The organism is Pseudomonas sp. S3_G06, from assembly GCF_054667565.1.
In genome coordinates, this window is record NZ_CP162738.1 from 5,551,598 (window position 1) to 5,666,940 (window position 115,343).

Annotated in this window: 98 protein-coding genes, 4 pseudogenes and 1 riboswitch (2 of these 103 running past the window's edge); of the genes and pseudogenes, 47 read left to right on the plus strand and 55 right to left on the minus strand. The window is 61.1% G+C overall.

Features of this window, described 5'->3' with window-relative positions; genetic code table 11:
- From rdgB to AB4N47_RS24825, 7 genes are all read right to left on the minus strand, one after another.
- Positions 1–432: the 5' portion of an RdgB/HAM1 family non-canonical purine NTP pyrophosphatase gene (gene rdgB / locus AB4N47_RS24795; RefSeq protein ID WP_024014661.1), read on the minus strand. 165 nt of this gene lie to the left of the window's left edge; only the first 432 of its 597 coding nucleotides appear in the window; it begins with the start codon at positions 430–432; its stop codon lies beyond the left edge, outside the window.
- On the minus strand, positions 429–863 hold the full coding sequence (locus AB4N47_RS24800; protein WP_341638107.1) for a DUF4426 domain-containing protein: 435 nt from the start codon (positions 861–863) through the stop codon (positions 429–431). Before AB4N47_RS24800 ends, rdgB begins: the two co-directional genes overlap by 4 nt.
- A gap of 26 nt (positions 864–889) precedes the next feature.
- Entirely contained in the window at positions 890–1,510 is a 621-nt protein-coding gene (metW, locus tag AB4N47_RS24805) for a methionine biosynthesis protein MetW (RefSeq protein ID WP_024014659.1), read from the minus strand.
- Positions 1,511–1,517: 7 nt separating this feature from the next.
- Complete coding sequence (gene metX, locus AB4N47_RS24810; protein WP_024014658.1) at positions 1,518–2,657, minus strand: homoserine O-succinyltransferase MetX; 1,140 nt, start codon at positions 2,655–2,657, stop codon at positions 1,518–1,520.
- A 205-nt stretch (positions 2,658–2,862) separates the two neighbouring features.
- Positions 2,863–3,453 carry a YggT family protein gene (locus AB4N47_RS24815; protein WP_016772729.1) on the minus strand — a complete coding sequence of 197 codons (591 nt, stop codon included), beginning with the start codon at positions 3,451–3,453 and terminating at the stop codon, positions 2,863–2,865.
- 11 nt (positions 3,454–3,464) lie between these two features.
- Entirely contained in the window at positions 3,465–4,283 is an 819-nt protein-coding gene (gene proC / locus AB4N47_RS24820) for a pyrroline-5-carboxylate reductase (RefSeq protein WP_041476815.1), read from the minus strand.
- A gap of 23 nt (positions 4,284–4,306) precedes the next feature.
- Positions 4,307–4,993, minus strand: a complete 687-nt coding sequence (locus tag AB4N47_RS24825; protein WP_071172225.1) for a YggS family pyridoxal phosphate-dependent enzyme — start codon at positions 4,991–4,993, stop codon at positions 4,307–4,309.
- Positions 4,994–5,049: 56 nt separating this feature from the next.
- On the opposite strand from AB4N47_RS24825, the gene AB4N47_RS24830 reads away from it, so the two are divergent.
- On the plus strand, positions 5,050–6,084 hold the full coding sequence (locus AB4N47_RS24830; protein ID WP_016772732.1) for a type IV pilus twitching motility protein PilT: 1,035 nt from the start codon (positions 5,050–5,052) through the stop codon (positions 6,082–6,084).
- 95 nt (positions 6,085–6,179) lie between these two features.
- Here AB4N47_RS24830 and AB4N47_RS24835 read toward each other — a convergent pair whose 3' ends face one another.
- Entirely contained in the window at positions 6,180–6,797 is a 618-nt protein-coding gene (locus AB4N47_RS24835; protein ID WP_341638106.1) for a C40 family peptidase, read from the minus strand.
- A gap of 248 nt (positions 6,798–7,045) precedes the next feature.
- On the opposite strand from AB4N47_RS24835, the gene AB4N47_RS24840 reads away from it, so the two are divergent.
- The gene (locus tag AB4N47_RS24840) at positions 7,046–7,480 is read left to right on the plus strand and encodes an NINE protein (RefSeq protein ID WP_016772734.1); all 435 of its coding nucleotides are present in this window, start codon (positions 7,046–7,048) and stop codon (positions 7,478–7,480) included.
- Between the two features lie 152 nt (positions 7,481–7,632).
- On the opposite strand, the gene AB4N47_RS24845 is transcribed toward AB4N47_RS24840, so the two are convergent.
- The 7 genes from AB4N47_RS24845 to gshB form a co-directional block, all read right to left on the minus strand.
- Positions 7,633–8,904 carry a dihydroorotase gene (locus AB4N47_RS24845; protein WP_071172226.1) on the minus strand — a complete coding sequence of 424 codons (1,272 nt, stop codon included), beginning with the start codon at positions 8,902–8,904 and terminating at the stop codon, positions 7,633–7,635.
- The gene (locus AB4N47_RS24850) at positions 8,901–9,905 is read right to left on the minus strand and encodes an aspartate carbamoyltransferase catalytic subunit (protein ID WP_016772736.1); all 1,005 of its coding nucleotides are present in this window, start codon (positions 9,903–9,905) and stop codon (positions 8,901–8,903) included. The genes AB4N47_RS24845 and AB4N47_RS24850 overlap by 4 nt, the downstream gene beginning before the upstream one ends.
- 27 nt (positions 9,906–9,932) lie before the next feature.
- Positions 9,933–10,439, minus strand: coding sequence for a bifunctional pyr operon transcriptional regulator/uracil phosphoribosyltransferase PyrR (gene pyrR, locus AB4N47_RS24855; protein WP_024014655.1), 507 nt, complete (start codon positions 10,437–10,439; stop codon positions 9,933–9,935).
- A gap of 81 nt (positions 10,440–10,520) precedes the next feature.
- On the minus strand, positions 10,521–10,958 hold the full coding sequence (ruvX, locus tag AB4N47_RS24860) for a Holliday junction resolvase RuvX (protein ID WP_016772738.1): 438 nt from the start codon (positions 10,956–10,958) through the stop codon (positions 10,521–10,523).
- Entirely contained in the window at positions 10,958–11,530 is a 573-nt protein-coding gene (locus AB4N47_RS24865; RefSeq protein ID WP_016772739.1) for a YqgE/AlgH family protein, read from the minus strand. The genes ruvX and AB4N47_RS24865 overlap by 1 nt, the downstream gene beginning before the upstream one ends.
- Before the next feature lie 168 nt (positions 11,531–11,698).
- Positions 11,699–12,598, minus strand: a complete 900-nt coding sequence (locus tag AB4N47_RS24870) for an energy transducer TonB (RefSeq protein WP_039757551.1) — start codon at positions 12,596–12,598, stop codon at positions 11,699–11,701.
- A gap of 141 nt (positions 12,599–12,739) precedes the next feature.
- Positions 12,740–13,711 carry a glutathione synthase gene (gene gshB, locus AB4N47_RS24875; RefSeq protein ID WP_042606571.1) on the minus strand — a complete coding sequence of 324 codons (972 nt, stop codon included), beginning with the start codon at positions 13,709–13,711 and terminating at the stop codon, positions 12,740–12,742.
- 225 nt (positions 13,712–13,936) lie between these two features.
- Between gshB and pilG the strand changes: the two genes are divergently transcribed.
- The 16 genes from pilG (at position 13,937) to madM (ending at position 32,840) form a co-directional block, all read left to right on the plus strand.
- The gene (gene pilG / locus AB4N47_RS24880; RefSeq protein WP_016772743.1) at positions 13,937–14,341 is read left to right on the plus strand and encodes a twitching motility response regulator PilG; all 405 of its coding nucleotides are present in this window, start codon (positions 13,937–13,939) and stop codon (positions 14,339–14,341) included.
- A gap of 60 nt (positions 14,342–14,401) precedes the next feature.
- Positions 14,402–14,767 (plus strand): twitching motility response regulator PilH, encoded by a 366-nt coding sequence (pilH, locus tag AB4N47_RS24885; protein WP_016772744.1) that lies wholly within the window; start codon positions 14,402–14,404, stop codon positions 14,765–14,767.
- Between the two features lie 10 nt (positions 14,768–14,777).
- Positions 14,778–15,317 carry a chemotaxis protein CheW gene (locus AB4N47_RS24890; protein WP_341638105.1) on the plus strand — a complete coding sequence of 180 codons (540 nt, stop codon included), beginning with the start codon at positions 14,778–14,780 and terminating at the stop codon, positions 15,315–15,317.
- Between the two features lie 272 nt (positions 15,318–15,589).
- A complete protein-coding gene (locus tag AB4N47_RS24895; RefSeq protein ID WP_041476807.1) occupies positions 15,590–17,638 on the plus strand; it encodes a methyl-accepting chemotaxis protein in 2,049 nt (682 codons plus the stop codon).
- An 11-nt stretch (positions 17,639–17,649) separates the two neighbouring features.
- On the plus strand, positions 17,650–23,559 hold the full coding sequence (locus AB4N47_RS24900; RefSeq protein ID WP_460154366.1) for a hybrid sensor histidine kinase/response regulator: 5,910 nt from the start codon (positions 17,650–17,652) through the stop codon (positions 23,557–23,559).
- The gene (locus AB4N47_RS24905; RefSeq protein ID WP_076564430.1) at positions 23,552–24,022 is read left to right on the plus strand and encodes a chemotaxis protein CheW; all 471 of its coding nucleotides are present in this window, start codon (positions 23,552–23,554) and stop codon (positions 24,020–24,022) included. Before AB4N47_RS24900 ends, AB4N47_RS24905 begins: the two co-directional genes overlap by 8 nt.
- Positions 24,023–24,532: 510 nt before the next feature.
- Positions 24,533–24,898 carry a DUF6124 family protein gene (locus tag AB4N47_RS24910; RefSeq protein WP_130927555.1) on the plus strand — a complete coding sequence of 122 codons (366 nt, stop codon included), beginning with the start codon at positions 24,533–24,535 and terminating at the stop codon, positions 24,896–24,898.
- A gap of 728 nt (positions 24,899–25,626) precedes the next feature.
- Positions 25,627–27,297, plus strand: coding sequence for a malonate decarboxylase subunit alpha (mdcA, locus tag AB4N47_RS24915; RefSeq protein WP_016772750.1), 1,671 nt, complete (start codon positions 25,627–25,629; stop codon positions 27,295–27,297).
- On the plus strand, positions 27,297–28,154 hold the full coding sequence (locus AB4N47_RS24920) for a triphosphoribosyl-dephospho-CoA synthase (RefSeq protein ID WP_341638103.1): 858 nt from the start codon (positions 27,297–27,299) through the stop codon (positions 28,152–28,154). The genes mdcA and AB4N47_RS24920 overlap by 1 nt, the downstream gene beginning before the upstream one ends.
- On the plus strand, positions 28,154–28,453 hold the full coding sequence (locus AB4N47_RS24925; protein ID WP_039757560.1) for a malonate decarboxylase subunit delta: 300 nt from the start codon (positions 28,154–28,156) through the stop codon (positions 28,451–28,453). Before AB4N47_RS24920 ends, AB4N47_RS24925 begins: the two co-directional genes overlap by 1 nt.
- Positions 28,446–29,297 (plus strand): biotin-independent malonate decarboxylase subunit beta, encoded by an 852-nt coding sequence (locus AB4N47_RS24930; RefSeq protein WP_341638102.1) that lies wholly within the window; start codon positions 28,446–28,448, stop codon positions 29,295–29,297. The genes AB4N47_RS24925 and AB4N47_RS24930 overlap by 8 nt, the downstream gene beginning before the upstream one ends.
- A complete protein-coding gene (mdcE, locus tag AB4N47_RS24935; RefSeq protein WP_071172234.1) occupies positions 29,294–30,079 on the plus strand; it encodes a biotin-independent malonate decarboxylase subunit gamma in 786 nt (261 codons plus the stop codon). Before AB4N47_RS24930 ends, mdcE begins: the two co-directional genes overlap by 4 nt.
- Positions 30,073–30,693, plus strand: a complete 621-nt coding sequence (locus AB4N47_RS24940) for a malonate decarboxylase holo-ACP synthase (protein WP_341638101.1) — start codon at positions 30,073–30,075, stop codon at positions 30,691–30,693. The genes mdcE and AB4N47_RS24940 overlap by 7 nt, the downstream gene beginning before the upstream one ends.
- Positions 30,690–31,610, plus strand: a complete 921-nt coding sequence (gene mdcH, locus AB4N47_RS24945) for a malonate decarboxylase subunit epsilon (RefSeq protein ID WP_341638100.1) — start codon at positions 30,690–30,692, stop codon at positions 31,608–31,610. Before AB4N47_RS24940 ends, mdcH begins: the two co-directional genes overlap by 4 nt.
- 67 nt (positions 31,611–31,677) lie before the next feature.
- Positions 31,678–32,070, plus strand: coding sequence for a malonate transporter subunit MadL (madL, locus tag AB4N47_RS24950; protein ID WP_016772756.1), 393 nt, complete (start codon positions 31,678–31,680; stop codon positions 32,068–32,070).
- A 5-nt stretch (positions 32,071–32,075) separates the two neighbouring features.
- A complete protein-coding gene (gene madM, locus AB4N47_RS24955) occupies positions 32,076–32,840 on the plus strand; it encodes a malonate transporter subunit MadM (protein WP_024014642.1) in 765 nt (254 codons plus the stop codon).
- An 84-nt stretch (positions 32,841–32,924) separates the two neighbouring features.
- On the opposite strand, the gene AB4N47_RS24960 is transcribed toward madM, so the two are convergent.
- Positions 32,925–33,839 (minus strand): LysR family transcriptional regulator, encoded by a 915-nt coding sequence (locus AB4N47_RS24960; protein WP_122506124.1) that lies wholly within the window; start codon positions 33,837–33,839, stop codon positions 32,925–32,927.
- 140 nt (positions 33,840–33,979) lie between these two features.
- Between AB4N47_RS24960 and trhA the strand changes: the two genes are divergently transcribed.
- Positions 33,980–34,597 carry a PAQR family membrane homeostasis protein TrhA gene (gene trhA, locus AB4N47_RS24965; protein WP_341638099.1) on the plus strand — a complete coding sequence of 206 codons (618 nt, stop codon included), beginning with the start codon at positions 33,980–33,982 and terminating at the stop codon, positions 34,595–34,597.
- 92 nt (positions 34,598–34,689) lie between these two features.
- On the opposite strand, the gene AB4N47_RS24970 is transcribed toward trhA, so the two are convergent.
- Together AB4N47_RS24970 and AB4N47_RS24975 are read right to left on the minus strand one after the other, a co-directional pair.
- Positions 34,690–35,409 (minus strand): 16S rRNA (uracil(1498)-N(3))-methyltransferase, encoded by a 720-nt coding sequence (locus AB4N47_RS24970; RefSeq protein WP_341638098.1) that lies wholly within the window; start codon positions 35,407–35,409, stop codon positions 34,690–34,692.
- 152 nt (positions 35,410–35,561) lie between these two features.
- Positions 35,562–36,968, minus strand: a complete 1,407-nt coding sequence (locus AB4N47_RS24975) for an adenosylmethionine--8-amino-7-oxononanoate transaminase (protein WP_341638097.1) — start codon at positions 36,966–36,968, stop codon at positions 35,562–35,564.
- A gap of 223 nt (positions 36,969–37,191) precedes the next feature.
- Between AB4N47_RS24975 and AB4N47_RS24980 the strand changes: the two genes are divergently transcribed.
- From AB4N47_RS24980 to AB4N47_RS24990, 3 genes are all read left to right on the plus strand, one after another.
- Positions 37,192–38,961 (plus strand): flavin monoamine oxidase family protein, encoded by a 1,770-nt coding sequence (locus tag AB4N47_RS24980; protein WP_207807506.1) that lies wholly within the window; start codon positions 37,192–37,194, stop codon positions 38,959–38,961.
- Between the two features lie 347 nt (positions 38,962–39,308).
- Entirely contained in the window at positions 39,309–39,860 is a 552-nt protein-coding gene (locus tag AB4N47_RS24985; protein ID WP_341638096.1) for a cytochrome b, read from the plus strand.
- A 31-nt stretch (positions 39,861–39,891) separates the two neighbouring features.
- On the plus strand, positions 39,892–40,470 hold the full coding sequence (locus AB4N47_RS24990; protein WP_024014635.1) for a YceI family protein: 579 nt from the start codon (positions 39,892–39,894) through the stop codon (positions 40,468–40,470).
- Between the two features lie 250 nt (positions 40,471–40,720).
- On the opposite strand, the gene AB4N47_RS24995 is transcribed toward AB4N47_RS24990, so the two are convergent.
- The 4 genes from AB4N47_RS24995 to ahcY all read right to left on the minus strand — a co-directional run bounded on the left by AB4N47_RS24995 (position 40,721) and on the right by ahcY (position 46,251).
- On the minus strand, positions 40,721–42,583 hold the full coding sequence (locus AB4N47_RS24995) for a DEAD/DEAH box helicase (RefSeq protein ID WP_016772767.1): 1,863 nt from the start codon (positions 42,581–42,583) through the stop codon (positions 40,721–40,723).
- A 221-nt stretch (positions 42,584–42,804) separates the two neighbouring features.
- The gene (locus AB4N47_RS25000) at positions 42,805–43,617 is read right to left on the minus strand and encodes a substrate-binding periplasmic protein (protein WP_341638095.1); all 813 of its coding nucleotides are present in this window, start codon (positions 43,615–43,617) and stop codon (positions 42,805–42,807) included.
- A gap of 191 nt (positions 43,618–43,808) precedes the next feature.
- The gene (gene metF / locus AB4N47_RS25005; protein WP_341638094.1) at positions 43,809–44,654 is read right to left on the minus strand and encodes a methylenetetrahydrofolate reductase [NAD(P)H]; all 846 of its coding nucleotides are present in this window, start codon (positions 44,652–44,654) and stop codon (positions 43,809–43,811) included.
- A 187-nt stretch (positions 44,655–44,841) separates the two neighbouring features.
- The gene (gene ahcY, locus AB4N47_RS25010; RefSeq protein ID WP_016772771.1) at positions 44,842–46,251 is read right to left on the minus strand and encodes an adenosylhomocysteinase; all 1,410 of its coding nucleotides are present in this window, start codon (positions 46,249–46,251) and stop codon (positions 44,842–44,844) included.
- Positions 46,252–46,274: 23 nt separating this feature from the next.
- Positions 46,275–46,373: riboswitch (S-adenosyl-L-homocysteine riboswitch) on the minus strand.
- A 190-nt stretch (positions 46,374–46,563) separates the two neighbouring features.
- On the opposite strand from ahcY, the gene AB4N47_RS25015 reads away from it, so the two are divergent.
- Together AB4N47_RS25015 and AB4N47_RS25020 are read left to right on the plus strand one after the other, a co-directional pair.
- On the plus strand, positions 46,564–46,968 hold the full coding sequence (locus tag AB4N47_RS25015; RefSeq protein WP_016772772.1) for an acyl-CoA thioesterase: 405 nt from the start codon (positions 46,564–46,566) through the stop codon (positions 46,966–46,968).
- A gap of 176 nt (positions 46,969–47,144) precedes the next feature.
- A complete protein-coding gene (locus AB4N47_RS25020) occupies positions 47,145–48,032 on the plus strand; it encodes a formate/nitrite transporter family protein (RefSeq protein WP_016772773.1) in 888 nt (295 codons plus the stop codon).
- On the opposite strand, the gene AB4N47_RS25025 is transcribed toward AB4N47_RS25020, so the two are convergent.
- Together AB4N47_RS25025 and AB4N47_RS25030 are read right to left on the minus strand one after the other, a co-directional pair.
- The gene (locus AB4N47_RS25025; protein ID WP_024014630.1) at positions 48,033–49,298 is read right to left on the minus strand and encodes a cation:proton antiporter; all 1,266 of its coding nucleotides are present in this window, start codon (positions 49,296–49,298) and stop codon (positions 48,033–48,035) included.
- Positions 49,299–49,548: 250 nt separating this feature from the next.
- Entirely contained in the window at positions 49,549–50,718 is a 1,170-nt protein-coding gene (locus AB4N47_RS25030) for an MFS transporter (protein WP_341638093.1), read from the minus strand.
- 330 nt (positions 50,719–51,048) lie between these two features.
- Here AB4N47_RS25030 and AB4N47_RS25035 point away from each other — a divergent pair, with 330 nt between their 5' ends.
- Positions 51,049–51,432 (plus strand): MAPEG family protein, encoded by a 384-nt coding sequence (locus AB4N47_RS25035; protein WP_039757593.1) that lies wholly within the window; start codon positions 51,049–51,051, stop codon positions 51,430–51,432.
- Between the two features lie 90 nt (positions 51,433–51,522).
- Here the strand turns inward: AB4N47_RS25035 and mltA are convergent, their stop codons facing one another.
- Positions 51,523–52,695, minus strand: coding sequence for a murein transglycosylase A (gene mltA, locus AB4N47_RS25040; RefSeq protein WP_341638092.1), 1,173 nt, complete (start codon positions 52,693–52,695; stop codon positions 51,523–51,525).
- Between the two features lie 128 nt (positions 52,696–52,823).
- Between mltA and AB4N47_RS25045 the strand changes: the two genes are divergently transcribed.
- Complete coding sequence (locus AB4N47_RS25045; protein WP_095181353.1) at positions 52,824–53,273, plus strand: c-type cytochrome; 450 nt, start codon at positions 52,824–52,826, stop codon at positions 53,271–53,273.
- Positions 53,274–53,455: 182 nt separating this feature from the next.
- Here AB4N47_RS25045 and AB4N47_RS25050 read toward each other — a convergent pair whose 3' ends face one another.
- From AB4N47_RS25050 to AB4N47_RS25065, 4 genes are all read right to left on the minus strand, one after another.
- On the minus strand, positions 53,456–53,851 hold the full coding sequence (locus AB4N47_RS25050) for a DUF1090 domain-containing protein (protein ID WP_341638091.1): 396 nt from the start codon (positions 53,849–53,851) through the stop codon (positions 53,456–53,458).
- Positions 53,852–53,948: 97 nt separating this feature from the next.
- Positions 53,949–55,613: an NAD-dependent DNA ligase LigB gene (gene ligB / locus AB4N47_RS25055; protein ID WP_341638090.1), complete on the minus strand. Its 1,665-nt coding sequence runs from the start codon at positions 55,611–55,613 to the stop codon at positions 53,949–53,951.
- Positions 55,614–55,848: 235 nt separating this feature from the next.
- The gene (metK, locus tag AB4N47_RS25060; RefSeq protein WP_024014624.1) at positions 55,849–57,039 is read right to left on the minus strand and encodes a methionine adenosyltransferase; all 1,191 of its coding nucleotides are present in this window, start codon (positions 57,037–57,039) and stop codon (positions 55,849–55,851) included.
- 18 nt (positions 57,040–57,057) lie between these two features.
- Positions 57,058–58,053, minus strand: a complete 996-nt coding sequence (locus AB4N47_RS25065) for an ArsR/SmtB family transcription factor (RefSeq protein ID WP_341638089.1) — start codon at positions 58,051–58,053, stop codon at positions 57,058–57,060.
- A 259-nt stretch (positions 58,054–58,312) separates the two neighbouring features.
- On the opposite strand from AB4N47_RS25065, the gene tkt reads away from it, so the two are divergent.
- The 6 genes from tkt to fba all read left to right on the plus strand — a co-directional run bounded on the left by tkt (position 58,313) and on the right by fba (position 64,653).
- Entirely contained in the window at positions 58,313–60,310 is a 1,998-nt protein-coding gene (gene tkt / locus AB4N47_RS25070) for a transketolase (RefSeq protein WP_341638088.1), read from the plus strand.
- Positions 60,311–60,461: 151 nt separating this feature from the next.
- The gene (gene epd / locus AB4N47_RS25075) at positions 60,462–61,514 is read left to right on the plus strand and encodes an erythrose-4-phosphate dehydrogenase (protein ID WP_341638087.1); all 1,053 of its coding nucleotides are present in this window, start codon (positions 60,462–60,464) and stop codon (positions 61,512–61,514) included.
- A 12-nt stretch (positions 61,515–61,526) separates the two neighbouring features.
- Positions 61,527–62,690 carry a phosphoglycerate kinase gene (locus AB4N47_RS25080; RefSeq protein WP_016772785.1) on the plus strand — a complete coding sequence of 388 codons (1,164 nt, stop codon included), beginning with the start codon at positions 61,527–61,529 and terminating at the stop codon, positions 62,688–62,690.
- Positions 62,691–62,724: 34 nt separating this feature from the next.
- Positions 62,725–62,946, plus strand: a complete 222-nt coding sequence (locus AB4N47_RS25085) for a hypothetical protein (protein WP_016772786.1) — start codon at positions 62,725–62,727, stop codon at positions 62,944–62,946.
- A 57-nt stretch (positions 62,947–63,003) separates the two neighbouring features.
- Positions 63,004–63,336 (plus strand): MliC family protein, encoded by a 333-nt coding sequence (locus AB4N47_RS25090; protein ID WP_341638086.1) that lies wholly within the window; start codon positions 63,004–63,006, stop codon positions 63,334–63,336.
- A 252-nt stretch (positions 63,337–63,588) separates the two neighbouring features.
- On the plus strand, positions 63,589–64,653 hold the full coding sequence (gene fba / locus AB4N47_RS25095) for a class II fructose-bisphosphate aldolase (RefSeq protein ID WP_008081027.1): 1,065 nt from the start codon (positions 63,589–63,591) through the stop codon (positions 64,651–64,653).
- A gap of 157 nt (positions 64,654–64,810) precedes the next feature.
- On the opposite strand, the gene AB4N47_RS25100 is transcribed toward fba, so the two are convergent.
- Positions 64,811–65,158 carry a hypothetical protein gene (locus AB4N47_RS25100; RefSeq protein ID WP_341638085.1) on the minus strand — a complete coding sequence of 116 codons (348 nt, stop codon included), beginning with the start codon at positions 65,156–65,158 and terminating at the stop codon, positions 64,811–64,813.
- Between the two features lie 183 nt (positions 65,159–65,341).
- Between AB4N47_RS25100 and AB4N47_RS25105 the strand changes: the two are divergent.
- Positions 65,342–65,584, plus strand: a pseudogene (locus tag AB4N47_RS25105) (fructose-1,6-bisphosphate aldolase); the annotation flags it as partial.
- Between the two features lie 86 nt (positions 65,585–65,670).
- Here the strand turns inward: AB4N47_RS25105 and AB4N47_RS25110 are convergent.
- Positions 65,671–65,806, minus strand: a pseudogene (locus AB4N47_RS25110) (transcriptional regulator); the annotation flags it as partial.
- A gap of 428 nt (positions 65,807–66,234) precedes the next feature.
- Between AB4N47_RS25110 and AB4N47_RS25115 the strand changes: the two are divergent.
- Complete coding sequence (locus AB4N47_RS25115) at positions 66,235–66,606, plus strand: DUF6124 family protein (protein WP_341638084.1); 372 nt, start codon at positions 66,235–66,237, stop codon at positions 66,604–66,606.
- A gap of 129 nt (positions 66,607–66,735) precedes the next feature.
- Here AB4N47_RS25115 and AB4N47_RS25120 read toward each other — a convergent pair whose 3' ends face one another.
- Positions 66,736–71,622 (minus strand): hypothetical protein, encoded by a 4,887-nt coding sequence (locus AB4N47_RS25120; RefSeq protein WP_460154367.1) that lies wholly within the window; start codon positions 71,620–71,622, stop codon positions 66,736–66,738.
- Positions 71,623–71,815: 193 nt separating this feature from the next.
- Positions 71,816–72,484: a polysaccharide lyase family 7 protein gene (locus AB4N47_RS25125; RefSeq protein WP_460154368.1), complete on the minus strand. Its 669-nt coding sequence runs from the start codon at positions 72,482–72,484 to the stop codon at positions 71,816–71,818.
- Between the two features lie 312 nt (positions 72,485–72,796).
- Here AB4N47_RS25125 and AB4N47_RS25130 point away from each other — a divergent pair, with 312 nt between their 5' ends.
- The 3 genes from AB4N47_RS25130 to AB4N47_RS25140 are packed head-to-tail and all read left to right on the plus strand — an operon-like array spanning position 72,797 to position 75,774.
- A complete protein-coding gene (locus AB4N47_RS25130) occupies positions 72,797–74,920 on the plus strand; it encodes a putative bifunctional diguanylate cyclase/phosphodiesterase (protein ID WP_341638082.1) in 2,124 nt (707 codons plus the stop codon).
- A gap of 44 nt (positions 74,921–74,964) precedes the next feature.
- On the plus strand, positions 74,965–75,459 hold the full coding sequence (locus AB4N47_RS25135) for a M48 family metallopeptidase (RefSeq protein ID WP_341638081.1): 495 nt from the start codon (positions 74,965–74,967) through the stop codon (positions 75,457–75,459).
- Positions 75,460–75,477: 18 nt separating this feature from the next.
- Positions 75,478–75,774, plus strand: coding sequence for a winged helix-turn-helix domain-containing protein (locus tag AB4N47_RS25140; protein ID WP_016772794.1), 297 nt, complete (start codon positions 75,478–75,480; stop codon positions 75,772–75,774).
- 96 nt (positions 75,775–75,870) lie between these two features.
- Here the strand turns inward: AB4N47_RS25140 and AB4N47_RS25145 are convergent, their stop codons facing one another.
- On the minus strand, positions 75,871–76,323 hold the full coding sequence (locus tag AB4N47_RS25145; protein WP_056786498.1) for a GNAT family N-acetyltransferase: 453 nt from the start codon (positions 76,321–76,323) through the stop codon (positions 75,871–75,873).
- A 255-nt stretch (positions 76,324–76,578) separates the two neighbouring features.
- On the opposite strand from AB4N47_RS25145, the gene AB4N47_RS25150 reads away from it, so the two are divergent.
- A complete protein-coding gene (locus AB4N47_RS25150) occupies positions 76,579–77,316 on the plus strand; it encodes a substrate-binding periplasmic protein (protein ID WP_341638080.1) in 738 nt (245 codons plus the stop codon).
- Between the two features lie 92 nt (positions 77,317–77,408).
- On the opposite strand, the gene yccS is transcribed toward AB4N47_RS25150, so the two are convergent.
- The 9 genes from yccS to betI form a co-directional block, all read right to left on the minus strand.
- Positions 77,409–79,583, minus strand: coding sequence for a YccS family putative transporter (yccS, locus tag AB4N47_RS25155; RefSeq protein WP_341638079.1), 2,175 nt, complete (start codon positions 79,581–79,583; stop codon positions 77,409–77,411).
- Positions 79,584–79,801: 218 nt separating this feature from the next.
- The gene (locus AB4N47_RS25160; protein ID WP_095181362.1) at positions 79,802–80,980 is read right to left on the minus strand and encodes a BaiN/RdsA family NAD(P)/FAD-dependent oxidoreductase; all 1,179 of its coding nucleotides are present in this window, start codon (positions 80,978–80,980) and stop codon (positions 79,802–79,804) included.
- Between the two features lie 153 nt (positions 80,981–81,133).
- On the minus strand, positions 81,134–82,471 hold the full coding sequence (gene dbpA / locus AB4N47_RS25165; RefSeq protein WP_263979255.1) for an ATP-dependent RNA helicase DbpA: 1,338 nt from the start codon (positions 82,469–82,471) through the stop codon (positions 81,134–81,136).
- Between the two features lie 358 nt (positions 82,472–82,829).
- Entirely contained in the window at positions 82,830–84,257 is a 1,428-nt protein-coding gene (gene mdtD / locus AB4N47_RS25170) for a multidrug transporter subunit MdtD (RefSeq protein ID WP_042606617.1), read from the minus strand.
- Positions 84,258–84,448: 191 nt separating this feature from the next.
- Complete coding sequence (locus tag AB4N47_RS25175) at positions 84,449–85,786, minus strand: TldD/PmbA family protein (protein ID WP_341638078.1); 1,338 nt, start codon at positions 85,784–85,786, stop codon at positions 84,449–84,451.
- A complete protein-coding gene (locus tag AB4N47_RS25180) occupies positions 85,786–87,228 on the minus strand; it encodes a TldD/PmbA family protein (RefSeq protein ID WP_130902436.1) in 1,443 nt (480 codons plus the stop codon). The genes AB4N47_RS25175 and AB4N47_RS25180 overlap by 1 nt, the downstream gene beginning before the upstream one ends.
- 263 nt (positions 87,229–87,491) lie before the next feature.
- Positions 87,492–89,195: a choline dehydrogenase gene (gene betA, locus AB4N47_RS25185; RefSeq protein ID WP_122612391.1), complete on the minus strand. Its 1,704-nt coding sequence runs from the start codon at positions 89,193–89,195 to the stop codon at positions 87,492–87,494.
- Between the two features lie 148 nt (positions 89,196–89,343).
- Positions 89,344–90,816 (minus strand): betaine-aldehyde dehydrogenase, encoded by a 1,473-nt coding sequence (betB, locus tag AB4N47_RS25190; RefSeq protein WP_122706818.1) that lies wholly within the window; start codon positions 90,814–90,816, stop codon positions 89,344–89,346.
- A gap of 88 nt (positions 90,817–90,904) precedes the next feature.
- A complete protein-coding gene (betI, locus tag AB4N47_RS25195; protein ID WP_008085771.1) occupies positions 90,905–91,498 on the minus strand; it encodes a transcriptional regulator BetI in 594 nt (197 codons plus the stop codon).
- A gap of 486 nt (positions 91,499–91,984) precedes the next feature.
- Between betI and AB4N47_RS25200 the strand changes: the two genes are divergently transcribed.
- Entirely contained in the window at positions 91,985–93,925 is a 1,941-nt protein-coding gene (locus AB4N47_RS25200; protein ID WP_223630511.1) for a BCCT family transporter, read from the plus strand.
- Between the two features lie 190 nt (positions 93,926–94,115).
- Here the strand turns inward: AB4N47_RS25200 and choV are convergent, their stop codons facing one another.
- The 3 genes from choV to AB4N47_RS25215 form a co-directional block, all read right to left on the minus strand.
- Entirely contained in the window at positions 94,116–95,294 is a 1,179-nt protein-coding gene (gene choV / locus AB4N47_RS25205) for a choline ABC transporter ATP-binding protein (RefSeq protein ID WP_016772804.1), read from the minus strand.
- Positions 95,291–96,136 carry a choline ABC transporter permease subunit gene (choW, locus tag AB4N47_RS25210; RefSeq protein WP_016772805.1) on the minus strand — a complete coding sequence of 282 codons (846 nt, stop codon included), beginning with the start codon at positions 96,134–96,136 and terminating at the stop codon, positions 95,291–95,293. The genes choV and choW overlap by 4 nt, the downstream gene beginning before the upstream one ends.
- Before the next feature lie 77 nt (positions 96,137–96,213).
- Complete coding sequence (locus AB4N47_RS25215) at positions 96,214–97,161, minus strand: choline ABC transporter substrate-binding protein (protein ID WP_016772806.1); 948 nt, start codon at positions 97,159–97,161, stop codon at positions 96,214–96,216.
- Between the two features lie 435 nt (positions 97,162–97,596).
- Here AB4N47_RS25215 and AB4N47_RS25220 point away from each other — a divergent pair, with 435 nt between their 5' ends.
- Together AB4N47_RS25220 and gbdR are read left to right on the plus strand one after the other, a co-directional pair.
- Positions 97,597–98,973 (plus strand): L-serine ammonia-lyase, encoded by a 1,377-nt coding sequence (locus AB4N47_RS25220; protein WP_341638077.1) that lies wholly within the window; start codon positions 97,597–97,599, stop codon positions 98,971–98,973.
- A gap of 594 nt (positions 98,974–99,567) precedes the next feature.
- On the plus strand, positions 99,568–100,671 hold the full coding sequence (gbdR, locus tag AB4N47_RS25225; protein ID WP_007949927.1) for a choline metabolism transcriptional regulator GbdR: 1,104 nt from the start codon (positions 99,568–99,570) through the stop codon (positions 100,669–100,671).
- 89 nt (positions 100,672–100,760) lie between these two features.
- Here the strand turns inward: gbdR and AB4N47_RS25230 are convergent, their stop codons facing one another.
- The 6 genes from AB4N47_RS25230 to AB4N47_RS25255 all read right to left on the minus strand — a co-directional run bounded on the left by AB4N47_RS25230 (position 100,761) and on the right by AB4N47_RS25255 (position 106,397).
- Positions 100,761–101,024 (minus strand): hypothetical protein, encoded by a 264-nt coding sequence (locus AB4N47_RS25230; RefSeq protein ID WP_016772808.1) that lies wholly within the window; start codon positions 101,022–101,024, stop codon positions 100,761–100,763.
- A 371-nt stretch (positions 101,025–101,395) separates the two neighbouring features.
- Entirely contained in the window at positions 101,396–102,559 is a 1,164-nt protein-coding gene (locus tag AB4N47_RS25235; protein WP_341638076.1) for a gamma-butyrobetaine dioxygenase, read from the minus strand.
- A gap of 23 nt (positions 102,560–102,582) precedes the next feature.
- A complete protein-coding gene (locus tag AB4N47_RS25240; RefSeq protein ID WP_016772810.1) occupies positions 102,583–103,059 on the minus strand; it encodes a thioesterase family protein in 477 nt (158 codons plus the stop codon).
- Between the two features lie 223 nt (positions 103,060–103,282).
- The gene (locus AB4N47_RS25245) at positions 103,283–104,248 is read right to left on the minus strand and encodes an L-carnitine dehydrogenase (protein WP_341638075.1); all 966 of its coding nucleotides are present in this window, start codon (positions 104,246–104,248) and stop codon (positions 103,283–103,285) included.
- 211 nt (positions 104,249–104,459) lie between these two features.
- Positions 104,460–105,347, minus strand: a complete 888-nt coding sequence (locus AB4N47_RS25250) for a beta-keto acid cleavage family enzyme (RefSeq protein WP_341638074.1) — start codon at positions 105,345–105,347, stop codon at positions 104,460–104,462.
- Between the two features lie 105 nt (positions 105,348–105,452).
- Positions 105,453–106,397 (minus strand): choline ABC transporter substrate-binding protein, encoded by a 945-nt coding sequence (locus AB4N47_RS25255; RefSeq protein WP_071173857.1) that lies wholly within the window; start codon positions 106,395–106,397, stop codon positions 105,453–105,455.
- 191 nt (positions 106,398–106,588) lie between these two features.
- Between AB4N47_RS25255 and AB4N47_RS25260 the strand changes: the two are divergent.
- Positions 106,589–107,616: pseudogene (locus AB4N47_RS25260) on the plus strand (GlxA family transcriptional regulator).
- 12 nt (positions 107,617–107,628) lie between these two features.
- Here AB4N47_RS25260 and AB4N47_RS25265 read toward each other — a convergent pair.
- From AB4N47_RS25265 to AB4N47_RS25275, 3 genes and pseudogenes are all read right to left on the minus strand, one after another.
- Complete coding sequence (locus AB4N47_RS25265; RefSeq protein ID WP_341638072.1) at positions 107,629–108,045, minus strand: DUF3010 family protein; 417 nt, start codon at positions 108,043–108,045, stop codon at positions 107,629–107,631.
- A 28-nt stretch (positions 108,046–108,073) separates the two neighbouring features.
- Positions 108,074–108,301: pseudogene (locus AB4N47_RS25270) on the minus strand (helix-turn-helix domain-containing protein); the annotation flags it as partial.
- 10 nt (positions 108,302–108,311) lie between these two features.
- Positions 108,312–108,713: a lysozyme inhibitor LprI family protein gene (locus AB4N47_RS25275; protein WP_341638071.1), complete on the minus strand. Its 402-nt coding sequence runs from the start codon at positions 108,711–108,713 to the stop codon at positions 108,312–108,314.
- 231 nt (positions 108,714–108,944) lie between these two features.
- On the opposite strand from AB4N47_RS25275, the gene AB4N47_RS25280 reads away from it, so the two are divergent.
- From AB4N47_RS25280 to etfA, 5 genes are all read left to right on the plus strand, one after another.
- Positions 108,945–109,922, plus strand: coding sequence for a dipeptidase (locus AB4N47_RS25280; RefSeq protein WP_007962626.1), 978 nt, complete (start codon positions 108,945–108,947; stop codon positions 109,920–109,922).
- 78 nt (positions 109,923–110,000) lie between these two features.
- The gene (locus tag AB4N47_RS25285) at positions 110,001–110,531 is read left to right on the plus strand and encodes a DUF5943 domain-containing protein (protein ID WP_341638070.1); all 531 of its coding nucleotides are present in this window, start codon (positions 110,001–110,003) and stop codon (positions 110,529–110,531) included.
- A 15-nt stretch (positions 110,532–110,546) separates the two neighbouring features.
- Positions 110,547–112,607, plus strand: coding sequence for a dimethylglycine demethylation protein DgcA (gene dgcA, locus AB4N47_RS25290; RefSeq protein WP_024014595.1), 2,061 nt, complete (start codon positions 110,547–110,549; stop codon positions 112,605–112,607).
- Between the two features lie 113 nt (positions 112,608–112,720).
- Positions 112,721–114,670, plus strand: a complete 1,950-nt coding sequence (gene dgcB, locus AB4N47_RS25295; protein ID WP_460154369.1) for a dimethylglycine demethylation protein DgcB — start codon at positions 112,721–112,723, stop codon at positions 114,668–114,670.
- Positions 114,670–115,343 carry the 5' portion of an electron transfer flavoprotein subunit alpha gene (gene etfA / locus AB4N47_RS25300; RefSeq protein WP_071173853.1) on the plus strand. It continues 547 nt past the right edge of the window, so the window shows 674 of its 1,221 coding nt (coding positions 1–674); it begins with the start codon at positions 114,670–114,672; its stop codon lies beyond the right edge, outside the window. Before dgcB ends, etfA begins: the two co-directional genes overlap by 1 nt.

A 115,343-nucleotide genomic window follows, 5' to 3' on the forward strand; every position in this document is an offset into this window, starting at 1 on the left:
GCGCCCGTGCCACAGGCCTTCGCAGAGGATCGGCAGCGGATCATCGGCGTGGCGCACCAGTGCCAATACGCAGACGAACTGCGCGCCGCGCTCGGCTTGTGGCACGTCCTTCAGCGCATCGAGCAGTTTGGCGTTGTTCGCCGCATCGCCCTGGCCGTCGGCATAACGCGCAGAATAGATGCCCGGCGCACCGCCAAGGAAATCCACTGCCAGCCCGGAGTCGTCGGCCAGTGCCGGCAGCCCGGAAATGCGCGCGGCATTGCGGGCCTTAAGGATCGCGTTCTCGACAAACGACAGGCCGGTTTCTTCCGGCTCGACCTTGCTCCACTCGCCAATCGAGCGCAGTTGCACCGAGTCGCCGAGCATGGCCTGGAGTTCTTTGAGTTTGCCGGCGTTATGGCTGGCCAGTACGAGCTGCTTGATGTTCATCATTCGCCGGGAAAGAGTTCTTGGTTGAAATTGATGGTGTTGATCTTGTCGCCGTTTTGCACCTTGATTTCAAAGGTGCGGGTTTCCTGCTGCGGCACCGGGTACTGGGCGATGTAGTAGATCGCGCCCTGCTCGGTGACCTGGCGGAATTTCAGCGCCACGCTGGTGCTGGTCAGGTCCTTGATCGTGCCGGTGACGCTGGCGATCACCGGTTTGCCGTCCTTGACCACCGAGACGTTGATCACGCCCTGATTCTTGCTGCGGATCAGCTCGGCAGCCTTGGCGATGTCCGGTTGCAGGAACGTCGAGTTGAACGTGTTGTAGTGCACCGTGATGTCGCCGAAGGTTTCCTTGCGTTCACCTTTGATGACGTCCGCCGCCATGGCGCTGGCGCTCAGGCAGGCGGTGAGTAACAGCAACGCTAGACGACTCATGTTCGTGCTCCTTCAAATGCCCAGGCTCAGACCGCGACTCGGTGGTCCGCCAACTGCGGACTGCTGACGCGGTAGATACCGATTTCACCTAACAGATTAGGCCATAGCTTACTGGCCCACCCATGCCGGTGCTGTTGATCCACGGCAAGCCGATCAATGACCTTCGCATCACGTTCGCGGCACAGTTCTTCGAAATCCTCGAAGGTGCAGAAGTGGATGTTCGGCGTGTTGTACCAGGTGTACGGCAGAAACTCGGACACCGGCATGCGGCCCTTGCTCGCCAGATACCAGCGGCAGCGCCAGTGGCCGAAATTGGGGAAGGTGATGATGCACTGACGGCCGACCCGGAGCATTTCGTCGAGGATCTTGTCCGGGTAGTGCACGGCTTGCAGGGCCTGGGTCATGACGACGATGTCGAAACTGTTGCTGGCAAAATTGCCCAGGCCTTTGTCCAGATCCTGCTCGATGACGTTAATGCCCTTGGCCACGCACTCGGCGATGTTGTCAGCGTCGTTTTCCAGGCCATAACCGGTGACGTTCTTGTTGTCGCGCAGCCAGGTCAGCAGCTCGCCGTCACCGCAACCGAGGTCGAGGACGCGGCTGCCGGCGGGGATCCATTCCTGGATGATTTCCAGATCAGCTCTCATGGCTTTCTCACAACGAAATGCGGTTCATGTAATTGCCGAACGCCTGCAAGTAACGCGGGATCGGAATCAGGAAGGCGTCGTGGCCCTGGGGCGCGTCAATTTCCAGATAACTGACGTCCTTGCGCGCGGCCATCAGCGCATCCACCAGCTCCCGCGAGCGCGCCGGGGAGAAGCGCCAGTCGGTGGTGAACGACATCACGCAGAATTTGGCTGTGGCGTTTTCGAATGTTTTCGCCAGGTCATCGTCGAAGTTAGCCGCTGGATCGAAGTAATCCAGCGCTTTGGTCATCAACAGATAGGTGTTGGCATCGAAGCGCCCGGAGAATTCTTCGCCCTGATAACGCAGATAGCTTTCGACCTGAAACTCGACACTGTGAAAGTCGTAGTTGAGCTTTTCACTCTTCAGGCCACGGCCGAATTTCTCACCCATGGAATCATCGGACAGATAGGTGATGTGCCCGACCATGCGCGCCAGCATCAGCCCGCGCTTGGGGATCACGCCGGCTTCCTGGAACGAGCCGCCGTGGAATTCCGGATCGGTGAGGATCGCCTGACGCGCGACTTCGTTGAAGGCGATGTTCTGCGCCGACAATTTAGGCGCCGAGGCGATCGCCAGGCAGTGACGTACGCGATCCGGGTAGGTGATGGTCCATTGCAGGGCCTGCATGCCGCCGAGGCTGCCGCCGATCACTGCCGCCCACTGGCCAATGCCGAGCAGGTCAGCCAGGCGCGCCTGGCTGTGCACCCAGTCTTCCACGGTGAGCACCGGGAAGTCGGCGCCGAACGGCTTGCCGGTCTCCGGGTTGATACTGCTCGGGCCGGTGGAGCCGTTGCAGCCACCGAGGTTGTTCAGGCTGACCACAAAGAACTTGTTGGTGTCGATCGGCTTGCCGGGGCCGATGCAGCTGTCCCACCAACCGGGCTTGCGGTCGTCGACGCTGTGATAACCAGCGGCGTGATGATGACCGGACAGCGCGTGGCAGATCAGCACGGCGTTGCTCGCCTGGGCGTTCAGCGTGCCGTAGGTTTCATAAATCAGGTCATAAGCGGCCAGCGAACGGCCACAGGCCAGCGTCAGCGGTTCGCTGAAATGCGCGGTTTGCGGCGTTACCAGACCAACAGAATCGGCGGGAAAGGCAGTTGGCATCGACCCTGCTCTCGTTGAAATGAGGCGTAAGTCTAAAGACCGGGGGGGTTAGCGGCAAGCAACGATCAGGTCCGGCGTTTTCGCTTCGGATCGAGGTGCAGCCATTCGCGAGCAGGCTCGCTCCCACAGTTGAAATGCATTCCAATGTGGGAGCGAGCCTGCTCGCGAAAAGGGCGACTCGGTCAGTCAGACCGACCGCACTGGCTTACATCAGCAAACGCAGAATCTCCGGCATCATCGTCATCGCCGCCAGATTGTTGATTACCAGCATGTCGATCAATTTCAGCGCAAGGAAGGCGAAGATCGGCGACAGGTCCAGGCCGCCGAGGTTCGGCAGGAAGCGGCGGAACGGTGCCAGCGCCGGCTCACAGATCTGGTTGACCAGTTCGGCGCCCGGATTGTGGCTGCCCGGTGCGACCCACGACAGGATCACGCTGATGATCAGGGCGAAGAAGAAGATCTTCAGGAACAGCGCGGTGACGCCGATCAGCGACCAGATCACCAGTTGCAGCGGGTTGCCAGTGGTGCCGTAGGTCAGCAGCAGGGTCAGCGCCATCAGCAGCAGTTGCACCAGAATCGCCAGCACCAGCGACGACATGTCGAGGCCGAACAGGCTCGGGATGATCCGGCGCAAAGGCTTGAGCAGCGGCTGAGTGGCCTTGACCACGAACTGGCACAGCGGGTTGTAGAAGTTCGCCCGCACCAGTTGCAGGACGAAGCGCAGCAGCACGATCAGCAGGTACAGGCTGCCGAGGGTTTGCAGCACGTAAACCGCTGCGGTGTTCAATCCGATCATGTAAGGCTCCTTTATTTGCCCAGTTGTTCGGCCATTTCGGCCGAGCGGTGCGCGGCGGCGCCGAGTGCGGTTTCAACCAGCGCTTCGAAGCCGCCAGCCTGGAATGATTTGATCGCAGCTTCCGTGGTGCCGTTTGGCGAGGTCACGCGGCGGCGCAGTTCGGCGGCGTCGACATCGCTGGACACCGCCATGTGCGCGGCGCCCAGAGCAGTCTGCACGGTCAGTTGCTCAGCGATCTCTTTTGGCAGGCCAAGTTTGACGCCGGCGGCGGTCATGGCCTCGATCAGCAGGAAGAAGTACGCCGGGCCGGAGCCGGACACTGCGGTGACTGCGTCCAGTTGCTGTTCTTCTTCCAGCCACAGGGCGATGCCGACGGCGGACAGCAGCTCTTCGGCTTGCTGGCGCTGCTCGGCGGTTACTTCGCTGGTCGCGTACAGACCGCTGACACCCTGACGCAGCAGCGCCGGAGTATTGGGCATGCAGCGCACGATCGGCTGCTCGCCGAGCCATGCAGTCATGCTCGCGCAGGTGATGCCGGCGGCGATCGACACCACCAGTTGGTTCGGTTTGAGGCTCGGGCGAATCGCCTCGCACACGGCTTTCATCGCCTGTGGCTTGACCGCCAGCACGATGACGTCGACGCCGTCGATGGCCTGGGCGTTGTCAGCGAAGGTTTCGATGCCGTGCTCGGCGCTGACCTTGGCGCGGGTGTCTTCGCCCGGATCGCTGGCGCGGATCTGCGCCGCTTCCAGACCTTTGGCGCGCAAGCCGCCAATCAGACTGGCCGCCATGTTGCCCGCACCGATAAACGCAATACGTGTGTTGCTCATGTGTGGTCCTTATCTGGAAACGTTCAAGACTGGGAATAATCTCTGGCGCCAAACAGCGCGGTACCGATCCGCACCCAGGTAGCGCCTTGGGCGATGGCTGACTCGAGGTCGTGGCTCATGCCCATGGACAGTGTGTCGAGCGGCAGAGCGAGGCTCGCCTGCAATGTCTGCACGGCGGCGAAGGCAGCGTCCTGTTCAGCGCGCTCTTCGGTCGGCTCGGGAATCGCCATCAGTCCGCGCAATTTCAGCCGGGGCAGGGCGCTGATGGCCTCGGCCAGCGCCGGCAGATCGGCCGGCGTGCAACCGGATTTGCTCGCCTCGCCGCTGACATTGACCTGGATGCAGATGTTCAGGGGCGGCAGTTCGGCCGGGCGCTGCTCGGACAGGCGTTGGGCAATTTTCAGACGATCCACGGAGTGCACCCAGTCGAAATGCTCGGCAATCGCGCGAGTCTTGTTCGATTGAATGGGGCCGATGAAGTGCCAGATCAAGGGCAGGTCGGCCAGCTCCAGCTGTTTGCCCAAGGCTTCCTGCAAGTAGTTCTCGCCGAAGTCGCGCAGGCCGGCGGCATAGGCTTCACGCAGGGCCTGGGCGGGTTTGGTCTTGCTCACGGCGAGCAAATGGATGCTGTTTTCGTCGCGGTGCGCAGCTTTGGCCGCTGCCTGGATGCGCGAACTAACCTGAAGGATGTTGTCTGCTATCGTGGACATCAAGAGGCGCCGGCGGTCTGTAGGTTCGCGGCATTCTACTGGAATTGAGGGACGCTATGGATATCACTGAACTGCTGGCCTTCAGCGCCAAACAGGGCGCTTCCGACCTGCACCTGTCGGCCGGCCTGCCGCCGATGATTCGCGTCGATGGCGACGTGCGACGGATCAATCTGCCGGCGCTGGACCACAAGCAAGTGCACGATCTGATCTACGACATCATGAACGACACCCAGCGCATCGAATTCGAGAAAAATCTGGAAACGGATTTTTCCTTCGATGTACCCGGCGTGGCGCGCTTTCGCGTCAACGCCTTTAACCAGAATCGCGGTGCCGGCGCTGTGTTCCGCACCATTCCGTCGAAAGTGCTGAGCATGGAAGACCTCGCCATGGGCGATGTTTTCCGCAAGATCACCGATGCGCCGCGCGGTTTGGTGCTGGTCACCGGGCCGACCGGATCCGGCAAATCGACCACGCTGGCGGCGATGATCGATTACCTCAACACCCATCGCCATCACCACATCCTTACCATTGAAGACCCCATCGAGTTCGTCCACGAATCGCGCAAATGCCTGATCAATCAGCGCGAAGTTCATCGAGATACCCGCAGCTTCGCCACCGCACTGCGCTCGGCCCTGCGTGAAGACCCGGACGTGATTCTGGTCGGCGAAATGCGTGATCTGGAAACCATTCGCCTGGCGCTGACCGCTGCCGAAACCGGGCATCTGGTATTCGGCACGCTGCACACGACCTCGGCGGCGAAGACCATCGATCGCGTGGTCGACGTGTTTCCCGGCGACGAGAAATCGATGGTGCGTTCGATGCTGTCGGAGTCTTTGCTGGCGGTAGTGTCGCAGACGTTGATCAAGAAGATCGGCGGCGGGCGGGTGGCGGCGCATGAAATCATGTTGGGGACGTCGGCGATCCGGAATCTGATCCGCGAGGACAAGGTGGCGCAGATGTATTCGGCGATTCAGACGGGCGGGTCGCTGGGGATGCAGACACTGGACATGTGCCTGAAGGATCTGGTCACCAAGGGCTTGATCAGCCGCGAGCATGCGCGGGAAAAAGCGCGTACGCCGGATAATTTTTAACCGCCAAAAGCAAAAGATCGCAGCCTTCGGCAGCTCCTACAGAGAAACGCTGATCCCAGTGTAGGAGCTGCCGAAGGCTGCGATCTTTTGATCTTTTAGCGTTGAACCACGCGCATCTGGCTCTGTTCTTTCGGCAACACGCGCTTGGCCACGACGTAATGCTTTTCCCAGTACGGCTTGTTCAGCGTGTCGATGCTCACCGCTTTGCCACGGCGCGGGGCGTGGATGAAGCGGTCGTTGCCCAGATAAATGGCAACATGGTTGACCCGACGGCTCTTGATGTTGAAGAAAATCAGATCGCCCGGCTTCAGATCCTTGCGCTCGACTTTCTCGCCGTGACCGCTGGCCATGGCGTTGGAGGTGCGTGGCAGGTCGAACGTAGCGTCGTTGAACGCATATTTCACCAGACCGCTGCAATCGAAGCCTTTACTTGGGCTGCTGCCGCCCCAACGATAAGGTGTACCGAGGACGTTTACCGCACGGCTCAGCACATTGCTGCTTTCCTTGCTCGCCATCGGTGGCACCAGCTTGCTGCGGCTCTTGCTGCTCAGCGTGGTGGTCTTGCTCTTGCTGCTTTTGCTCGAGGGAGCCGAAGCATGGGATTTCGGGGTGAAGCCGTTGACGTTGGGAAGACGTTGCTCACGATTGGTGGCGTGGGCGGCCAGTGGCATTAATAGGCAAATAGTCAGCCATGTCTTGAAAAATGGTCGCATTAGGCGTGGCTCATAAGTGATAGCGCGCAACTTTATAACAGCTTTTTTTGCCGTTCCGAGGCCGTTCATCGATTCATTCCGCCGGCTACGGAACCAAAAACGCTCAAAAAGTACGCAATTGTCCGACAGAAGTCAGGTTCTACAAGGGTTTCGCGCTAGCAACGGTAACATTTGCCATACGTCGGCCACCTGTAAAAAAGTCACAAAGAAATGAAGAATATTTATCTATCGAGTGCAATGAGGTCTTAATGAACAGCTATCAGCTCCCGCGAGTGAAAGAAAAAGACACTCACAGCAAAGTCATCGGCTACCTGCTGTGGATTTTCGGATTCACCGGCGCGCACCGCTTTTATTACGGCAAGCCGGTGACCGGGACGATCTGGTTTTTCACCTTCGGTTTGCTGGGGATTGGCTGGCTGATCGACCTGTTCCTGATCCCAGCGATGGATCGCGAAGCGGATTTGCGCTTTGCCGCCGGGCCGATCGAGTACAACGTCGCGTGGATTCTGCTGACTTTCCTCGGTGTGTTCGGCGTGCACCGGATGTATCAGGGCAAATGGATCAGCGGCCTGCTGTATCTGCTGACCGGCGGGTTGTTCTTTATTGGCGTGCTGTATGACTTCTGGACGCTGAACGATCAGGTGTCGGTGCGCAACGCGCAGAATCGCGGCGCCTTCCAGTAAATAGTGGCGAGGGGATTTATCCCCGTTGGGCCGCGAAGCGGTCCTGAATCCGAGAACGCGGTGGATTTGTTCCACCGCGTGCAATGGCTTCGCGACTGCTACGCAGCCGAACGGGGATAAATCCCCTCGCCACAATCTCCCTCAGCAGCAGGTCATGCCTGGTGGGTGATCCGCCCATCCACCAGCGTATAGCGCACCACGCCCGGCAGACTGTGGCCGATGAACGGGCAGTTCTCGCCCTTCGACAGCCAGTGTTCACCGGCCACCGTCGAAGACTTCGGATCGAACAGCACGATATCCGCCGCGCCGCCTACCGCCAGTTTGCCCGCCGGCAGGCGCAGGGCTTCGGCCGGGCCTGCGCTGAGACGTGCCAGCAGCGTCGGCAAGTCGAGCAAACCATCCTCGACCAGCGTCATCGCCAGCGGCAGCAGCAACTCAACACTGCTGATGCCAGGCTCGGTGGCGCCGAACGGTGCCAGTTTGGCGTCGCGCTCGTGGGGCTGGTGATGGCTGGAAATGGCCGAGACTACCCCGGATTTCACCGCTTCACGCAGACCATCACGGTCAGCACGGGTGCGCAGCGGCGGCTGAACGTGGTAGAGGCTGTTGAAGTCGATCAGCGCTTCGTCAGTCAGGATCAGCTGATACAGCGCGACATCGGCAGTGACTTTCAGACCTCGGGCCTGCGCCTGGGCAATCAGGGCAACACCGCGCGCACTGGTCAGCTGGCTGAAGTGCGCACGCACGCCGGTCTGCTCGACCAGCAGCAGATCGCGAGCGAGCGCCACGGTTTCGGCGGTTTCCGGGATGCCCGGCAGGCCAAGGAAACTGGCGACCGCGCCTTCGTGGGCCAGGCCGCCCTCGGCCAGATCGTGATCCTGCGAGTTGAAGATCACTGTCAGGTCGAAAGTCGCCGCGTATTCCAGCGCCCGGCACAGGGTGCGGCTGTTGCGGAAGCTCTCCAGACCGTTGCCGAACGCCACGCAACCGGCGTCGCGCAGGGCCACCAATTCGGCCAGTTGTTCGCCGTCGAGGCCTTTGCTCAGCGCGCCAATCGGGAACACCTTGGTGTTGCCCGCCTCGCGGGCGCGGTCGAGGATCAGTTCGGCCACGGCGGATGTGTCGAGCACCGGTTTGGTCTTCGGCGGGCAGCACAGGCTGGTCACGCCACCGGCAGCGGCGGCGCGGGTTTCGCTGACGATCGAGCCTTTGCGGCTGTAGCCCGGCTCGCGCAGGGCAACGTTGAGGTCGACCAGGCCAGGCGCGGCGACCAGACCTTGGGCATCGATGGTTTCCACTGCGCTGAAACCGGCCGGCGCGGCGCCGAGGGCGACGATCTTGCAGGCTTCAACGTGGATGTCGGTGATTTGATCCAGGCCGCTGCTGGGATCAATGACGCGTGCGCCGAGAATGCTGAGCTTCACTGGGCGTTCTCCTGCTCGAATTGACGTTGCGCAGTCTGCCCGCTCATGGCCATGGACAGCACTGCCATACGAATCGCGATGCCGTAGGTCACTTGATTGAGGATCACCGAGTGCGGGCCGTCGGCCACCGCCGACTCGATCTCCACGCCACGGTTGATCGGCCCCGGGTGCATGACGATGCAATCGGGTTTGGCCCCGGCCAGACGTGCGGTGGTCAGGCCGAACAGGCGGTAGAATTCGCCTTCGCTGGGCAGCAGGCCGCCTGTCATGCGCTCGCGCTGCAGGCGCAGCATGATCACCACGTCGACGTCTTTCAGGCCTTCAGCCATGTCGGTGTAGACCTTGACGCCGTATTGCTCGATGCCGATCGGCAGCAGGGTTTTCGGCGCGATCACGCGGATGTCCGGGCAGCCGAGGGTCTTCAGCGCGAGCATGTTCGAGCGCGCCACCCGCGAATGCAGGATGTCGCCGACGATCGCTACCGAAAGGTTTTCGAAACCGCCCTTGTGCCGACGGATGGTGAGCATGTCGAGCATGCCCTGGGTCGGGTGCGCATGCCGGCCGTCGCCGCCGTTGATGATCGCCACTTGCGGGCAGACATGCTCGGCGATGAAGTGCGCCGCGCCCGAGTCGCCGTGGCGGACGACGAACATGTCGGCGGCCATCGCTTCAAGGTTGCGCAGGGTATCGAGCAGCGTTTCGCCCTTGCTCGCCGACGATGTCGACACGTTCAGGGTGATCACGTCTGCCGACAACCGTTGGGCCGCCAGTTCAAACGTGGTGCGGGTGCGCGTGGAGTTCTCGAAGAACACGTTGCACACGGTCTTGCCGCGCAGCAACGGGACTTTCTTCACCGCCCGGGCGCCGACTTCAAGGAACGAGTCGGCAGTGTCGAGGATTTCCGTCAGCAACTCGCGGCGCAGGCCGTCGAGCGAGAGGAAGTGGCGCAGCTGGCCCTGATCATTGAGCTGCAGCGGGCGCTTGGTATCTAGAGGCGTCATCGCGAGGGGGACTCTCAATAGGGCGGATTAAAGGGTGACGTCTTGCAGTTCGAGCGTCAGCGGCTCGGGGCCGGACAACTTGACCCGCTGGTTGCCGGCCAGGGTCAGGGTGGCGCCGACCACGTTCGGGCGGATCGGCAGCTCGCCGGCGTCCAGGTCCAGCAGGCAGACCAGGGTAACGCTGGCCGGGCGGCCATAATCGAACAGTTCATTCATGGCGGCGCGGATGGTCCGACCGCTCATCAGCACGTCGTCGATCAGCACCAGATGCTGGCCTTCGATCTCGAAGGGCAGGGCGGACGGGCGCACTTGCGGGTGCAGGCCGTTCTGGCTGAAGTCGTCGCGGTAGAAGGACACATCCAGCGTGCCCAGTGGCGCATCGCTGGCCAGTTCCTTGAGCAGCGCCTGCGCGACCCAGATGCCGCCGGTGCGGATGCCGATGTAACGCGGTTCGCTGATGTCACGCTGGGCAAGGTGCGCCTTGAGGCGGGTCGCCATCTGGCTGATCAGATCGGCGGGATTGGGCAGGCTCATGGTTGCTCCTTCGTGATTCCGCGCTGCGTCCTGCCGGACGAAGCTCGGTTTATAACCAAAAGAAAAGCGCCGAAGCGCTTGTCAGGATTCAAACAATGCAGTGTTTTCATCGAGCCAGCCCTGCAGCAGCAGGGCAGCGGCGATGGCGTCCACCGGGTTGTCGCGGTAACTGCCTTTCTGCCCGCCACGCACCAGTCGCTCGCCCTTGGCTTCGAAGGTGGTCAGGCGTTCGTCGTGGGTATAGAAGGGCAGGTTGTAGCGTCCGTTCAGGCGGCGGGCGAATTTCTCCGCGCGTACGCACATCTCGCTGGGCGTGCCGTCCATGTTCAGCGGCAGGCCGACCACCACGGCGTCGGGTTTCCATTCTTTTATCAGCGCTTCGACCTGATCCCAGTTCGGCACGCCGTTCTGCGCTTTCAGGGTGCACAGCTCGCGGGCCTGGCCGGTGATGACCTGGCCGACCGCGACGCCGATCTGTTTGGTGCCGTAGTCGAAGCCGAGAATCAGGCGTAGGGCCATCAGGCGTGACCCGCCTGGCTGGTGAGCAGATTGAGATCGATGCCCAAGTGCCGCGCCGCCGCTTCCAGGCGCAATTCGCTGCGGGTGTTGAAGAGGATGTCGGCGTTGAACGGGCAGGTCAGCCAGGCGTTGTCGGCCAGTTCGGCTTCCAGTTGCCCGGCTTCCCAACCGGCGTAACCGAGGGTAATCAGGCTCTGCGCGGGGCCGACGCCGTCAGCGATGGCGAACAGCACGTCCTGCGAAGTCGACAGGGCCAGGTCGCCGTCCAGCTGCGCCGTGGCCTGGAAGGTCTGGCCCGCCGGGTGCAGGACGAAACCGCGATCGGTCTGCACCGGCCCGCCGATGAAGATCGGCACATCCTGGCAACGCGCCGGCGGCTCGATGTCCGGGCGCAGCTGTTCGAGGATGTCGGCCAGGTTCAAGTCTTGCGGCCTGTTGACCACCAGCCCCATCGCGCCATTGGCCGTGTGCTCGACGATGTAGGTCAAGGTGTGGGCAAAGTTCGGGTCGGCCATGTGTGGCATGGCGATCAGGAAGTGATGCTTGAGGTAGCTGGGGCTGACGTTTTTCATGAGCGCTAGTGTGGCGTTCGAGGGGCGAACTGACAAGCTGGAGATGCTGACAACACAATTCCAATGTGGGAGCGAGCCTGCTCGCGAATGCGGTGGATCAGTCACATTAATATTGAATGACACACCGCATTCGCGAGCAGGCTCGCTCCCACAGGGTTTGCAGGGTCTTTAATTGCTTGAGAGCTTGTCACCCCGGGCAAATTTCCAGGTGCGGATGATTTCCAGGCGGTCGATGTCCGACAGATCGCCGGTAAACGGTGCAAACGGCGCGGCCAGGCGGACGATGCGCTGCGCCGCCTGATCGAGCAGCGGCTGGCCGGAGGATTCCAGCACCAGCACTTCATACAGCGAACCGTCGCGGTTGATCGAGACCATCAGGCGCAAATTGCCGTAGATCTGCTTGCGTCGGGCTTCTTCGGGGTAGTTGAGGTTGCCGATGCGCTCAACCTTCTTGCGCCAGTCGTCCTTGTACCAAGCGCCCTTGTCGCGCATGGTCGAGGCCGCGCTCAAGCGGTGGATGCGCGGGCGCTTGGCGTACAGCTGTTGTTCCTTGGCCAGCTCCGCCTCGAGACTGGCGATGTCGCTGGACAACTGCGAGCTGTCGAACACCGGCGCGTCGACGGTCGGTTTGACTTCGGTTTTGCTTTCTTCTTTCTTGGTCGGCGCCTTTTTCGGTTTCGGCGCGACGGTGGTCACCGCTGCCTTCGGGGCGGCTTCCTGCACGACTGGCTTGGCGGCGGGCGGCGGGGTGACCTTTTTGACCTGATTGTCCTGGAACGGCGCGACTTCGGTGGTCTTGGGCAGGGCTTTCTTGTCCAGCGTGCCGCTGCCTTCCTGGTTTTCCTGAGCGAGAAAATCTGCCTTTTCCGGCTTCTTCTCGGCCTTGAAGGTGGCCAGGGTGATTTCCAGGGTTTTGCTGATCTGCTGCGGCTCGACCATGGTGAAGCCGACGCCGAGCAGGAGCGCCAGGTGAATCAGCGCCGCGAGAAACAGGGTAAAACCGAGGCGATCGGCCGGGCGCACGCCACGATGGGCGAGTTCAGCGGGCAGATCGGACGGCAGAGTCATCGTAGAAAAACCAACATCGCGTTTTTTTGGGCTCGGCATGATAACGCAATGTTGGTTTTTAGCTGCAAGCGACGAGCTTCAAGCGACAAGCTGCATAGGGGCAGCTTCAAGCTTCAAGCTTCAAGCTGACGCTGGCCGGCTTCAAGCTTGTGGCTTGCGGCTCGAAGCTTGCAGCTGCTTTTCGATAGCATCCATCAGCATCCCGCCGATGTCAGTGCCGAACGCATTGTCGATTTCGCGGATGCAGGTCGGGCTGGTGACGTTGATTTCGGTCAGGTGCTCGCCGATCACGTCGAGGCCGACGAACAGCAGGCCTTTCTCGCGCAGGGTCGGTCCGACCTGGGCGGCGATCCAGCGATCCTTTTCGGTCAGCGGACGTGCTTCGCCACGGCCACCGGCGGCGAGGTTGCCACGGGTTTCGCCCATGGCCGGGATCCGCGCCAGGCAATAATCCACCGGCTCGCCATCGATCATCAGGATGCGCTTGTCGCCATCGACGATCGCCGGCAGGTAGCCCTGAATCATGATCTGCTGCTTGCCGTGCAGGGTCAGGGTTTCGAGGATCACCGAGAGGTTCGGGTGGCCGGCGGTGTGGCGGAAGATCGACGAACCGCCCATGCCGTCCAGCGGCTTGAGGATCACGTCACCGTGATGGTCGGCGAACTGACGCAATACGTCCGGGCGGCGGCTGACGATGGTCGGCGGCGTGCACTGCGGAAACAGCGTAGCGAACAGCTTTTCATTGCAGTCGCGCAGGCTCTGCGGCTTGTTCACCACCAGCACGCCAGCGGCTTCGGCCTGTTCCAGCAGATAAGTGGAATAGACGAATTCCATGTCGAACGGCGGATCCTTGCGCATCAGGATCACGTCCAGGTCGCTCAGCAGCTTGTCCTGTTCGGCGTCCAGTTCGAACCACTTGTCCGGGTTGGCGAAGACTTTCAGCGGGCTCATCCGAGCCCGCGCCTGCCCTTCGGCCTGATACAGGTCTTTCTGTTCCATGTAGAACAGTTCCCAGCCACGCTTTTGCGCGGCCAGCAGCATGGCCAGCGAGCTATCCTTTTTATAGGAGATGCTGGCGATAGGGTCCATGACAATCCCGACGCGAACGCTCATTGGGTTTTCCTCGAAATTTGGCTACCGGATCGGTATTGAAAAAGTGCCGCCAGAGTGGCGCCGGGCGGGTTTCGGGTCAAGGAAAAACCCGTCGATAGATTGCATCTGGAGACTGTGCTAAAAAGGCTGGCAGATCGCGCCGCCCCATGGGTTTCAAGGGTTTCAGGCCATTATTCACAGCAAAACGGACAATTTGATTCGCAAAGGCGACGGTAGAACCCTCTTATGGAACAGCAGTCCAGCGCCTTGAAGGTCATGGTGATCGACGACTCGAAAACGATTCGCCGCACCGCCGAAACATTGTTGAAGAATGTCGGTTGCGAAGTGATCACCGCCATCGACGGTTTCGATGCGCTGGCCAAGATTGCCGACCACCATCCCGGGATCATCTTCGTCGACATCATGATGCCGCGTCTGGACGGTTATCAGACCTGCGCCCTGATCAAGAACAACAGCGCCTTCAAGGCGACGCCGGTGATCATGCTTTCATCCAGGGACGGTCTGTTCGACAAGGCCAAGGGGCGGATTGTCGGTTCTGATCAATTTCTGACCAAGCCGTTCAGCAAAGAAGAACTGCTCAACGCGATCCAGGCCCATGTTCCGGGCTTCGCCGCCGTTTTGCCGCAGTAAGACACGCACAGTGACGCTCGGCCAGCGGGCCGGCAGTCGACCAGAAAAATGGGGAAGACCATGGCACGTATCCTGATCGTCGATGATTCGCCGACTGAAATGTACAAACTCACCGGCATGCTCGAAAAGCACGGCCATGAAGTGCTCAAGGCCGAGAACGGCGCCGACGGCGTGGCCCTGGCCCGTCAGGAAAAACCCGACGCGGTGCTGATGGACATCGTCATGCCCGGCCTCAACGGTTTTCAGGCGACCCGCCAGTTGACCAAGGATGCCGACACGGCGCACATCCCGGTGATCATCATCACCACCAAGGATCAGGAGACCGACAAGGTCTGGGGCACCCGCCAGGGCGCCAAGGATTACCTGACCAAACCGGTCGACGAAGACACCCTGATCAAAACCCTGAACAACGTACTCAACGGCTGATCGCGCGATCATGAACGAATCGCTGACCGCGTTCGAACTGCTCTGGCAGATCGACCAGCGCTGCCGCCTGCTGGCAGCGGACCTGCCGTCGCAAGCGGCGCGCCCGGATCGCTGGAGCGGCATCGGCTTTCGCCTCGGCGAGCATTGGTATGTGGCGCCGATGGGCGAAGTCAGCGAAGTCCTGCATGAACCGCGCTTCACCCAGTTGCCCGGGGTCAAGCCGTGGGTCAAGGGGGTGGCAAATCTGCGCGGGCGGCTGCTGCCGATCATGGACCTGTGCGGCTTCTTCGGCCATGAGCTGTCGCCGCTGCGCAAACAGCGGCGGGTATTGGTGGTGGAACATGAAGACGTGTTCGCCGGGGTAATGGTCGACGAAGTCATCGGCTTGCAGCATTTCGACCAGGGCAGTTTCGAGCCGCTGTCGATCAGCAAGCGTCAGGGCTCCAAGGCCGAATTCGTCAAAGGCTATTTCCGCCGTGAACAGAACTGGCGGGTGTTCAGCCTGTTTGCACTGGCCAGGTCTCCGGTGTTCATGGGTGTGGCTCTATAGCAGGAACAACACAGAACCCATTGGGTGGAATGGGCCATGTGATCAGGAAAATTGTGGGTCAGACAGACCTGTGGCGAGGGGATTTATCCCCGATGGTTGGCTAAGCCGACCCAAGACCTGTATTTGAGATGTAGCCGATACGACTCAGGTTTTTGGGGCCGCTGCGCGACCCATCGGGGATAAATCCCCTCGCCACAAAATTTCTTCATCATGAGGTTGCTTCCCACAGGGATTGCAGCAGGCCTCAAAGGTGTGGGTTAAGGCGAGGACCGATGACAAAAGCAAAAACAGGCAAGTCGGCAGAAGCATCGCGCAGTCGCGCGCAGATCATCGTGCTGTTTATCGCACTGATCGTGTTCATCATGCTGCTGTTCGCCAACTTCGCGTACCTCAACACCCAGGCGAACTACGACAAGCAGTACATCGGCCATGCCGGCGAACTGCGGGTGCTCTCGCAACGCATCGCCAAGAACGCCACCGAAGCGGCGGCGGGCAAGGCGGCCGCCTTCAAACTGCTCAGTGATGCGCGCAACGATTTTGCCCAGCGCTGGGGTTACCTGAAAAAGGGTGACCCGAACACCGGCCTGCCACCGGCACCCGTCGCCGTGCGCCCGGAAATGCGCGCGGTGCAAATGGATTGGGAACGCCTGCTGAAAAACACCGATGCGATCCTCAGCAGCGAACAGACCGTGCTGTCGCTGCATCAGGTCGCCGCAACGCTGGCCGAAACCGTGCCGCAGTTGCAGATCGAATACGAAAAAGTCGTGGAAATCCTGCTCCAGCGCGGCGCCCCGGCGGCGCAGGTGGCGATGGCGCAACGGCAGTCGCTACTGGCTGAACGCATTCTTGGCGCGGTCAACACCGTGCTCGCCGGTGACGAAAACTCGCAGCAGGCCGCCGATGCCTTTGGTCGTGATGCCGCGCGTTTCGGTCTGGTGCTCAACGGCATGTTGCAGGGCAACCCGGCGCTGAAAATCAGCCAAGTCGAAGACCGCGACGCCCGTGCGCGTTTGAGCGAAATCTCCGAGCTGTTCCAGTTCGTTTCCGGCTCGGTGGACGAAATCCTCGAAACCTCGCCAGAGCTGTTCAAGGTGCGCGAATCGGCGAGCAACATCTTCACCCTGTCGCAAACCCTGCTCGACGAAGCTTCGCACCTTGCTACAGGTTTCGAGCATCTGGCCGGCGGGCGCAACACCGACACCATTGGCGGCTATGTGCTGGGCTTGCTGGCACTGGCCTCGATCATCCTCATCGGTCTGGTCATGGTCCGCGAAACCAATCGCCAGTTGCGCGAAACGGCCGAGAAGAACGAGCGCAACCAGAACGCGATCATGCGCCTGCTCGACGAAATCGAAGACCTCGCCGATGGCGACCTCACCGTGACCGCGTCGGTGACCGAAGACTTCACCGGCACCATCGCCGACTCGATCAACTATTCCGTCGACCAATTGCGTGATCTGGTGGCGACCATCAACCTCACCGCCGGCCAGGTTGCCGCTGCTGTGCAGGAAACCCAGGCCACCGCCATGCATCTGGCCCAGGCCTCGGAGCAACAGGCCCAGCAGATTTCCGAAGCTTCGACGGCGATCAGCGACATGGCCGAGTCCATCGATCAAGTCTCGGCCAACGCTGCCGAATCGTCGGCGGTGGCCGAGCGTTCCGTGGAAATCGCCAACAAAGGCAACGAGGTGGTGCACAACACCATCCACGGCATGGACAACATCCGCGAACAGATTCAGGACACCGCCAAGCGCATCAAGCGCCTCGGCGAGTCGTCCCAGGAAATCGGCGACATCGTCAGCCTGATCGACGACATCGCCGACCAGACCAACATCCTCGCCCTCAACGCGGCGATCCAGGCATCGATGGCGGGCGACGCCGGGCGCGGTTTTGCCGTGGTTGCCGACGAAGTGCAGCGGCTGGCCGAGCGTTCGTCCGCCGCGACCCGGCAGATCGAAACCCTGGTGCGGGCGATTCAGGCCGACACCAACGAAGCGGTGATTTCCATGGAGCAGACCACCACCGAAGTGGTGCGCGGCGCGCGACTGGCGCAGGATGCCGGTGTGGCCCTGGAAGAAATCGAAGGCGTGTCCAAGACCCTCGCGGCGCTGATCCAGAGCATTTCCAACGCGGCGCAACAGCAGACGTCTTCGGCCGGGCAGATCTCGCTGACGATGAACGTGATCCAGCAGATCACGTCGCAGACTTCGTCGGGGTCCACGGCCACCGCCGAGAGCATCGGCAACCTGGCGAAAATGGCCAGTCAGTTGCGCCGTTCGGTGTCCGGTTTCACCTTGCCGGCGGCGACAGATAAAGCGTGAGTGGAGTGGTTATGGGTGATCGGCACGACTACGTGGCCCTGGAATGGGTCAAGGGCGAAATTGCCGAAACGCTGAAGCTGGCGCATCAGGCGATCGAAGCCGTGCTCGACGATCCGCAGGCCTTCCCCGGTCTGGACGAGTGCCTGGCGTACATTCATCAGGTCCACGGCAGTCTGCAAATGGTCGAGTTCTACGGCGCAGCGTTACTGGCCGAAGAAATGGAGCACTTGGTCGAAGCCCTGCAACATGATCGTGTACCGCACCGCGACGAAGCCTTGCACCTGATGCTGCAAGCCTTGGGGCAACTGCCGCTTTACCTCGATCGCGTGCAGAGCGCCCGCCGCGACCTGCCGTTGGTGGTGTTGCCGCTGATCAACGATCTGCGCAGCGCTCGCGGTGAAAGCCTGCTGGCGGAAACCAGCCTGTTCAGCCCGCCACTGCCCGAGCTGGCGCCGCTCGGCGACGAGGCACTCGCCGCGCTGGAACCGCTCGATCTGCCGAACGTGCTGCGCAAACTGCGGCAGATGCTGCAAATGGCTCTGGTCGGTCTGCTGCGCGAACAGGACGACCAGACGCATCTTGGCTATCTGGCCAAAGTCTTCAGCCGTCTCGAAGCGCTGAGCGGCGACGCGCCGTTGAGCCCTTTGTGGCAAATCGCCTCGGCATTGGTCGAGGGCATGCGCGAGGGCGTCATCGCCAACAGTCCGGCGCTGCGCAGCCTGTTCAAGGACGCCGACCAAGAGCTCAAGCGCCTGCTCGAGCAGGGCATCGTCGGGCTCAACCAGCCGGCGCCGGCCGAGCTGCTGAAAAGCCTGTTGTTCTATATTGCCAAAGCCGAACATCCCACCGGGCAGATGCTGACCATGAAAGATCGCTACTCCCTGGACGACGCGTTGCCCGACAGCGCGATGGTCGATGAAGAACGCGCGCGCCTCGCCGGCCCCGACCGCGATGCCATGCGCTCGGTGCTGGCAGCGCTGTGCGAAGAGCTGGTGCGGGTCAAGGAGCGCCTCGATCTGTTCGTGCGCAGCGACCGCCAGCACGCCTCGGATCTGGACAGCCTGCTCGCGCCGCTGCGACAGATTGCCGACACCCTCGCGGTGCTGGGTTTCGGCCAGCCGCGCAAGGTCATCATCGACCAACTGGCGGTGGTGCTCAGCCTCGCTCAGGGCCAGCGCGAACCGAACGACGCGATTCTCATGGACGTCGCCGGGGCCTTGCTCTACGTCGAAGCGACGCTGGCCGGCATGGTCGGCACGGTGGAGACGCAAAGCGCCGAAGACGCGCGCCTGCCGACCACCGACCTGACGCAGATCCATCAGATCGTGATCAAGGAAGCGCGCATCTGCCTGCAACAGGCCAAGGACATGATCGTCGATTACATCGACGCCGATTGGGACCGCCAGCATCTGCAATCGCTGCCCGAGCTGCTGACGCAAGTACGCGGCGCGCTGGCGATGATTCCGCTGGCCCGCGCAGCGAGTCTGGTCGAGGCCTGCAACGGTTTCATTCGCGAGCATTTGATGCTCGATGCCCACGAACCGGGCTGGGAACAACTTGATCATCTGGCCGACGTGATCAGCGGCCTCGAGTATTACCTCGAACGCCTGAGCGACGACCCGCAGGCGCCCGCCGAGCATCTGCTCGATGTCGCGCAAAACAGCCTTGCCAGCCTCGGCTTCTTCGCCAACGAACAGCCCGGTGAACCGCAGGTGCCGGTGCTCGATGAGGTGCTCAGCCCCAGCGAAGCGCAGCTCATGCAGGATCTGCAAGCGCTCGACGACCCTGACGTCGTGCAGTCGCTGGCCGAAGTGCTGGCCAGCCCGCTGTCGGCGCTCAACCCGCCGGCGCGCAACAGCCCCGACAGCCTGATGCCGCCGCCAGCGGATGAAGAACCGGTCGACGATGAACTGCGCGAAGTGTTCCTGGAGGAGACCGACGAAGTCCTCGCGGTCCTCCACGAATACCTGCCGCGCTGGACCGCCAATCCCCAGGACCGCGCCGCCCTGACCGAGCTGCGTCGGGCTTTCCATACCTTGAAAGGCAGCGGGCGCATGGTCCGCGCGTTGGTCCTTGGCGAACTGGCCTGGGCCGTGGAAAACCTGCTCAACCGCGTGCTCGAACAAAGCGTCGAGCCCGGCGCAGTGCTGCGCCAATTGCTCGGCGACACCGTGTTGCTGCTGCCCGAGCTGATCAACGAATTTGCCACCCAGCGTCAGCGCCAGCGCAACGATGTCGACCAACTCGCCGCCCGCGCCCACGCGTTGGCCAAAGGCGATGAACCGCTGGCTGCCGAAGACACCGACGACGTCGCCGCGCTTGATCCGCTGCTGCTGGAAATCTTCCGCAAAGAAGCCGATACCCACCTCGCCAGCCTCAACCGTTTCCTCGATCAGGCCGCCGAACACGTGCCGTTGCCGGCCAGCGACGAACTGCAACGGGCGCTGCACACGCTCAAGGGCAGTGCCTCCATGGCCGGCGTATTGCCGATGGCCGAACTGGCGGCTTCACTGGATCAACTGGCTCGCGAGTTCAAGGCGCATCAGTTGCCGCTGGATCTGGACGAGGTCGAATTGCTGCTCGAAGCCGAGGGCTTGTTCCGCGTCGGCCTGCGTCAGCTCAAACACGATCCGCTGGCGCCGATTGTCGGTGCGCAGTCGCTGATCAAACGCACCGAGGCGCTGCTCGCCGAGCGCCTGCAAGCCAGCACCGATGGCGCTGACAGCGGCCTGCGCCTCAAGCGCGATCCGCAACTGATCAACAACTTCCTCGCCCAAGGCATGGACATCCTCCTCGACGCCGAAAACCTTTTGCAGCGCTGGCAGCAGCACCCCGGCGAGCGCCAGGAACTCAGCGCCTTGCTCGATGAGCTGACCACTCTGGGCGAGGGCGCGCACCTTGCCGATCTGCTTCCGGTCGATGGCCTCTGCGAAGCTTTGCTCGACCTGTATGGCGCGGTGGAAGAAAGCAGCCTGGCGGTCAGTGAGCGGTTTTTTCACGAAGCGCAACTGGCCCACGAAGCGCTGATCAACATGCTCGATGAACTCGCTGCCGGCCAGGAAATCACCGCGCAACCGGAGCGGATTCGGGCCTTGCAGGAACTGCTCGACGAAGGCCTCGACCCGGCGTCGATGGGCCTGATCCGCAGCGATGGCAGCCGCACCCTGGACATTCGCGAGCTGGGCAGCGCCACCGCGCAATTGCAGCAATCGGTTGCCGCCCTCGAGCCGGACGACGAAATCGTCGAAATCTTCCTCGAAGAGGCGGTGGACATTCTCGACAGCGCCGGGCAAGCCTTGCAGCGCTGGCGCAAGGACCCGGACAACGCCGCGCCGCTGTCGTCATTGCAGCGCGACTTGCACACGCTGAAGGGCGGCGCGCGCATGGCCGAGGTCGAGGCCGTCGGCGACCTCGCCCAGGAACTGGAAAATCTCTACGAAGGGCTGGTCGATCGACGCTACAACCACAGCGCTGCGCTCGAAGGTTTGTTGCAGCGCAGTCATGAGCGGTTGGCGCTGATGCTGGAGCAACTGCAAGCGCATCAAGCGCTGACCCCGGCGCAAGATCTGATCGACGCGATCCGTCAGTTGCGTCAGGGCCAGGCCGCCAGCGAATCTGCCCCCGCAGCGGTCGAACACGACAACGCCGGGCATGATCCGGAGTTGCTGGAGATCTTCCTCGAAGAAGGCTTCGACATCATCGAAAGCTCCGGCGCCGCGCTGTTGCGCTGGCAGGCCGAGCCGGGCAACCGTCAGGAAATCGAAACCCTGCTGCGCGATCTGCACACCCTCAAGGGCGGCGCGCGGATGGTCGAAATCGGCCCGATCGGCGACCTCGCCCATGAGCTGGAATTTCTCTACGAAAGCCTTTCCACCGGTGCGCTGCAACCGTCCGCCGAACTGTTCGCGCTGGTGCAGCGCGGCCATGACCGACTGGCGCAAATGCTCGATGGCGTGCGCGCCGGGCAACCTTGCCCGCCGGCCGATCGGCTGATCAGCGCGATCCAGAATTTCAGCCATCCGGCGCAGGTTGAAACGCCGCAGGCGCCAGCTCCCGTGGTCAAACCTGAGGCAGCGCCACCCGCCGCCGATGCTGGCGCAGACATGGTCAAGGTCTCGTCCGAGCTGCTCGATGAATTGGTCAACCTGGCCGGAGAAACCTCGATCTTTCGTGGGCGGATCGAGCAGCAAGTCAACGATGCGCAGATTGCCCTCAACGAGATGGAAACCACCATTGAGCGCATGCGCGATCAGTTGCGCCGCCTCGACACCGAAACCCAGGGGCGCATCCTCAGCCGCCAGCAAGTCGACGGCGAACGCCTCGGTTATGAAGACTTCGATCCGCTGGAAATGGACCGCCATTCGCAGCTTCAGCAACTGTCGCGGGCACTGTTCGAATCTGCCTCGGACCTGCTCGACCTCAAGGAAACCCTCGACCGCCGCAACCACGACGCGGAAAACCTGTTGCAGCAACAGGGGCGGATCAACACCGAATTGCAGGAAGGCCTGATGCGTACGCGCATGGTGCCGTTCGAACGCATGGTGCCGCGTCTGAAGCGCATCGTGCGTCAGGTCGCCGAAGAGCTGGGCAAGGATGTCGCGTTCGTCGTCGGCAATGCCGATGGCGAGATGGATCGCAACGTTCTCGAGCGCATGGCCGCGCCGCTGGAACACATGCTGCGCAACGCCGTCGACCATGGCCTGGAATCGGCCGAGGTGCGGCTGGCGGCGGGCAAACCGGCGCAAGGACAGATCAGCCTCGATCTGTCCCGCGAGGGCGGCGACATGGTTTTCGACATCCGCGATGACGGCGCCGGCGTGCCGCTGGAAGCCGTGCGGCGCAAGGCGATCAAGCGCGGTCTGCTGGCGCCCGACGCCGAGATCAGCGACCGCGATGTGTTGCAGTTCATCCTCCAGCCGGGTTTCTCCACGGCGGAAAAGATCACCCAGATTTCCGGGCGCGGCGTCGGCATGGACGTGGTCCACGAGGAAGTGCGCCAGCTCGGCGGCAGCATGAGCATCGATTCGGTGCCGGGGCAGGGCGTGCACTTCCGCATTCGCCTGCCGTTCACCGTGTCGGTCAACCGCGCGTTGATGGTGCAGTGTGGTGAGGATCAATACGCGATCCCGCTGAACACCATCGAAGGCATCGTGCGCGTGTTGCCGAATGATCTGGAAGGGCACTTCCGTCAGGATCCGCCGAGTTATCAATACGCCGGCCAGCGTTATGAGCTGTGCTACCTCGGCGAGCTGCTGAAGACTGCGCCACGGCCAAAACTGCTCGGGCAGAACCTGCCGTTGCCGGTGCTGCTGGTGCATTGCAACGATCGCCACATTGCCGTGCTGGTCGACGCCATGGCCGGCACCCGCGAGATCGTGGTCAAGAGCCTCGGCCCGCAATTCGCGGCGGTGCAGGGCGTGTCGGGGGCGACGATTCTCGGCGACGGCAGGGTGGTGTTGATTCTGGATCTGCTCGCACCGATCCGCGCGATGCAGGCGCGCCTGGCGCAAGAGCCGGCGCGCACGGAGATCGACAGCGAGCCGCACAAGCCGCTGCTGATCATGGTCGTCGATGACTCGGTGACGGTGCGCAAGGTCACCAGCCGTTTGCTCGAGCGCCATGGCATGAACGTGCTGACTGCCAAGGACGGTGTCGATGCGATGCTGCTGCTCGAAGAGCACATGCCCGATCTGATGCTGCTCGACATCGAAATGCCGCGCATGGACGGCTTCGAGGTCGCCACCCAGGTGCGCGCCGACGAACGCCTGCGCCACTTGCCGATCATCATGATCACCTCGCGCACCGGGCAGAAACACCGCGACCGCGCCATGGCCATCGGCGTCAACGACTACCTCGGCAAGCCGTATCAGGAATCGGTGTTGCTGGAGAGCATCGCCCAGTGGAGCAAGAAACATGCATGAGCACCGGCACAACCCGCGCACCAGCCAGCTTACCGGGCTGCTGCTGCCGCTGGCCGATCGCAACCTGATCCTGCCGAATGTCGCCATCGCCGAGCTGATCGACTACCAGGCCAGTGCCTTCGATCTCGACACGCCGCCGTGGTACCTGGGCCGGGTAACGTGGCGCGAGCGGCAGATTCCGCTGATCAGTTTCGAATCGGCCTGCGGGCAGAAAATCGTCATCGGCGAACGGGCGCGGATCGTCATTCTGAATGCGCTGGGCGGCTTGCCCGAGCTGAGATTCATCGCCCTGTTGGTGCAAGGGATTCCTCGGTCGTACAAGCTCGACAGTCAGTTGAGTTACGTGGATGTGCCGTTGTGTGCGCTGGAGCAGGCGGCGGTGCAGGTGGGCGAGCAGGTGGCGAAGGTACCGGATTTGTTGGGGCTGGAGAAGTTGTTGGTGGAGGCGGGATTGGCCCGCTGATCCAAGGCTTTCGATGTTTTGGATGACCTCTTCGCGAGCAGGCTCGCTCCCACAGGTGTGTACACCGGGCAACCTCTGTGGGAGCGAGCCTGCTCGCGAAAGCGCCAGTCGCATCACCTCAATCCCACAGGTGGATCCTCAATTCCTGTAGCTCAATAAACACCAATCCGTACCTGTGTTTAAAGACACCCGGTGTTACGCCGCACCAACCTACAAATCCTTGCGCCGCTGCCTACGCCTGCGCCAGAATCCGCCGGCTTGTGCGCCCAGGGCTTGCTGCGTAACTTGGATCGGGTCACTGATTCCCAGTGATCGGGTTTAGCAGCCCGTGGTAAATCTGAGGTTGCACGAGCACCGTCAGCCAGGCTTCACGTCTGCACTTGATGGCGGCTGTGCGCAGGGCGCTTCGGCGCGCCGGCTTCCTTAGGTTCCCCGGTCTGCTAACCTGCGTTCAGCTGCCACCCCTTCTTTTAGCAGAGATGCGGTTGCGGCTTTATCCGGAACCTGAAGATGAAAAAACCATCGCCCAATCCGCCGGTAGCAAGTCCGGCATCGCCCTACCAATCCCCCGACTCAAAGAAATTTCACGACGCCGCCGAGCGTGCCCTCGACCATTACCTCGGCCCGCCCGCCGCTGACTTCATGGCCCCGCCGTACATCCCCAATACGCTGTACATGGCCAACCCCGAAGCCGACACCGAGTCCTTGCTGGCCGACGCCTGTGAAACCCTTGGTTCGGCGACAGTCATGTTGCACAACCACGCCGCCTCGGTGGACGGCTCACAGCGCAAGACCCTGCAGGGCATCGCGCAGATTGTCATGGTGGCGGAGATGGCGGTGAATCGCGTGCTGGACAAAATGGTGCCCACTGACTGAAAGTCCCTCACCCCAGCCCTCTCCCAGAGGGAGAGGGAGCCGACCGAGGTGTCTCGCGTCCTACATCGACCTGAATGACCGAGTCGATTATGGATTCACTACAACCGGTTCAGGTCGGCGTCATTCCCAAGCATCCCCCAATCAGTCCCCTCTCACTCCGGGAGAGGGCTAGGGTGAGGGGTTGTTGATTTTTCGTTTCGGGAGTCACCCCGACTGCTTCAGGTCGGCGTCATTTCCCAAGCATCCCCCTATCGGTTCCTTCTCCCCCCGGGAGAGGGCTAGGGTGAGGGGCTGTTGATTTTTCGTTTCGGGATTCACCACGGCTGCTTCAGGTCGGCGTCATTTCCCAAGCATCCCCCTATCGGTTCCTTCTCCCCCCGGGAGAGGGCTAGGGTGAGGGGGTGTTGATTTTTCGTTTCGGGATTCACCACGGCTGCTTCAGGTCGGCGTCATTTCCCAAGCATCCCCCTATCGGTTCCTTCTCCCCCCCGGGAGAGGGCTAGGGTGAGGGGCTGTTGATTTTTCGTTTCGGGATTCACCACGGCTGCTTCAGGTCGGCTTCGTTCCCAAGCATCCCCCAATCGGTTCCCTCTCCCTCCGGGAGAGGGCTAGGGTGAGGGTAGCTTTTGAACGTTACGCTCAGCGTAATGATTCACCACCCAGCTTGATTGATGCCCTCATCACACACGCCTAACTTGGCTCCACGACAGCGAACCCGTGGAGTGAGCATGACAACAACAATTTCCCCCGACTCGCGCTGGACGCGGCGGCGTGACGAGAAGCAGCGCCGGCTCGACAAGGTGCGCGGGCTGGCCGATGGTGCGGTGCTGCCCAGCGACAAAATCGTCGCCGCGCTCGAAGCGCTGATCCATCCCGGCGACCGCGTGGTGCTGGAGGGCAACAACCAGAAGCAGGCGGATTTCCTCTCGCGTTCGCTGGCCAAGGCCGATCCGGCCAAGCTCCACGATCTGCACATGATCATGCCCAGCGTCGGCCGCTCCGAACACCTTGATCTGTTCGAACGTGGCATTGCCCGCAAGCTCGATTTCTCCTTCGCCGGCACCCAGAGCCTCCGCATCAGCCAGTTGCTCGAAGATGGCTTGCTCGAAGTCGGCGCCATTCACACGTACATCGAACTCTACGCCCGCCTCGTCGTGGACCTGATCCCCAACGTTGTGCTCTCGGCCGGTTTCATGGCCGACCGCGCCGGCAACATCTACACCGGCCCGAGCACCGAAGACACCCCGGCGCTGATCGAACCGGCGGCGTTCAGCGACGGCATCGTTATCGTTCAGGTCAACCAATTGGTCGATGACGTCAGCGAACTGCCCCGCGTGGACATTCCCGCTTCATGGGTCGATTTCGTCGTGGTCGCCGACAAGCCGTTCTACATCGAACCGCTGTTCACCCGTGACCCGCGCCACATCAAGCCTGTGCACGTGTTGATGGCGATGATGGCGATTCGCGGGATCTACGAAAAACACAACGTGCAGTCGCTCAACCACGGCATCGGTTTCAACACCGCCGCCATCGAACTGATCCTGCCGACCTACGGCGAATCCCTCGGCCTGAAAGGCAAAATCTGCCGCAACTGGACGCTCAATCCGCACCCGACGCTGATCCCGGCGATTGAAAGCGGCTGGGTCGAGAGCGTGCATTGCTTCGGTACCGAACTGGGCATGGAAAACTACATCGCCGCTCGGCCGGATGTGTTCTTCACTGGCCGCGACGGCTCGCTGCGCTCCAACCGCATGGTCTGCCAACTCGCCGGGCAATACGCGGTGGATCTGTTTATCGGCGCGACATTGCAGGTCGATGGCGACGGCCATTCCTCGACCGTGACCCGTGGCCGTCTCGCCGGTTTCGGTGGCGCGCCGAACATGGGCCACGACCCGCGCGGCCGCCGTCACGGCACCCCGGCGTGGCTGGACATGCGCCATGCCGATGGGCCGCAACCGATGCTCGAACGTGGCAAGAAACTCGTGGTGCAAATGGTCGAGACCTTCCAGGAGGGCGGCAAACCGACCTTCGTCGAAACCCTCGACGCCGTGGAAGTGGCGAAGAAAAGCGGCATGCCGCTGGCGCCGATCATGATCTACGGCGACGACGTCACCCACCTGCTCACCGAAGAAGGCATCGCCTACCTGTACAAGGCGCGCTCGCTGGAAGAGCGCCAGGCGATGATCGCAGCGGTTGCCGGGGTTACCGCCATCGGCCTGCGACACAACCCGAAAGACACCGAACGCATGCGCCGCGAGGGCCTGATCGCCCTGCCCGAAGACCTCGGCATCCGCCGCACTGACGCCACGCGCGAATTGCTCGCGGCGAAAAGCGTGGCCGATCTGGTCGAGTGGTCCGGCGGCCTGTACAACCCGCCCGCCAAATTCAGGAGCTGGTAATGCACGCATTCAACCTGCAAGCGAAACCGCTTTCTCTGGCTGACCGCTTGGCCGATCTGGCGGTGGACGCGCTGATCGACGAAGCCGATCTGTCGCCGAAACCGGCGCTGGTCGACCGTCGCGGCAACGGCGCGCACACCGATCTGCACCTGGGCCTGATGCACGCGTCGGCGCTGGCATTGTGGCCGGCATTCAAGGAAATGGCCGAGGCGGCGCTGGAGATCGGTGAAGTCGGTGTGCCGTTGCGCGAAGCGATCGGCCGCATCGGCCGCGAGGGCGAGCAAGCGATGCTCGTGACCACCAACGGCGTCAACACCCATCGCGGCGCGATCTGGGCGTTGGGACTGTTGGTGACAGCCGCCGCGCTGCAACCGAAATCCGTCGCCCTGTGTGCCGCCCGCCTGGCACTGCTCGACGACCGCTACGCACCGACGCCGCTCAGCCATGGCGCACAAGTCGCCCGGCGTTACGGCGCACGCGGTGCTCGCGAGGAAGCGCAACTCGGCTTCCCGTCCGTGCTGCAACGGGGCCTGCCGCAACTGCACAAAAGCCGCGCCAACGGCCACGGCGAACAGAACGCCCGGCTCGATGCATTGCTGGCGATCATGACCGAGCTGGCCGACACCTGCGTGCTCTACCGCGCCGGCGAGCCGGGCCTGCAGGCCATGCAGGCCGGCGCGCAAGCGGTGCTCGATGCCGGCGGCAGCGCCAGCCTCAGCGGTCGTCGGCGCCTGCACGAACTGGATCAACAACTCATCGCATTGAATGCCTCGCCCGGTGGCGCCGCCGACCTGCTCGCCGCCACGCTGCTGCTTGATCGTATCGAGCGCGCCGGCATCTCTCATGGAGCGTTTTGATGGAAAACCTATCGTTTGAATTCCCCGCCGGGCAGCCGCCACGCGGGCGTGCGCTGGTCGGTTGTGTCGGCTCGGGTGATCTGGAAGTGCTGATCGAACCGGGGCTGGCCGGCAAACTGACGATCAACGTGCAGACCTCGGTCAACGGCGCGCAGCAGCGCTGGCAGCACCTGTTTGCGCGGATGTTCGACGGCACCACGCCGCCAGCGATGGCCATCGATATCCACGATTTCGGCGCGACACCGGGGGTGGTGCGCTTGCGTCTGGAACAGGGTTTCGAGGAGATCGGCCATGACTGACAGCGCAGCGTTGCTCAACAAACACAGCTTCGTCGAACTCGGCGCGCGGCAGCGGGCGCAAGCCTTGCTCGACGCCGGAACCTTTCGCGAACTGCTCGATCCGTTTCAACGGGTCATGTCGCCATGGCTTGAGCGCCAGGGCGTAGTGCCGCAAGCCGACGACGGGGTGATCATTGCCAAGGGCAGCCTTGACGGTTTGCCGGTGGTCATCGCGGCAATTGAAGGCGCGTTCCAGGGCGGCAGCCTTGGCGAAGTCGGCGGGGCGAAGATTGCCGGTGCGCTGGAACTGGCCGCTGAAGACAACCGCAACGGCATCCCCACCCGCGCCGTGTTGCTGCTGGAAACCGGCGGCGTGCGCTTGCAGGAAGCCAATCTCGGTCTGGCGGCGATTGCCGATATTCACGCGGCGATTGTCGATCTGCAGCAGTACCAACCGGTGGTCGGCGTGGTCGCCGGCAGCGTTGGGTGTTTCGGCGGCATGTCGATTGCTGCGGCACTGTGCAGTTATTTGCTGGTGACCCAGGAGGCACGTCTCGGCCTGAACGGCCCGCAAGTCATCGAGCAGGAAGCCGGGATCGAGGAATACGACTCCCGCGACCGGCCCTTCATCTGGAGCCTGACCGGCGGCGAACAGCGTTTCAATACCGGACTGGTGGACCGTTATGTCGGCGATGATGTGGCGCAGATTCGTCAGCAGGTTGGCGAATTGCTCCAGCAAGGCTTGCCGGCACAGCCGCGCAATCAACGCGCCGAGTGGTTCCTGCAACGCCTCGGCAAGCTGAACACTGACCTGCAAATCGAACCGTCGGTGGTTCGCGATCTGTATCAAGGAGAGCGCTCATGAGCGGTTATTCATTGCGCGGTTTGCACTGGTTCAATGCGCTCAGCGCTGGCGCCAGTGTCGTCGAAGGTTTGCCGCCGTCGTTGAAAGTCGCCGACGCTGAGCTCGGCCGCTTTATCGCCGTGGTCGCCGACCCGGACAATCGTTTTCCCCGCGCCCGCAATGGCGAGGTCGGTTTGCTCGAAGGCTGGGGGCTGGCCAAGGCTGTGGATGACGCGATCAGTGCCGACCGCGACAGCGCACAGAAGCGCCCGATCATCGCCATCGTCGATGTGCCGAGCCAGGCGTATGGCCGCCGCGAAGAAGCCCTCGGCATTCATCAGGCCCTGGCCGGCGCGGCGGACAGTTATGCCCGTGCGCGTCTGGCCGGGCATCCGGTGATTGCGCTGCTGGTGGGCAAGGCCATGTCGGGTGCATTTCTCGCCCACGGTTATCAGGCCAATCGCCTGATTGCTTTGCGCGATCCCGGCGTGATGGTGCACGCGATGGGCAAGGCTTCGGCGGCGCGGGTCACCTTGCGCAGTGTCGAGGAACTGGAAGCGCTGGCCTCCAGCGTGCCGCCGATGGCCTATGACATCGACAGCTACGCCAGCCTCGGTCTGCTCTGGGAAACCCTCTCGGTGCAGCAGATTGAACAGCCGACAGAGGAAGATCTGACGCGGGTGACTGAGTGCCTGAAGCAAGCGATCAGCGATGTGACCAGCACTGATTTGAAAGGGCGCCTTGGTGCGAGCAATCGTGCCGCTTCCAGCAAAGTCCGCGAATTGCTGAGGGCGCAGTGGTGAACCTGCCCCTGGCCCACGATCTGCTCTGGGGCATGACCCCGGCGCAGTTGCCGGCGGATGCGCCAGCGTGGGCGATCGCGGCGCTGGCGGCCGGGCAACCGGTGGTGGTGCGGCGGGCCTTGAGCGAGGAAGGTCTGGTCGCGGTCGGCGTTCGTGGTGTGTTGCGTGAGCAGCGGCTGGCGGCGTTTATGCCGCTCGATTCGATTGCCTGTCGGGTCAGTCCCGAAGCCCTTTGTCAGGTTGAGTGCGAGCGAGATCTGCCGGTGATGCAGGCGCTCAAACAACTGCGGCCGAAACTCGATGACTGCGGTTGGGTCTGGGGTGTCAGCGGCAGTGTCGGGTTTGAATTGGCCAGTGGTTTTGCAGCGATGCATGCGGCCAGTGATCTCGATCTGATTCTGCGCGCGCCGCAGATGATCACGCGCAATCAGGCGTGCAAACTCGTGGAGCTTTTCGATCAGGCTGTGTGCCGGGTCGACATGCAATTGCAGACCCCGTTCGGCGCTGTGGCCTTGCGGGAATGGGCCAGCGGTTCGTCCCGAGTGCTGCTGAAAAATGCTTATCAGGCCTGTCTGGTGACGGATCCGTGGAACCCGCAGGAGCAGGCAGCGTGAGCAGTCTGTTGGTGTTTCCCGGCCAAGGCGCGCATCAAGCGGGCATGCTCCAGCGTTTGCCAAGGGAAACGCTGGTCGAGGCCAGTGATGTGCTCGGCGAGGATGTCTTGCTGCTGGATTGTGCCGAGGCATTGCGCACGACACGAGCGGTTCAGCTGTGCCTGCTGATCGCCGGTGTCGCTGCTTCGCGGCAGTTGTTGCAGGATGGACTGAGCGCGGATTACGTCGCCGGCCTGTCCATCGGCGCCTACCCGGCAGCAGTGGTGGCGCGAGCCTTGAGTTTCAGCGATGCGCTGCATCTGGTCAACCTGCGCGGTGAGCTGATGCAGCAGGCTTATCCACAGGGCTACGGCATGACCGCGATCATCGGCTTGCAGTTATCCACCGTCGAAACCCTGCTGGCGCAAGTGCACAGCGAAGATGCGCCGGTGTATCTGGCCAATATCAACGCGGATAACCAAGTGGTGATTGCCGGCAGCGACAAGGCCATGCACGCGGTGGCCGAACTGGCGCGCAGTCGCGGCGCCGGAGTGGCGAAGCGGCTGGCGGTGAGCGTGCCGTCGCATTGCCCATTGCTGGAAAAACCGGCGCAGGCGCTTGCCGAGGCCTTCGCCAAGGTTGAACTGAAGAACCCGAAAATCACTTATCTGAGCGGCAGTCGCGCAAGGCCTGTTGCCAAAGTCGAAGCGCTGCGTGACGACCTCGCTTTCAACATGTGCCGCGTGGTGGACTGGCGCGGCACCGTGCAAAGCGCCTACGAGCGCGGCGTGCGTCTACAGATCGAACTGCCGCCCGGTGCGGTGCTGACCGGGCTGGCGCGCCGGGTGTTCGAGCAGGGCACCGTCACTGCCTTCGACAGTGCCCGCCTCGATACCCTGCAAGCGCTGTTGCGCGAGGAGGGTGGCCGCCAACTCTAAAACCGCCGCGACTCAAGCTTCGAACAACAAAAACAACATTCGACGATGCACTTTGAGGACTACAACAATGATTATTTACGGTGTGGCATTTCTCGCCTTTTGCACGCTGGTCGGTATCTGGGTCGGTGAACTGCTCGGCAAGCTGATCGGCGTGCCGGCCAACGTCGGCGGTGTCGGCATTGCGATGCTGCTGTTGATCGGCCTGGGCAGCTATCTCTACAAGAGCGGCTGGCTCAAGGGCAAGACCGAGCAGGGCGTGGAGTTCTGGAGCGCGATCTACATTCCCATCGTGGTCGCCATGGCCGCGCAGCAGAATGTCTACGGTGCGCTGAAGGGCGGGCCGATGGCGATTCTTGCCGGCACCCTCGCCGTAGTGATCGCTTTTGCCTTGGTGCCGGTGCTGACGCGCATGGGCAACAAGCAAGAAACGCCGATTGCTCCTGCCAAGACTGCGGGGTAATCGCCATGTACGAATCAATGATGAAAGTGATCACCGGCTACGGTCTGATCAGCGGCTTTTTGATTGTCGGCCTGACCATGTGGGTGTCCTACTGGATGTCCAACACCTTCACCAAGGGCCGTCTGCACGGTTCGGCGATCGCCATTCTGCTCGGGCTGGTGCTGTCGTATATCGGCGGCGCACTCACCGGTGGGCAAAAAGGCGTGGTGGATATTCCCCTGCTGTCCGGCATCGGCCTGCTCGGCGGTGCGATGCTGCGGGATTTCGCGATTGTGGCGACGGCGTTTGGCGTGAGTGTCGATGAGCTCAAACGCGCCGGACTCGTCGGTGTGCTGGCGCTGTTTGTCGGCGTTGGCACCTCGTTCGTCGCCGGGGTCGGCGTGGCGATGGCGTTCGGCTACACCGATGCGGTGAGCCTGACCACCATTGGCGCGGGTGCCGTGACTTACATTGTCGGCCCGGTGACCGGCGCGGCGATTGGTGCCAGTTCCGAGGTGATGGCGCTGTCGATTGCGGCGGGGCTGATCAAGGCGATTTTGGTGATGGTGATGACACCGTTCGTGGCACCGATGATCGGCCTGAACAATCCGCGCAGCGCGGTGATTTTCGGTGGTTTGATGGGCACCTCCAGCGGTGTTGCCGGAGGCCTGGCGGCCACCGATCCGAAGCTGGTGCCGTACGGTTGCCTGACGGCGGCGTTCTACACCGCGCTTGGGTGTCTGCTGGGGCCTTCGCTGCTATTTCTGGCGATGCGCGGGTTGATGGGCTGACGCTTTCGCGAGCAGGCTCGCTCCCACAGTTGGAATGCATTTTCCTGTGGGAGGGAGCCTGCTCGCGAAGGGGACGACTCGGTATCAAGCCTGGCGATTGGCATACATCCGACACTCCGCCAACAACGCCAGCAAATTCGGGTCACGCTCCTTGGCCTTCAGAAACACCACGCCAATGTGCTGCTGCAAGCGGTACTTCTCCTGCAACGGGATGAGCTTCACCCGGTTCTCGTACACCGCCGCAATCCGCCCCGGCAACAAGGCGTACCCCACCCCTGAGCTGACCATGCTCAGCAAAGTGAAGATGTCATTGACCTGCATCGCCACCTTCGGCTCGAACCCTGCCTGCTTGAACACCCGCACACCGTCCTGATGCGTGGCGAAGCCCTGGGTCAGGGTGATGAAGGTTTCATCACGCACTTCCGCCAGATCGACTTCACTGCGCTGAGCGAATTTTGAATCGGCCGGGGTGGCGAGGAAGATGTCGTCGGAAAACAGCGCAATCTGCTCGCAGTCCGGATCGTTGATGCTGTCGTCCAGCGACACCAGAATCGCGTCGACTTCCATGTTTTTCAGCTTGTAGAGCAGGTCGATGTTCGAGCCGAGGATCAGGTCGATGTTGAGTTCGCTGCGGCGGATCTTCAGGCCCATGATCAGCTGCGGCACGGTCTTCACCGTCAGCGAATACAGCGAGCCGAGCTTGAAACGCTCGGCGGAGAACCCGGCGGCTTCGCGGGTCAGGCGCACGCTGTCGACGACGTCGTTGATCAGCTTCTGCGCACGTTCTTCCAGCACATAGGCGCTTTCCAGTGGCGTCAGATTGCGCCCTTCGTGTTTGAACAGCGGGCAGCGCAGGGCGTTTTCCAAAGAGTGAATGGCGCGGTGCACGCTGACGTTGCTGGTCTGCAGTTCGGCGGCGGCGCGGGCGAGGTTGCCGGTGCGCATGAAGGCGAGGAACACCTCGAGTTTTTTCAGGGTCAATTCTTCGTCGATCAGCATGGCGCGGACTCTTTTTGGTATCGGCCGATTGTGCCCAATTCCCGCGTGCCGCGCAGGCGAGGTTGAACAGAAACATTGCGCTTTTACGCTCAAGGCCCGAGCCTTGCGCGCTGCGGTAACGAATGTGAGGTGAGCAATACATGTATCACGGGGAAAAACTCAACGCCTGGACCCATCTGGTCGGGGCCATCGCCGCGTTTATCGGCGGCGTGTGGATGCTGGTGATTGCCAGCATGGACGGCAGTCCGTGGAAGATTGTCAGCGTGGCGATCTACGCCTTCACCTTGCTGGTGCTCTACAGCGCCTCGACCGTGTACCACAGCGTGCGCGGGCGCAAGAAAGCGATCATGAAGAAGGTCGATCATTTCTCGATCTACCTGTTGATCGCCGGCAGCTACACGCCGTTCTGTCTGGTGACGTTACGCGGGCCGTGGGGCTGGACGCTGTTCGGGATTGTCTGGGGGCTGGCGCTGATCGGCATCCTGCAAGAAATCAAACCGCGCTCCGAGGCACGGATTCTGTCGATCGTGATTTACGCGGTGATGGGCTGGATCGTGCTGGTCGCGGTCAAACCGCTGATTGCCGCACTGGGCACGGCCGGGTTTGCCTGGCTGGCGTCGGGCGGGGTTTTGTATACGGTGGGGATTATCTTTTTTGCCCTCGATCACCGCCTGCGGCATGCCCATGGCATCTGGCATCTGTTTGTGATCGCGGGAAGTCTGCTGCACTTTGTGGCGATTCTGTTTTATGTCCTTTGAAGCAAAATCAAAAGATCGCAGCCTTCGGCAACTCCTACATTGGAATGCATTTCAACTGTAGGAGCTGCCGAAGGCTGCGATCTTTTGGGGCCTTAGAAGTCACCCCACAGTTGCTGGGCTACCGCCAACGCCACCACCGGCGCGGTCTCGGTGCGCAGCACGCGCGGGCCGAGGCGGGCGGCGTGGAAACCGTTGCCTTTGGCCTGCTCAACTTCAGCATCCGTCAAACCGCCTTCAGGCCCGATCAGGAATGCCAAAGTCGCCGGTTTGGCATGACTCACCAACGGCTCTGCCACCGGATGCAGCACCAGTTTCAATTCGGCTTCAGTCTGCTTGAGCCAGTCCGCCAGCAACACTGGTGGATGAATCACCGGCACCCGTGAACGCCCGCACTGTTCGCAGGCACTGATCGCCACCTGGCGCCAGTGCAGCAAGCGCTTGTCGGCGCGTTCGTCCTTGAGCCGCACTTCGCAGCGTTCGCTGAAGATCGGGGTGATTTGCGTCACGCCCAGTTCAGTGGCTTTCTGAATTGCCCAGTCCATGCGCTCGCCTCGGGACAGGCCCTGGCCAAGGTGGATCTGCAGCGGCGACTCGATTTGCCCGGCGAATTGCTCGTCGATCTGCACGACGACGCGCTTCTTGCCGACGTCCACCAAGGACCCGCGAAATTCATGGCCGGAACCGTCGAACAACTGCACCGCATCGCCTTCGGCCATGCGCAACACGCGGCTGATGTAATGCGCCTGGGCTTCCGGCAGTTCGTGTTCGCCAGTGCTCAGCGGGGCGTCGATAAAGAAGCGGGACAGTCTCATTTCGGGTCTCTGGAAAGATATGAATCAGTTGGATCGGTGTCGACTTCATTCGCGAGCAGGCTCGCTCCCACACTTGAAATGCATTCTTCTGTGGGAGCGAGCCTGCTCGCGAAAGCGGCAGTCCAGCCACCGCAAATCTCAAGCAAGGCGAATCAGCCCGGGTCGCGGAATCCCGGGTGAAAGTCTTTCGGCACCGCAACACTGACGCTGTCACGCGTCGCAATATCAATACCTTCACTGGCCACTTCGGCCAGGAAGTCGATCTGCTCCGGGGTGATCACATACGGCGGCAGGAAATACACCACGCTGCCCAGTGGCCGCAACAACGCACCGCGCTCCAGCGCATGCTGGAACACCTTCAAGCCACGACGCTCCTGCCAAGGGTAGGCCTCTTTCGCGACTTTATCCTTGACCATCTCGATGGCCAGGACCATGCCGGTCTGGCGCACTTCGGAGACGTTCGGGTGATCGACCAGATGCGCCGTCGCCGAGGCCATACGCTGAGCCAGCGCCTGGTTGTTCGCGATGACGTTGTCCTGCTCGAAGATGTCCAGGGTCGCCAGTGCCGCCGCACAAGCGAGCGGGTTGCCGGTGTAGCTGTGCGAATGCAGGAAAGCGCGCAGAGTCGGGTAGTCGTCGTAGAAGGCGCTGTAGACCTCGTCGGTGGTCAGGCACGCCGCCAGCGGCAGATAGCCGCCGGTCAGGGCTTTCGACAGGCAGAGGAAGTCCGGGCGGATGCCGGCCTGTTCGCACGCGAACATCGTCCCGGTGCGGCCGAAGCCGACGGCGATTTCGTCGTGGATCAGGTGCACGCCGTAACGGTCGCAGGCCTCGCGCAACAGTTTGAGGTACACCGGGTGATACATGCGCATGCCGCCGGCGCCCTGAATCAGCGGCTCGACGATCACTGCCGCGACGCTGTCATGATTTTCCGCCAGCGTCTGTTCCATGGCGGCGAACATGTTGCGCGAGTGTTCCTCCCAGCTCATGCCTTGCGGGCGCAGATAGCAATCCGGGCTCGGCACTTTGATGGTGTCCATCAACAGGGCTTTGTAGGTCTCGGTGAACAGCGGCACATCGCCGACCGCCATCGCTGCCATGGTTTCGCCGTGGTAGCTGTTGGTCAGGGTGACGAAGCGCTTTTTGTTTGGCTGGCCGCGATTGAGCCAGTAGTGAAAACTCATCTTCAGCGCGACTTCGATGCAGGACGAACCGTTATCGGCGTAGAACACCCGGTTCAAGCCTTGCGGGGTCATCTTCACCAGACGCTCGGACAGCTCGATCACCGGTTGATGGCTGAAACCGGCAAGGATCACATGTTCGAGTTGATCGACCTGATCCTTGATGCGCTGGTTGATGCGCGGGTTGGCGTGGCCGAACACGTTGACCCACCAGGAACTGACTGCGTCGAGGTAGCGCTTGCCTTCGAAGTCTTCGAGCCAGACGCCTTCGCCGCGCTTGATCGGGATCAGCGGCAGCTGTTCGTGGTCTTTCATCTGGGTGCAGGGATGCCACAGCACCGCAAGATCGCGTTGCATCCACTGGTTATTCAGGCCCATTTACAGTCTCCTCGAGGCGGCTCGCGTCTGGCGCGGGCGAACAATCGCGCAAGCCTATGCAATGCATCGCGCGGGAACAACCCATTGTGTCGATTGAGCTACTTTGTCTGAGCCGATAGACGTCGCTGGCGGCGTTTTGATGGCTAACGTATTCTTCGCGGTTCTTTGAGTCGTCTGACTCGCAAAGCTGCTTTTTCCCACATGTTTTTCCGGAGTTCGCTGAATGTCTGTCGGTTGGCTGCGCGCCTGTGCGCTGGTGATGTTGGGGCTGTTCAGCGTTACGGCGCTGGCCAAGGATAAAACCGCAATCGTGATTGGCGGTGGCCTGTCGGGTCTGACCGCCGCTTACGAACTGCAGAACAAAGGCTGGCAGGTCACCCTGCTGGAAGCCAAACCGAGCCTGGGCGGCCGCTCGGGCATGGCCACCAGCGAGTGGATCGGCAACGACAAGACCCAGCCGGTGCTGAACAAGTACGTGTCGACCTTCAAGCTCGGCACCACGCCGGCGCCGGAATTCGTGCGTACGCCGGGTTATCTGATCGACGGCGATTATTTCTCCGCCGCTGATCTGGCCACCAAACAGCCAGCCACCGCCGATGCGCTCAAGCGCTACCAGAAAACCCTCGACGATCTGGCGCGCTCGATCGACGACCCGCAGAATCCGGCGGCGACCGCCACCCTGCACGCACTGGACCAGATCACCGTATCGAGCTGGCTCGACAAGCAGAACCTGCCGGCCACTGCGCGTCAGTTGATCAACCAGGACATCCGCACGCATTACGACGAGCCTTCGCGTCTGTCGCTGCTGTATTTCGCTCAGCAGAATCGTGTGTATCGCGGCGTTTCCGACCGAGACCTGCGTGCTTCGCGTCTGGTCGGCGGCAGCCAAGTGCTGGCGCAGGCGTTCGTCAAACAGATCAAAACCATCAAGACCAACTCGCCGGTATCGGCCATCAACCAGGACAAGGACGGCGTGACCGTCAAAGTTGGCAGCGTCGGCTATCAGGCTGACTACGTGGTGCTGGCGGTGCCGTTGCGCGCACTGAACAAGATCGCCCTGACCCCGGCGCTGGATGCTCAGCATCTGGCGGCGATCAAGGGCACCAACTACGGTTGGCGCGACCAGATCATGCTGAAGTTCAAGACGCCCGTGTGGGAAAGCAAATCGCGCATGTCCGGCGAGATCTACAGCAACGCAGGTTTAGGCATGCTCTGGATCGAGCCGGCGCTGAAGGGCGGCGCCAACGTGGTGATCAACCTGTCCGGCGACAATGCCCGCGTGATGCAGGCGTTCGGCGACAAACAGATGGTCGATCAGGTGTTGATCCGCCTGCACGCCTTTTATCCACAGGCCCGTGGCTCGTTCACCGGTTATGAAATCCGTCGCTACAGCACCGACCCGTCGATGGGCGGCGCCTATCTGGCTTACGGCCCGGGGCAGATCAGCAAGTTCTGGCGCCTGTGGGAACGTCCGCTGCAACGCGTAGCGTTCGCCGGCGAACACACCGATACCTTGTACCCGGGCACCCTGGAAGGCGCATTGCGCACCGGCCAGCGCGCAGCCAGCCAGGTTGAAGATCTGGCGGCAGGCAAGTCGTTCGAACCGGCCAAAGTGGTTCCGGCTGCAGCTGCGGCAGGCGCGGCGGGTGCGGTAGCGGCGAAGAAGGGCAACTTCTTCAGCAACCTGTTCGGCGGTTCGGATGACGAGAAGAAGCCAGAGCCTGTGAAAGCGCCAGAGCCAGCACCTGCTCCGGCCGCTCCAGCGCCTGCACCGACCCCGGCACCTGCGCCAGCGCCGGTGGAAGCACCGAAACCAGCGGCCCCGGTGAAAGCCGAGCCGGCGAAAAAAGCAGCGGCCAAGCCAGCGGCGAAGAAGCCTGCGGCCAAAACCGAAACGAAAAAGCCGGCGGCCAAACCGGCGGCGAAAAAAGCTGAACCGGCGAAGAAGCCAGCGGCCAAGCCTGCTGTAACGACCGAGACCAAGGCGCAGTAAGGCTTTGCGGTGAATGAAGAAGCGCGGCGTATATGCCGCGCTTTTTTTTGCCTGTGAGGACCCCATCGCTGGCAAGCCAGCTCACACAGGTTTCTGAGATGAACGCGGGATTTGTGCACGCCACTAACCACTGTGGGAGCGGGCTTGCCCGCGATTAGGCCTGTCCAGACAGCGCATCATCAGGATCTGCCCCTAACATCCCGCCACACTTTTGCCTTTAATCTTTTCTTAACTCGTCACTTCCAGACTCTTGATCGTATTTCTCGATATTTCAAAGCAAAATTTTCCGCTTTAATTCGATAGATAACTCGCTAGTCTTGGTTCGCAGTTCTCACAGGATTTGGGCAATGCAGCTACGTAACTCTTCTTCGCGCTATGGTTGGGTCAGCATCTTCATGCACTGGGGCGTGGCGCTGGTGGTCTTCGGGCTGTTTGCGCTGGGTCTGTGGATGGTCGGGCTGGATTACTACAGTACCTGGCGTAAAGACGCGCCGGATCTGCACAAGAGCATCGGTCTGGTGCTGCTCGCTGTAATGGTGTTGCGGGTGCTGTGGCGTTTCATCAGTCCGCCGCCGCCAACGCTGCAAAGCTACAGTCGCATGACCCGTATCGGCGCCAAATTCGGCCACGGGTTTCTGTATCTGGCGCTGTTCGCTGTGATGATTGCCGGTTACCTGATTTCCACCGCAGACGGTGTCGGGATCCCGGTGTTTGGCCTGTTTGAAGTTCCTGCCCTGCTCTCCGGACTACCGGATCAGGCAGATACCGCTGGGGTGATTCATCTCTGGCTGGCGTGGGCACTGGTAATTTTTTCCGGTCTCCATGCGTTGGCAGCATTGAAGCACCACTTTATCGATCGTGATGCGACCCTCACTCGAATGCTCGGTCGCAAAGCCTGAAACTCAACCTCGACTCAAAGGAAAAGAAAGCATGTTGAAAAAGACTCTGGCCGCTCTGGCAATCGGTTCTGCACTGCTCTCGGCTGGTCAGGCCATGGCTGCGGACTACAAAATTGACAAGGAAGGCCAGCACGCCTTCGTTGACTGGAAAATCAGCCACCTGGGTTACAGCTTCATCCACGGTACTTTCAAAGATTTCGACGGTACTTTCTCTTGGGATTCGGCCAAGCCTGAAGCCAGCAAGATCTCTGTGGATGTGAAAACTGCCAGCCTGTGGTCGAACCATGCTGAACGTGACAAGCACATCGCCAGCAAAGACTTCCTCGACGTGAGCAAGTTTGCTGATGCCAAGTTCGTCTCCACCGCCGTTAAATCGACCGGTGAAAAGACTGCTGACGTGACCGGCGACCTGACCTTGCACGGCGTGACCAAGCCTGTGACCTTCAAGGCCACATTCAACGGCGAAGGCAAGGATCCATGGGGCGGCGAGCGCGCTGGCTTCAACGCCAAGACCACTCTCAATCTGAACGAGTTCGGGATCAAGGGCCCAGGCCCAACCTCGCAAACGGCAGATCTGGATATCTCGCTGGAAGGTGTGAAAGTCAAATAACTTTCGCTCGCCACAATAAAACGCCCCTGGTCGAAAGGCCCGGGGCGTTTTTTATTGCCTGCGACACATTCCCTGTGGGAGCGAGCCTGCTCGCGAAAGCGGTCATTCCGGCAACATCATTGCTGACTGACCCGCCGCGTTCGCGAGCAGGCTCGCTCCCACAGGGGTATTGCGGTGTGGCAGAGATAATCGAGGTAAAAAAATGCCCCGGCTCTTTCGAGTCGGGGCATTTTTCATTGCGGCTTGAAACTCAGCGATTGCGGGTCAGCAGTGCTGGTTTCTCGCCACGCGGGCGGCTTGGCAGTTGATCGAGCTGCTCGGGCGTCGGGAAGCGGTCGGCTTTCGATTCCTTGTGCATGATCTTCGGGCCGTTGCTGCGCGGATTCTGCACGGCCGGTTCGCTGCGAGGCTGATCGTCACGGGCCGGGCGGCGGTTGCGTGGCGCGGATTCGTCACGACGACCCTGACCGTCACGCGGAGCGCCATTGCGCGGGCCGCTGCGTTTGGCCGGTGGCGTGCCGGTGCTCGAACCGTTGCTGTTGCGCGGACCGTTCTGGCGACCCTGAGGCTGACCACCGCGTGGTGCGCCTGCGCCTTGCGCCGGGGCGCCCGGACGACGACCACGGCCGCCGGCAGGAGCGGCCTTCGGTACGTAGTCAACGCGGTTACCGAAGTTATCGATATCGTCGTCGAGGAACTCGTCCGGGGCACGGTCAGCCGCTGCACGCGGAGGCTGGCTCGGGCGCTGTTCGCGGCTCGGCGTGCCTTCGCGCGGTTTCTGCTGACGGGCAGGGCGCTCGCCACGTTCACCGGCCGGCTTTTCCTTGCCCTTGTCTTTGCCTTTGTCCTTGCGACCGCCGCCACCGCCGCCGCCATTCGGGCCGTCGCCACGGGGGCCACGGGAATTGCGCGGGTTGCGGATGTCCGGACGCTCGCGGGCTTCCGGCTTCTCGGCTTCGATGGTGCTGGAGTCGAAGCCCATCAGATCGCCGTCGGCAATCTTCTGCTTGGTCATGCGCTCGATGCTTTTCAGCAGCTTCTCTTCGTCTGGCGCGACCAGCGAGATCGCCTCGCCGGAACGACCGGCACGGCCGGTACGGCCGATACGGTGCACATAGTCTTCATCGACGTTCGGCAGCTCGAAGTTGACCACGTGCGGCAACTGGTCGATGTCCAGACCACGGGCGGCGATGTCGGTGGCAACCAGAATGCGTACTTCGCCGGCCTTGAAGTCGGCCAGGGCCTTGGTGCGGGCGTTCTGGCTCTTGTTACCGTGGATCGCCACCGCCGGCAGGCCGTGTTTGTCCAGGTATTCAGCGAGACGGTTGGCGCCGTGCTTGGTGCGGGTGAAGACCAGTACCTGTTCCCACGCGCCGGCGGTGATCAGGTGTGCCAGCAGCGCACGTTTGTGGCTGGCGGGCAGGCGGAACACGCGTTGTTCGATGCGCTCGACCGTGGTGTTCGGCGGCGTCACTTCGATGCGTTCCGGATTGTGCAGCAGTTTGCCGGCGAGGTCGGTGATGTCTTTGGAGAACGTTGCCGAGAACAGCAGGTTCTGACGCTTGGCCGGCAGACGTGCGAGGACTTTCTTCACGTCGTGGACAAAACCCATGTCGAGCATGCGGTCGGCTTCGTCGAGAACGAGAATTTCCACGTGGGACAGATCGACGCTGCCCTGGCCGGCGAGGTCGAGCAAGCGACCCGGGCAGGCGACGAGAACGTCGACGCCACGGGACATGGCCTGGACCTGCGGGTTCATGCCAACGCCGCCGAAGATGCAGGCGCTGACGAATTTCAGGTCACGGGCGTAGATCTTGAAGCTCTCGTGCACCTGGGCCGCGAGTTCGCGGGTCGGGGTCAGGACCAGCACGCGCGGTTGGCGCGGGCCGTGACGCTGGGATTTGTCCGGGTGACCGTTGGGGAACAACCGCTCCAGAATCGGGAGGGCGAAACCGCCGGTTTTACCGGTACCTGTCTGAGCCGCCACCATCAGGTCGCGACCTTGCAACACGGCGGGAATGGCCCGCTGTTGCACCGGAGTAGGCTCGGTATAGCCCGCATCTTCGATGGCACGGACTAAAGCCTCGGAGAGACCGAGGGAAGCAAAGGACATGAGTAATCCTGTTTTAGTTAGGGCTTGGCCCAATGGGAGTCTTGCCTGGCGCGAATCACGTTTAAGAGGACGCAATCCCGTCCGGTCCAGCGGCGGTTCCGAAGGCACGTCAGGAGCGCTCGCGCGGGCTGGAAGCTGCGCTGTAGCGGGTCGAGAGGCCTGTTACGGTTCCGGGCGTCCGGGCGTGAGCCTGGCGGGAACGCCGGAGTATAACAGAGCAATCACTGCGCGCTGCTTTCCTGCTGCTCAACGGTTTTGCCGCCGGCCGTGGCCGAACGCAGTGACGCGCTATCAACGGGCGCAGCACCGTAACGCGCGCTGAGCTCGGCGTAGGCCGGTTCGCGCTTGAAACGCTTGAGCTCGGCGCCGAAACGCTGCACCAGCAAATCCATACCGGCATTGCGCCGAACTGCAAGAAACTGGCTCTGACGACTGATAATCGTCGGGTTTTCCGTGATCAGATCGCGAATATTCAGCTCATCGAGCAAATGCTGACCGACGCGGCGATCGGTAATCAGCAGGTCGATCCGCCCGCGCACCAGTTTGCCGAAATTGGCTTCATGGGTCGGTGCCGGCTCACGAACAAACAGGTCCGACTGGCTGAAGTCAGGGCTGTACAGATAACCCGGCGAGGTGCCGATGGTCAGGCCTTTGAGTTGTTCGAGGCTGTTGAATGGATGCGGCCGGTCGTTGGCGTAGAACATCACGAATTCGACATCGGACAGCGGTTCGCTGGGGTAGAGCAGGGTGGCGTCGCGTTCGGCGCTGTGAAAGATGTCCAGCGCACCGTCGGCCTGGCCGGTCTCGAGCATCGACAGGCAGCGCTTCCACGGCAGGAACTGCCATTCCACTTCAATGCCCAGACGCTGGAACACGATGGCGGTGGTTTCGTAGTCAAGACCGAGGTTCTTGCCACCCTGTTCGTAGACGTACGGCGCCCACGGCTCGGTGACAATACGCAACTTCTCGCCCCGAGCGGCGAAGCTCAGGCAAGCAAAAACCAGCACGGCGAATAACTGCGTGATCAAAGGCATGGCTGGAGATTACGACGAGAAACCCGAAAGAGCCAGAAAGTGCCTGCACAAGCTCTGTTTCGCGGGCTTAAAAGCAAAAGATCGCAGCCTTCGGCAGCTCCTACAGGGTACGAAATTCCAATGTGGGAGCTGCCGAAGGCTGCGATCTCTTGCTCTTGCTTGTAGCTTTCAGCTCGAAACTTGCAGCTGCTTCACCGCGGCAACTTCAGGTTATTCCAGATCGCCAGGCTAGGTTCGGCCTGGTTCATCGAGTAGAAGTGCAGCCCCGGTGCGCCGCCCTGCAGCAGGCGTTCGCACATTTCGCTGACGACTTGTTCGCCAAAGCTTTGAATGCTTCGCGTGTCATCGCCGTAGGCTTCCAGTTGCTTGCGGATCCAGCGCGGAATTTCCGCACCGCAGGCATCGGAGAAGCGTGCGAGTTTGCTGTAGTTGGTGATCGGCATGATCCCCGGCACGATCGGCAGATCCACGCCCAGCGCCTGCAAACGGTCGACGAAGTAGAAGTAGCTGTCGGCGTTGAAGAAGTACTGGGTGATCGCGCTGTCGGCACCGGCCTTTGCCTTGCGCACGAAGTTGGCGAGATCGTCTTCGTAGTTGCGCGCTTGCGGATGCATCTCCGGGTAAGCGGCGACTTCGATGTGGAAATGATCGGCGGTTTCTTCACGAATGAATTCCACCAGTTCATTGGCGTGACGCAGCTCACCGCTGGTCATGCCCATGCCGGACGGCAGGTCGCCACGCAGGGCAACGATGCGCTTGATGCCGGCAGTCTTGTATTCGTTCAGCAGGCCGCGCAGGTCGTCCTTGCTGTCACCGACGCACGACAGGTGCGGAGCGGCGGGAACTTTGACTTCGCGTTCCAGCTGCAACACGGTGTTGAGCGTGCGATCACGGGTCGAACCCCCAGCGCCGTAGGTGCAGGAAAAGAAATCAGGGTTGTAAGTGGCCAACTGACGGGCAGTGGCAAGCAGCTTTTCTTGCCCGGCATCGGTCTTGGTCGGGAAAAACTCGAAGCTGTAGCGACGGTCTTGGGACATTGGAGGGGACCTCCAGCTGCAAGCTGCAAGCTTCAAGCTGCAAGACCAGCGGAGGTGCGCTGATCTCTTGTGCTTGAAGCTTGTGGCCTGACGCTGTTTTGAAATAGTGGCAGAGACTCAAGCTACGTACGACAAACTCGGCTTTTGACCTTACTTGCAGCTTGTAGCTTGAAACTCCCAGCTGCTCTTAGTACCGGTAGGCGTGCGGCTTGAACGGGCCTTCGACGGTGACGCCGATGTAGTCAGCCTGTTGCTTGGTCAGTTGGGTGACCACGCCGCCGAAGCCGCGAACCATTTCCAGGGCCACTTCTTCGTCGAGTTTCTTCGGCAGTACTTCAACGGTCAGACGCTCGGCTTTCTGCGCTGGCGACAGGTCGGCGTATTTCTGGCCGAACAGGAAGATCTGTGCCAGAACCTGGTTGGCGAACGAACCGTCCATGATGCGGCTCGGGTGACCGGTGGCGTTGCCCAGGTTCACCAGACGGCCTTCGGCCAGCAGGATCAGGTAGTCGTCGTTCTGTGGGTCGAAGCTGCCAGCGCCGGTGCGGTGAACCTTGTGCACCTGTGGCTTCACTTCTTCCCATGCCCAGTTCTTGCGCATGAAAGCGGTGTCGATTTCGTTGTCGAAGTGACCGATGTTGCAGACAACGGCGCGCTTCTTCAGGGCTTTGAGCATGTTCGCGTCGCAAACATTGACGTTACCGGTGGTGGTCACGATCAGGTCGATCTTGCCCAGCAGCGCTTTGTCGATGCTCGCTTCGGAACCGTCGTTGATACCGTCGATGAACGGCGATACCAGTTCGAAACCGTCCATGCAGGCCTGCATGGCGCAGATCGGGTCGACTTCGGAAACCTTGACGATCATGCCTTCCTGACGCAGGGACTGGGCCGAGCCCTTGCCCACGTCACCGTAACCGATGACCAGCGCTTGCTTGCCGGACAGCAGGTGGTCGGTGCCGCGCTTGATCGCATCGTTCAGGCTGTGACGGCAGCCGTACTTGTTGTCGTTCTTGGACTTGGTCACCGAGTCGTTGACGTTGATCGCCGGGATCTTCAGCTCGCCCTTGGCCAGCATGTCCAGCAGACGGTGTACGCCAGTGGTGGTTTCTTCGGTCACGCCGTGAACGCGATCAAGCACTTGCGGGTATTTCTTGTGCAGCAGCTCGGTCAGGTCGCCGCCGTCGTCAAGGATCATGTTGGCGTCCCATGGCTGGCCATCCTTGAGGATGGTCTGCTCCAGGCACCACTCGTACTCTTCTTCAGTCTCGCCTTTCCAGGCGAACACCGGAATACCGGCAGCAGCGATTGCGGCAGCGGCCTGATCCTGAGTGGAGAAAATGTTGCAGGACGACCAGCGCACTTCGGCACCCAGGGCAACCAGGGTTTCGATCAGCACGGCAGTCTGAATGGTCATGTGGATGCAGCCGAGGATTTTTGCGCCTTTGAGCGGCTGCTCGGCAGCGTATTTGCGGCGCAGACCCATCAGGGCAGGCATTTCCGATTCGGCGATGATGGTTTCGCGACGGCCCCAGGCAGCCAGGGACATGTCGGCAACTTTGTAATCGGTAAAATCGGCAGGCGTGTTGACAGCGCTCATGAAGAGCCTCCATTCGGAATGTATGCGAATGGGCGCCGTTGTGCGTTTAGTGTCCGGCGCAGGCCGGTCAACGCCCCATCCGAGCCTGACAGGTCGAACCTGCTGCAGCGCCCCTCGGACAGGTGGCGGGAAAACGGCATAGCCGTTCTGAATCGGTGGCGATTATAGCGGTCTTCGCCCGGCTAGTGGCAAGCGGCAAGCTACAAGCGGCAAGTAAAAGCCAATCCGCTTTTACTTGCAGCTTGTAGCTGAAAACTTGAAGCTGGGGGCCAATACCCCTAACGCTCAAACGCCTCGACCCAGGAGCCCCCCATGAATTTCCACACCCGCAAATGGGTTAAACCCGAAGACCTCAACCCCAACGGCACCCTGTTCGGCGGCAGCCTGCTGCGCTGGATCGATGAAGAAGCGGCGATCTACGCCATCGTGCAACTGGGCAACCAGCGTGTGGTGACCAAGTACATCTCGGAAATCAACTTCGTCAGCGCCTCGCGCCAGGGCGACATCATCGAACTGGGCATCACCGCCACCGAATTCGGCCGCACCTCGATCACCCTGACCTGCGAAGTGCGCAACAAGATCACCCGCAAGAGCATCCTGACCGTCGAGAAGATGGTGTTCGTCAACCTCGGCGAAGACGGCCTGCCGGCGCCGCACGGGCGGACCGAGATCAAATATGTGAAAGACCAGTTCAAGGATGACGAAGCTGTTCAATAAGATCGGCGGCGCATTCTTCGCGAGCAGGCTCGCTCCCACAGGTACAGCGTGATCCTTGTGGGAGCGAGCCTGCTCGCGAAAGCGGTTGCCAATTCAGCGGAGATTCGCCTGGCCACTGAACAGCCATGAAGCGCAACGGTCGTAGCTACATCCCCCCCCCTACCGGTTGCCATGCCATGACCACCCCCACCAGCGACAAGACCCCCGACCTCTCGGCCAAGGAGCAGCACGAAGTCGAAAAGAGCCAGCCGCCGCGCGCGGCCGTTCTGCATGAAATCATCCGCACTCAGGGCGATCAGGAACTGGAGCGCAGCATTGCCGCGCTGTGGTGGTCGGCGCTGGCGGCAGGATTGACCATGGGCCTGTCGCTGATGGGCATGGGATTGCTCAATTCGCGCCTGCCCGATGGCGACGAATTCAAGGTGATCGCCAGTTTCGGCTACTGCGCCGGTTTCCTCGCGGTCATCCTCGCGCGCCAGCAACTCTTTACCGAAAACACCCTGACCGCCGTGCTGCCGGTGATGACCAGGCCGACGCTGAAGAATTTCCTGCGCCTGATCCGTCTGTGGACAGTGGTATTGGTCGGCAACCTCTGCGGGACGATTCTGGTGGCGTACGTGATGCTGGAACTGCCGATTTTCGACAGCAAGACCGACGTCGCCTTCCTCGAGATCGGCCGCAAGGTCATGGAACACAGCGCCAGTCAGATGTTCGCCAAGGGCATCGTCTCCGGCTGGATGATCGCCACCATGGTCTGGATGATCCCGTCCATGGAGAGCGCGAAGATGTGGATCATCATCCTCATCACCTACTTCATGGCGCTGGGCGACTTCACCCACATCGTCGTCGGATCGGCGGAAGTGTCGTATCTGGTGTTTGCCGGCGAGTTGCCGTGGAGTGATTTCTGGGCGGTGTTCGCCGGACCTACGCTGGCGGGGAACATCATTGGCGGCAGCTTCATCTTCGCGCTGATCAGCCATGCGCAAATTCGCAGTGAAAGCGGTGCGCCGAAGGAATCTGCGGATCAGGCTGTTAAGCCCGACCCGCAGTCGATCAAGAAATGATCAGTGGTGGGCTGGCTCAGCCACGCTGGCCGGCTCATTACGCGTCGCGTGCTTGACCAGTTTGCCGATGGTCAGGCCCTGCAGCAGGATCGACGACAGCACGACGATATAGGTGATGCTCAGCAGCAGGTCGCGCTCCGGGCCCAGCGGCAGGGCCAGCGCCAGGGCCACCGAAACACCACCGCGCAAACCGCCCCAAGTGAGGATGCGGATGGTGCCGGCCGGCACTGAGCGCCAGCGACGCAGCAGCAGGATCGCCGGCGCCACGGTAAGCAGACGCGACAACAGAATCGCCACCGCCAGCAGACCTGCGGCGGCCATGTGCAGCCAGTTGAACGGCAGCAGCAACAACTCCATGCCGATCAGCGCAAACAGCAGCGCGTTGAGCATGTCATCGAGCAACTCCCAGAAACCGTCCAGATAGCGCCGGGTCATGTCGTTCATTGCCAGGTTGCGCCCGAGGTTGCCGATGATCAGACCGGCGACCACCATCGCGATCGGTGCCGAGACGTGCAACTCGGTGGACATCGCCGAGCCACCGATCACCAGGGCCAGGGTCAGCATCACGGTGATCTGATGCTGCTCGACGCTTTTGATCATCCGATAGACCAGATAACCAATCAGCCCGCCGAACAACACACCGCCAATGGCCTCATGGACGAAGAGCATGGCCGTGGCGCTGACGGTCGGGGTTTCGCCCAGTTGCGCGATGCCCAGCAGCACGGTGAAGACCACCACCGCCGTGCCGTCGTTGAACAGTGATTCGCCGACGATGGTGGTTTTCAGTGGTTTCGAAGCGTTGGCGGTACGCAGTACGCCGAGCACGGCAATCGGGTCGGTCGGTGAGATCAGCGCGCCGAACAACAGGCAGTAGAGGAAGCTCACGTGCCAGCCGAACAGGGCAAAAATGTAGAAGGCCAGGCTGCCGATCACCACGGTGGCGATCAACACGCCGAAGGTGGCCAGCAGGCCGATCGGCCAGCGGTAGCTGCGCAAGTCATTGAGGTTGACGTGCAGGGCGCCGGCGAACAGCAGGAACGAGAGCATCCAGTTCATCAGCAGATCGCCGAAATCGATCTGGCCGATCAGTTGCTGCACGCGGTCTTCGAGGCCGGGAAAGCCGAGGACGCTGAGGCCTTGCAGGAGCAGTGAGAACAGCAGGGCGGTAACCATCACGCCGATGGTCGGCGGCAGGCCGATAAAGCGGAAATTGACGAAGGTCAGGAGGGTGGTGAGGCAGATGAAAGCGGCGACGAGTTCAAGCATCCGGGGTCCTTTGGATGGAGAGTGAATGGAGCGCGACCGGAGGTTGGACGCAGGGGTTTGATGGGCAAACAGCGACATGGGACACACCACAGTTCATTGTGGCGAGGGGATTTATCCCCGCTCGGCGGCGAAGCCGTCGCAATCCGGTTTATCGATTATTCCTGACAAAACCCGATTGAAGGTTCTTGGGGCTGCTGCGCAGCCCAACGGGGATAAATCCCCTCGCCACAGGTGGGCGGTCCCAGAGGTCTCAGCCAGACACATTGACCGCACTCGCCCGCCGACGTTGCAGGTAAATGAACAACAGCGCCGTCAGCACCGTCAGCACGCCGACCAGCGCCCCGGTCCACGGCAGGTCCGCCAGATCCGCGCCGCTGGCAACCACCAGCCCGCCAATCCAGGCACCTGCTGCGTTGCCCAGATTGAACGCGCTCTGGTTCAGCGTCGAACCCAGATTCGGCGCTTCATGCGCCTGATCGATGATCAACAGCTGCAGAATCGGGCACAGCGCAAAGGCGAAAATCCCCCACAGCACCAGGGTAATCGCCGCCGGAATCACCGCGCGGCTGGTCTGGCTGAACGCCGCGAGAATCACCACGACTGCCAGTGCCACGCCGACCAGTGACGGCAGCAAGCGGCTGTCGGCCAAGCGCCCGCCGAGCATGCTGCCCGCTGTCAGGCCGACGCCGAACAACAGCAGCATCACCGTCACGCCGTGGGGGCTGACGCCAGTGATGTCTTGCAGGATCGGTGCGATATACGTGAACACGCTGAACAGGCTGGTCGAGGCCAGCACGCTCATACCCAGCGCCAGCAGCACGTTGGCCTTGCCCAGCACTTTGAATTCGCTGGCGAGGTTGGCTTTGTCCATTGCGATGTGTTTTGGCAGCCACAACCACTGCGCCAGCGCCGCAACAATGCCGATCAGCGACACCGCCCAGAAGGTCGAGCGCCAGCCAGCGTATTGGCCAAGCGCTGTGCCGAGTGGCACGCCGAGCACGTTGGCCAGGGTCAGGCCGGTGAACATCATGGCAATCGCCTGCGCGCGTTTGTTCGGCGCCACCAGGCCGGCGGCAACCACCGAGCCAATGCCGAAAAACGCCCCGTGACACAGCGCCGTAACCACCCGCGCCGCCATCAGCGTCGCGTAGTTGGGTGCCAGCGCGCAGAGCACGTTGCCGAGGATGAACATCAGCGTCATGCCCAGCAATGTCGCTTTGCGCGGCATATTGGCGGTGCCGATCGCCAGGATCGGTGCGCCGAACACCACGCCCAGGGCGTAACCGGTGATCAGCAGCCCGGCGTGAGGAATGCTCACCGCCAGATCGCGGGCGACGTCGGGCAGCAGGCCCATGATGACGAATTCGGTGGTGCCGATGCCGAACGCGGCAACGGCGAGTGCAAGCAAAGCGAGGGGCATGCGCAAGGTCTCTGTCGGTAGTCTTGACGCTTTGATCAGGCATACGCGTGCCAGCGACCGTTTCGAAGAAAGCGGAGCAGGCAGCTTTTATTGGAATTTTTTGGTGTGCAGCTGAGTACGGCGCGGTGGTTGCAGTATAAACAGCTGCTGACACATGGCGAATCAATAATCTGACTAATCGACGGCGCGCTGGAAGTGCCGTGTTATATCCAGCTGAAAGAACCTTTCTGCCGGGCGCGGCTCTTAGCCTGTGGGCAGGTGCTGATCGGCATGCTGGTGATGAATTTCTGATCGCTCGCCAATTTCTCCAATCGAAAAAAGGACGACGTTATGACAGTGGCTCTGTGGTGTGTGTTGATCGCGATTTTCCTGCCGTACGTGTGCACGATCGTGGCGAAGGCCACCGGCGGTTTCCGCCTCAAAGACAATTATGATCCACGGGACTTTCTCGACAGCGTCGATGGCGTCGCCCGTCGCGCCCACGCCGCGCAACTGAACAGCTTTGAAGTAACGCCTGCGTTTGCCGCTGCGGTGATCGTTGCGCATCTGGTCGGCACGGCGCAGCTGGTGACGGTCAATGTGCTGGCCGTGCTGTTTATCACCAGTCGCCTGCTGTACATCATCTGCTACCTGGCTGACTGGGCTGCACTGCGTTCGGTGGTGTGGTTTATCGGGATGGGGCTGATTGCTTCGTTTTTCTTTGTGTCGATCTGAGAGCAGGATCAAAAGATCGCAGCCTGCGGCAGCTCCTACAGAGGAATGCATACTCCTGTAGGAGCTGCCGAAGGCTGCGATCTTTTGCTTTTAGGGTTTGTCAGCTACCTGCGGCACTTGCGGCAACTCTTGTCCTTTAGGCCAGAGCATCCATATCTGCCCCTGCTGCTTCATGTCCCCGGCCAGTTGCCCGGCCGCATCACCCGTGCCCCAGAACAGATCCGCGCGCACCTCACCGGCAATCGCGCCGCCGGTGTCCTGCGCCGCGACCGGGCGCACCAGTGGGGTGCCATCCGGCTTGGTGGTCGACAGCCATAACAGACTGCCCAACGGAATCACCTTGCGATCCACCGCCGCGCTGTAGCCGGCGGTCAGCGGTACGTTCAGCGAGCCGCGTGGCCCTTCGTTGCTGTCGGGGTTGCGGGTGAAGAACACGTAGCTCGGGTTGCTGGCGAGCAGTTCCGGGATGCGCGTCGGGTTGGCCTTGGCCCAGTTGCTGATCGCGGTCATGGTCACGTCTTCTTTCTTCAGCTCGCCTTGCTCGACGAGCCAGCGACCGATCGGTCGGTAAGGGTGGCCGTTTTGATCGGCGTAGGCGATGCGCAGCTGTTTGCCGTCCTCGGTCTGGATCCGGCCCGAGCCCTGAATCTGCAGAAATTGCAGGTTCATTGGATCAGTCAGATACGCAACCACCGGCGCTTTCACGCCTTTGGACTCAATGGTCGCCGCATCGTCGTAAGGCTTGAGCACGCGACCTTCGAGACGGCCGCGCAGGCGCTTGCCTTTCAGTTCCGGATAGATACTGTCGAGCGAGACGATGATCATGTCTTCCGGCACGCCATACACCGGCACGTTTGCTGTCGCGGTCGGCGTCAGGCTGCCGGGGTACACCGGTTCGTAGTAGCCAGTGATCAGACCATTGGGGTTGTCGTTCTCGGCGCGCAGGCCGTAGACATCGAGATTCTGCTTGAGGAATGCACGAATCTCGGCGGCGCTTTGCGGCACATTCACCGCCGCAGCGCAGGTCGGCCCCCAGACTGCGTCGGCTTTGAGTCGTGTGCAGGCGCTGCGCCACGAGCCGAAACCGGCGACCAGATCGCTGTCGGAGACCGCAGGCAACGCTTCCCAGGTCGCGCTGGAATAGGTAGCCAGCGCATGGGTTTTTGGTTTGGCGCTGTCGCCGCCTGTGCAACCGGCGAGGATGGCGAGCAATGGAAGGGTGACGATAAGCGGGTGACGCCAGGCCGTGAAGCGGCTGTTCATGGAGTGATTCCTGTGCCGGTTGGCCGAGTGCTCCATGCGCTCGACCAACCCGTATTTTTAATAGGGCTATTGGTGTTTGGCGGTGAGCCGAGGATACTGGCCGCCGATTTCCGCGACCTGAAGCCACCATGACTCTGAAACCCATTGCTGTTGTATTGCTGGCCTGCCTGACCTTGTCCGCCTGTGGCGGTGTCGACCCGAATTCGCCGCTGGGTCAACGCAAGGCCATCTTCAAGCAGATGCTCAAGACCAGCGAAGACCTCGGCGGCATGTTGCGCGGGCGCATTGCCTTCGACGGGCCGAAATTTGCCGAGGGCGCAGTCAGACTTGATGCGTTGGCCCATGAGCCGTGGAAGCATTTCCCGCAGGTTCGCGAAGAAGATCACACCAGCGCCAAAGATGATGTCTGGCAGAAACAGGCGCGTTTTCAGCAACTGGCCCGCGCCCTCGAAGCGGCTACCGGTGAATTGGTGGTCGCCAGTCAGGTTCAGCCGTACAAGGCCAGCAATCTTGGGCCGGCAGTGCAGAAAGTCGAGGATGCCTGCAGTGCTTGCCATAAAGAGTTTCGCGATCATTGATTCCTGAAGCTGCTGAGTACGTTGTGGCGAGTGAGTACCTTGTGGCGAGGGGATTTATCCCCGATGGGCTGCGAAGCAGCCCCAAACCATACAACCAAGTTTTTTCAGTCGGACCCAACTAGCCGAATGTGCGACGGCTTCGCCGCCGGACGGGGATAAATCCCCTCTACACAGGGCTTTGGTTACTTATCGATCTCCTCCAGCGCTTCCTGCAGTTCCTTGCGCGACTCGGCGAGCTTTTCCTTGCGCTTGTTGATCTTCTCCGGATCGCCTTTCTTCATGGCCTTGTCGAGGTCTGCCTGACGCTGGCTCACCTCATGCTTGGCCTCAAGCACCTTGTTCTCACGTTCCTTTTTCAGCCCGGCGTCAGTGCAGTGTTCGTTCACTTCGCGCAGTGCGGTTTCCAGGCCTGCCTGCTGCTCCAGGTTGCCGCGCGATTTGGCCTGTTCGATCTGATTGATGATGCCCTGCTTCTTGGCAGCGCAACCGGTCAGGCCCGGGCCGTCTTCTTCGGCCATGACCGGGGCGGCCATGACGCCGCAAAGAGTAAGCAGGGCGAGCGGTGCGAGAAATTTCATAAAAGCTCCATGTGCAAAGGCAATCGGGGTGGGAGGGCACTGCGCTGTTGGAGCGTCTGGCCGGCCGTTGGGTTCCCGCCGGGCGGGGATTGCAGGTTCAGAAGCCGTCGATTCCGGCGGCTTTCAGGGTTTCACTCAAAGCCAGTACCTGCGGGTCGCGAAAGAATGCGCTCAGTTGCGCCGCGCGTCCCGGGCCGATGCCGGCTTCTGCCTGCCATTGTTCAGTGTCGCGTTGTGCCAGGGCCTGCCACGAATCGTCCAGTTGTGCCTGTCCGGTCGGCGGCATGCCCAGCGCTTTCAACCATCGAGCGAACGGCTGTTGCCGCGCGCCGTGAAAACTGTCGATCAGACGTGCGCTGCTGCGCTCGCCGAGGCCGGCAATCTTAGCAAGCTCTGACGCATCGAGGGTCAGCCAATCCAGCAGGTGTTTCAGACGGCCTGTTTCCAAAAGTTTCTCCCAGGTGCCGCGACCGACATGCTGCATGGCCAGGCCCTGCTTGCCACTGAGCCAGGTCAGACGCGCGAGAAACTGGCTTTCACAGCCGGTTGTCGGTTGCCAGCAGCTCAGGACGTGGTAATCGCCGGCATCGGGAATGCTGATGTCTGCCCGTTCGCTGGTGCGCAGCACGACACTGTCCAGGCGCGGAATGGTCAGCCCGGCCAGACTGATTGCCACCTGATCGCCGGGGCGGATGTCGAGGCTTTGCCAGCGCTTGAGCGAGCTGACGCTGACCCGTTTGATTTCGCGGTCATCGAGTCTGACCGGCAGCAGTTCCAGCACTGGGGTGATCCGCCCGGTGCGGCCGATCTTGAAATTGACCTTGCGCACCTCGGCCAATGCCTGGGCGAACGGGTATTTCCAGGCAATCGCCCAATAAGGGGCCTTGGCCTGCCAGCGTTCGGCGGGCGGCCGTTGGCTCTGACGCAGTACCACGCCGTCGCTGGCAAAAGGCAGTGGCGAGCGATACCAGTGCTCGCGCCATTTTTGCGCGTCTTCGAATCGGCTGACGGGCTGTGTAAAGGGCTCGGTTGCAGCGAACCCCAATGCCTGGAGTTCGGACAATCTCTCCGGCAGCCGCACAGGACCTTGCGGCCAGTCCCAGACAAACAGCCCGATCCCGGCAGCCTGTTCGGCATCCAGCGATTTGCGCCCCATCAACCCGGCGACGGTGGCGCGGGCATTGACGCTGCCGGACTGTGATTGAACATGTGCGTTCAGGCGCCAATAGAGTTCGCCCTGTGCCAGCAGATCCCGTGGCTGCCTCAACCGTTGCGGAATGGCTGCAATCCTGCGGGCGGAGGCGGTCCAGTCCTGGCCGTTGACCCCGTCACCGCGACTGATCGCCTGCTGCAATATTCCCTGGCGGTAGATCAGCGTGACAGCCACGCCGTCGACCTTGGGCTGCACCCAGACGTTCTGGCGATCGCGCAGCCAGTGGGCGACGTCTTCGGCTTTGTGCAGCTTGTCCAGGCCGGTGTGGGCGATGGGGTGGGTGACCGGGCCGGACGCGGTGCGCAACGGCTGCGGGGATGAGGGTTGGTTGAAACAGGCTTGCCATTCTTTCAGCCGCAGTTGGGACTGGTCATAGAGTTCGTCGCTGATCAATGAGCGGCCTTCGCGGTGATAGGCGTCGTCCCATTGGTCGATCCGGTTTTGCAGGGCGGTGATTTCCTTCTGCGCTTTGGATGCAGTCCAGTCGGGGCAGTTGGCGAGAGTCGGATGGGCAAAAACAATCAGCAGTAAGACAAGCAGCGAGCGCATCGTGAGCATCCTTGCTCAGGGAGAATATTTGAAGGCTAGTCAGGAGTTCGAGGGACGTCGGGCGCGTGTTTTGCGGGGTATTTCGTTACATCAAAGTCAAAAGATCGCAGCCTTCGGCAGCTCCTACAGGAAACGCATTCCAAAGTAGGAGCTGCCGAAGGCTGCGATCTTTTGCTCTTCCATGAAAAAGCCCCGCACGGCACAAACCGTACGGGGCTTTCATGCAGCCAGGGTGTTACAGGCCAGCGGCGGAACGCAGGGCGTCGGCGCGGTCGGTTTTTTCCCAGGTGAACGTGGTGAAGCTGTCTTCGCCAACGGTCTTGGTCTGCGGCGCACGACCGAAGTGGCCGTAGGCTGCGGTTTCCTGGTACATCGGGTGCAGCAGGTCGAGCATGGTGGTGATCGCGTATGGACGCAGGTCGAACACTTCACGCACCAGTTTGATGATCTTGTCATCGCTGATCTTGCCGGTGCCGAAGGTGTTCAGCGAGATCGACGTAGGCTGGGCCACACCGATCGCGTAGGAAACCTGAATCTCGCAACGCTCGGCCAGGCCGGCCGCGACGATGTTCTTGGCCACGTAACGGCCAGCGTAGGCAGCCGAACGGTCAACCTTCGATGGATCCTTGCCGGAGAACGCGCCGCCGCCGTGACGGGCCATGCCGCCGTAGCTGTCGACGATGATCTTGCGGCCGGTCAGACCGCAGTCACCTACCGGGCCGCCAATGATGAACTGGCCGGTCGGGTTGATGTGGAACTGGGTGTCCTTGCTCAGCAGTTCGGCAGGCAGTACGTGCTTGACGATCAGCTCCATCACGCCTTCGCGCAGGTCTTTGTACGACACTTCCGGGTTGTGCTGGGTCGACAGAACAACAGCGTCGATGCCGACAACCTTGCCGCCTTCGTAACGGCAGGTCACTTGCGACTTGGCATCCGGACGCAGCCACGGCAGCAGGCCCGACTTGCGTGCTTCAGCCTGACGCTGCACCAGCTGGTGCGAGAAGGTGATAGGCGCTGGCATCAAAACGTCTGTTTCGTTGCTGGCGTAACCGAACATCAGACCCTGGTCGCCGGCGCCCTGATCTTCAGGCTTGGCTCGGTCAACGCCCTGATTGATGTCAGGGGACTGCTTGCCGATGATGTTCATCACGCCGCAGGTGGCGCCGTCGAAGCCGACTTCGGAGCTGGTGTAGCCGATGTCGCAAATCACGTCACGAACGATCTGCTCCAGGTCGACCCAGGCGCTGGTGGTCACTTCACCGGCAACGATGGCCACGCCGGTCTTGACCAGGGTTTCCACGGCCACGCGAGCGTGTTTGTCCTGGGCAATAATGGCGTCCAGCACCGCATCGGAAATCTGGTCGGCGATTTTGTCCGGATGTCCTTCAGACACGGACTCGGAGGTGAAGAGGGAGTATTCGCTCATCTCGATGTTTTCCTGAATTTACCGATGGTGAGTGTCGCCAGCCGGTCGCTGAAAGTGGCGAACCTGGATCTGGAAACCATTACGTAAGCCTACATAGAGGCTTTCCCCGGGAACGAGTCCCGCAGCGGTGGCCCAACGGGCCAGATCGTCCTGTTCAAACCCCAACCAGAGATCACCGCAGGCCTCCCTGGCCCAACTCTGGTTGTGGCTACATAACTCTGTCACGAGCAGGCTACCGCCCGGTTGCAGCAGATCGGCCATGTGTCTGAGCGCATCGGCCGGAGCGGCGAAATGGTGCAGGACCATGTTCAACACCACGCAATCGGCCGTAAGGCTGGTGCCGTTCAATGCATCGGCCAATTGCAGGCTGACGTTAGCCAGCTGTTCACGTTCACATACCTGGCGCGCCAGTTCGAGCATCGCCGGGCTGTTGTCCAGCGCGGTTACGGTGCCGAAGCGACGGGCCAGTTCCGGCAGAAAAGCACCATCGCCGGGGCCGACTTCAATGGCCGTGGCTGCACCATCGAAGTTCAGTTTGTCGAGCAGGGCCAGCACGCTGTCACGGTACTGCGGCAGGCCTGCGATCAAATCCTGCTGGGCACGGAATTTTTCCGCGACCCGGGCGAAAAAGTCCCGGCTGGCGGCGGCACGCTGGCCGTGAACCTGCTCGATGCGTGCTTGCACTTCATCAGGCAGATCCAGATCGTCGACTTCTTCCAGCAATGCCCCGTGCAGCTTGCCGCCGAGCAATTCGTTGTGGGGCAGGGCGCGACGATAGAAAATCGCGTTGCCCTCACGGCGTGTCGCCACCAGGTCGGCTTGCGCCAGCACCTTGAGGTGGTGGCTCATGCCCGACTGGCCAATGCCGAAAATCTGCGCCAGCTCCAGCACGCCAAACGAATCGTTGGCCAGCGCGCGCAAGACATTCAGCCGCAGCGGATCGCCGCCGGCCTTGCACAAGGCCGCCAGCTCGTCGCAATCGTCATGGCGAATGGAAGGCACGCGTAAGTTCATAGGGCTGGCAGTCTAGAGACGGGGGCAAGGCACCGCAAGGCCAATATCAAAAAGTTTTGATATTGCTCGATAAATGGCACTTCTCAGCGCACGGCAGTCTCTACAAACGAATAGCGGAAAGGTTTCACCAAGCGAAACCTGTGCTATCGATTGGAAAAACGCCTGCCGATGACTATCTGTCATTGCCCCGAGGCGCATGGGTGAGGGAAAATGCCCTCCTTTTTTCCGTTTCAGTCTATTCACACCCAGGAGATCAGCGATGCCTAGCCGTCGTGAGCGTGCCAACGCCATTCGTGCCCTCAGCATGGATGCCGTGCAAAAAGCCAACAGCGGCCATCCCGGTGCCCCTATGGGTATGGCAGATATTGCCGAAGTGCTGTGGCGCGACTACCTCAAGCACAACCCGAGCAACCCGTCGTTCGCTGACCGTGACCGCTTCGTGCTGTCCAACGGCCACGGCTCGATGTTGATCTACTCGCTGCTGCACCTGACCGGCTACGACCTGTCGATCGACGACCTCAAGCAGTTCCGTCAACTGCACAGCCGCACTCCAGGTCACCCGGAATTCGGTTACACCCCGGGCGTCGAAACCACCACCGGCCCGCTGGGTCAGGGTCTGGCCAACGCCGTCGGTTTCGCCTTGGCGGAAAAAGTCATGGGCGCGCAGTTCAACCGTCCCGGCCACAACATCGTTGACCACCACACCTACGTGTTCCTCGGTGATGGCTGCATGATGGAAGGCATTTCCCACGAAGTCGCTTCCCTGGCCGGCACGCTGGGCCTGGGCAAGCTGATTGCCTTCTACGATGACAACGGCATTTCCATCGACGGTGAAGTCGAAGGCTGGTTCACCGATGACACGCCGAAGCGTTTCGAAGCCTACAACTGGCAGGTGATCCGCAACGTCGACGGCCACGATCCGGAAGAGATCAAGACCGCCATCGAAACTGCGCGCAAGAGCGCTCAACCGACGCTGATCTGCTGCAAGACCACCATCGGTTTCGGTTCGCCGAACAAGCAGGGCAAGGAAGATTGCCACGGCGCCCCACTGGGTGACGCAGAAATCGCCCTGACCCGTCAGGCGCTGAACTGGAACCACGGCCCGTTCGAAATCCCGGCCGAGATCTATGCCGAGTGGGACGCCAAAGAAGCTGGTCGCGCGGTTGAAGCCGAGTGGGATCAGCGTTTCGCCGCTTACTCCGCTGCATTCCCGACTGAAGCCAACGAGCTGATCCGTCGTCTGAGCGGCGAACTGCCGGCCGACTTCTCGGAAAAAGCCTCGGCCTACCTCGCCGAAGTCGCGGCAAAGGGCGAAACCATCGCCAGCCGCAAAGCCAGCCAGAACACCCTCAACGCCTTCGGCCCGCTGCTGCCGGAAATGCTCGGCGGTTCGGCTGACCTCGCCGGTTCCAACCTGACCCTGTGGAAAGGCTGCAAAGGCGTCAGCGCTGAAGATGCCAGCGGCAACTACATGTACTACGGCGTGCGCGAGTTCGGCATGACCGCCATCATGAACGGTGTCGCCCTGCACGGCGGTCTGGTGCCTTACGGCGCGACGTTCCTGATGTTCATGGAATACGCACGCAACGCCGTACGTATGTCGGCTTTGATGAAGAAGCGCGTGATCCACGTCTACACCCACGACTCCATCGGTCTGGGCGAAGACGGCCCGACGCACCAGCCGATCGAGCAATTGACCAGCCTGCGCAGCACGCCGAACCTCGACACCTGGCGCCCAGCCGATGCCGTGGAATCGGCAGTGGCCTGGAAAAACGCGCTGGAGCGCAAGGACGGCCCTTCGGCGCTGATCTTCTCGCGGCAGAATCTGCAACATCAGGAACGCGACGCTGGCCAGATTGCCAACATCAGCCGTGGCGGTTATGTGCTCAAGGATTGCGCAGGCGAGCCTGAGCTGATCCTGATCGCCACCGGTTCGGAAGTCGGTCTGGCTGTTCAAGCCTTCGACAAACTGACCGAGCAGGGCCGCAAGGTTCGCGTGGTGTCCATGCCGTGCACCAGCGCGTTCGATGCTCAGGATGCGGAGTACAAGCAGTCGGTGCTGCCGTTGCAGGTCAGCGCGCGTATTGCCATCGAAGCGGCCCACGCCGATTTCTGGTTCAAGTACGTGGGTCTGGAAGGTCGCGTGATCGGCATGACCACCTACGGTGAGTCGGCGCCGGCTTCGGCACTGTTCGAAGAGTTCGGTTTTACCCTGGAAAACATCCTGGGTCAGGCTGAAGAGCTGCTGGAAGACTAAATCTGACAGTTGTGTTGTCCGGGCTGACGCCTTCGCGAGCAGGCTCGCTCCCACAGGGAAATGCATTCCAATGTGGGAGCGAGCCTGCTCGCGAAAGCGTTGGTTCAGGCAACATTGCACTGCATGATTCACCACGGTAATCGAGAACCCCATGCCTCAACCGCGTCCCTACAAAGTTGCACTCAACGGCTACGGCCGCATTGGTCGTTGCGTCTTGCGGGCGTTGTTCGAGCGCGGCGCGAAGGCCGGGTTTGAAATTGTCGCGATCAACGATCTGGCCGACATGGCCAGCATCGAATACCTGACACGCTTCGACTCCACCCACGGCCGTTTTCCAGGCGAAGTGCGGGTTGAAGGCGATTGTCTGCATATCAATGGCGACTGCTTGAAGGTCTTGCGCAGTGCCTCCCCCGAAGGCATCGATTGGGCGTCGCTGGGCGTCGATCTGGTGCTGGAGTGCTCCGGCGCTTACCACACCCGTGCCGATGGCCAGCGGTTTCTCGACGCCGGCGCACCGCGCGTGCTGTTTTCGCAGCCGATGGCCAGCGAAGCGGATGTCGACGCCACCATTGTCTACGGCGTCAATCAGGACTGCCTGACCGGCGACGAACTGCTGGTGTCCAACGCCTCGTGCACCACCAACTGCGGCGTGCCGCTGCTGCGTCTGCTCGATCAGGCGATCGGTCTCGATTACGTGTCGATCACCACGATTCACTCGGCGATGAACGATCAGCCAGTGATCGACGCCTATCACGACGAAGACCTGCGCCGCACGCGGTCGGCGTTTCAGTCGGTGATCCCGGTGTCCACTGGTCTGGCGCGTGGTATCGAGCGCCTGCTGCCGGAACTTGCCGGGCGAATTCAGGCCAAAGCCGTGCGCGTGCCGACAGTCAACGTGTCCTGCCTCGACATCACGATGCAGACCGCCACGGCGACTGACGCCAGTGAGGTCAACCGGATCCTGCGCGAAGCCGCCACCAGCGGCCCGCTCAAAGGCCTGCTGGCCTACACCGAGTTGCCGCACGCCAGCTGTGATTTCAACCATGACCCACATTCGGCCATCGTCGATGCCAGTCAGACCCGTGTTTCCGGCCCCAAACTGGTGAACATACTGGCCTGGTTCGACAACGAATGGGGTTTTGCCAACCGAATGCTGGACGTTGCAGACCACTATCTGCAAACAGCAACTTCAAAAAAACCGTAGGAAGTGCGACCCATGACCGTGTTGAAGATGTCCGACCTCGATCTGCAAGGTAAGCGCGTATTGATCCGCGAAGACCTCAACGTCCCCGTCAAGGACGGTGTTGTCACCAGCGACGCGCGCATCCTGGCTTCGCTGCCGACCATCAAGCTGGCCCTGGAAAAAGGCGCGGCAGTGATGGTCTGCTCGCACCTGGGCCGTCCTACCGAAGGCGAATTCTCCGCCGAGAACAGCCTGAAACCTGTCGCCGACTACCTGAGCAAAGCGCTGGGCCGTGAAGTGCCGCTGGTGGCTGATTACCTCGGTGGTGTTGAAGTCAAGGCTGGCGACATCGTGCTGTTCGAAAACGTGCGCTTCAACAAGGGCGAGAAAAAGAACGCCGACGACCTGGCCCAGCAATACGCGGCCCTGTGCGACGTGTTCGTCATGGATGCTTTCGGTACTGCTCACCGCGCCGAAGGTTCGACCCATGGTGTCGCCAAGTTCGCCAAAGTCGCCGCTGCCGGCCCGTTGCTGGCCGCTGAACTGGACGCACTGGGCAAAGCCCTCGGCGCACCGGCCAAGCCAATGGCGGCCATTGTTGCCGGCTCCAAGGTCTCGACCAAACTCGACGTGCTCAACAGCCTGAGCCAGATCTGCGATCAACTGATCGTCGGCGGCGGCATCGCCAACACCTTCCTCGCTGCCGCCGGCCACCCAGTCGGCAAGTCGCTGTATGAACCGGACCTGCTCGACACCGCCCGTGAAATCGCGGCGAAAGTCAGCGTGCCGTTGCCGGTTGACGTTGTGGTCGCCAAGGAATTTGCCGAAAGCGCTGAAGCGACCGTCAAGTTGATCGCTGACGTCGCGGCAGACGACATGATTCTCGACATCGGCCCACAAACCGCGGCCAACTTCGCCGAGCTGCTGAAGTCGTCGAAAACCATTCTGTGGAACGGCCCGGTCGGCGTGTTCGAGTTCGATCAGTTCGGCAACGGCACCAAAGTGCTGGCCCAGGCCATCGCTGAAAGCTCGGCATTCTCCATCGCGGGCGGTGGCGACACCCTGGCGGCGATCGATAAATATGGCGTGGCTGAGCAAATCTCCTACATTTCCACCGGTGGTGGCGCGTTCCTCGAATTCGTCGAAGGCAAGGTGCTGCCTGCCGTTGAAGTCCTGGAAAGCCGGGCCAAGGCCTGAGGCCGCCCGTTTGGCCAGGCAAAGGAGTGTTCACATGGTCAAGTCGTTAGCGCTGTTGTTGCTGACCGGTACGCTGGCGGCCTGCGGGAGCACCCCGAAGGCTGACGCCACGCCAGCACCGAGCGAACCGCAGAAGGGCTGTTATCAGGCCGACTGGCAGGCCGAAACCAACCCGGTGCTGAACAAGCGCTCGGGTCCGGACGGCCTGGACAAATACGAGACGCAAACCCCGGTCAAGGAACATGGTTGTCCTTGACGGGTCTGACTCTTTAACTCAGGGCTGGCGGCATGCGTCGTCAGTCGAGGAACACGGATGAAAGGCTTGATCGCCGTTGCGGCGTTGGCATTGTTGGGTGGCTGCGCGCAGTTGAACCTGTTTCAGTCGTCCGCCCCGGTGGATAACTGGACGACCTGGACCTGCGACAGCCAGGCCAAGGTGCTGTGGCGGTACGCCGATGCCGGCCAGAAGGAAGTCGATGTGCGACTGGGCGGCGCTGATCAGGTCTATCGCCTGAAAGAAGAGCTGGGCGCCTCGGGCACGCTGTACAGCGATGGCATGCTGGCGTTTCACGTCAAGGGTGACGAAGGCCTGGTGTACTGGGTCGCCACCAATGACCTGATTGGCCGTGGTTGCAAGGCGCAGTAATTGACACGCCACAGTTCTACTGTGGGAGCGAGCCTGCTCGCGAAAGCGGTCTGACAGGCACTGCATCAGCGACTGCAAGATTGCTTTCGCGAGCAGGCTCGCTCCCACAGGGGATCTGTGTAGTTATCAGGAATTTGCTTTACCGAATCACCAGACCGGGCCTCAACCCCCGATCTGCATTAACTTGAATAGCCGCCGCCGCTCCGGCAGGCTGGCACGATCAACGACCCTCAACCGGGAGAGACACACACAATGGCACTTATCAGCATGCGCCAGATGCTGGACCACGCAGCCGAGTTCGGCTACGGCGTTCCAGCCTTCAACGTCAACAACCTTGAGCAGATGCGCGCCATCATGGAAGCCGCTGACAAGACTGACTCCCCGGTGATCGTCCAGGCTTCGGCCGGCGCCCGCAAATACGCCGGCGCGCCATTCCTGCGTCACTTGATCCTGGCGGCGATCGAAGAATTCCCGCACATCCCGGTGTGCATGCACCAGGACCACGGCACCAGCCCTGACGTCTGCCAGCGTTCGATTCAACTGGGCTTCAGCTCGGTGATGATGGACGGCTCGCTGGGCGAAGACGGCAAGACCCCGACCGACTACGACTACAACGTTCGCGTCACCCAGCAGACCGTAGCCATGGCTCACGCCTGCGGCGTTTCGGTAGAAGGCGAGCTGGGTTGCCTGGGTTCGCTGGAAACCGGTATGGCCGGTGAAGAAGACGGCATCGGCGCCGAAGGCGTTCTGGATCACAGCCAGATGCTGACCGACCCGGAAGAAGCCGCTGACTTCGTCAAGCGCACCCAGGTCGACGCCCTGGCCATCGCCATCGGCACCAGCCACGGCGCCTACAAGTTCACCAAGCCACCGACCGGCGACGTGCTGGCCATCGACCGCATCAAAGAGATCCACAAGCGCATCCCCAACACCCACCTGGTGATGCACGGTTCGTCTTCGGTTCCGCAAGAGTGGCTGGCGATCATCAACCAGTACGGCGGCGACATCAAAGAAACCTACGGCGTGCCGGTTGAAGAAATCGTCGAAGGCATCAAGCACGGCGTGCGCAAGGTCAACATCGACACCGACCTGCGCCTGGCCTCCACCGGCGCCATGCGCCGCCTGATGGCGACCAACCCGAGCGAATTTGACCCACGTAAATTCTTCGGCGCCACCGTGACTGCGATGCGTGATGTATGTATCGCGCGTTATGAAGCGTTTGGTACTGCGGGTAATGCTTCGAAGATCAAACCTATCTCGCTGGAGGCGATGTACCAGCGTTATCTGAAGGGTGAGTTGAACGCTAAGGTTAACTGAGCCTGAGCGTTAAACTGCTTTAAAAGAAACCCGCCGTGAGGCGGGTTTTTTGTGGGCGACTATTTCGCCTGACGAAATTGTTATATCAGCGTTATCTGAAGGGTCAGCTAAGTGTAAGGTTAACCGATTCATCCTGTTTCATAGGTAATGAAGGATGTCAGCCTTTTGTGAATTTGATTCCAAATTCTTGGCCTACATACGGTCCGCCGTATTCAACGGTAACTTTACCTTCCAATTTCCTGTCGGTTCCATCGGTTGCTTTCATTTCAATATTGAGAGTGCTTGGGCCATGGTTTAGCTCATCTCTATTTTTGGCATCTGATTTCGCTTGAAGCTTGTAAGTCCAAGTGGACTTTGTGCAGGTGCCAGTGACGACGAAGTCAAGTCCGCAATAGTCCATGTAGCCGTTACTTATGTTGCCAGTTTTCTGGGCTGGATCGTCAAATTTGAGTGTGGCGGGGTGTTCCTCGCTAGCGTTAAATACGAAGCCGTCGTAAGTTTTCATGATATTTACCTTTTGTATTCAAGTATTAAATCAAATAGGTTGTCTTGTATTACGTTGACGAGATTAGGTGGGAACAGGTTGTAGGTAACCTGTTACAAATGACAGTTTTTTATAACGTTTTGTGATATGCAGTAAGAGAATCTGTTAATTTTCATTTAAAAAGGTGGCGGAGTTGTTTAAACAAACATTGCTGCCGACCGGCGCCTGGCATCCACCGGCGCCATGCGCCGCCTGATGGCCACCAACCCGAGCGAATTTGACCCACGTAAATTCTTCGGCGCCACCGTAACCGCATGCGCGATGTATGTATCGCACGTTATGAAGCTTTTGGTACTGCGGGTAATGCTTTTGAAGATCAAACCGATCTCGCTGGAGGCGATGTACCAGCGTTATGTGAAGGGTGAGTTGAACGCTAAGGTCAACTGAACCTGAGTGCTGAGCTGATTAAAAGGAAATCCGCCGAGAGGCGGGTTTTTTCTATTCATGCATTTATTGAGTTTCGGTGCTGAAGATCACTCGAATATGCCTTCTAGCTCATCAAGAGTGGGCATCACAGCAGGAATAACTGTCAGCTCGCAATCCAGCGCTCCCAATAAAAGGGGCATAGGCGATCATGCCGACGGAAAGAGTGCCCTTTTCAATGGCGAAGAATAGTCCATGTTCCGTTACCGTTACCGTTACCGTTACCTTTGCGAGTGAAAGTAGCGTATACGCGACATTTTATCTGTAGCTCCAAACCTGCATGTTTAAAAGCTCGTCCTACAGACGCAGCGTCTGAGATGGAGATTTCCGACATGTTGCGTCGGTTGTTCGTCGGAAGCGCGGTGGATAGGCTCTACGGGTCGCTGCAAATTCAGCGGCCGGGCGTCGCAGTCCGTTCTCTCACTTGGTGCATAATCGCCGCCCCGAATCACAACGCCTCGGTTTTGTTGTTCGGTCGATGGTGGCTGTGCGCGGAATACCCTCGGGTATGCCGGGTTTCCAAGTGATCCGGTCTGCGACCCCGCGTACAGCTGCCTCCTTCCATCGCGTCGCAGCGATCAGTGGCAGCTCAATGCATCACTTGGAGTTTCACGATGATCAAACCCACCCCCAATCCGCCTGAAACCGAAACCTCTCCCTACGAATCCCTCGACTCCAGAAAGCTGCACGACGCCGCCGAACGTGCGCTCGATCATTACCTGAAACCGAACGGCACCGGGCAAAAGCCGCGCACCCCCAGTGCGATGTTCCAGATCGTCGGTGATATGGACAACGAGAGCCTGCTGGCCCACGCCTGTGAATCCCTTGCATCGGCGAGCGTCATGACCAGTGACATTGCCGCGCATGTCGAGAGCCCGCAGCGCCATACGATTCTGGCGATTGCGCAGATCATCATGTTGGCGGAGCTGGCGGTGAACCGGGTGCTGGATAACGTCGAAGTGGCACAGTCTGCGGCGCCCAGCTGAGTTTCCCGGACTGGGCCTGCTGGCGATCGCAGTGAGTCAGTCGGCAAACAGGCTCAATATCCTCCGTCATCGCGAGCGGGCGCATTCCCGTAATGAGTGTGCCCGCAGCGATTCGACCCCCGTCACTCGTCAGGTTGCAGAGCCGGATGGCCCCGCTTGCGGCAGATTCTGTGTCAGCCCCAGCCGGTTGACGCGCTCTGCCACCGTTGGAACGGTCATCCTGAATTCGCCTTTGGCGTTGACGTACTTCATCCAGGATTGAGCATGGATATCGTTATCGAGTGCGAACTTGACGGTGGCGTATCGGTTCCGGTTTTCCGATTGCAGAGAAAGCTGGTACCAGTCGCGAAAGTGCTGGTCCGTGATGTTCGTGTATCTACCCTCGGGACCTTTTTGCAGCTTTATAGCCCGGATAGTACCTGGGACGGTCAGCTCGCCTTTTTTTGTCACGAACTTTCTCCACATCAACGGGTGAAGGCGGTGAGTACTGGCGAACGTCTCCGCAGCCTCCCTGGTGGGTTGATTCATGGAAAGCCATATTTGAAAAAGCTCGTCCGTCAGCCTCTCGTATTGTCCGGGCCTGAGCATCGAGTAGCCGAGGGTATTGATTTCTCCGGTGTTTTTTTTCACGAATTTGTTCCAGCTCCGTGCCGGAATGTTGCGCTCGTTGAAAAAGGGTACGGGGTCGAGAGTATGCAAGGGATTTGCGGATTGAGCATTGGCAGTGATTCGTGCATCCCATTCCCTGAGCGCCTTGACGACCCTGCTATCGGCCTTGGGTGCGCCGCCGGGTAGCCGATTCAACGTATCGAGAGCCCAGAGCTGATTGGACATCCTGCGTAGCCGAAAAGAGGTGAGCGCTCCACTCGGTGTCAGCACGGGGGCAACCAACCCATTGGGATCGTAGAGATTGAATGTGTTCTGAATACGGAATACCTGCTCCTCACCTTTTGCACCGGTGCTGCGTACCAGCAAGGTATTGGATGGGGTGCGATAGATGCCCGAACCTTCGGCCAGAGACGAGCCGGCGGGAATACCGCCCGCGACTGCCAGACGGGAGTTTTCCTGGAGAAAGGCTTTCTGGTAGCCCGTCAGGTTCGCCAATGTTGTGCTTTTGGCCGGTCTGATCAGCAACTGCAGCGGTTTGATGCCGATACCTGTGGCGCGAGCAACGCCGGTGAGCTGAGTGGTGGCCGTTGCGACCTCGATCAATGTTCGATTCGCCGCCCCGCGACGGACAATCAGCCCGGCGACGTTTTGTCCCAGGCTACGCAGGGTGCTGACGGTGCTGCGACCCACTCCGCCCAGCCATTTCATCGCGGATGAAGCCATCTGTCCGCTCCAGGGCAAAGCGCCCAGTACCGTGGTCACCACCTCGATTCCAAACATCACTTGGTTGAACCGGGACTGGTCAAGCAGTTCTTCATTGGTCACGCTTTCAGCGTTTGTCCTGGCTAGCAGGTGAAGATAGTTTTGCCGATAAAGCCCGGCAAACACATCGCCTGTACAAGCGACGAGGCGGTGATTGAGCAGGCGGGTTTTGGGCGGTAATCGTGCCTGGAGCCAGGTCTGCCAGGCACCACGCATCAGTCGGGGCAAGTCGGTTTCGCTGGCGAGTTCGCGCAGGTCCATGCCATCAGGCGCGCTCGGGGTATACAGCACTCGCAAGTCGGTGTTGGCTGCGGACAGAATCAACACGCCGTTCACGTTTTGCCCGCCGCGGCCATCCGGAGCATTACCGGTGGGATTGAACACCAGAGCGTTGGCGATGACTGCATGTCCATCGACCAGTGCGCGTTTATCGGGATCTGGCGAAGACAGAACTGCCGACATCCATGCGGCGGCAGTCTTTTGCGAATTGTCGCTGGGTAGCACCGTGCTGTATGCGTCCGGGCCCAAGCGTGCGGACAAGGCTGCGTAGCCAAGTGTTGCTGCCTGAGTCGCGATCCAGGCTTTTTGCAATGCTTGGCCATCAATGTTGGTGGCTTGCGGAGCGAGATATCTATCGAGCACTTCCTGCGCATACCGATGACCGATGTTCAGCTCCTTGACCCATTGTTCAAGGCATTGTTTGTCCAGAGTGACGGCTTTTCCACCAGAGTCACGCACCCAAAGACCCTTCGATGTAGTCAGCGTGGCCTCCAACAGATGTTCTTCACTCCAGGAAAGACTCTTCTGCCAGGGCTGGTTATTTTTCAGCAGCAGATTGGTCAGACTCATGCGTGTGCTCGCGACGCTTTCATGCACCGATGCAAATCCTGATTGCATGCCGGCTCCGACGCGGGTTCGGGTAGTGCGGATCACCAGGGTTTGATCCGGATCGATGCCGTCTGCAGGATAGGCAGCACGGATCTGGCCATCCGGGTTTTTTTCTGCGAGGAAGGCACGAATTTTCAGCAATACCTGTGCCTTGGCATACTCGGCGATAGTCGGCACAAGCGCCTTCCATTGCTGGCTCAGTTGCAGCTGTTTTTCCTCTGCGTCCCGGGCCAGATTCTGCAGCGCCGTACGATCGGCCTGACTGAGGCGCTTTTCCCAGTCCGCCTGCCAGTGATCCAGCAAGAGGCGGTTACGCGCCATGAACGCTCCAGCCATATCCAGCAGTTCGAGCATCTGCGGGCGGGCGTTGCCTTCGCGGTCCGACTCGCTATGGGCCAGACCCATGAGGGTATCGATGTCGGACTGCTGTTTGTCCAGCAGCGTCTGGATGCTGTCGGCAACAAAGTCGTCCTCTATCGGCGCAAAGGTAGAGCGCAGATCACTGCCCCACAGGCCGCTTTTCATGTGCTGCACCGCCAGTGGCAAGCCGGCGGCAAATAATTTCCCGACTTCGTCGCCGGCATTGATGCGCGCTACGAGCCTTTCACGTAATGCCTGCAGATTCGGCAGCTCTTCAAATCCTTGCTGCGGCGTATACAGCACGACAAGGCTGGCGCCGCTGCTGCCACTCAGGCCTTGCGTGCTCAGGCTCTTGTGGCCATAGGGCCAATGCGGCAAGACCGGGCTGGAGCCGTCGTTCGAGGTCAGGACGAAACTGCCGGCCAGACGCGCGCCTTCGGCGCTGGCGGTATTCACTGTCACTCGATAGACACCGGGGCGCGCGCCAGGCTTGAAGTGCGCCTCCCGGCGACCAAGGGTCGGAAAACGCAGGGCGCGGTCGATCAGCAGTCTGGCCTGGGAGCTCAGCGTCTGGTCGGCTGAGCGCAGGCAAGCCTGAACGTTCAGCGCCTGGCGGTGCAGGTCGATCAGTCGCGCCTGTGGGCACGCCAGCTCTGCCGCTAACGGCGTTTGCCAGTAGTCGCGGACTTGCTCGGTCAAACGGGCTTGCAGAGCGTCAGCCAATTGCGTCAGCGAACCGTTTTGCACAATTTGCTCAGCTTCGTCGCAGACGGTGGAGCTACTGAATACGCCCTCGCTCACAGGGTCGGCCTCTGCTTGCGGCCCTGCTTCGCCATCCTCGGCTGGCACCTTGGCATTTTCCCAAAGCAATAAGGTGCGCAAGGCCTCAAGCAAGGGGCGCGATGACTCGAACTGACGAAGCCCGTCTGCGCCGGTGCGATAGCGGGTCACGTACAAAGAGGCTGCTTCGGTATCGGCAGGCAGCTGAGGGAAGGTCTCGTTGAGCAGGGAGGAAAGCGCGTTCTTCAAACAAGGATGTTTCTGCTCTTCAAGTACATCGCCGATTTGCTGATTGAGTGCGTTCCACTGCTGAATCAGGCGCGTCTGCTGTTCAGCGTCGGGCAAAGTGTGGGCGAGAGCGGTGACTTTAGTCGGCTCGGCGCTTACGGGCAGCCGTGCGATCAAGTCAGGACTGCCTTTGAGTGGTAGCGCCAACGCCGTCTGTAAATGCTCGGCCAAGGCGTCGAAGGTGGCAAGAGAACCGCTTAAAGCGTGATCGACTTCGACATCCTGCTGCTGCCGTCGCTTTTTCAGGCAGGTTTTGAATACATCGCCGGTAACCGCGGTGTAGCGCAAACGCTGCCCCTGCTTCATTTCTTCGCTGGCCCGGGTTCGGTTATTGAACGCAACGTTACCGAGCAGCAACGTTTTTTCCGGATCAGCCACCAGACGCCGCCGCAGAAAACTCTCCATGGCGTTGAAGTGCTCGAAGACTTCGACGCCGAATTGCGGGGTGTACAGCACGGTCGGACGAGTCCCATGCAATCGCTCGGTGATGATGAAGCAGCCGCTCAGCAGTGCCGACCATTCGGGCTCGGCACTGTTGTGGAGAGTAATGCTGACCACCTGCGCGGGCGTGGCGGTTCGCGTGGTCTCGTGGAGTACGAGGTTTTCGATCAGTTGCCTGCCTTCGGTCATCACCTGCAGGTGCGTCCGGATGTTGTCGGCCGTCGTTTGCAGCGACTTGTCTCCAGGCTTTTTCTGCAATGCCTGCTCAGCCTGGATAAGTTGTTGCCGGGCATCGTGCAGTTTGAGATCCGCTTCGAGCCTGAACATCACGCGTTGCTTTTGGCTCACGGCCTCAAGGACTGTCAGGGCGCCAGTGGTGGCATGGGGCGAAGACCAGAAAACATCGAGGGCGTGCCAGTACAGCATCGGCGTGTCTTCTTGCAAATCGCGGATCAGGGTATTCACGGCTGCGACTTGCAGCGCAGTGATCTCGTTGTCGCGGCCGGTATCGTACGCATGTGCGTAAAAGCCCACGGCCTTGTCGACCTGGCCGGTTGGCGGCTCTTTCTCAAGAGTCGTAGGTATTTTCCGGCTGACAATCGCTTCGTGAAGGATCTGTGTCAGGTTGCGCGTTCGCGTTAGACGCCGCACTCGCGCAGCGCCATCTGGAGCATCGGGCGAGGGCGTGTCATAGACATATTCGTTGAGAAAAACCGCGTCAGGGTCCGGCGGGTTTTCAGGCACGAGCGCCGCCAGGCCCTTACGCAAATGAGAGGCCATTACCGTAGCGAGAGTCGGCTGCGCATCCAGAAGATGCTCGATGGCGAGGGTGCAGGGCGCCAACTGACGCAGCGCGTCTTCGGCAGAATCGGGAGGGGAAGCGTTCATCACCCAGGTTCCTTCTAGGTTGGTTGCGGTGCAGCCACCACCACTACGGGCGGCGCCGCACACGAATCGATTGTTCGATACGCACTAACCTAAAGACTCCCGGGAATGGACCCGGCATACATAACTACTACATCGCGCCTGTTGCTGTTGCCGCTTGTGTCGGCACGCTTTGCCGGGTCCGCTGCCTGTCGTGTCACTTGTTGTGGTCAATATCCAGCTTCGAAAACATCACCTGTCCACCTTCGCTGGTATACCCGGTGTTGTCCTGCACATACACCCCGGCCTTGAAATACAGCGGCTTGTCGCGCCAGGTCGCGCTGATCTGGGAATCCCACTGATACCCCGCCGCACTCACGCCCAGCGCACCGCCGGGGCTCAAGTGGATGAGGTAGTTGAATTCACGATCGAGCTTGATGCCGGTGGCGAGGGTGATGACGCGGCTTTCGGCGTCGTCCGGACGCATGCGCACTTTGATCACCAGATTGCCGGTCTGGGTTTTTTCCTTGTACTGGTATTCGAGCTTGACCATCGGCCGCTGGCTTTCGTACGCGTGGATCTGGCCGATGACGATCTTGCCCGAGCTCGGCACCTTGTTCACCGCGAGGGTGGCGCGCAGCAGGTTGTCGGCGTCCGGGTAGTACCAGTTGCGCAGAGTGCCGTTGCCGTAGGTTTCGCGCAGTTCGGTACGCGGGTAGATGGCGTTTTCGGTTTTCGAGCCGGTCACCGGGGACCAGAAGAACAGGGTGCCGGTGTCGGAATGGAAGTACTGATCCTTGAAGCCATCCACCAGTTTTGAGGTTTCGACGGTGTACGGCGGGCTGCCAACAGGAACGCTGAGGTTCCAGGTTGCGAGGTCGATCATGACGGTTCTTCCAATCAATTCATCCGGAACGCCGGTGCCAGAAGCTCTAGCCCGCGCGTTTTCGGGCGTCTTTATAAGCGTAGCGGCAATTTTTGTTAATGCCCGCCCGGCGATTACTTGACGTCAAAGTCCTGTCGAAATGCCATCCCGCCCGGTTTTCGGGGGCTGTAGCGGTGACCGTTAGTCGGCTGGGTTGAGCATTGTTTAAATGATGGCGGGATGACAGCTTCTGCTTTCACTGATCCGCGTCTAGAGTGAAGGCTCAGTACGTCTATGGTTTTGCCGGCAACCGGTCCCGATAAGAGAAGCAGCATGGAATGCGCGCAACCCCAGCCAGGTGAAGGCAGCTCGGTCCTTTTGATCGTCGATGATTACCCCGAAAATCTGATCAGCATGCGCGCGTTGCTGCAGCGTCAGGATTGGCACGTGATGACCGCCGCCTCGGGTTTCGAGGCGCTGAACCTTTTGCTCGAACACGACATCGACCTGGTTCTGCTTGATGTGCAGATGCCCGGCATGGACGGTTTCGAGGTCGCGCGACTGATGCGCGGTAGCCAGCGCACGCGGTTGACCCCCATCATCTTCCTCACCGCCAACGAGCAATCCCAGGACGCCGTGATCAAGGGCTATGCCAGCGGCGCGGTGGATTACCTGTTCAAGCCGTTCGATCCGCAAATCCTCAAGCCCAAGGTCCAGGCGCTGCTCGAGCACCAGCGCAATCGTCGTGCCTTGCAACGCCTGAGTCATGACCTGGAAGTGGCGCGCGCCTTCAATGCCTCGGTGCTGGACAACGCCGCCGAAGGCATTCTGGTGTTGAGCGAGGACGGCGTGATCCGCTTCGCCAACCCGGCGATTTCGCGACTGCTCAATGCGCCGGTGAAGGATCTGGAAGGCAAGGAGTTTCTCGATTTCCTGCAGAAGCCACACATTCCCCTGTGGGCCGATTCCGAGTTCTACGCCGGCTACCAACGTGGCGAAACCCTGCGCCTGCATGATGCGTTGCTGCGTACAGCGCCCGGTCAGCAAGTGCCGGTGGCGTTGTCCTGCGCACCGCTGCCCTCGGAGCAGCACGCGATGGTGGTGACGGTGCTGGACATGTCGGTGGTGCGTCACTTGCACCAGCAACTGGAGTTTCAGGCGGTGACCGATCCGCTGACCGGGCTGCTCAACCGGCGCGGGTTCTACCAGACCGTGGAAAACCTGCTGTTGCGCGGCGAACGCAGCGACAGCAGCTGGGTGCTGCTCTACCTCGATCTCGATGGCTTCAAACGGGTCAATGATTCCCTCGGCCATGACGCCGGCGACCGCGTGTTGCGCTGGGTTTCCGAGCAACTGAAGGCGTGCCTGCGGCCGTTCGATATTCTCGCGCGCATGGGCGGCGATGAATTCACCGCGCTGCTGGATCTGGAGTTCCCTGAGCAAGCGGCGAAGATTGCCGAAAAACTCATCGAACGGGTATCGGTCTGTCAGCAGATCGAAGGCCTGGATATCGTTCTTGGCGCCAGTATCGGCATTGCTACTTATCCCGACTGTGGGCGCAATCTCGACGGTTTGCTGCGCGCTTCGGACATTGCCATGTACGAAGCCAAGCGTGCCGGGCGTCAGCAATATCGTTTCTATGATCATGAAATGAACGGCCGCGCACGCTCGCGTCTGATGCTTGAAGACAGTGTGCGCGAGGCCATCGAGAATCGTGATTTCAATCTGGTCTATCAGCCGCAGGTGGCGATCGGCAGCGGACAGATCCGCGGGTTCGAAGCGTTGCTGCGCTGGCAGCATCCGAGCGTCGGCGATGTGCCACCGGGGTTGTTTCTGCCGTTGCTGGAAGAGGCGCGCTTGATCAGTCGCCTCGGCAGCTGGATCTATCACCGTGGCGCCGGGCAGCGCAAAGCCTGGGAAACCTTGTTCGCCGAAGATCTGGTGCTCGGCGTGAGCCTGAGCAACACCCAGTTCGGCCTGCCGAATCTGGTCACTGAGTTGCGTCAAGTCATGGAACGCCATGCGCTGCAACCGCGGCAACTGGAAGTCGAGGTCACCGAAGAAGCGTTGATGCAAAACCCGGACGAAACCCGCAAGCAACTGCGGCTGCTGCGTCATCTCGGGGTGCGCGTGGCGCTGGATGATTTTGGTTCGGGGCCTTGCTCGCTGGCGCATCTGCGCGATCTGGAACTGGACACGCTCAAGCTCGACCGCCACTTGATCGCGCGCCTGCCGGACTCGCCACGCGATGCGGCGCTGGTGCGCATGGTCATCGACCTGTGCAAGCAATACGGCCTGCTGGTGATCGCCGAAGGAGTGGAAACCCTCGAGCAATATCAGTGGCTGCAAGCGCATGGCTGCGAATACGTGCAGGGCTTCCTGGTGGCGCGCCCTCTGGTCGCCGAGGACGCCGTGCGCTTCGCCGAGCCGTTCGACTGGAGCGCGCTGCCTGGCTGAATTCGCTACACTGGCGCACCTTTTTCGAACCGTGCTGCCCGTCCATGACTGTGTTGAAGTACCTCCAGGCCTACCCCGCGCAATTGCAGGATCAGGTGCGCCAACTGATTGCCGAAGGGCGTCTGGGTGAATACCTGAATCAGCGCTATTCAGGGCGACACGACGTGCAGAGCGACAAGGCCTTGTACAGCTACGCGCTGGATCTCAAGCAGCAGTACATGCGCAATGCGCCGGCCATCGACAAAGTGCTGTTCGACAACCGCCTCGACCTGACCCACCGCGCGCTCGGTCTGCACACCACGGTGTCACGAGTGCAGGGCGGCAAGCTCAAGGCCAACAAGGAAATTCGCATCGCCGCGCTGTTCAAGGACGCCGCACCGGATTTTTTGAAGATGATCGTGGTGCACGAGCTGGCGCACTTCAAGGAATCGGATCACAACAAGGCGTTCTATAAACTGTGCGAGCACATGCTGCCGGGGTATCACCAGATCGAGTTCGATCTGCGTGTGTACCTGACGTGGCAGGATATGCAGGCTTGACCAATCAGGAAGGTGTGGATGGACGTCAGCAAGACCAAAAGCAGTTTCTATCGCCGTTTGTACGTGGCTTATCTGATCGATAGCGGCCTGGCGCCGAGTGTGCCGACGCTGACCGAAGTCACCGGCATGCCGCGACGCACGGCGCAGGACACGATTGCCGCGCTGGCCGATCTGGACATCATCTGTGAGTTCGAACAGGAAGAGGGCGCACGCAATCATGCCGGGCGCTATCGGATTCGCGAGTGGGGAGCGATTGATCGCGGCTGGATCGAGCGCAATTTGCGGCAGATAAAAGCGGTGCTTGAATACCCCTGATTTCTGCGCCGACGGTTCTTACGCCTTCGCGAGCAGGCTCGCTCCCACAATGGATATGCATTCCCTGTGGGAGCGAGCCTGCTCGCGAAAGGGCCTTCATGACCGACGCATGCCGATGTGCGGAATGTCATCCTCGAGATATTCCTCGCCGACTGCGACAAACCCGTACTTGCCGTAATACCCCTGCAAGTGTGCCTGCGCCGACAGATAGATCGGTACCTGCGGCCAGTGCTTTTCGGCCTGCTTCAGCGCCTGTTCCATCATCGCGTGGCCCAACCCTTTGCCACGGCCGGCGGGCGCGGTCACCACGCGGCCAATCACCACGTCGCCGCCCTGGGATTCCGGGTCGAGCAGGCGCAGATAAGCCATCAGCTGATCATCCTCCCAGCCCATCAGGTGATGGGTATCGCCCTCCAGATCCTGGCCGTCGAGGTCTGGATAAGCACATTTCTGTTCGACCACGAATACGTCAGAGCGCAGCTTCAACAAGGCGTACAACTGCTCTTTGCCCAAATCGCGATGATGTTTGCAGATCCACTCGATTGTCATTTTTCGATTCCTTGACCATGTCGCCCGATACTAAGCGCAGCAGCGCCGTATGTCTGTATGGCGCAACAGTCTGTGATAAAGGTCAAAATGCCACTATTCCTTTCTCGCGCTGGCTGCGACTTTGTGTAATCTGCTCAAGAGCACTGTCCACTGGCTCCCATGAGCTAATGTTCAATGCTTGGGTTTTGCCGGTAAGGGGCCTTGGGTTTTGACGTGAAACCACGTCGGGCGGTTGCCCGCTGAGGATGTTCAAGCATGCTGCGATTGCTTCAAGCCGTTGCTTTGATCGGACTGCTGGTGCTGGGCCAGGATGCTGCGGCGCAGAAGCTGCGGCTGGCGTTCGATAATTGGCCGCCGTTTACCGACGATGCACTGGTCAACGGTGGACTGGCCACTGACATTGTCAGCACCGCACTGGCTCGCGCCGGTTATGCCAGCGGTTACGAGCAAGTGCCATGGGCGCGCGCATTGCTGGGGATTGGCGAGGGGCGTTACGACGTGCTGGTCAACGCTTGGTACAACGACGAGCGCACGCAGATCGGCCAGTTTTCCGGTGAGTACCTGATCAACCGCATCCGCTTCCTCAAGCGTAAAGACGCACCTATTGAATACAACAGCCTCGAGCAACTGCACACCTATCCGATTGCAGTGGTGCGCGGGTACGCCTATTTCGCACCTTTTGATGCCGACACGGCGATGCAGAAAGTTCCTGTGCACAACTTCGCCATGGGCGTGCGCATGCTCGCGGCGGATCGGGTCAAGCTGACGCTTGAGGATGAGTACGTAGCGAAGTATTACCTGGCGCGGGAATCGGCCAAGGTGCGCAATTCGGTGGAGTTTTTACCCAAGCCGTTGAGTGAGAACAGCCTGCATATTCTGGTCAGCCTGAAGAATCCGCAGCATGAGCAGATCGTCGCCGGGTTTGATCGGGCGATTGCAGCGATGAAGGCTGACGGGACTTATGAGAAGTTATTGCGGCGGCATGGAATGTAGTTGGGAGCTACAAGTTTCGAGCTGCAAGCTTCAAGTTAGAAGCCGGGTTGCGTTCGGCTTGTAGCTTGTAGCTTGCAGCTTGCAGCTTGCAGCTAGACCTCTTTGATCAGATGCGTCGCCAATGTCCGAAGCGGTCCTAACTGCCGGCATATCAGCGCCAATTGCGTCTGCACCAGGCGCTGCCCTTCATCAATCTCGTCCGGCATCTGCTCCAGCTCGGTGGCCAGCGCTTCCTCTTCATCACTCTGAATGGCGATCGGCTGCTTGCTCGCCAGGCCTTGGGCGATTTCGTCGATGCTGCTCGCCAGTTTCGCCCCGGCGCCTTCGATCAGATGCTCACGAACCTCGGCCGGCAGCTGCGTTTCGCGGTGCGCGCCGAGGCCGGACAGGTAGCTGAGCAGAGTGTGCGACAGGACCAGGAAACGGAAGCCGACATCCGCCTCCTTACGGAAATGCCCCGGCTCCATAAGCATGTTCGCCAGTGTCGTCGACAGTGCGGCATCGGCGTTATGGGCGTTGCGTCGGGCGAGTCGATAGGCGAGGTCGTCGCTCTTGCCGGCGGCGTATTGCTGCATGATCTGGCGCAGGTAGATGCTGTTGCAGGTCAGGGTGTTGGCCAGCACTTTGTTCAGGCGTCGGCCTTGCCAGTCCGGCAGGAACAGGAACACCGCCAGCCCGGCAATCAAACTGCCCAGCAAGGTATCGAACAGCCGAGGCAGGAACAGCCCGTAGCCGTCGCCGACCTGATTGAAGCAGAACAGCACCATGATCGTGATCGCCGCCGTCGCCAGGGTGTAGCGGGTGGTGCGGTTGGTAAAGAACACCACGCCGGCAGCGATGGCGAAGCACGATTGCACCACCGGGTTGGGGAACAGATCGAACAGCGCCCAGGCCACCGTCAGGCCAATGGCCGTGCCGATGATCCGCTGGCCGAGCTTGCGCCGGGTGGCGCCGTAGTTCGGCTGGCAGACGAACAGCGTGGTGAGGATGATCCAGTAGCCTTGGGACGGGTGGATCAGGTGCACCATGCCGTAGCCGATGCTCAGTGCCAGCGGCAGGCGCAGGGCATGGCGGAACAGCAGCGAGGTCGGCGTCAGTTGTGTACGCAGGCGAATCCACACGTCCTTGAGATTGCGCGGTGAACGGTCGAGCAGGCTGCTGTCGGTGGCATCCGCCAGGGCATCGGGGTTGCTGGCATCGCTGAGCAAGCGATCGAGGGTGCCGAGGTTGGCCGCCAGTGCGCGTAGCGAGCGCAGCAGGCCGCGCCATGCCGGGTTGCTCTGGATGCGTAAATGTTCGAGGGAGGCATGCAGGTCGTTCAGGGCTTCGGCGAAACTGGCGTCGTAGATGAACGGCTGGCGCATCTGGATTGACTCGGCCAAGGCCCGGCAGGCCTTGCCTTGCTGGCGCAGCAGGCGCTGGCAGCGGAACAGCACGTCGCTGTGGAAGAACGCCTCGGCCAGCGCGTTGTATGGGTAGTGCGAAGAGCTGGCGCGTTCGTGGATGTCCTGAGCGAGGAAATACAGCTTCAGATACCGGCTGACTTTCGAGCCCGGTCGGCCGTTGCCGACACGGTGCAGGATGATTTCCTTGGCCGTGTTCAGTGCGGCGACCACCCGGCCATTCTGCTGCGCCAGTTCGAGGCGGCGGGCTTCGACGTCCATCTGCCGGACCGGCTCGAACAGCGAGGATTTCAGCTTCAGGTACAGGCCCAGTTCACGGAACAGCCGCGCCAGACTTTGCTGCACCGGTTGATTGGAAAACAGCGCCTGCCACAGCACCGAGAGCAGGCCATACCACGCCGCGCCGGCGACCAGCAGCATCGGTTCATGCCAGAAATCGGTAACCGCGCCGCCGCGCTGATCGACGCCGATCATCGTGTACACCGAGAGAATCAGCGTCGCCGAGGCGATCGCACCGTAACGCTCGCCCAGTGCGCCGAGCATGGTCAGGCCGAAACTGGCCAGCGCCAGGGCCACGGCGAAAATGATCGGATAGGGGAAGAGCAATTCCACCGATAGCGCGGCGATGCTGAAACACACCAGCGTCACCGCCAGCGCATTCAGGCGGCCCTGCCAACTGTCGTCGGTCTCGGCCAGGGCGCTGGCGATGATGCCGAGGAACAACGGAATCAGCAGGCCCATTTCATCCTGATACCAGCACAGCGCCATGCTGCCGGTCAGGGCGATGAATACCCGTACGCTGTAGCTGAATTTATCCAGCGCCCACAGGCGCCGCAAAGACTGACGAAACGAGGTCGAGGACATGAAGTGCGAAGGCCTTCCGAGGCGATGCCGCTAAATTGAGCCAGTAATGACGCCGACGCAATGGCGCCGAGCACATCTGACAGCAAAAAGTGTTCCTTGATCGCCCGCCCCCCCCTGTAGGAGCTGCCGAAGGCTGCGATCTTTCGACTTTGATCTGTAAAAACAAGATCAAAAGATCGCAGCCTTCGGCAGCTCCTACACGGGGAGTGTTGTTCCGGTCAGACGAACTGCGCCGCAGCGTAACCAGAGGCCCAGGCCCACTGGAAATTGAAGCCGCCCAGGTGCCCGGTGACGTCGAGCACTTCACCAATGAAGTACAGGCCGGGGCTTTTCAGCGACTCCATGGTCTTCGACGACACCTCGCGGGTGTCGACGCCGCCCAGGGTCACTTCAGCCGTGCGATAGCCTTCAGTCCCCGCCGGCACAACCTTCCAGCTGCCGAGTTTCTCGGCAATCTCCGCCAGTTCAGCGTGGGTGTACTGCTTCATCGGTTTGGAAACGAACCAGTTGTCCGCCAGCAGATTGGCCATCTTCTTGGTGAAGATCTCGCCAAGCAAAGTCTTCAGCTCGCTGTTCGGACGCTCGGCGACTTGCTGTTGCAACCAGCTCGCCGCGTCGTGATCCGGCAGCAGGTTGATTTCCACCGTGTCGCCGGGTTCCCAGAACGAGGAAATCTGCAGAATCGCCGGGCCGCTGAGGCCACGGTGAGTGAACAGAATGTTCTCGCGAAAGCTCTGGTCATTGCAGCTGACCAGACAATCCACCGAGGTGCCGGACAGCTCTGTGCACAACTCTTTGAGCTGGTCGGTAATGGTGAACGGCACCAGACCGGCGCGGGTCGGCAGCAGCTCATGGCCGAACTGTTTGGCGACCTGATAACCGAAACCGGTAGCGCCGAGAGTCGGGATCGACAGGCCTCCGGTAGCGATCACCAGCGACTGGCACTGGACCTGGCCGAGGGTGGTGTCGAGCAGGTAACCACTGTCGGTTTTTTCGATGGTCTGGATCGAGGTGTCCAGGTGCAGCTCGACGCCGGCCTGATCGCATTCATCAAGGAGCATGCCGAGGATGTCGCTGGATTTGTTATCGCAGAACAGCTGGCCGAGTTTCTTCTCGTGGTACGGCACGCCATGTTTGCCGACCAGACCGATGAAATCCCACTGGGTGTAACGCGCCAGCGCCGATTTGCAGAAATGCGGGTTCTGCGAAAGGAAATTGCTCGGTTCGGTGTACATGTTGGTGAAATTGCAGCGGCCACCGCCGGACATGAGGATTTTCTTGCCGGCCTTGTTCGCGTGGTCGAGCAGCAACACCTGACGCCCGCGCCCGGCGGCGGTCAGGGCACACATCAAGCCGGCGGCGCCAGCGCCAATGATCACGACTTCGGTAGAGCGCAAAACGGTGTCCTCTTGGTGGGTCGCTACAAAACAAACTGTGGGAGCGAGCCTGCTCGCGAAAGCGTTGTGTCATTCAACAATGATGTCGACTGACAGTTTGCATTCGCGAGCAGGCTCGCTCCCACAGGGGATCTCCTATGGATGGAAGATCGCTTACAGAATACGTACGCGCAACGAGCGGCCCTTGATCTTGCCGTCGTTCAGGCGCTGCAAGGCCTGCATGGCCACGGTGCGTTCAACGGCGACGTAGGCCTGGAAATCGAAGATCGCGATCTTGCCGACCTGCGCACCGGGAATGCCCGCTTCGCCGGTCAGTGCGCCAAGAATGTCGCCCGGGCGCACTTTGTCTTTGCGGCCAGCGCCGATGCACAGAGTGGTCATCGGTGGTTGCAGCGGCGCCAGGCCCTGGGACTTGAGGTTGTCGATCTGATCCCAGTTCAGCGGCGCTTTCTGCAGTTGTTCGATGGCTTGCGCACGATGAGCTTCGGACGGCGCGACCAGGCTGATGGCGATGCCTTTTTCGCCCGCGCGACCGGTACGGCCGACGCGGTGGATGTGGATTTCCGAATCGCGCGCCAGCTCGACGTTGATCACCATGTCCAGCGCATCGATATCCAGACCACGGGCCGCGACGTCGGTGGCAACCAGCACCGAGGTGCTGCGGTTGGCAAACATCGCCAGCACCTGATCGCGTTCACGCTGTTCCAGATCGCCGTGCAGGCCAACAGCGGAAATGCCTTTGGCGGTCAGGTGATCGACGGTTTCCTGCACTTGCTGCTTGGTGAAGCAGAACGCCACGCAGGACGCCGGACGGAAGTGGTGCAGGACTTTGGTCACCGCGCTCATGCGCTCTTCCGGGGAAATCTCGTAGAAGCGCTGCTCGATCTGCGTGTCGTCGTGGAAGGCTTCAGCCTTGACGGTCTGCGGATCGCGCATGAATTTCGAGGCCAGTTGCTTGATGCCCACCGGGTAGGTCGCGGAGAACAGCAGAGTCTGCCGGCGCTCGGGGGTCTTGATGATGATGTCTTCGATGGCGTCGTAGAAGCCCATGTCGAGCATGCGGTCGGCTTCGTCGAGGATCAGCGTGTTCAGGCCGTCGAGCACCAGCGAACCCTTGCGCAGGTGCTGCTGAATGCGCCCCGGAGTGCCGACGATGATGTGCGCGCCGTGCTCCAGCGAAGCGATCTGCGGGCCGAACGACACGCCACCGCACAGGGTGAGGACCTTGATGTTGTCTTCAGCGCGGGCCAGACGACGGACTTCCTTGGCCACCTGGTCGGCCAGTTCGCGGGTCGGGCAGATCACCAGCGCCTGGCACCCGAAGTAGCGCGGGTTGATCGGGTTGAGCAGGCCGATGCCGAACGCGGCGGTCTTGCCGCTGCCGGTCTTGGCCTGGGCGATCAGGTCCATCCCCTTGAGGATCACCGGCAAGCTCTGCGCCTGGATCGGCGTCATCTGGGCATAACCGAGTGATTCGAGGTTAGCCAGCATGGCGGCGGACAGCGGCAGAGTATTAAAAGCGGTGGCGATGGTGGTCACGGGACTGGCCTGCAAAACAAAATGTCGCGCAGTGTAGCAGCCCCTTGCCAGTTTCCTCGACAGTTCTGGACGAACAGCGATTGAACCCGAGGCAGGGATTACCTGTGGCGAGGGGATTTCTGTGGCGAGGGGATTTATCTGTGGCGAGGGGATTTATCCCCGATGGGGTGCGCAGCACCCCCCAATACCTGCCACCTCAATTCATCCGGCTGACCGCATCCAAGCTTTTTGGGGCTGCTGCGCAACCCAGCGGGGATAAATCCCCTCGCCACGGAAGTCCTTCAGCAGCCACAGATGTCCTCCAGCACAATCAGTGTTCGATGTGCTCCTGCGGCCGTTTCGCGCGGCGGCCGTCTTCCTTGGACAGTTGCGAGAAGATCGTCGCCGCCAGCATCGCCATCACGCCGACCGTGACGAAGGTCAGCTGGAACGCGCCGAGCACGGTTTCCACGCCATCGTTGCCGACCTTCGCAGTGAAGCCGCCGAGCAGCGCGCCGGCGCAAGCCACGCCGAGGCTCAGCGACAACTGCGCGACCACCGACAGCAGACTGTTGCCGCTGCTGGCGCTGGCATCGTCGAGGTCGATCAGCGTCACCGTATTCATCGCGGTGAATTGCAGCGAGTTGATCGCACCTAGCACGGCTAGCAGGCACAGCAGCAGCCAGTACGGCGTCTGCTCGCTGACCAGGCCCATGCTCGCCAGCATGATCCCCAGCGCCAGCGTGTTGCCGGTGAGCACGATGCGATAGCCGAGGCGTTCGATCAGCGGCCGCGCGACCCACTTGGCGATCATCGCCGCAGCGGCCAGTGGCAACATGCTCATCCCCGCTTGCGACGGCGAGTAACCCAACGCCACTTGCAGCAGTAGCGGCACCAGAAACGGCAAAGCGCCGCTGCCCAGTCGAGCGAACAGGTTGCCGAGAATGCCCACGGCGAACGTGCGGGTCTTGAACAGCGAAGGCGCAAACAGCGGATTCTCGATATGCCCGGCGCGCAGCCAGTACGCCGCCAGACAGGCCATGCCGGCGAACAGCAGCAGCATCACCCGCAGGTGCGGCAGGTGCAGTTCGCCAAGGCCTTCCATGGCGATGGTGATGAGGATCATCGCCGCGCCGAACAACAGAAACCCGAGGCTATCGAAGCGCGTGCGCTCCGTGCCGCGCAGGTCGGGAATGAACTTCCACACCGCATAACAGCCGATCACCCCGACCGGCAGATTGATCAGGAAGATCCAGTGCCACGTCACGTATTCCACCATCCAGCCGCCCATGGTCGGGCCGATCAGCGGGCCGAGCAGGCCGGGAATGGTGATGAAACCCATGATCCGCACCAGTTCCGAGCGCGGGTAGGCACGCAGCACCACCAGTCGCCCGACCGGCAACATCAGCGCACCGCCGAGGCCCTGAATCACCCGCGCACCGATGAGCATGCTCAGGCTGCTGGATAACGCGCACAGCAACGAGCCGAAACTGAACAGCAGAATGGCGCCGAAGAAGATTTTCTTGGTGCCGAAGCGGTCGGCGATCCATCCGGAGGCCGGGATCAGCAGGGCCACGGTGAGCATGTAGGCGATGATCACGCCCTGCATGCGCAACGGGTCTTCGGCCAGATCGCTGGCCATGGCCGGCAGCGCGGTGTTGAGGATGGTCCCGTCGAGGGACTGCATGAAGAACGCGATGGCAACGACCCACGGCAACCAGCGGGCGGTGATGGCGTCGAGAGGCGGGCGGTTGGGCATGGAACCTCTTGTGGGTGGTTAATCCAGATTTTTGTTCAAACATGAAACCCTGTGGCGAGGGGATTTATCCCCGCTGGGTCGCGCAGCGGCCCCAAAAAAAGCGGGACTGCTGCGCAGTCCATCGGGGATAAATCCCCTCGCCACAGTTTCTATTCCTACAGTTGATCCCCTGTGTGCCGGGGAGCTTTGTTTTACAGCGTTAGGGTCAACCGGCTGACCAGCGCCCCCGGTAGCAGCGATGACGAGGTATTGCGCTGGCTGTAGGTACTCGCCGAGAGCAGCAGCTCACGCTCGGTCGTCAGTGCCTCCAACTGCGAACCGAGCAGGTTGTAGGCGCTGTCGTCGAAGCGCATGGTGCTGACCGGCGCCTGGATCTCGCCGTTCTCGACCCAGAAGGTCGCGAAGCGGGTCATGCCGGTCATGCGCGCCGCCGGTTGATCCGAGTAGTTCAGGTACCACAGGTTGCTGATGTACAGCCCGGTGCCCAACTGCTTGAGGATCTCTGCTTGCGACAGATCACCGGCGGCCATGTTCAATGCACTGGGCATCTCGCCACCGCCCGCACCGTTCGCCGCCAGACCGTATTCCGCCGCGCTGCGCGAACCGACCAGCTGCTCACCGGCCCGGCCTTCGATGATCAGACGCAGATCGCTGCGCGGATATCCCTCGGCGGAAAACGCCGGGCTCAGGGATTCGCTGACTTTCTCATCCAGCGACACCAGCGGACTGAACGCCTGATCGCCGACGTAGAGTTTCTGCAACGGACTGCTCTTGCTGGCGATCGACTGGGCCGAGAACCCGCCCCAACTGAGCATGCCCATGATTTCTTCCAGCGCTGCCGGTGCCAGATAGGCGCGGTACTGTCCCGGTGCCAAAGTGCGTAACGGTCGGCCGAGAAACTCCAGCTGTTCGCGGGCCTGGGCGAAACGCCGGGCGAAGCCCTCGTCGCTCCAGTCATGCCCGGCGTAGCTGGCCTTCACCGCTTCGCCGTTTTCATGGAACAGGCTGAAGTCGAAGTTGAAACTGTTGGCTTCATGCCAGCCGAACGCGCCGGCGGAGCTGGCGAAACCGCGGCTGATCGGGCCGGCAGCATAGAAACCGACCAGATCGAGACCTTCAGCGGCAGCGCAGATTTGCCCGACGACATCTTCGGTGTCCGGCAGCGGATGCGCTTGTACGTGCGTGCTCTGCCAGCTGTTGTGATTGAGCAGCAGGTACGGATCCTGCGGCAGCAGCGGCAGGGTTTCGCGCAGTTGCTGCAAGCCTTCGGCGAGGCGTTGCAGATCGGCTTCCTGATCCCCGGACAAGGTGATCTGCAGGTCGGCGTGGCGACCGTCGTCGATCAGTTTCAGGCCGACGTTGGCCTGTTGCACTTGCCCGGCCTGGCGCACCTTGGCGTGATTGAAGCGCACGAACGCCGAGGCTTCGGCGGCGTAGCTGAGCGTGAACTGTTCCGGCTCGCGCACGCTGTCGCGCAGCCAGTTGACCATGACCTTGAAGGCGTCGGACTGACGCTTCGAAATGCTCATCAGGCGTCTCCCCCAAACACATCAATGTTGCTGAATACGCAGGCCGGCGAAGCGTGGCCGACGCGAATCACCTGGTTCGGTTCGCCCTTGCCGCAGTTCGGCGTGCCCAGCACCTTGACGGTGTTGGCATCGCCGACGGCGCGCAGGCTCTTCCAGAAGTGCGCGGAAATGGCCCGGTAGTTGGGATTTTTCACCACGCCTTTAAGTTCACCATGCTCGATCAACTGGCCCCATTCGCAGCCGAACTGGAATTTGTTGCGCGCATCGTCGATCGACCACGAGCGGTTGGTGCTCATCAGGATGCCGTGCTCGATACCACCGATCATCTGCTCCAGCGTCTGATCGCCCGGCTCGATGTTGAGGTTGGCCATGCGGTCGATCGGTGGCCGGTTCCAGCCGCAGGCGCGGCTGTTGGCAACGCCATCGAGGCCGGCGCGATATTGCGACAGCGCCCCGCCCAATGGCCGCAGCAACAGGCCGTCGCGGATCAGGAATTGTTTGCTCGCCGCAGTGCCGTCGTCGTCATGGCCGTAGCTGGCGAGTTCTTCCGGGATGCCCGGGTCGAAGGTTACGTTGAGCAGGTTGGAGCCGTATTGCAGGCTGCCGAAATCGCTGGTCTTGACGAAACTGGTGCCGGCGTAATTGCGCTCATCGCCGAGGATACGGTCGAGCTCCAGCGGGTGACCGATGGATTCATGGATCTGCAGCATCATCTGATCAGGCATCAGCAGCAGGTCGCGCGGGCCTTGCGGGGTGTTCGGTGAGAGCAGCAGTTGCAGGGCCTGTTCGGCGACTTGCGGACCGGCACCGACCAGGCCGCAGCGGCTGATGACGTCGGCGCCACCCTGTTGGCCGAAGTTCTCGCGGCCGAGGCTGCGGGTCTGGCTGTCGTTGCCGTCGTAGGCGGTGACGTCGAGGCTCGGATAGACGAAGCGCTGGGCCTGGCGTAATTCAGCGCCGGCGCTGCTCAGGTAGATCTGCTCGACGTTAGTGATGCCGATGCTCACCTGCCAATTGACCAGGCGCTCATCCTTGGGCACCGAGGCGGATTCCGCACCGAGCAGATCGAAGCATTCGCTCAGGGACGGGAAGGGCTGTTCGAGGTTGGGTGAAAAATAATCCGCGCGGTCACTGGACAGCGTCTGCTCGCGCAGATCGAGCAAGGCGTGCGGCTTGAGCCGGCGGGCCTGTTGTTCGGCGCGCTCGAGGGCGGCTTGCAGGCCTTGTTGCGAGAGGTCATTGGTCGCCGCATAGGCTTCGACGCCATTCACGCGCACGGTGAGCATCGCCCCTTCATCGCGGCTCAGGCTCGGCGGTTCGGCGACGTTCTTGCGCACCGACAGAAACTGTCCGGACTCGCGCACATACCGCAGGGAAAAAAATTCAGCGCCCGTGCGCAAGGCAGCAAAGCGCTGCTTGAGCTGGGGGTGGAAATCGAACATTCGGGAACCTCCTTGTAATGGAGTAGCGGCATGGCGACAGCGGGGAGGGGTGAAACGGTTGCGCGAGGTCTAGAGTAGGCCTGCGTGGGGGTAGGATCAAGTGAAGAGGGGGGTAGGAGGATTTACTGTGCCCGATAGCAGATCGTTCCCACGCTCTGCGTGGGAATGCCGCCATGGACGCTCTGCGTCCGCTTTGGGACGCGGAGCGTCCCGGGATGCATTCCCACGCAGAGCGTGGGAACGATCAGGGGAGGTACTACGACTTATTGCGTAACCGGGGTGATATCCCGCATCGGCTTGCCTTTGACCGGCGCGCCGTTCGCGACGTAATAAGCAGCATTGCTGCGCGGCAGCGGCTTGCGGCCGCGGATCTTGTCGGCGATTTTCTCGGCCATCATGATCGTCGGCGCGTTGAGGTTGCCGGTGGTGATGATCGGCATGATCGAGGCGTCGACCACGCGCAGGCTCTGCATGCCGTGCACGCGACCTTCGCCATCGACCACGGCCATCTCGTCGGTGCCCATCTTGCACGAGCAGGACGGGTGGAACGCGGTTTCGGCGTGCTCGCGGATGAACTTGTCGAGCTGCTCATCGGTTTGCACGTCGATGCCCGGGCTGATTTCGCGACCACGGAACGCGTCGAGGGCCGGCTGCTGCATGATTTCGCGGGTCAGGCGGATGCCGTCGCGGAATTCCTGCCAGTCCTGCTCGGTGGCCATGTAGTTGAACAGGATGCTCGGGTGCTGGCGCGGGTCCTTGGATTTGACCTGGATGCGGCCACGGCTCGGCGAACGCATGGAGCCCATGTGCGCCTGGAAACCATGTTCTTTCACACCGTTGCTGCCGTTGTAGTTAATCGCCACCGGCAGGAAGTGGTACTGGATGTTCGGCCATTCGAATTCCGGACGCGAACGGATGAAACCGCCGGCCTCGAACTGGTTGCTGGCGCCGATGCCGGTGCCGTTGAACAGCCACTCGGCACCGATGGCCGGCTGGTTGTACCAGAGCAGCGACGGGTACAGCGAGACCGGTTGGGTGCAGGCGTATTGCAGGTACAGCTCAAGGTGATCCTGCAGGTTTTCACCGACGCCCGGCAGATCGTGGACCACCGGGATGTCGAGACTTTCCAGCAATTTCGCCGGGCCGACACCGGAGCGCTGCAGAATCTGCGGCGATGCGATGGCACCGGAGCACAGCAGGACTTCCTTGCGCGCCTTGGCTTCCACACGTTCTTCAGCGTCACCAATCAGGTAACGCACGCCGACCGCACGCTTGCCTTCAAAGAGAATCTTGTCGGTCAGGGCGTGAGTGACGATGGTCAGGGTCGAACGTTTTTTGGCAATGTCGAGGTAGCCACGGGCGGTGGAAGCACGGCGGCCGTTCGGCGTCACTGTGCGGTCCATCGGGCCGAAGCCTTCCTGCTGATAACCGTTGAGGTCTTCGGTGCGCGGGTAACCGGCTTGGACGCCGGCTTCAACCATGGCGTGGAACAGCGGGTTGTTGCCGGCTTTCGGCGTGGTCACGCTGACCGGGCCGTCGCCACCGTGGTAATCGTTCGGGCCGATGTCACGGGTTTCCGCTTTGCGGAAATACGGCAGGCAATCGAGGTACGACCAGTCTTCCAGGCCCGGCAGTTTCGCCCAGCCGTCATAGTCCATGGCGTTGCCACGGATGTAGCACATGCCGTTGATCAGCGACGAACCACCAAGGCCCTTGCCGCGACCGCATTCCATCCGGCGACCGTCCATGTGTGGCTCTGGATCGGTTTCGTAGGCCCAGTTGTAGCGACGCCCCTGCAGCGGGAAGGCCAGCGCGGCGGGCATTTGCGTGCGGAAGTCGAGGCGGTAGTCCGGCCCCCCGGCTTCGAGCAGCAGAACGGTGACGCCTTCGTCTTCAGTCAGACGGGTCGCAAGTGTGTTACCTGCAGAGCCGGCGCCTATGATGATGTAGTCGTATTCTTGAGTCATAAATTCTCCTGCGGGAGCTACAAGCCACTAGCTTCAAGCTGCAAGAAAAAGCAGCGAGCTGTGGCTTCGAAATCGGGGAGGGCGGCAACCCCAAACTGCTTTTACTTGCAGCTTGAAACTTGCCGCTTGCAGCTGATCAGCTAGCTGATCAGAACACCGAGACGTAATCGCCCAGCTCGACCTGTACCGATTTGATGCGGGTGAAGTTGTTCAGCGAGCTGATCCCGTTCTCACGGCCCACGCCCGACTGCTTGTAGCCGCCGACCGGCATTTTTGCGTCGGACTCGCCCCAGGCGTTGATCCAGCAGATACCGGCTTCCAGTTGATGGATCACGCGGTGCGCGCGGTTCAGGTCTTTGGTAACGATACCGGCGGCCAGGCCGAAGTCGGTGTCGTTGGCGCGGCGGATCACTTCTTCTTCGGTTTCGTAGGAGAGGATCGCCATCACCGGGCCGAAGATTTCTTCGCGCACGATGGTCATGTCGTCGGTGCAGTCGGTGAATACGGTTGGCGCAACGAACGCACCTTTGGCGAATTCGCCGTCGGTCAGACGACCGCCGCCGCACAGCACGCGTGCGCCTTCTTCTTTACCCTTGGCGATGTAACCCAACACGCTTTCCATGTGCGGGAAGCTGACCAGCGGGCCGAAGTTGGTGTTTTCGTCTTCCGGGTTGCCAACGCGGATGCGGGCAACGCGCTCAACGATCTTGGCTTCAAAAGCGGCTTTCAGGTGCGCCGGTACGAACACGCGAGTGCCGTTGGTGCAGACCTGACCGGAGCTGTAGAAGTTGGCCATCATCGCCGTGTCGGCGGCGCGATCGAGATCGGCGTCGTCGCAGATGATCAGCGGCGACTTGCCGCCCAGTTCCATGGTCACGTCTTTGAGCGACGAAGCCGAAGCGCTGGCCATGACTTTCTTGCCGGTGTCGGTGCCGCCAGTGAAGGAGATTTTCTCGATGCGCGGGTGCTCGGTCAGCCAGGTGCCGACTTCGCGGCCGCTGCCGGTCAGGACGTTGAACACGCCGTTCGGTACGCCGGCCTCGGTGTAGATCTCAGCCAGTTTCAGGGTGGTCAGCGAGGTAACTTCGCTTGGCTTGAAGATCATCGCGTTACCGGCCGCCAGGGCTGGAGCGGATTTCCACAGCGCGATCTGGATCGGGTAGTTCCACGCGCCGATACCGGCGACCACGCCCAGCGGCTCGCGACGGGTGTAAACGAAAGAGGTGTCACGCAGCGGAATCTGCTCGCCTTCGATGGCGGGCACCAGGCCTGCGTAGTATTCCAGCACGTCGGCGCCGGTGACGATGTCGACGTACTTGGTTTCGGAGAAGGATTTGCCGGTGTCCAGGGTTTCCAGCGCAGCCAGCTCATCGTTGCGCTCGCGCAGGATGTCAACGGCGCGGCGCAGGATGCGCGAACGCTCCATGGCGGTCATCGCGGCCCAGATTTTCTGGCCCTTTTCGGCGCTGACCACAGCGCGCTCGACGTCGTCTTTGGTCGCACGTTGCACCAGTGCGAGGACTTCACCGTTCGCCGGGTTGATGGCTTCGAAGGTGGCGTCGCTGCCGGCGTCGGTGTACGCGCCATCGATGTAGAGTTTTTGCAGTTCGAAACGGGCCATAGTGTCCTCGCAAGTGCATTGGTGGTTGGCGTTGACCACCGCGATCACGCTGCGGTGGAGTTCAGGGGCCGAGCATTTTCTGTGTGCTCTAGCTCACCTTCTTGGCCAATTGGAAATCCATGTATTCGTAAGCGATCTGTTGCGCCTGCGCCGTGTCGAAAGCGTCTCCCGACAGCGCGCCGCGCAACCACAAGCCGTCAATCAACGCTGCCAGACCCCGGGCGGCGCTGCGCGCATCTTCGAGCGGCAGCACACGGCGGAACTGGCAGCACAGGTTGGAATACAGGCGGTGATCGTTGATCCGCTGCAACCTGTGCAAAGACGGCTGGTGCATGCTGGTAGCCCAGAAGGCCAGCCAGGTTTTCATTGCCGGGCCATTGACCTGGCTGGCGTCGAAGTTGCCTTCGATGATCACCTGCAGATGCGCCCGTGGGCTGTCATCTGCCAGCGCCTGACGGCGCGCGGTGACGCTCTCGCTGAGGGCGGTCATCAGGTACCGCATCGTGGCGGCGATCAGGCCGTTCTTGTCCTGAAAGTAATGACTGATGATGCCATTCGAGACACCGGCCAAACGGGCGATCAGCGCAATGCTGGCGTCCCCCATTCCGACCTGATCGACCGCTTGCAAAGTGGCTTCGATCAGTTGTTGGCGGCGGATGGGTTGCATACCGACCTTGGGCATCTTGCACATCTCCTTAGGCCTTCCGAGGGGCGAATGACGCCGATCGGATTGAGGGCCAGTCTATTTTGTTTTGATTGAACGTTCAATCAACAAAGAATAAGATCTGCGACAATTCGTCGCTGCCTACAGAAAATTCCTACGCGTAATGACGATAAAAACCGACACCTGAAACGGCTCGAAACCTGCGCGGGGCATGGCGCGGTTCGCGATTCGATGGACGTGTTGAAAGGGCAAGACGCTCGGGGCCAGGTTTCGGATGAACGTCCGTCGCCTCTGGCCACGAAAGCGAATACGCAACGCCATTTCGGCAGGTTCGGGCTTTTTTCGGAGTGTCTTTATATCACCCGCCGGTCGGCTGCCAACTAACCGATTGGTCGGGTTCCGTGATGCCTTGTGTTCTTCTCTCGCACTGCCTGGAGCATTTGTGCCATGAGTTCTGCCTCGCTAATAAAGACCCCGCCCGAGAAGGTGACGGTCAACGGTTGGGTGTTCTACACCTCGACCGCGCTGATTCTGTTGTTGACCGCCATTCTGATCATCGCCCCGCAAGAGGCCGGCAGAATGTTAGGGATGGCCCAGGCCTGGTTGTCGCGCAGCTTCGGCTGGTACTACATGGTGGTGATCGCCGCTTACCTGGTGTTCGTGGTCGGTCTGGCGTTTTCCTCGTACGGCAAACTCAAATTGGGTAGCAAGGACGACACCCCGGACTTCAGTTACGGCGCCTGGGCGGGGATGCTGTTCTCGTCGGGCATCGGCATTTCGCTGCTGTACTTCGGCGCGTCCGAGCCACTGGATCACTATTTCAATCCGCCGGAAGGCACCTCGGCCACGAATATGGCCGCGCGGCAGGCGGTGCAACTGACTTTCCTGCACTGGGGCCTGCACGGCTGGGCGATTTACGCTTTGGTCGGTCTGGCGGTGGCGTATTTTGCCTATCGGCATAACCAGCCGCTGGCGCTGCGTTCGGCGCTGTATCCGCTGGTCGGCGAGCGCTGGGTCAAAGGTGCGGCCGGGCACGCGGTGGACGGCTTCGGCATGTTCGTAACGCTGCTGGGTCTGGTGACCAACCTGGGGATTGGCTCGCTGCAAGTGTCGTCCGGGCTGGAAAACCTGTTCGGCATGGAGCACAGCAACACCAACCTGCTGATCGTCATCATCGTCATGAGCACCGTGGCGACCATCGCTGCCGTGTCGGGTGTGGAAAACGGCATTCGTCGTCTGTCCAACCTGAACATCGTGCTGTTCAGCGGCCTGCTGATTTTCGTCCTGCTGTTCGGCCCGACTTTGCACCTGCTCAACGGTTTCGTGCAGAACATCGGTGACTACCTCAACGGCGTGGTGCTGAAGACCTTCGACCTGTACGTCTATGAAGGCGACAGCGCCAAGTCCGACCGCTGGTTGGGCCTGTGGACGCTGTTCTACTGGGCGTGGTGGATTTCCTGGGCGCCATTCGTAGGCATGTTCATTGCGCGGATTTCCCGTGGTCGCAGCGTGCGTGAACTGGTCGCTGGCGTGCTGCTGATTCCGCTGGGCTTCACCTTGGCGTGGCTGTCGATCTTCGGCAACTCGGCGCTGGATCTGGTGATGAATCAGGGCGCGGTGGAGCTGGGCAAGACGGCGTTGGAACAGCCGTCGATGGCGATCTATCAGTTGCTTGAGCATTATCCGGCGTCGAAAGTCGTCATCGGGGTGTCGATCTTTGTCGGCTTCGTGCTGTTCCTGACTCCGGCCGACTCCGGCGCGGTGATGATGGCGAATCTTTCCTGCAAGGGCGGCAACGTCGACGAAGACGCGCCGCACTGGCTGCGGATCTTCTGGTCGGTGGTGATCACGCTGGTGACCATCGGCCTGCTGTTCGCCGGCAACTTCGAAGCCATGCAGACCATGGTGGTGCTGGCCGGCCTGCCGTTCTCGGTGGTGCTGATCTGCTTCATGTTCGGCCTGCACAAGGCGATGCGCCAGGACGTGCAGATCGAACAGGAGCAAGCGCAACTGGCCGAGCGCGGACGCCGTGGTTTCAGCGAGCGCCTGACGCAACTGGATCTGCAGCCGAGCCAATCGGTGGTGCAGCGCTTCATGGACAAGCACGTCACCCCGGCGCTGGAAGATGCAGCGGCGCAGTTGCGCAATCAGGGCATTGAAGTGCAGACGCTGCTGGGCAAGGCCAAGCGTTGCATGGGCGTGCGGGTCGAGATGGAAGAGGGCAACCCTTTCGTTTACGAAGTGAGCCTGGATGGTTATCTGGCGACCCCGACCGAATCGGCGCAATCAGATGAAGCGCGTCAGCGTTATTACCGCGCTGAGGTGTATCTGCACAATGGCAGCCAGGATTACGACTTGATGGGCTTCACCCCGGAGCAGATCACCCGGGATGTGCTGGATCAGTTTGAAAGCCATCGGCAGCTTCTTGGCCGGGTGTATAGCTAAACAGCTAAAACAAAAGGGGCTCGATTGAGCCCCTTTTGCATGATCGTTCCCACGCTCCGCGTGGGAATGCATCAATGGACGCTCTGCGTCCGCTGTTGTGGGACGCGGAGCGTCCCGGGCTGCATTCCCACGCGGAGCGTGGGAACGATCACGCCGCGATAATCTCGCGGCGTTTTTGTGTCTGCGGGGTTTACCCCAGATTCTTGCCCAACAGCGCGTGATACAACTCGCTGTCGCCGAGAATCCCCACCACATGATTGTTATCGTGCAGCACCAGCTTGTTGCCGGTCTGATAACGAATCTGCAGCGCGTCACGCATGCCGATGTTCGAGTCCACCAGCGTCGGTTTGCGCTCCAGGCCTTCCACTGCTTGCCCCGGTGCCCAGTTCTGCAGGTTCAGCACTGAGCCGTTCTGGCGTGCGCCTTTGATGGTGTTGCCTTCGGCCAGGTCCAGCCACGAGTCGCCGCCCGGATCGAGGCACACCGAACCGTTGATGCGTTTGCACTTGTCCAGCGTGCGCATCAGGCTGCGGCCGCAGAGCACGTTGAGCGGATTGGTGTGGGCGACGAAGGTCCGCACATAGTCGTCCGCCGGGTTGAGGACGATCTCTTCCGGCACGCTGTACTGGATGATCCGGCCGTCCTTCATGATCGCGATGCGGCTGCCGAGTTTGAGGGCTTCATCAAGGTCGTGGCTGACAAACACGATGGTCTTGCTCAGCTTGCGTTGCAGCTCCAGCAGTTCATCCTGCAGGCCTTGGCGGATCAGCGGGTCGAGGGCCGAGAACGGTTCGTCCATCAGCAGAATATCGGCGTCCATGGCCAACGCACGGGCGAGGCCGACGCGCTGTTGCATGCCGCCGGAAAGTTCGTCCGGCTTCTTGTTGCGCCATTGGGTCAGGCCGACCAGTTCGAGTTTCTCATCGACCAGTTTCTTGCGTTCCTTCTCCGGTCGACCCTGCATTTCCAGACCGAAACTGATGTTCTCGCGCACTGTCAGCCAGGGCATCAGGGCGAACTTCTGGAACACCATGGCAATGCGCTTGGTGCGCATCATCTTCAGCTCGGCGGGCGTGCAGGACGCGATGTCGATCTGACGGTTTTCATGCTCGACGAACAGCTTGCCACGGCTCACGGTGTTGAGGCCGTTGATGCAGCGCAGCAGGCTCGACTTGCCCGAGCCGGAGAGGCCCATCAGCACGCAGATCTCGCCCTTGTTGATGTCCAGCGTGGCTTTCTCCACGCCGACGATCTGACCGGTCTTCTTCAGGATCTCGTTGCGGGTCATGCCCTGATCGAGCAGCTTGAGTGCCTCGCGCGGGTCTTTGGAGAAGATTACGTCGACGTCTTCGAAGCGAATTATGCTCATGCGTCACCCCCTACTTTGGCGTCGGGTTGTTTGCAGATACGGTCGAGCATGATCGCCAGCAGTACGATTGCCAGGCCTGCTTCGAAGCCCAGCGCAATATCAGCAGTGTTCAGTGCGTTGACCACCGGTTTGCCGAGTCCGTCGGCGCCGACCAGTGCCGCGATCACCACCATCGACAGCGATAGCATGATGCACTGGGTGATGCCGGCCGCGATGCTTGGCATGGCGTGCGGCAGTTCGATCCTTGAGAGCAATTGGCGACGCGAGCAGCCGAAGGCCTTGCCGGCGTCCATCAGTTCTTGCGGGACATCGCGGATGCCCAGGTAGGTCAGGCGGATCGGCGCCGCGATGGCGAACACCACCGTGGAGATCAGGCCCGGAACCACACCCAGCCCGAAGAGGGTCAGGGTAGGAATGAGGTAAACGAAGGTCGGCACGGTCTGCATCAGATCGAGCACCGGCCGCATCATGGTGTAGAACATCGGTTTGTGCGCGGCGACGATGCCCAGCGGCACGCCGATCAACACGCAGACCAGGGTGGCGAACAGCACCTGGGCGAGGGTTTCCATGGTTTCCTGCCAGTAACCGAGGTTGAGGATCAGCAGGAACGAGGCGACCACGAACGCGGTCAGGCCCCACTTGCGTTGAATCAGATGGGCAATGATGGCAATCAGGCCAATCAGCACCAACGGGTTGAACCAGGTCAGCGCAAACGTCACGCCGTGGATCATCGTTTCCAGTGTCACGGCGATTGCGTCGAAGGTGTTGGCGCCGTGTTGCGTCAACCATTCGACGAAGCCCGCGATGTACTGGCCTAAAGGTATTTTCTGATCAATCAGCATGGTAGTGAACGTCCGCATGCAAGGAAATTAACAGCCCGGGCAGGCACGCCTGCCCGGCATAAGCGGTGCCCCTCAAATCAAGGCGCGAGCTTGGCTTTCACGGCCTCCAGGCCTGGTTTACCGTCAATGGTGGTCACGCCAGCGAGCCAGGTATCGAGCACCTGTGGATTCTTTTTCAGCCAGGCCTTGGCGGCCGCGTCAGGCTTCATCTTGTCGTCGAGAATGTTGCCCATCAGTTCACTTTCCATGTCGACGGTGAACTCCAGGTTTTTCAACAGCTGACCGACATTGCTGCATTCTTCGGCGTAACCCTTGCGGGTGTTGGTCGCCACGGTGGCTGCGCCGAAATCGGGGCCGAAGAAGTCGTCGCCGCCGGTCAGGTATTGAATCTTGAAGCGCTTGTTCATCGGGTGTGGCGCCCAGCCGAGGAAGACCACGGCGGTGTCGCGCTTCTGCGCCCGGTCGACTTGCGAGAGCATGCCGGCCTCGGAGGATTCGACGATCTTGAAGCCTGCGGTTTTCAGGCCGAAGGCATCCTTGTCGATCATGCTCTGGATCAGCCGGTTGCCGTCGTTGCCCGGCTCGATGCCGTAGATCTTGCCGTCGAGCTCTTTCTTGAATTTGGCAATGTCGGCGAAGTCATGCAGGCCTTTGTCGTACAGGGCTTGCGGCACGGCGAGGGTGTATTTGGCACCCTTGAGGTTGGTGCGCACGGTGTCGACGGTGCCGGCATCGCGATACGGCTTGATGTCGTTCTCCATGGTCGGCATCCAGTTACCGAGAAACACGTCCATGTTCTTGCCGTCGGCCAGCGACTTGTAGGTCACGGGCACGGAGATCATGGTGGTTTTGGTCTTGTAGCCGAGGGCGTTGAGAACAACGGAAGTGGTAGCGGTGGTGGCGGTGATGTCGGTCCAGCCGACATCGGAGAAGTTAACGAGGCTGCACTGTGCCGGTTCTGCGGCTTGCGCCAGTAACGGCAGACTCAGCAGGGCGGCCAACAACAACGACGGGGAACCTTTCATGGATGGACTCCTTGGTGTTTTTTTTGGCAGTGTTCCGACTGTGGACCACCGCACTTATGGGTTGCGGTTGGTGGCGTTCTGACGACAGCTCTACCGCAGCGCCTTGCAATCGAGTCATCCCGATCATGTACCAGTGAAAATCTGACGCCTACAGGGAGGGTCGTATCCAGTACAGGGATGGTCGCTTCCAGTGTCGGTGACGTCGCTTACAGCTTTTTTCCGCCCCCGATGACCTGCTCAACGGCATAAAAACGGCGTATTTGCGGGGCGAAAACGTAACGACGCTGCTGGACATGACTGCGTCGGTGTCAGACGCCGAGCGCGCCGACAAAAGCCCGATGATGCCGGCATTCGGCGGATCGCAGCTTGAGCGTAGCAGCTCCGCCAGCGGGCGCTTTTGCCGCCCGGACCGGTATTCTCAGGAGCTTCGCAGCAATGGCTATCAGCGTTTTCGACCTGTTCAAAATCGGCATCGGCCCTTCCAGTTCCCACACCGTCGGGCCGATGCGCGCCGCCGCATTGTTCGTCGAGTCGCTGCGCGGCAAGCACCGGCTGGAACAGGTGCGGCGCATCGAGGTGCAGTTGTTCGGATCGCTTTCCGCCACCGGCATCGGTCACGGCAGCGACAACGCGGTGATCATGGGCCTGATGGGCGAGTGGCCGGACGCAATCGACCCGGCGCAGATCGGCCCGCGCATTCAGGCGCTGCGTGAAACCCATACGTTGTTATTGGATGGTCGCCTGTCGGTGCCGTTTGTGTGGGCGCGGGACATGCGTCTGATCGATGAAAACCTGCCATTCCATCCCAACGCCATGACGCTGGTGGCCGAAGGCGAGTTCGGTGAGCTGCACCGGGACACCTACTATTCGGTCGGCGGCGGCTTCGTCGTTGATGAGGCGCAAGCGTCCAGTGGTGTGGTCGATCTGGATCGCACCGAATTGCCCTACGACTTCTCCAGCGCGGTCGAGCTGCTGCAGTTGTGCAAAACGCACAACCTGCGCGTCGCTGAACTGATGATGGCCAACGAAAAGGTCTGGCGCAGCGAAGAAGAGATCCGTGCCGGGCTGATGAAACTGTGGCGGGCGATGCAGGATTGCGTCGAGCAAGGCCTCAAGCACGAAGGCATTCTGCCCGGCGGCCTGAACGTGCGGCGGCGTGCGGCGAAGTTGCACCGCAGCCTGCAAGAGCTGAACAAGCCCAACGTCATCGGCTCGACCCTGAGCGCGATGGAGTGGGTCAACCTGTTCGCCCTGGCCGTCAATGAAGAGAATGCCGCCGGCGGGCGCATGGTTACCGCGCCGACCAACGGCGCGGCGGGGATCATCCCGGCGGTGCTGCACTACTTCATGAAATTCAGCGAGGCAGTCACCGACGCCAACGTCGTCGACTATTTCCTCGGCGCGGCGGCAGTCGGCATTTTGTGCAAGAAGAATGCTTCGATTTCTGGGGCCGAGGTCGGTTGTCAGGGCGAGGTCGGTTCGGCCTGCGCCATGGCAGCGGCGGGGCTGGCGGAGATTCTTGGCGCCACGCCTGAGCAACTGTGCAATGCGGCGGAAATCGGCCTGGAGCACAACCTGGGTTTGACCTGCGACCCGGTCGGTGGGCTGGTGCAAGTGCCATGCATCGAGCGCAATGCGATTGCGGCGGTGAAGGCGATCAACGCGGCGCAAATGGCCCTGCGTGGCGACGGTCAGCACTTCATCTCGCTGGACCGGGTGATCCGCACCATGCGCGATACCGGCGCCGATATGCATGACAAATATAAAGAAACGTCGCGCGGTGGCTTGGCGGTCAGCGCCGTGGAATGTTGACCGAGTAACCCTGTGGCGAGGGGATTTATCCCCGCTGGGCTGCGAAGCAGTCCCAAATCCTGCAATCGAGTTTTGCCTGACACACTTTGGTGAATGGATTTACGACTGCTGCGCAGCCGATCGGGGATAAATCCCCTCGCCACAGTTGATCTGGCAGAGTGGAGTGCCGGACCAGTCAAAACTGCTCGACAAAAGAACACCCCGATCCAGCCACGCCACCTTTTGGCGCGTCGCAATCAGACAAGCGTCACTGTCAGTGGTGACTTGGCAGTCGTTACTTGACCGTCCGTCGTCCGTGCTTGCGGTGACACTCTGTGCAAATCCGCTGCAGGCCAGTTCCCACAAGTGCTACCGATCTGCTCACGGGCTGCGCGGCATGGCTCTCGCGGCATCTGATGGCACTTCGAAATGGCGTGTTCCGAGGTCTCGTATAGACGCGTCGCGAGGTCGTTTTCAGGAGTTATTGAATGGCCGTCCAATTTCAGGCACGGCAATTGCTCTGTCATAACAAAGCCTGCTTTCTCCGTGAGACGCGGGCAATAACAAGAGCCTCCGCCTGAGGCCGCCACCCGCTTTGTGTGAGGAGATACCGCGATGACGTCGTTCAACTCCGGGGCCCAACCCCAGAACCGTGCGCCTCAATCCATCGGCTTTCTACTGCTGGACAATTTCACGCTGATTTCCCTGGCGTCCGCCGTTGAGCCGCTGCGCATGGCCAACCAGTTGTCCGGTCGCGAGCTGTATCGCTGGAGCACCCTCACCGTCGATGGCGGCCAGGTCTGGGCCAGTGACGGTCTGCAGATCACTCCCGACGCCTCCATGCACAAAGCCCCGCCCCTGGACACGGTGATCGTCTGCGGCGGCATCGGCATTCAACGTACCGTGACCCGTGAACACGTCTCGTGGCTGCAAAGCCAGGCGCGCCAGTCCAAGCGCCTGGGCGCGGTGTGCACCGGCAGTTGGGCGCTGGCCTGCGCCGGTCTGCTCGACGGCTTCGATTGCAGCGTGCACTGGGAATGTCTGGCGGCGATGCAGGAAGCTTTCCCGCGCGTGGCCATGAGCACACGCCTGTTCACCCTCGACCGTAACCGCTTCACCAGTTCCGGCGGCACCGCGCCGCTGGATATGATGCTGCACCTGATCAGCCGCGATCACGGTCGTGAACTGTCGGCAGCGATCTCGGAAATGTTCGTCTACGAGCGCATCCGCAACGAACAGGATCACCAGCGCGTGCCGCTCAAGCACATGCTCGGCACCAACCAGCCGAAATTGCAGGAAATCGTCGCGCTGATGGAAGCCAATCTGGAAGAGCCGATCGATCTGGATGAGCTGGCGGTGTATGTCGCGGTGTCGCGTCGACAACTGGAGCGGTTGTTCCAGAAATACCTGCACTGCTCGCCGTCACGCTATTACCTGAAGTTGCGCCTGATCCGCGCCCGGCAACTGCTCAAGCAGACGCCGATGTCGATCATCGAAGTGGCGTCGGTGTGTGGTTTCGTCTCCACGCCGCACTTCTCCAAGTGCTACCGCGAATACTTCGGCATCCCGCCGCGTGACGAGCGCGTGGGCTCCAACACCACCCAGCAGGTAGCGATGCTGCCGTTGCCGCAGGCCATCGTGATGTCGCCGCTCTCGGGGCCGATGTCGGCGCTCAGTCAGGCGCGCAATGAGTCGACGTTTGCCAGCGTAAGGTTGTAAAGCAAAAGATCGCAGCCTTCGGCAGCTCCTACATTTGGAATACGTTCCCCTGTAGGAGCTGCCGAAGGCTGCGATCTTTTGATCTTCTCTCAGGCGCTGTGGGACTGCTGGTAATCCGAGAGGGCCGGCAACAATTGCTTGTCGATCGCCTGACGCACCGCCGGCTGGATGCTGGCGCCGCTGGTGTACATGTCCTTGACCATCTTGCGCAGTTCGAATGCGCGAACATTGTCCAGGCCACGCACCGCACACTCGCAGGCCTGCTCGGCGGTGGTACCGCTCGGCACCTGAATACCCAAGGCCTTGAGCTGGCCCAACAGATCTTCCTGGTCAATCAAATCGGCGTACATCATTACGCAAATCCTTCTGTGGCAACGGAGGTCTTGGCTCGATTCTGGTGGCCCCGACCGGACGCGGCAAGGGCGTTTTGTCGCGGTGGCCGGGACGACTATGAACAGGTCGTTTTCGGCTAACCGACTGGATGGGCGACTAGGCACACTGGCCCCAGCTCGCTTCACGAAGGTTTGGTCACCCTCGCCTGGCAGCTCCTCAACAGTACCCTCCTCAACTCCGATCCTGTCACGGCTTGATCGGAGTTTTTTTTGCTTGTGAATCAGCCAGAGATTTGTTGTTCCCGCTGACGCTTTCGCGAGCAGGCTCGCTCCCACTTTGCAATGCGTACCCCTGTGGGAGCGAGCCTGCTCGCGAAGAACGATGACGCGGTTCAACGTTGCAACACCAGAACCCGCGACAACAACTCATCCCGGTCGACATAGCAGCCCTGAAAATGCCGCGCCCCGGTCGCTGGATCAAAGGCATTGCGTGCATGCAGCGTGCGGCGGTTGTCAAAGCACCACAACTCGCCCGGCTTGAGCCGCTGCATCAGCCGAAATCGCGGCTCGCGGGTCATCGCAATAAAGCGCCGATAGGCTCGATACAGCAAAGGCATCTGCGCCACCGACGTATCGAACGCCCCCCGCAGAAAGTTGGCCATGCGAATCTCTGCCACCCGGCCCAGCGCATCCACAGCGATGATCGGCGCCAGGCAGCGATAGTCGCTGTGCCGGTCCTTGTTGCGAAATTCCACGGGGATTTCACACAGGGCCTCAAACAGCTGCGGCTCCTCCTGACGCAAGGCCTCGGCGATCGCAAAACCATCGACGAAAATACTCTCGCCACCCTCGGCATCATTCACCAGACAATGCAGAAATTGCAGCCCCGATTGCAGCTCGCGAGTCGGCAGATCCGTGTGCAATGGCAGGTTGAAGGCGGTGTAGGCGTTGCTGTCGGCGTCGGCTTTGGATTGCACATTGAACAGCACGCCGAAGTTGCTTTCGCGGATGAAGGAAATCCGCTGCGCGATGAGCTTTAGCGAGCCCGGCTCGGTGGGCACGCCGCGCACTTGGGTCAGGCCGATGTCGCGTAAGGCGAGCAACCATTGCAGCAGCGCGGCGTTGTCGTTCATCAGCGCGATGTAGTCGAACACCGGCAACTGCAGATCGCTGTGCCACAAATGGGGCTGCGGTTTGCCGGCCAGGCGTTCGGCGCGGGATTCATCGTCATAGGCATGTGCGCGCAACCAGCCCGGATCGAAGCGGCTCAGGTGACCATCCTGCCAGTCGATGCGCAGGCAACCATCGCTGTCGATGCGCGTGGCCAGCGGTCGCAAATCCTCTGCGGCATCGACGCTCTCGAAAACCTGCTCGCGAGTGACGCTGTAGACACATTGATCACACGGGCAATTGTCGCGCAGCCATACGTGGTGAAACGGGCTGACACGCCCGTCAGCCCATTCGACGACAACGCGATCCGCCAAACCCTGCACGCCACCGAGCGCGCTGATCAACGGATAAGTACGAAAATCGGCAACAGCAACGGCGGTGTTCATGGCGGCTCCTTGACAGTGGGAATTTACCGAGCGGGTGGCAGCGCGATCACGCGGCCGATGTAAGCGGGAGCGGGCAGGTCGGTCTGATCGGCGACGATGGCTTGCAGGCGATGCAACGTATCGGGGCTGAACGGCGCCGAGCGCGGGCCGGCGAGGTCGACGTGCAAAAGCATTTGTTCATTGCCGGCCAGCGCTTGCTCATCGCCGACCTTGTGCAGGCTGTGATAGAGGTGCAGGCGCTTGCTGTCGTGGCCGATGATTTGCGTGCGCACTTCCACCTCAGTGTCGAGCTTCACTTCGTGCAGATAATTGAGGTGCAGTTCGAGGGTGAACAGCGAGTGGCCGCTGGCCTCGCGGTTGCTGCTGTCCATGCCGAGGCGGTCCATCAGCGCATCGGTGGCGTAGCTGAAGATCAGCAAGTAAAAGGCGTCGCGCAGGTGGCCGTTGTAGTCGACCCAGTCGGGGATGATGGTGGTTTGGTAGGTGGTGAGGTGGGGCATGGTTTCGGTTTCCGCAGTTGATGGGTGAAGATCAAGAGCAACCCCCTCACCCCAGCCCTCTCCCCCAAGGGGGCGAGGGGGAAAGGGAGCCGATTTTCGAGCCTTTCAAGTCCAGAGTTCGACGCAGTGGTCAAGTCGGCGTAGCTTGCAAAAACACCTCGGTCGGTCCCCTCTCCCTCCGGGAGAGGGTTAGGGTGAGGGCTGCGGTGCCATGTCATACGCATTACTCGCTGAAACTCATTCCATGCTTTTCCTTGGTGGTTTTCACCGCCTCGAGCACCGCCAGCAAACAATCATCACGATAGCGCTCCAGCCCCGAAATGCTGTGCCGGCCGAGCTGATCAGTGGTGCCATCGACCACATCATCGATCAGCTTGTCGGTCAGCTCCGGTGCTGGCAGATACGTCCACGGCAACTGCAGCGCCGGGCCGAACTGCGACATGAAGTGGCGCATGCCGGCATCGCCGCCGGCCAGGGTGTAAGTCAGGAAAGTGCCCATGAACGACCAGCGCAGACCGGCGCCAAAGCGAATCGCATCGTCGATTTCGCCGGTCGTCGCCACACCGTCGTTGACCAGGTGCAACGCCTCGCGCCACAGCGCTTCGAGCAGGCGATCGGCGATGAAACCCGGCACTTCCTTGCGCACATGCAGCGGGCGCATGCCGAGGGATTCGTAGACTTGCATCGCCGCTTGCACCGCCTCCGGCGCGGTATTCTTGCCGCCGACGACTTCGACCAGCGGCAACAGATAAACCGGGTTGAACGGATGCCCGACCACGCAGCGTTCAGGGTGTGTCGAACTCTCGTAGAACTCGCTGGGCAAAAGGCCTGAAGTGCTGGAGCCGATCAGCGCATCGGGCTTGGCGGCGGCGCTGATCTTGCTGTGCAGATCGAGCTTCAGTTCCAGCCGTTCCGGGGCGCTTTCCTGGATGAAATCGGCGTCACGCACGCATTCCTCGATGGTGGCGACAAAGCGCAGACGATCCTGCGAAGCGCCCGGCGCCAAGCCGTTCTTCTCCAGCGCGCCCCACGCATTGGCCACGCGTTGGCGCAATGCCGCCTCGGCGCCGGGCGCCGGGTCCCAGGCCACTACATCAAGTCCGTGGGCGAGGGCGCGGGCGACCCAGCCACTGCCGATGACACCACTGCCCAGAGCGGCGAAGGTTTTGATTTCGGTGATAAAGCGCATGGTGATGTCCTGAAGAGTTCGGTGATCCCTGTGGAAACTCTGTTCTCGTGGCGAGGGGATTTATCCCCGATCGGCTGCGAAGAAGTCGTAAAACCTGTGCTATCGGTCTATCTGATGCCCCGGGTTGTCAGGTTTTGGGGCGGCTTCGCCACCCATCGGGGATAAATCCCCTCACCACGAAATTTATGTTCACAGGGAGAAAGGGTGAGGTTCAGCCGCGCTGAATCAGGCCCATTTTTTTGCGACCTTCTGCCGGTGTGAGCACGCGGGCACCGAGGCGGCTGAGGATTTCCGTGGCGCGTTCAACCAATTGGCCATTGGTCGCCAGCACGCCTTTGTCCAGCCACAGGTTGTCTTCCAGCCCGACCCGCACGTTGCCGCCCAGCAGCACCGCTTGCGCCGCCATCGGCATCTGCATGCGGCCGATGCCGAAGCCGGCCCAGACCGCGTCGCCGGGCAGGTTGTCGACCATGGCTTTCATCGTGGTGGTGTCGGCCGGCGCGCCCCACGGGATGCCCAGGCACAGCTGGAAGAGCGGGTTGTCGAGCAAGCCTTCCTTGATCATCTGCTTGGCGAACCACAGATGCCCGGTGTCGAAAATCTCCAGTTCGGCCTTCACCCCCAGTTCGGTGATGCGCTTGGCGCCGGCGCGCAGTTGCGCCGGGGTAGAGACGTAAATGGTGTCGCCGTCGCCGAAGTTCAGCGTGCCGCAATCGAGGGTGCAGATTTCCGGCAGCAGTTCTTCAACATGGGCGAGACGGGTCAGCGGACCGACCAGATCGGTGTTCGGGCCGAACTCCATCGGCTTCTCGCCCGCGCCGATTTCCAGGTCGCCGCCCATCCCGGCGGTGAGGTTGACGATGATGTCGACGTCCGCCTCGCGGATGCGCTCCATCACTTCGCGGTACAGCGCCACGTCACGGCTGAACTTGCCGGTCTGCGGATCGCGCACATGGCAGTGCACCACGGTGGCGCCAGCCTTGGCCGCTTCCACCGCGGCAGCGGCAATCTGTTTCGGGGTGATCGGCACGTGTGGACTTTTGGCGGTCGTGTCGCCAGCACCGGTAAGTGCGCAGGTGATGATGACGTCGTGGTTCATGGTGCGTTTCCTTCAGGCGTGATGGGTCTGTCCGCAGCCCGTGGCGGGGCTGCGAAGCGTGGTTCAGTTGCCTCTCCCATCTGGGAGAGGGGGGTCAATAAAGGGTTATTTGCTGGTCAGTTGCAGATTTTCAGCAGCCGGTTTGCCATCGAAAGTCGTCACACCTTCAAGCCAGCGCTGTTTGTCTTCGGGGTGATCCTTGAGCCACTGCTTTGCCGACTCGAAGGCGTCCTTGTGATCGAGCAGCGGCTGCATCATCCGGCTCTCGGATTCGGCAGTGAAAGTCAGGTTGGCCAGCAGGCGGCCGATGTTCGGGCATTGCTCGGCATATTTCGGCGCGGTGACCGTCCACACCGTGGCCATGCCTTCGTTCGGACCGAGGGCGTCTTCGCTGCCGGTCAGATAGGTCATCTGAATGTTGACGTTCATCGGGTGCGGCGCCCAGCCGAAGAACACCACGGCTTCCTTGCGCCGTACGGCGCGGTCGACGGCGGCGAGCATGCCGGCCTCGCTCGATTCGACCAGTTGGAATTTGCCCAGACCAAACTGGTTTTTGGCGATCATCGCTTTGATCTGCGTGTTGGCGCCCGACCCTGGCTCGATGCCGTAGATCTTGCCGCCCAATTCCTTCTCGAATTTGGCGATGTCAGCGAAGGTTTTCAGGCCCTTGTCAGCCAGATAGGTCGGCACGGCGAGGGTGGCGCGGGCGTCTTTCAGGCTCGGTGCTTCGAGCACTTTGACCTGATTGGCCTCGACGAATGGCGTGATGGTCTGCGTCATCAGCGGGTTCCAGTAGCCGAGGAACAAGTCCAGGCGCTGATCGCGAATCCCGGCAAAGATAATCTGCTGGGAGGCGCTGGTCTGTTTGGTGCTGTAGCCGAGGCCGTCGAGCAGGACCTGGGTCATGGCACTGGTGGCGATCACGTCAGTCCAGTTGACCACGCCCATGCGTACGTTCTTGCAGGAGGCCGGTTCGGCCGCCATCACGCCGGTGCTGAAAAAAGCGGTACCGCTGAGTGCAAGAACGCAGCTGCTGATCAGTCGTTTCATGTCGGGTTCCTCGGCAGTTCGATTATTGTGGTTCCCGGCATCTGCGCGCCGGTGAAGCCAAGTTACGCAGCTATACGCCCGTGAAAGCGCACTGCGGCGACTGGCATTTGCACTGTAGCGACCTGCACGCTTGAACGCCGCCGATAATCGGCGTATCAACGAGCCACGCGACCCGCCAACCGAGTGCGCCCATGTCCCAGGATTTCTACTTTTTGCTGATGCCGGGGTTCTCCGCCATCGGCTTTATTTCCGCGATCGAACCGTTGCGCGTGGCCAACCGCTTTCGCGGCGAGTTGTACCGCTGGCATGTGCTCAGCGCCGATGGCGGCGCGGTACTGGCGAGCAACGGCATGTCGGTCAACGCCGATGCGGCACTGGAGCCGCTGAAGAAAGGCGCGACCTTGCTGGTGGTGGCCGGCTTCGAACCGCTGAAGTTCATCACGCCGACGCTGGAGCACTGGTTGCGCAGGCTGGACAAGGACGGCGTAACCCTCGGCGCCATCGACACCGGCAGCTTCGTCCTCGCCGAAGCGGGCCTGCTCGATGGCCATCGCCTGACCCTGCACTGGGAGGCGATCGATGCGTTCAAGGAGTCTTATCCACAGCTCAGCGTGACCCAGGAGCTGTTTGAGATCGACCGGCGGCGGATCACCTCGGCGGGAGGAACGGCCTCGATTGATCTGATGCTCGACCTGATCGCCCAGGCCCACGGCCCGCAACTGGCGATTCAGGTCAGCGAGCAGTTTGTGCTCGGGCGCATACGCCCGCGCAAGGATCACCAGCGCATGGAAGTCGCCACGCGCTACGGCATCAGCAACAAGAAACTGGTGCAGGTGATCGGCGAGATGGAGCAGCACAGCGAACCGCCGCTGACCACGCTGCAACTGGCGGAGTCGATCAAGGTGACCCGGCGGCAACTGGAGAGGTTATTCCGGCTGCACCTGAACGATACGCCGAGCAACTTCTATCTGCGGTTAAGGCTTGAGAAGGCCCGGCAATTGCTGCGCCAGACCGATATGAGCGTGCTCGAAGTCAGCATTGCCTGCGGTTTTGAATCACCGTCGTATTTCACCCGCAGTTACCGCGCGCGTTTCGCCCGCTGCCCCCGGGAAGACCGGCATACCGCACAGATCTGAGAGTCAAAAGATCGCAGCCTTCGGCAGCTCCTACAGGGAAATGCATTCCAAAGCAGGAGCTGCCGAAGGCTGCGATCTTTTGATCTTGCTCTTGGTTACTTCTTCACCAACGCTGAACACGCCGCCTTGTAAGCCTCATGCTGATATTTGTTCAACGTCCCCGGCAGTTCAAAGTTGTGCTTCTTGGCCTGGGCATTGATCGTCTGCGGCGACAGCAGCATCACCTCGCACCCATCAAGCAACTGAAACACGCCCTCGATCTTGAACGTCGTCGGCCCACCGGCAAACTCACCCTTCTTGCTGCGTTTCTTGATCGCAATCCGGTCCACCGAGTTCTCCCGCACAAACGACGCCACCTGCGCCGCAAACCGCCGCACATTCGCCGCCTCGTCATCGTCGTCCAGAGCAATCTTTTTCGTGGCGAGTGGGACGTGGCTCAAGGTCGAACCGTCGAGCGCAGCCACGGCGATGATCGCTTCGCTGCCTTTGATTTCGATGCCGCAGATGTTCATGGGAATTCCTTTGAATAAAGAGGGCAGCCTACAGCTCAAGCTGACTGGCTGTGATGCCGAACGCGGCGGCGATTTTCTCGCGGGTGGCCTTGCGGGGTTTGGCGACTGTTTCCTGCTGGGCAAACGCCGGTTGCGAGATGCCCATGCGCTTGGCCACTTCTTCCTGAGTCAGGTTGAGATATTCGCGCCAGGCGCGGATCGGTGTTGCGCCATCAACCATATGGCTGACCACTTCATGAGGAATCATTGATTTATCCTTTGTATGTTTATTCCTGCCCGATCGACTCCAAAAACTCCGACCGTTCATCACTCATCCGCGCGACACAATCATTCTGCGCAATGGTGAACGCCTTGCTCCCCGCCGTTGCCGGGAACGCTTCCACCGCGCAATCCGCATCCCGCGTCTTCAACCACTGCTGCTGGGCGGTTTTCAGTTTGGCGGTGATGTCGGCCAGTTGCGTCGGGTTCTTGCCGTAGGCGGCCTGCATGCGTTCGTTGAGGCTGGCGTAGTTATCTTTGAGCAGGTCTTCGGCGGTGCTCCGGCTGTAGGCGGAGCATTCCAGGGTCTGGATGTCGTTTTCCACCGCATCGCACGGGTTGTTCTCGGATTCTTCGGCGGCGTGGACGCCGGTCGCAATCAGTGCCAGGGCGAGGAAGATCGATTTCATTGGGGTCGCTCTAATCCATTGGTAGGTGCAGGCTGCGGCAGATTCTGGCGCAAGCGCGCGGGCTTGAACAGCCAGCCGAGGAGGGCGGCCGACGACCCTTTGTCGCGGATTGACGCTTTCGGCAATTCCCCTGTCGTTTTTGCACCCGGTCGCCCCGGCACCGAGGCATATGCTGGCCCCAAAGCGCCGGCAGACGATTCGGCGCATGAATCGCCAATAAGGGGACGCCTGATGAGCCCAGCCGAATTACACGCCGACAGCATCGTTATCGACGGTCTGATCATTGCCAAATGGAACCGCGAGCTGTTCGAAGACATGCGCAAGGGCGGTCTGACGGCAGCCAACTGCACTGTGTCGGTGTGGGAAGGCTTTCAGGCGACCGTGAACAACATCGCTGCCAGCCAGAAACTGATCCGCGAAAACAGCGACCTGGTGATGCCGGTGCGCACCACCGCCGACATCCGCCGCGCCAAGGAGCAGGGCAAGACCGGCATCCTCTTCGGCTTCCAGAATGCTCACGCTTTCGAAGACCAGATCGGCTATGTCGAGGTGTTCAAGCAGCTCGGCGTTGGCATCGTGCAGATGTGCTACAACACCCAGAATCTGGTCGGCACCGGTTGCTACGAGCGTGACGGCGGCCTGTCGGGTTTTGGTCGCGAGATTGTCGCCGAGATGAACCGCGTCGGCGTCATGTGCGACCTGTCCCACGTCGGTTCCAAGACATCTGAAGAAGTCATTCTCGAATCGAAAAAACCGGTCTGCTACTCGCACTGCCTGCCGTCGGGTCTCAAAGAGCATCCGCGCAACAAGTCCGATGCAGAGCTGAAGTTCATTGCCGACCACGGCGGTTTCGTCGGCGTGACCATGTTCGCGCCGTTCCTCGCCAAGGGCATCGATTCGACCATCGACGATTACGCCGAAGCGATCGAATACACCATGAACATCGTTGGCGAAGACGCCATCGGTATCGGCACCGATTTCACTCAGGGTCACGGCCAGGACTTCTTCGAATACCTGACCCACGACAAGGGCTACGCCCGCCGCCTGACCAGCTTCGGCAAGATCATCAACCCGCTGGGCATCCGCACCGTCGGCGAATTCCCCAACCTCACTGAAACCCTGCTCAAGCGCGGCCATTCCGAGCGCGTGGTGCGCAAGATCATGGGCGAGAACTGGGTCAACGTCTTGAAAGATGTCTGGGGCGAATAAGCCGCCGCACTTCTGAATCCTTTCCCCCGGCCATCCGCGCCGGGGGCAACACACAAAATTTTCTGGAGTTAAGTTTCCATGGCCAAGATCGCCCCGCAATTGCCTATCGAAGTCGACAGCGAGACCGGTGTCTGGACCTCCGACGCCCTGCCAATGCTGTATGTGCCGCGTCACTTTTTCGTCAACAACCACATGGGCATCGAGGAAGTGCTCGGCGCTGAAGCCTATGCCGAGATCCTCTACAAGGCCGGCTACAAATCCGCCTGGCACTGGTGTGAAAAGGAAGCCGAATGCCACGGCCTGGAGGGCGTCGCGGTGTTCGAGCACTACATGAAGCGCCTGTCGCAGCGCGGCTGGGGCCTGTTCAAGATCCAGGACATCGACCTCGACAAAGGCACCGCCAGCGTCAAGCTCGAGCACTCGGCATTCGTCTATGTCTACGGCAAGGTCGGGCGCAAGGTTGATTACATGTTCACCGGCTGGTTCGCCGGCGCCATGGACCAGATTCTCGAAGCCGGTGGCAGCAAGATCCGTACTGTGGCCGAACAAGTCTACGGAGGCTCCGAAGAGGGCCACGATGACGGCTTGTTCATCGTCAAGCCGTTGTAAGCCGAGGACCGTGCCATGGCTTTCGAAGCAATGTTCCAGCCGATCCAGATCGGCAAACTGACCATCCGCAACCGCGTGCTCAGCACCGCGCACGCCGAGGTCTACGCGACTGACGGTGGCATGACCACCGACCGCTACGTCAAGTATTACGAAGAGAAAGCCAAGGGCGGTATCGGCCTGGCCATCTGCGGCGGTTCGTCCGTCGTGGCGATCGACAGCCCGCAGGAATGGTGGAGTTCGGTCAATCTGTCCACCGACCGGATCATTCCGCACTTCCAGAATCTGGCCGACGCCATGCACAAGCATGGCGCCAAGATCATGATCCAGATTACCCACATGGGTCGTCGCTCGCGCTGGGACGGTTTCAACTGGCCGACCTTGATGTCGCCCTCGGGCATCCGTGAACCGGTGCACCGCGCCACTTGCAAAACCATCGAGCCGGAAGAGATCTGGCGGGTGATCGGCAACTACGCCCAGGCTGCGCGCCGGGCCAAGGCTGGTGGCCTCGATGGCGTCGAACTGTCGGCCGTGCACCAGCACATGATCGACCAGTTCTGGAGCCCGCGCGTCAACAAACGCACCGATGAATGGGGCGGCACCTTCGAAGGGCGGATGAAGTTCGGCCTGGAAGTCCTGAAAGCTGTGCGCGCCGAGGTCGGTGACGACTTCTGCGTGGGCATGCGCCTGTGCGGTGACGAGTTCCACCCGGACGGCTTGTCCCACGAGGACATGAAGCAGATCGCCAAGTATTACGACGACACCGGCATGCTCGATTTCATCGGCGTGGTCGGCTCGGGTTGCGATACCCACAACACCCTGGCCAACGTTATTCCGAACATGAGTTATCCACCGGAGCCGTTCCTGCACCTGGCTGCCGGGATCAAGGAAGTGGTCAAGGTGCCGGTGTTGCACGCGCAGAATATCAAGGACCCGAACCAGGCCACGCGCATTCTTGAGGGCGGTTACGTCGACATGGTCGGCATGACCCGCGCGCACATCGCCGACCCGCACCTGATCGCCAAGATCAAGATGGGCCAGATCGACCAGATCAAACAGTGCGTCGGCGCCAACTATTGCATCGACCGCCAGTATCAAGGCCTCGACGTGCTGTGCATCCAGAACGCCGCGACCTCCCGTGAATACATGGGCGTGCCACACATCATCGAGAAATCCACCGGGCCGAAACGCAAAGTGGTGATCGTCGGTGCCGGCCCGGCCGGGATGGAAGCAGCACGCGTGGCTGCCGAGCGTGGCCACGATGTCACGCTGTTCGAGAAAAAAGACTTCATCGGCGGGCAGATCACCACCGCATCGAAAGCACCGCAGCGTGACCAGATCGCCGGCATCACCCGCTGGTTCCAGCTGGAACTGGCGCGGCTGAAAGTCGATCTGCGCCTGGGCACGGCGGCGGATGCCGACACCATCATGGACCTGCGTCCGGATGTCGTGGTGCTGGCGGTTGGCGGTCATCCGTACCTTGAGCAGAACGAGCACTGGGGCGCGGCCGAAGGGCTGGTAGTCAGCAGTTGGGACGTGCTCGACGGCAAGGTTGCGCCGGGCAAGAACGTGCTGGTCTACGACACCATTTGCGAGTTCACCGGCATGTCGGTCGCCGACTTCCTCGCCGACAAGGGCAGCCAGGTCGAGATCGTCACCGACGACATCAAACCGGGCGTGGCCATCGGCGGCACGTCGTTCCCGACCTACTACCGCAGCATGTACCCGAAAGAAGTGATCATGACCGGCGACATGATGCTGGAAAAGGTCTACCGCGAGGGCGACAAGCTGATCGCAGTGCTCGAGAACGAATACACCGGCGCGAAAGAGGAACGGGTGGTCGATCAGGTGGTCGTCGAAAACGGCGTGCGCCCGGACGAGGAAATCTACTACGCCCTCAAGGACGGCTCGCGCAACAAGGGCCAGATCGACGTCGAAGCGCTGTTCGCGATCCAGCCGCAACCTTCGCTGAGCGAAGCGGGCGACGGCTACTTGCTGTTCCGCATCGGCGACTGTGTGGCGCAGCGTAATACCCATGCCGCCATTTACGACGCACTTCGGCTCTGTAAGGATTTTTGACGGCTCAGCTGCAAGCCACAAGCTGCAAGCTGCAAGTAAAAGCACAGCCGATCCATGCTGCTCTTTCTTGCCGCTTGTAGCTTGCAGCTTGCCGCTCGCCAGAGGTGACTCTGATGTTGAACACCCTTCTTCCAATCCTGTTGTTCGCCGCTCTGGGCCTTGCGGTCCTCGGCGCGTTGCGGCGGATGAACATGTGGCGCCGGGGGCGGGCGGCGAAGGTCGATCTGCTCGGCGGTCTGCTGGCCATGCCCAAGCGCTACATGGTCGACCTGCACCACGTTGTGGCGCGGGACAAATACATTGCCAACACCCACGTCGCCACGGCGGGCGGTGCGGTGGCGTCGATCGTGCTGGCCATTCTTGTGCACGGTTTTGGCCTGCATAACCGCATCCTCGGCTACGCCTTGCTGCTGATGTCGGCGGTGATGTTCGTCGGCGCGATCTTCATGTACCTGCGCCGGGTCAATCCGCCTGCACGTCTGTCGAAAGGCCCGTGGATGCGCCTGCCGAAAAGCCTGCTGGCGTTCTCCGCGTCGTTTTTTCTGGTGACTCTGCCTGTGGCGGGAATCCTGCCGGAAAACTTCGGCGGTTGGGTGCTCGCCGCCATTCTCGGTGTTGGCGTGCTGTGGGGTGTGTCGGAACTGTTCTTCGGCATGACCTGGGGCGGGCCGATGAAACACGCCTTTGCCGGTGCCCTGCATCTGGCTTGGCACCGCCGTCCGGAACGCTTTGGTGGTGGGCGCTCGACCGGTTTGAAACCGCTGGACCTGAACAATCCCGATGCGCCGCTGGGCGTGGAAAAACCCAAGGATTTCACCTGGAACCAGTTGCTCGGTTTCGACGCCTGCGTGCAGTGCGGCAAGTGCGAAGCAGCGTGCCCGGCCTTCGCCGCCGGCCAGCCGCTGAACCCGAAAAAACTGATTCAGGACATGGTCGTCGGCCTCGCCGGCGGCACTGACGCGAAGTTCGCCGGCAGTCCTTATCCGGGCAAACCGATTGGCGAACATGGCGGCAATCCGCACCAACCGATTGTCAACGGTCTGGTCGACGCCGAAACCCTGTGGTCTTGCACCACCTGCCGTGCCTGCGTCGAGGAATGCCCGATGATGATCGAGCACGTCGATGCGATCGTCGACATGCGCCGTCACCTGACCCTGGAAAAAGGCGCGACGCCGAACAAGGGCGCCGAAGTCCTCGAAAACCTCATCGCCACCGATAACCCCGGCGGGTTTGCCCCGGGCGGGCGGATGAACTGGGCGGCGGATCTGAACCTGAATCTGCTCAGCGAAAAGAAATCCACCGACGTGCTGTTCTGGGTCGGCGACGGCGCCTTCGACATGCGCAACCAGCGCACCCTGCGCGCGTTCGTCAAAGTGCTGAAAGCGGCCAACATCGACTTCGCCGTACTCGGTCTTGAGGAACGCGACAGCGGCGATGTGGCCCGCCGTCTCGGCGACGAAGCAACGTTCCAGCAGCTCGCCAAGCGCAACATCCAGACGTTGGCCAAATACAGCTTCAACCGCATTGTCACCTGCGATCCGCACAGTTTCCATGTGCTGAAAAACGAGTACGGCGCCTTCGACGGCAACTATCTGGTGCAGCACCACAGCACCTACATGGCCGAGATCATTCAGGCCGGCGCGCTCAACCTCGGTCAGCACAAAGGCAACAGCGTGACCTATCACGATCCGTGCTACCTGGGCCGCTACAACGGCGAGTACGAAGCGCCGCGTGAAGTGCTGCGAGCCCTCGGCATTGAAGTCAAAGAGATGCAACGGTCCGGCTTCCGCTCACGCTGCTGCGGCGGTGGTGGCGGCGCGCCGATCACTGACATTCCGGGCAAGCAACGCATCCCCGACATGCGCATGGAAGACATCCGCGAAACCGGCGCCGAACTGGTGGCGGTGGGTTGTCCACAGTGCACGGCGATGCTCGAAGGTGTGGTCGAACCGCGTCCGCTGATCAAGGACATCGCCGAACTGGTGGCCGACGCGTTGCTCGAGGACGCCGCGCCAAGCAAGCCTGCCAGCCCGGCCAAACGTGAACCTGCGGAGGTGCACTGATGAGCGACATTATCCGCCGCGACCCGCGCGCCGAATGGATTGCGCGTAACCGTCTGCATCCGCTGCACGCGGCGATGCAACCGGCGCAACACAGCTGGATGGGTCCCAACGGCGTCATCCGCAAGAATCTGCACGGCATGGGTTTTATCGGCCCCAACGGCATCAAACGGATCGACCGCAGCGGCGCGCAGCAGGGCGGGGCGGTCAAACGTTCCGCTGCTGTTGAAGTGCAGTTGCCGCTGCATCAGGTACCGGCTCCGGCGTTCTACATCAGCGTGGTGCCGGATATGGTCGGCGGTCGCCTGAGCAGCCACGACCGCGATTTGCTCGGCCTCGCTCACCAACTGGCCGGCAGCGACGGTGCGGTGCTTGCTGTGGTGTTCGGCGAACACAAGGAAAGCGCTTTCGAAACCGCGGGCGTTGATCGCTTGCTGGTGCTGGAAGGCGAGGAATTCAGCGGTTATGCACCGGAACAACGGGTGCAGGGTTTGCGCGCTGTGGATAACCAATTCAACCCGCGTCACTGGTTGCTGCCGGACAGCCGCAGCGGTGGCGGCGAACTCGGTCGGCGCTTTGCTGCTGCACTGGGCGAGCGCCCGGCCACGCGGGTCTGGCAGGTCAAGGATCAGGAGTGCATCGGCCGCGCCGGGGCCGGATTGCAAGACCTGGCGCG

Coding starts and splice junctions, on each gene's coding strand:
- AB4N47_RS24800 (WP_341638107.1), bottom strand. CDS start 863: ATGAGTCGTCTAGCGTTGCTGTTACTCACCGCCTGCCTGAGCGCCAGC.
- metW (WP_024014659.1), bottom strand. CDS start 1,510: ATGAGAGCTGATCTGGAAATCATCCAGGAATGGATCCCCGCCGGCAGC.
- metX (WP_024014658.1), bottom strand. CDS start 2,657: ATGCCAACTGCCTTTCCCGCCGATTCTGTTGGTCTGGTAACGCCGCAA.
- AB4N47_RS24815 (WP_016772729.1), bottom strand. CDS start 3,453: ATGATCGGATTGAACACCGCAGCGGTTTACGTGCTGCAAACCCTCGGC.
- proC (WP_041476815.1), bottom strand. CDS start 4,283: ATGAGCAACACACGTATTGCGTTTATCGGTGCGGGCAACATGGCGGCC.
- AB4N47_RS24825 (WP_071172225.1), bottom strand. CDS start 4,993: ATGTCCACGATAGCAGACAACATCCTTCAGGTTAGTTCGCGCATCCAG.
- AB4N47_RS24830 (WP_016772732.1), top strand. CDS start 5,050: ATGGATATCACTGAACTGCTGGCCTTCAGCGCCAAACAGGGCGCTTCC.
- AB4N47_RS24835 (WP_341638106.1), bottom strand. CDS start 6,797: ATGCGACCATTTTTCAAGACATGGCTGACTATTTGCCTATTAATGCCA.
- AB4N47_RS24840 (WP_016772734.1), top strand. CDS start 7,046: ATGAACAGCTATCAGCTCCCGCGAGTGAAAGAAAAAGACACTCACAGC.
- AB4N47_RS24850 (WP_016772736.1), bottom strand. CDS start 9,905: ATGACGCCTCTAGATACCAAGCGCCCGCTGCAGCTCAATGATCAGGGC.
- pyrR (WP_024014655.1), bottom strand. CDS start 10,439: ATGAGCCTGCCCAATCCCGCCGATCTGATCAGCCAGATGGCGACCCGC.
- ruvX (WP_016772738.1), bottom strand. CDS start 10,958: ATGGCCCTACGCCTGATTCTCGGCTTCGACTACGGCACCAAACAGATC.
- AB4N47_RS24865 (WP_016772739.1), bottom strand. CDS start 11,530: ATGAAAAACGTCAGCCCCAGCTACCTCAAGCATCACTTCCTGATCGCC.
- AB4N47_RS24870 (WP_039757551.1), bottom strand. CDS start 12,598: ATGACTCTGCCGTCCGATCTGCCCGCTGAACTCGCCCATCGTGGCGTG.
- gshB (WP_042606571.1), bottom strand. CDS start 13,711: ATGAGCGTTCGCGTCGGGATTGTCATGGACCCTATCGCCAGCATCTCC.
- pilG (WP_016772743.1), top strand. CDS start 13,937: ATGGAACAGCAGTCCAGCGCCTTGAAGGTCATGGTGATCGACGACTCG.
- pilH (WP_016772744.1), top strand. CDS start 14,402: ATGGCACGTATCCTGATCGTCGATGATTCGCCGACTGAAATGTACAAA.
- AB4N47_RS24890 (WP_341638105.1), top strand. CDS start 14,778: ATGAACGAATCGCTGACCGCGTTCGAACTGCTCTGGCAGATCGACCAG.
- AB4N47_RS24895 (WP_041476807.1), top strand. CDS start 15,590: ATGACAAAAGCAAAAACAGGCAAGTCGGCAGAAGCATCGCGCAGTCGC.
- AB4N47_RS24900 (WP_460154366.1), top strand. CDS start 17,650: ATGGGTGATCGGCACGACTACGTGGCCCTGGAATGGGTCAAGGGCGAA.
- AB4N47_RS24905 (WP_076564430.1), top strand. CDS start 23,552: ATGCATGAGCACCGGCACAACCCGCGCACCAGCCAGCTTACCGGGCTG.
- AB4N47_RS24910 (WP_130927555.1), top strand. CDS start 24,533: ATGAAAAAACCATCGCCCAATCCGCCGGTAGCAAGTCCGGCATCGCCC.
- mdcA (WP_016772750.1), top strand. CDS start 25,627: ATGACAACAACAATTTCCCCCGACTCGCGCTGGACGCGGCGGCGTGAC.
- AB4N47_RS24920 (WP_341638103.1), top strand. CDS start 27,297: ATGCACGCATTCAACCTGCAAGCGAAACCGCTTTCTCTGGCTGACCGC.
- AB4N47_RS24925 (WP_039757560.1), top strand. CDS start 28,154: ATGGAAAACCTATCGTTTGAATTCCCCGCCGGGCAGCCGCCACGCGGG.
- AB4N47_RS24930 (WP_341638102.1), top strand. CDS start 28,446: ATGACTGACAGCGCAGCGTTGCTCAACAAACACAGCTTCGTCGAACTC.
- mdcE (WP_071172234.1), top strand. CDS start 29,294: ATGAGCGGTTATTCATTGCGCGGTTTGCACTGGTTCAATGCGCTCAGC.
- madL (WP_016772756.1), top strand. CDS start 31,678: ATGATTATTTACGGTGTGGCATTTCTCGCCTTTTGCACGCTGGTCGGT.
- madM (WP_024014642.1), top strand. CDS start 32,076: ATGTACGAATCAATGATGAAAGTGATCACCGGCTACGGTCTGATCAGC.
- AB4N47_RS24960 (WP_122506124.1), bottom strand. CDS start 33,839: ATGCTGATCGACGAAGAATTGACCCTGAAAAAACTCGAGGTGTTCCTC.
- trhA (WP_341638099.1), top strand. CDS start 33,980: ATGTATCACGGGGAAAAACTCAACGCCTGGACCCATCTGGTCGGGGCC.
- AB4N47_RS24970 (WP_341638098.1), bottom strand. CDS start 35,409: ATGAGACTGTCCCGCTTCTTTATCGACGCCCCGCTGAGCACTGGCGAA.
- AB4N47_RS24975 (WP_341638097.1), bottom strand. CDS start 36,968: ATGGGCCTGAATAACCAGTGGATGCAACGCGATCTTGCGGTGCTGTGG.
- AB4N47_RS24980 (WP_207807506.1), top strand. CDS start 37,192: ATGTCTGTCGGTTGGCTGCGCGCCTGTGCGCTGGTGATGTTGGGGCTG.
- AB4N47_RS24985 (WP_341638096.1), top strand. CDS start 39,309: ATGCAGCTACGTAACTCTTCTTCGCGCTATGGTTGGGTCAGCATCTTC.
- AB4N47_RS24990 (WP_024014635.1), top strand. CDS start 39,892: ATGTTGAAAAAGACTCTGGCCGCTCTGGCAATCGGTTCTGCACTGCTC.
- AB4N47_RS24995 (WP_016772767.1), bottom strand. CDS start 42,583: ATGTCCTTTGCTTCCCTCGGTCTCTCCGAGGCTTTAGTCCGTGCCATC.
- AB4N47_RS25000 (WP_341638095.1), bottom strand. CDS start 43,617: ATGCCTTTGATCACGCAGTTATTCGCCGTGCTGGTTTTTGCTTGCCTG.
- metF (WP_341638094.1), bottom strand. CDS start 44,654: ATGTCCCAAGACCGTCGCTACAGCTTCGAGTTTTTCCCGACCAAGACC.
- ahcY (WP_016772771.1), bottom strand. CDS start 46,251: ATGAGCGCTGTCAACACGCCTGCCGATTTTACCGATTACAAAGTTGCC.
- AB4N47_RS25015 (WP_016772772.1), top strand. CDS start 46,564: ATGAATTTCCACACCCGCAAATGGGTTAAACCCGAAGACCTCAACCCC.
- AB4N47_RS25020 (WP_016772773.1), top strand. CDS start 47,145: ATGACCACCCCCACCAGCGACAAGACCCCCGACCTCTCGGCCAAGGAG.
- AB4N47_RS25025 (WP_024014630.1), bottom strand. CDS start 49,298: ATGCTTGAACTCGTCGCCGCTTTCATCTGCCTCACCACCCTCCTGACC.
- AB4N47_RS25030 (WP_341638093.1), bottom strand. CDS start 50,718: ATGCCCCTCGCTTTGCTTGCACTCGCCGTTGCCGCGTTCGGCATCGGC.
- AB4N47_RS25035 (WP_039757593.1), top strand. CDS start 51,049: ATGACAGTGGCTCTGTGGTGTGTGTTGATCGCGATTTTCCTGCCGTAC.
- mltA (WP_341638092.1), bottom strand. CDS start 52,695: ATGAACAGCCGCTTCACGGCCTGGCGTCACCCGCTTATCGTCACCCTT.
- AB4N47_RS25045 (WP_095181353.1), top strand. CDS start 52,824: ATGACTCTGAAACCCATTGCTGTTGTATTGCTGGCCTGCCTGACCTTG.
- AB4N47_RS25050 (WP_341638091.1), bottom strand. CDS start 53,851: ATGAAATTTCTCGCACCGCTCGCCCTGCTTACTCTTTGCGGCGTCATG.
- ligB (WP_341638090.1), bottom strand. CDS start 55,613: ATGCGCTCGCTGCTTGTCTTACTGCTGATTGTTTTTGCCCATCCGACT.
- metK (WP_024014624.1), bottom strand. CDS start 57,039: ATGAGCGAATACTCCCTCTTCACCTCCGAGTCCGTGTCTGAAGGACAT.
- AB4N47_RS25065 (WP_341638089.1), bottom strand. CDS start 58,053: ATGAACTTACGCGTGCCTTCCATTCGCCATGACGATTGCGACGAGCTG.
- tkt (WP_341638088.1), top strand. CDS start 58,313: ATGCCTAGCCGTCGTGAGCGTGCCAACGCCATTCGTGCCCTCAGCATG.
- epd (WP_341638087.1), top strand. CDS start 60,462: ATGCCTCAACCGCGTCCCTACAAAGTTGCACTCAACGGCTACGGCCGC.
- AB4N47_RS25080 (WP_016772785.1), top strand. CDS start 61,527: ATGACCGTGTTGAAGATGTCCGACCTCGATCTGCAAGGTAAGCGCGTA.
- AB4N47_RS25085 (WP_016772786.1), top strand. CDS start 62,725: ATGGTCAAGTCGTTAGCGCTGTTGTTGCTGACCGGTACGCTGGCGGCC.
- AB4N47_RS25090 (WP_341638086.1), top strand. CDS start 63,004: ATGAAAGGCTTGATCGCCGTTGCGGCGTTGGCATTGTTGGGTGGCTGC.
- fba (WP_008081027.1), top strand. CDS start 63,589: ATGGCACTTATCAGCATGCGCCAGATGCTGGACCACGCAGCCGAGTTC.
- AB4N47_RS25100 (WP_341638085.1), bottom strand. CDS start 65,158: ATGAAAACTTACGACGGCTTCGTATTTAACGCTAGCGAGGAACACCCC.
- AB4N47_RS25115 (WP_341638084.1), top strand. CDS start 66,235: ATGATCAAACCCACCCCCAATCCGCCTGAAACCGAAACCTCTCCCTAC.
- AB4N47_RS25120 (WP_460154367.1), bottom strand. CDS start 71,622: ATGAACGCTTCCCCTCCCGATTCTGCCGAAGACGCGCTGCGTCAGTTG.
- AB4N47_RS25125 (WP_460154368.1), bottom strand. CDS start 72,484: ATGATCGACCTCGCAACCTGGAACCTCAGCGTTCCTGTTGGCAGCCCG.
- AB4N47_RS25130 (WP_341638082.1), top strand. CDS start 72,797: ATGGAATGCGCGCAACCCCAGCCAGGTGAAGGCAGCTCGGTCCTTTTG.
- AB4N47_RS25135 (WP_341638081.1), top strand. CDS start 74,965: ATGACTGTGTTGAAGTACCTCCAGGCCTACCCCGCGCAATTGCAGGAT.
- AB4N47_RS25140 (WP_016772794.1), top strand. CDS start 75,478: ATGGACGTCAGCAAGACCAAAAGCAGTTTCTATCGCCGTTTGTACGTG.
- AB4N47_RS25145 (WP_056786498.1), bottom strand. CDS start 76,323: ATGACAATCGAGTGGATCTGCAAACATCATCGCGATTTGGGCAAAGAG.
- AB4N47_RS25150 (WP_341638080.1), top strand. CDS start 76,579: ATGCTGCGATTGCTTCAAGCCGTTGCTTTGATCGGACTGCTGGTGCTG.
- yccS (WP_341638079.1), bottom strand. CDS start 79,583: ATGTCCTCGACCTCGTTTCGTCAGTCTTTGCGGCGCCTGTGGGCGCTG.
- dbpA (WP_263979255.1), bottom strand. CDS start 82,471: ATGCTGGCTAACCTCGAATCACTCGGTTATGCCCAGATGACGCCGATC.
- mdtD (WP_042606617.1), bottom strand. CDS start 84,257: ATGCCCAACCGCCCGCCTCTCGACGCCATCACCGCCCGCTGGTTGCCG.
- AB4N47_RS25175 (WP_341638078.1), bottom strand. CDS start 85,786: ATGAGCATTTCGAAGCGTCAGTCCGACGCCTTCAAGGTCATGGTCAAC.
- AB4N47_RS25180 (WP_130902436.1), bottom strand. CDS start 87,228: ATGTTCGATTTCCACCCCCAGCTCAAGCAGCGCTTTGCTGCCTTGCGC.
- betA (WP_122612391.1), bottom strand. CDS start 89,195: ATGACTCAAGAATACGACTACATCATCATAGGCGCCGGCTCTGCAGGT.
- betB (WP_122706818.1), bottom strand. CDS start 90,816: ATGGCCCGTTTCGAACTGCAAAAACTCTACATCGATGGCGCGTACACC.
- betI (WP_008085771.1), bottom strand. CDS start 91,498: ATGCCCAAGGTCGGTATGCAACCCATCCGCCGCCAACAACTGATCGAA.
- choV (WP_016772804.1), bottom strand. CDS start 95,294: ATGAGCATAATTCGCTTCGAAGACGTCGACGTAATCTTCTCCAAAGAC.
- choW (WP_016772805.1), bottom strand. CDS start 96,136: ATGCTGATTGATCAGAAAATACCTTTAGGCCAGTACATCGCGGGCTTC.
- AB4N47_RS25215 (WP_016772806.1), bottom strand. CDS start 97,161: ATGAAAGGTTCCCCGTCGTTGTTGTTGGCCGCCCTGCTGAGTCTGCCG.
- AB4N47_RS25220 (WP_341638077.1), top strand. CDS start 97,597: ATGGCTATCAGCGTTTTCGACCTGTTCAAAATCGGCATCGGCCCTTCC.
- gbdR (WP_007949927.1), top strand. CDS start 99,568: ATGACGTCGTTCAACTCCGGGGCCCAACCCCAGAACCGTGCGCCTCAA.
- AB4N47_RS25230 (WP_016772808.1), bottom strand. CDS start 101,024: ATGATGTACGCCGATTTGATTGACCAGGAAGATCTGTTGGGCCAGCTC.
- AB4N47_RS25235 (WP_341638076.1), bottom strand. CDS start 102,559: ATGAACACCGCCGTTGCTGTTGCCGATTTTCGTACTTATCCGTTGATC.
- AB4N47_RS25240 (WP_016772810.1), bottom strand. CDS start 103,059: ATGCCCCACCTCACCACCTACCAAACCACCATCATCCCCGACTGGGTC.
- AB4N47_RS25245 (WP_341638075.1), bottom strand. CDS start 104,248: ATGCGCTTTATCACCGAAATCAAAACCTTCGCCGCTCTGGGCAGTGGT.
- AB4N47_RS25250 (WP_341638074.1), bottom strand. CDS start 105,347: ATGAACCACGACGTCATCATCACCTGCGCACTTACCGGTGCTGGCGAC.
- AB4N47_RS25255 (WP_071173857.1), bottom strand. CDS start 106,397: ATGAAACGACTGATCAGCAGCTGCGTTCTTGCACTCAGCGGTACCGCT.
- AB4N47_RS25265 (WP_341638072.1), bottom strand. CDS start 108,045: ATGAACATCTGCGGCATCGAAATCAAAGGCAGCGAAGCGATCATCGCC.
- AB4N47_RS25275 (WP_341638071.1), bottom strand. CDS start 108,713: ATGAAATCGATCTTCCTCGCCCTGGCACTGATTGCGACCGGCGTCCAC.
- AB4N47_RS25280 (WP_007962626.1), top strand. CDS start 108,945: ATGAGCCCAGCCGAATTACACGCCGACAGCATCGTTATCGACGGTCTG.
- AB4N47_RS25285 (WP_341638070.1), top strand. CDS start 110,001: ATGGCCAAGATCGCCCCGCAATTGCCTATCGAAGTCGACAGCGAGACC.
- dgcA (WP_024014595.1), top strand. CDS start 110,547: ATGGCTTTCGAAGCAATGTTCCAGCCGATCCAGATCGGCAAACTGACC.
- dgcB (WP_460154369.1), top strand. CDS start 112,721: ATGTTGAACACCCTTCTTCCAATCCTGTTGTTCGCCGCTCTGGGCCTT.